This is a genomic window from Pseudoalteromonas mucoides (assembly GCF_049257175.1).
GTDB lineage: Bacteria > Pseudomonadota > Gammaproteobacteria > Enterobacterales > Alteromonadaceae > Pseudoalteromonas.
On record NZ_JBMMUC010000013.1, the window covers coordinates 57672 to 173014 of the forward strand.

At 41.2% G+C, this 115343-nt stretch carries 104 protein-coding genes, 2 pseudogenes and 1 riboswitch (2 of these 107 cut by a window edge); of the genes and pseudogenes, 36 read left to right on the forward strand and 70 right to left on the reverse strand.

The genetic code is table 11. The annotated features are described in order from the left end of the window. On the reverse strand, window positions 1–106 hold the 5' portion of the coding sequence (gene metB / locus AAEU30_RS14730) for a cystathionine gamma-synthase (RefSeq protein WP_421961131.1). The gene continues 1160 nt to the left of window position 1, outside the view; only the first 106 of its 1266 coding nucleotides appear in the window; its start codon is at window positions 104–106; the stop codon falls past the left edge of the window. Between the two features lie 235 nt (window positions 107–341). Between metB and metJ the strand changes: the two genes are divergently transcribed. Next, complete coding sequence (gene metJ / locus AAEU30_RS14735) at window positions 342–662, forward strand: met regulon transcriptional regulator MetJ (RefSeq protein WP_016709540.1); 321 nt, start codon at window positions 342–344, stop codon at window positions 660–662. 92 nt (window positions 663–754) lie between these two features. Here the strand turns inward: metJ and AAEU30_RS14740 are convergent, their stop codons facing one another. Further along, window positions 755–1996, reverse strand: a complete 1242-nt coding sequence (locus AAEU30_RS14740; protein ID WP_421961132.1) for a malic enzyme-like NAD(P)-binding protein — start codon at window positions 1994–1996, stop codon at window positions 755–757. A gap of 605 nt (window positions 1997–2601) precedes the next feature. After that, the gene (rpmE, locus tag AAEU30_RS14745; protein WP_421961133.1) at window positions 2602–2814 is read right to left on the reverse strand and encodes a 50S ribosomal protein L31; all 213 of its coding nucleotides are present in this window, start codon (window positions 2812–2814) and stop codon (window positions 2602–2604) included. A 232-nt stretch (window positions 2815–3046) separates the two neighbouring features. Here rpmE and priA point away from each other — a divergent pair, with 232 nt between their 5' ends. The 5 genes from priA to AAEU30_RS14770 all read left to right on the forward strand — a co-directional run bounded on the left by priA (window position 3047) and on the right by AAEU30_RS14770 (window position 8163). Beyond that, window positions 3047–5233 carry a primosomal protein N' gene (gene priA / locus AAEU30_RS14750; protein WP_421961134.1) on the forward strand — a complete coding sequence of 729 codons (2187 nt, stop codon included), beginning with the start codon at window positions 3047–3049 and terminating at the stop codon, window positions 5231–5233. Window positions 5234–5253: 20 nt separating this feature from the next. Then, the gene (locus AAEU30_RS14755) at window positions 5254–5784 is read left to right on the forward strand and encodes an SPOR domain-containing protein (RefSeq protein WP_421961135.1); all 531 of its coding nucleotides are present in this window, start codon (window positions 5254–5256) and stop codon (window positions 5782–5784) included. An 80-nt stretch (window positions 5785–5864) separates the two neighbouring features. Then, window positions 5865–6383: an ATP-dependent protease subunit HslV gene (hslV, locus tag AAEU30_RS14760; protein ID WP_058403860.1), complete on the forward strand. Its 519-nt coding sequence runs from the start codon at window positions 5865–5867 to the stop codon at window positions 6381–6383. 11 nt (window positions 6384–6394) lie between these two features. Then, complete coding sequence (gene hslU, locus AAEU30_RS14765; RefSeq protein WP_421961136.1) at window positions 6395–7723, forward strand: ATP-dependent protease ATPase subunit HslU; 1329 nt, start codon at window positions 6395–6397, stop codon at window positions 7721–7723. A gap of 65 nt (window positions 7724–7788) precedes the next feature. Further along, a complete protein-coding gene (locus tag AAEU30_RS14770; protein ID WP_421961137.1) occupies window positions 7789–8163 on the forward strand; it encodes a gamma-butyrobetaine hydroxylase family protein in 375 nt (124 codons plus the stop codon). A gap of 272 nt (window positions 8164–8435) precedes the next feature. Here the strand turns inward: AAEU30_RS14770 and AAEU30_RS14775 are convergent, their stop codons facing one another. The 6 genes from AAEU30_RS14775 to AAEU30_RS14800 all read right to left on the reverse strand — a co-directional run bounded on the left by AAEU30_RS14775 (window position 8436) and on the right by AAEU30_RS14800 (window position 13746). Next, window positions 8436–8840 carry a molecular chaperone DnaJ gene (locus tag AAEU30_RS14775; RefSeq protein WP_421961138.1) on the reverse strand — a complete coding sequence of 135 codons (405 nt, stop codon included), beginning with the start codon at window positions 8838–8840 and terminating at the stop codon, window positions 8436–8438. A 541-nt stretch (window positions 8841–9381) separates the two neighbouring features. After that, a complete protein-coding gene (locus AAEU30_RS14780) occupies window positions 9382–9669 on the reverse strand; it encodes a type II toxin-antitoxin system RelE/ParE family toxin (RefSeq protein WP_421961139.1) in 288 nt (95 codons plus the stop codon). Continuing rightward, window positions 9669–9947 (reverse strand): type II toxin-antitoxin system Phd/YefM family antitoxin, encoded by a 279-nt coding sequence (locus AAEU30_RS14785; RefSeq protein ID WP_176372539.1) that lies wholly within the window; start codon window positions 9945–9947, stop codon window positions 9669–9671. The genes AAEU30_RS14780 and AAEU30_RS14785 overlap by 1 nt, the downstream gene beginning before the upstream one ends. A 236-nt stretch (window positions 9948–10183) precedes the next feature. Beyond that, entirely contained in the window at window positions 10184–12064 is a 1881-nt protein-coding gene (locus AAEU30_RS14790) for a methyl-accepting chemotaxis protein (protein ID WP_421961140.1), read from the reverse strand. 117 nt (window positions 12065–12181) lie between these two features. Then, complete coding sequence (locus AAEU30_RS14795) at window positions 12182–13210, reverse strand: MJ1255/VC2487 family glycosyltransferase (RefSeq protein ID WP_421961141.1); 1029 nt, start codon at window positions 13208–13210, stop codon at window positions 12182–12184. Then, window positions 13207–13746, reverse strand: a complete 540-nt coding sequence (locus AAEU30_RS14800) for a phosphatase PAP2 family protein (RefSeq protein WP_421961142.1) — start codon at window positions 13744–13746, stop codon at window positions 13207–13209. Before AAEU30_RS14800 ends, AAEU30_RS14795 begins: the two co-directional genes overlap by 4 nt. A gap of 217 nt (window positions 13747–13963) precedes the next feature. Here AAEU30_RS14800 and rraA point away from each other — a divergent pair, with 217 nt between their 5' ends. Both rraA and AAEU30_RS14810 read left to right on the forward strand, forming a co-directional pair. Then, window positions 13964–14461: a ribonuclease E activity regulator RraA gene (rraA, locus tag AAEU30_RS14805; protein ID WP_087532660.1), complete on the forward strand. Its 498-nt coding sequence runs from the start codon at window positions 13964–13966 to the stop codon at window positions 14459–14461. After that, entirely contained in the window at window positions 14462–15520 is a 1059-nt protein-coding gene (locus AAEU30_RS14810; RefSeq protein ID WP_421961143.1) for a formimidoylglutamase, read from the forward strand. On the opposite strand, the gene AAEU30_RS14815 is transcribed toward AAEU30_RS14810, so the two are convergent. Both AAEU30_RS14815 and hutI read right to left on the reverse strand, forming a co-directional pair. Then, window positions 15517–17175, reverse strand: coding sequence for an EAL domain-containing protein (locus AAEU30_RS14815; RefSeq protein ID WP_421961144.1), 1659 nt, complete (start codon window positions 17173–17175; stop codon window positions 15517–15519). The genes AAEU30_RS14810 and AAEU30_RS14815 overlap by 4 nt on opposite strands. 130 nt (window positions 17176–17305) lie before the next feature. After that, window positions 17306–18553, reverse strand: a complete 1248-nt coding sequence (gene hutI / locus AAEU30_RS14820; protein WP_421961145.1) for an imidazolonepropionase — start codon at window positions 18551–18553, stop codon at window positions 17306–17308. Between the two features lie 110 nt (window positions 18554–18663). Here hutI and hutC point away from each other — a divergent pair, with 110 nt between their 5' ends. From hutC to hutH, 3 genes are all read left to right on the forward strand, one after another. Then, window positions 18664–19380 carry a histidine utilization transcriptional repressor HutC gene (hutC, locus tag AAEU30_RS14825; protein WP_421961146.1) on the forward strand — a complete coding sequence of 239 codons (717 nt, stop codon included), beginning with the start codon at window positions 18664–18666 and terminating at the stop codon, window positions 19378–19380. Between the two features lie 75 nt (window positions 19381–19455). Then, on the forward strand, window positions 19456–21129 hold the full coding sequence (gene hutU / locus AAEU30_RS14830) for a urocanate hydratase (protein ID WP_421961147.1): 1674 nt from the start codon (window positions 19456–19458) through the stop codon (window positions 21127–21129). Window positions 21130–21131: 2 nt separating this feature from the next. Further along, a complete protein-coding gene (hutH, locus tag AAEU30_RS14835) occupies window positions 21132–22664 on the forward strand; it encodes a histidine ammonia-lyase (RefSeq protein ID WP_421961148.1) in 1533 nt (510 codons plus the stop codon). Window positions 22665–22680: 16 nt separating this feature from the next. Here the strand turns inward: hutH and AAEU30_RS14840 are convergent, their stop codons facing one another. Next, window positions 22681–23451, reverse strand: a complete 771-nt coding sequence (locus AAEU30_RS14840; RefSeq protein ID WP_421961149.1) for an NAD-dependent epimerase/dehydratase family protein — start codon at window positions 23449–23451, stop codon at window positions 22681–22683. A 129-nt stretch (window positions 23452–23580) separates the two neighbouring features. Between AAEU30_RS14840 and AAEU30_RS14845 the strand changes: the two genes are divergently transcribed. Both AAEU30_RS14845 and hemN read left to right on the forward strand, forming a co-directional pair. Beyond that, the gene (locus AAEU30_RS14845; RefSeq protein WP_421961150.1) at window positions 23581–25608 is read left to right on the forward strand and encodes a methyl-accepting chemotaxis protein; all 2028 of its coding nucleotides are present in this window, start codon (window positions 23581–23583) and stop codon (window positions 25606–25608) included. Between the two features lie 110 nt (window positions 25609–25718). Beyond that, on the forward strand, window positions 25719–27092 hold the full coding sequence (gene hemN / locus AAEU30_RS14850) for an oxygen-independent coproporphyrinogen III oxidase (RefSeq protein WP_421961151.1): 1374 nt from the start codon (window positions 25719–25721) through the stop codon (window positions 27090–27092). Window positions 27093–27138: 46 nt separating this feature from the next. On the opposite strand, the gene AAEU30_RS14855 is transcribed toward hemN, so the two are convergent. From AAEU30_RS14855 to AAEU30_RS14865, 3 genes are all read right to left on the reverse strand, one after another. Continuing rightward, the gene (locus AAEU30_RS14855) at window positions 27139–27654 is read right to left on the reverse strand and encodes a DUF2489 domain-containing protein (RefSeq protein WP_087532669.1); all 516 of its coding nucleotides are present in this window, start codon (window positions 27652–27654) and stop codon (window positions 27139–27141) included. Beyond that, window positions 27651–28244 (reverse strand): Der GTPase-activating protein YihI, encoded by a 594-nt coding sequence (gene yihI / locus AAEU30_RS14860; RefSeq protein WP_421961152.1) that lies wholly within the window; start codon window positions 28242–28244, stop codon window positions 27651–27653. Before yihI ends, AAEU30_RS14855 begins: the two co-directional genes overlap by 4 nt. A gap of 736 nt (window positions 28245–28980) precedes the next feature. Continuing rightward, entirely contained in the window at window positions 28981–29613 is a 633-nt protein-coding gene (locus AAEU30_RS14865; RefSeq protein WP_087532671.1) for a c-type cytochrome, read from the reverse strand. A gap of 282 nt (window positions 29614–29895) precedes the next feature. Here AAEU30_RS14865 and yihA point away from each other — a divergent pair, with 282 nt between their 5' ends. Further along, on the forward strand, window positions 29896–30552 hold the full coding sequence (yihA, locus tag AAEU30_RS14870) for a ribosome biogenesis GTP-binding protein YihA/YsxC (RefSeq protein WP_421961153.1): 657 nt from the start codon (window positions 29896–29898) through the stop codon (window positions 30550–30552). A gap of 6 nt (window positions 30553–30558) precedes the next feature. On the opposite strand, the gene AAEU30_RS14875 is transcribed toward yihA, so the two are convergent. The 3 genes from AAEU30_RS14875 to polA form a co-directional block, all read right to left on the reverse strand. Then, complete coding sequence (locus AAEU30_RS14875) at window positions 30559–31077, reverse strand: DUF1285 domain-containing protein (RefSeq protein ID WP_421961154.1); 519 nt, start codon at window positions 31075–31077, stop codon at window positions 30559–30561. Continuing rightward, window positions 31077–31664 carry a YceI family protein gene (locus tag AAEU30_RS14880; protein WP_421961155.1) on the reverse strand — a complete coding sequence of 196 codons (588 nt, stop codon included), beginning with the start codon at window positions 31662–31664 and terminating at the stop codon, window positions 31077–31079. The genes AAEU30_RS14875 and AAEU30_RS14880 overlap by 1 nt, the downstream gene beginning before the upstream one ends. Window positions 31665–32066: 402 nt before the next feature. Continuing rightward, window positions 32067–34802, reverse strand: a complete 2736-nt coding sequence (gene polA / locus AAEU30_RS14885) for a DNA polymerase I (RefSeq protein ID WP_421961156.1) — start codon at window positions 34800–34802, stop codon at window positions 32067–32069. Between the two features lie 555 nt (window positions 34803–35357). Between polA and elbB the strand changes: the two genes are divergently transcribed. The 3 genes from elbB (at window position 35358) to AAEU30_RS14900 (ending at window position 39603) form a co-directional block, all read left to right on the forward strand. Next, the gene (gene elbB / locus AAEU30_RS14890) at window positions 35358–36008 is read left to right on the forward strand and encodes an isoprenoid biosynthesis glyoxalase ElbB (protein ID WP_421961157.1); all 651 of its coding nucleotides are present in this window, start codon (window positions 35358–35360) and stop codon (window positions 36006–36008) included. Window positions 36009–36440: 432 nt separating this feature from the next. After that, complete coding sequence (locus AAEU30_RS14895) at window positions 36441–36833, forward strand: c-type cytochrome (protein ID WP_421961158.1); 393 nt, start codon at window positions 36441–36443, stop codon at window positions 36831–36833. Between the two features lie 193 nt (window positions 36834–37026). Then, window positions 37027–39603, forward strand: coding sequence for a bifunctional diguanylate cyclase/phosphodiesterase (locus AAEU30_RS14900; RefSeq protein ID WP_421961159.1), 2577 nt, complete (start codon window positions 37027–37029; stop codon window positions 39601–39603). Here the strand turns inward: AAEU30_RS14900 and rep are convergent. Beyond that, on the reverse strand, window positions 39600–41618 hold the full coding sequence (gene rep, locus AAEU30_RS14905) for a DNA helicase Rep (protein WP_421961222.1): 2019 nt from the start codon (window positions 41616–41618) through the stop codon (window positions 39600–39602). The two genes, AAEU30_RS14900 and rep, sit on opposite strands and share 4 nt — an antisense overlap. Before the next feature lie 114 nt (window positions 41619–41732). Between rep and ubiK the strand changes: the two genes are divergently transcribed. The 3 genes from ubiK to map all read left to right on the forward strand — a co-directional run bounded on the left by ubiK (window position 41733) and on the right by map (window position 43103). Further along, on the forward strand, window positions 41733–41993 hold the full coding sequence (gene ubiK, locus AAEU30_RS14910) for a ubiquinone biosynthesis accessory factor UbiK (RefSeq protein ID WP_421961160.1): 261 nt from the start codon (window positions 41733–41735) through the stop codon (window positions 41991–41993). Window positions 41994–42130: 137 nt separating this feature from the next. Then, a complete protein-coding gene (locus AAEU30_RS14915) occupies window positions 42131–42337 on the forward strand; it encodes a ParD-like family protein (protein ID WP_087532680.1) in 207 nt (68 codons plus the stop codon). Continuing rightward, the gene (gene map / locus AAEU30_RS14920) at window positions 42330–43103 is read left to right on the forward strand and encodes a type I methionyl aminopeptidase (protein ID WP_421961161.1); all 774 of its coding nucleotides are present in this window, start codon (window positions 42330–42332) and stop codon (window positions 43101–43103) included. Before AAEU30_RS14915 ends, map begins: the two co-directional genes overlap by 8 nt. A 19-nt stretch (window positions 43104–43122) precedes the next feature. Here map and can read toward each other — a convergent pair whose 3' ends face one another. The 7 genes from can to ilvG all read right to left on the reverse strand — a co-directional run bounded on the left by can (window position 43123) and on the right by ilvG (window position 51544). Next, window positions 43123–43779 (reverse strand): carbonate dehydratase, encoded by a 657-nt coding sequence (gene can, locus AAEU30_RS14925; RefSeq protein ID WP_087532682.1) that lies wholly within the window; start codon window positions 43777–43779, stop codon window positions 43123–43125. A gap of 16 nt (window positions 43780–43795) precedes the next feature. After that, a complete protein-coding gene (locus tag AAEU30_RS14930; RefSeq protein ID WP_421961162.1) occupies window positions 43796–44974 on the reverse strand; it encodes a methyltransferase in 1179 nt (392 codons plus the stop codon). Window positions 44975–45006: 32 nt separating this feature from the next. Further along, window positions 45007–46059 (reverse strand): ABC transporter substrate-binding protein, encoded by a 1053-nt coding sequence (locus tag AAEU30_RS14935; RefSeq protein ID WP_421961163.1) that lies wholly within the window; start codon window positions 46057–46059, stop codon window positions 45007–45009. Between the two features lie 81 nt (window positions 46060–46140). Next, window positions 46141–47691: a threonine ammonia-lyase, biosynthetic gene (ilvA, locus tag AAEU30_RS14940; protein ID WP_421961164.1), complete on the reverse strand. Its 1551-nt coding sequence runs from the start codon at window positions 47689–47691 to the stop codon at window positions 46141–46143. Between the two features lie 2 nt (window positions 47692–47693). Then, the gene (ilvD, locus tag AAEU30_RS14945) at window positions 47694–49550 is read right to left on the reverse strand and encodes a dihydroxy-acid dehydratase (RefSeq protein WP_421961165.1); all 1857 of its coding nucleotides are present in this window, start codon (window positions 49548–49550) and stop codon (window positions 47694–47696) included. 102 nt (window positions 49551–49652) lie between these two features. Beyond that, window positions 49653–49898: an acetolactate synthase 2 small subunit gene (gene ilvM, locus AAEU30_RS14950; RefSeq protein ID WP_421961166.1), complete on the reverse strand. Its 246-nt coding sequence runs from the start codon at window positions 49896–49898 to the stop codon at window positions 49653–49655. Next, a complete protein-coding gene (gene ilvG, locus AAEU30_RS14955) occupies window positions 49895–51544 on the reverse strand; it encodes an acetolactate synthase 2 catalytic subunit (protein WP_421961167.1) in 1650 nt (549 codons plus the stop codon). The genes ilvM and ilvG overlap by 4 nt, the downstream gene beginning before the upstream one ends. Before the next feature lie 594 nt (window positions 51545–52138). Between ilvG and AAEU30_RS14960 the strand changes: the two genes are divergently transcribed. Then, complete coding sequence (locus tag AAEU30_RS14960) at window positions 52139–53017, forward strand: TraB/GumN family protein (protein ID WP_421961168.1); 879 nt, start codon at window positions 52139–52141, stop codon at window positions 53015–53017. Window positions 53018–53462: 445 nt separating this feature from the next. On the opposite strand, the gene modF is transcribed toward AAEU30_RS14960, so the two are convergent. Further along, window positions 53463–54908, reverse strand: a complete 1446-nt coding sequence (modF, locus tag AAEU30_RS14965; RefSeq protein WP_421961169.1) for a molybdate ABC transporter ATP-binding protein ModF — start codon at window positions 54906–54908, stop codon at window positions 53463–53465. 153 nt (window positions 54909–55061) lie between these two features. On the opposite strand from modF, the gene AAEU30_RS14970 reads away from it, so the two are divergent. Next, window positions 55062–55679 (forward strand): toast rack family protein, encoded by a 618-nt coding sequence (locus AAEU30_RS14970; protein ID WP_421961170.1) that lies wholly within the window; start codon window positions 55062–55064, stop codon window positions 55677–55679. 23 nt (window positions 55680–55702) lie between these two features. On the opposite strand, the gene AAEU30_RS14975 is transcribed toward AAEU30_RS14970, so the two are convergent. The 23 genes from AAEU30_RS14975 to cutA all read right to left on the reverse strand — a co-directional run bounded on the left by AAEU30_RS14975 (window position 55703) and on the right by cutA (window position 82361). Next, complete coding sequence (locus AAEU30_RS14975) at window positions 55703–57424, reverse strand: response regulator (RefSeq protein WP_421961171.1); 1722 nt, start codon at window positions 57422–57424, stop codon at window positions 55703–55705. Window positions 57425–57803: 379 nt separating this feature from the next. Continuing rightward, entirely contained in the window at window positions 57804–60134 is a 2331-nt protein-coding gene (locus AAEU30_RS14980; RefSeq protein ID WP_421961172.1) for a fatty acid cis/trans isomerase, read from the reverse strand. Between the two features lie 4 nt (window positions 60135–60138). Beyond that, window positions 60139–60501 (reverse strand): hypothetical protein, encoded by a 363-nt coding sequence (locus AAEU30_RS14985; RefSeq protein WP_421961173.1) that lies wholly within the window; start codon window positions 60499–60501, stop codon window positions 60139–60141. 135 nt (window positions 60502–60636) lie between these two features. Beyond that, complete coding sequence (locus AAEU30_RS14990; RefSeq protein ID WP_421961174.1) at window positions 60637–61302, reverse strand: SDR family oxidoreductase; 666 nt, start codon at window positions 61300–61302, stop codon at window positions 60637–60639. A gap of 105 nt (window positions 61303–61407) precedes the next feature. Next, on the reverse strand, window positions 61408–62214 hold the full coding sequence (locus AAEU30_RS14995) for a VOC family protein (protein WP_421961175.1): 807 nt from the start codon (window positions 62212–62214) through the stop codon (window positions 61408–61410). Between the two features lie 85 nt (window positions 62215–62299). After that, entirely contained in the window at window positions 62300–63019 is a 720-nt protein-coding gene (locus AAEU30_RS15000; RefSeq protein WP_421961176.1) for a hypothetical protein, read from the reverse strand. 112 nt (window positions 63020–63131) lie between these two features. Continuing rightward, entirely contained in the window at window positions 63132–64928 is a 1797-nt protein-coding gene (locus AAEU30_RS15005; RefSeq protein ID WP_421961177.1) for an alkaline phosphatase family protein, read from the reverse strand. Between the two features lie 11 nt (window positions 64929–64939). After that, entirely contained in the window at window positions 64940–66529 is a 1590-nt protein-coding gene (locus tag AAEU30_RS15010; protein ID WP_421961178.1) for an alkaline phosphatase, read from the reverse strand. Between the two features lie 256 nt (window positions 66530–66785). Next, window positions 66786–67409 (reverse strand): tetratricopeptide repeat protein, encoded by a 624-nt coding sequence (locus AAEU30_RS15015; protein WP_421961179.1) that lies wholly within the window; start codon window positions 67407–67409, stop codon window positions 66786–66788. Between the two features lie 115 nt (window positions 67410–67524). Next, window positions 67525–68838, reverse strand: a complete 1314-nt coding sequence (locus tag AAEU30_RS15020) for an adenylosuccinate synthase (protein WP_087532701.1) — start codon at window positions 68836–68838, stop codon at window positions 67525–67527. A 215-nt stretch (window positions 68839–69053) separates the two neighbouring features. Next, window positions 69054–69932 (reverse strand): protease modulator HflC, encoded by an 879-nt coding sequence (gene hflC, locus AAEU30_RS15025; RefSeq protein WP_421961180.1) that lies wholly within the window; start codon window positions 69930–69932, stop codon window positions 69054–69056. A gap of 5 nt (window positions 69933–69937) precedes the next feature. Further along, window positions 69938–71104: an FtsH protease activity modulator HflK gene (gene hflK, locus AAEU30_RS15030; protein WP_421961181.1), complete on the reverse strand. Its 1167-nt coding sequence runs from the start codon at window positions 71102–71104 to the stop codon at window positions 69938–69940. A 106-nt stretch (window positions 71105–71210) separates the two neighbouring features. Next, window positions 71211–72494 carry a ribosome rescue GTPase HflX gene (hflX, locus tag AAEU30_RS15035; RefSeq protein WP_421961182.1) on the reverse strand — a complete coding sequence of 428 codons (1284 nt, stop codon included), beginning with the start codon at window positions 72492–72494 and terminating at the stop codon, window positions 71211–71213. A 16-nt stretch (window positions 72495–72510) separates the two neighbouring features. Further along, a complete protein-coding gene (gene hfq, locus AAEU30_RS15040; RefSeq protein ID WP_087532705.1) occupies window positions 72511–72777 on the reverse strand; it encodes an RNA chaperone Hfq in 267 nt (88 codons plus the stop codon). Window positions 72778–72857: 80 nt separating this feature from the next. Next, entirely contained in the window at window positions 72858–73775 is a 918-nt protein-coding gene (gene miaA, locus AAEU30_RS15045; protein WP_421961183.1) for a tRNA (adenosine(37)-N6)-dimethylallyltransferase MiaA, read from the reverse strand. Between the two features lie 10 nt (window positions 73776–73785). Beyond that, window positions 73786–75624: a DNA mismatch repair endonuclease MutL gene (mutL, locus tag AAEU30_RS15050; RefSeq protein WP_421961184.1), complete on the reverse strand. Its 1839-nt coding sequence runs from the start codon at window positions 75622–75624 to the stop codon at window positions 73786–73788. A 16-nt stretch (window positions 75625–75640) separates the two neighbouring features. Continuing rightward, on the reverse strand, window positions 75641–76984 hold the full coding sequence (locus AAEU30_RS15055; RefSeq protein ID WP_421961223.1) for an N-acetylmuramoyl-L-alanine amidase: 1344 nt from the start codon (window positions 76982–76984) through the stop codon (window positions 75641–75643). A 28-nt stretch (window positions 76985–77012) separates the two neighbouring features. Next, complete coding sequence (tsaE, locus tag AAEU30_RS15060) at window positions 77013–77480, reverse strand: tRNA (adenosine(37)-N6)-threonylcarbamoyltransferase complex ATPase subunit type 1 TsaE (RefSeq protein ID WP_421961185.1); 468 nt, start codon at window positions 77478–77480, stop codon at window positions 77013–77015. Window positions 77481–77624: 144 nt separating this feature from the next. Beyond that, window positions 77625–78965, reverse strand: a complete 1341-nt coding sequence (accC, locus tag AAEU30_RS15065; protein WP_256828453.1) for an acetyl-CoA carboxylase biotin carboxylase subunit — start codon at window positions 78963–78965, stop codon at window positions 77625–77627. A 26-nt stretch (window positions 78966–78991) separates the two neighbouring features. After that, complete coding sequence (gene accB / locus AAEU30_RS15070) at window positions 78992–79456, reverse strand: acetyl-CoA carboxylase biotin carboxyl carrier protein (RefSeq protein WP_087532711.1); 465 nt, start codon at window positions 79454–79456, stop codon at window positions 78992–78994. A gap of 33 nt (window positions 79457–79489) precedes the next feature. Further along, window positions 79490–79942: a type II 3-dehydroquinate dehydratase gene (gene aroQ / locus AAEU30_RS15075; protein WP_087532712.1), complete on the reverse strand. Its 453-nt coding sequence runs from the start codon at window positions 79940–79942 to the stop codon at window positions 79490–79492. Window positions 79943–80220: 278 nt separating this feature from the next. Further along, a complete protein-coding gene (locus AAEU30_RS15080) occupies window positions 80221–82041 on the reverse strand; it encodes a protein-disulfide reductase DsbD (RefSeq protein ID WP_421961186.1) in 1821 nt (606 codons plus the stop codon). Further along, entirely contained in the window at window positions 82041–82361 is a 321-nt protein-coding gene (cutA, locus tag AAEU30_RS15085) for a divalent-cation tolerance protein CutA (protein WP_421961224.1), read from the reverse strand. Before cutA ends, AAEU30_RS15080 begins: the two co-directional genes overlap by 1 nt. 160 nt (window positions 82362–82521) lie before the next feature. Between cutA and AAEU30_RS15090 the strand changes: the two genes are divergently transcribed. The 4 genes from AAEU30_RS15090 (at window position 82522) to rnk (ending at window position 85720) form a co-directional block, all read left to right on the forward strand. Continuing rightward, window positions 82522–82998: an FxsA family protein gene (locus AAEU30_RS15090; RefSeq protein WP_421961187.1), complete on the forward strand. Its 477-nt coding sequence runs from the start codon at window positions 82522–82524 to the stop codon at window positions 82996–82998. Window positions 82999–83148: 150 nt separating this feature from the next. After that, on the forward strand, window positions 83149–83436 hold the full coding sequence (locus AAEU30_RS15095; protein WP_087532715.1) for a co-chaperone GroES: 288 nt from the start codon (window positions 83149–83151) through the stop codon (window positions 83434–83436). A 47-nt stretch (window positions 83437–83483) separates the two neighbouring features. Continuing rightward, a complete protein-coding gene (gene groL / locus AAEU30_RS15100) occupies window positions 83484–85133 on the forward strand; it encodes a chaperonin GroEL (RefSeq protein ID WP_087532716.1) in 1650 nt (549 codons plus the stop codon). 173 nt (window positions 85134–85306) lie between these two features. Further along, window positions 85307–85720 (forward strand): nucleoside diphosphate kinase regulator, encoded by a 414-nt coding sequence (gene rnk, locus AAEU30_RS15105; RefSeq protein WP_421961188.1) that lies wholly within the window; start codon window positions 85307–85309, stop codon window positions 85718–85720. A gap of 119 nt (window positions 85721–85839) precedes the next feature. Here rnk and AAEU30_RS15110 read toward each other — a convergent pair whose 3' ends face one another. After that, window positions 85840–87321, reverse strand: a complete 1482-nt coding sequence (locus AAEU30_RS15110) for an NAD(P)H-hydrate dehydratase (protein ID WP_421961189.1) — start codon at window positions 87319–87321, stop codon at window positions 85840–85842. 241 nt (window positions 87322–87562) lie between these two features. Between AAEU30_RS15110 and AAEU30_RS15115 the strand changes: the two are divergent. The 3 genes and pseudogenes from AAEU30_RS15115 to AAEU30_RS15125 all read left to right on the forward strand — a co-directional run. Next, window positions 87563–87751 (forward strand): annotated as a pseudogene (locus tag AAEU30_RS15115) (VOC family protein); the annotation flags it as partial. A 124-nt stretch (window positions 87752–87875) separates the two neighbouring features. Next, window positions 87876–88151, forward strand: coding sequence for a hypothetical protein (locus AAEU30_RS15120; protein WP_421961190.1), 276 nt, complete (start codon window positions 87876–87878; stop codon window positions 88149–88151). A gap of 18 nt (window positions 88152–88169) precedes the next feature. Further along, window positions 88170–88994 carry a DUF7674 family protein gene (locus AAEU30_RS15125; RefSeq protein ID WP_421961191.1) on the forward strand — a complete coding sequence of 275 codons (825 nt, stop codon included), beginning with the start codon at window positions 88170–88172 and terminating at the stop codon, window positions 88992–88994. A gap of 88 nt (window positions 88995–89082) precedes the next feature. Here AAEU30_RS15125 and speD read toward each other — a convergent pair whose 3' ends face one another. The 8 genes from speD to AAEU30_RS15165 form a co-directional block, all read right to left on the reverse strand. Then, window positions 89083–89895: an adenosylmethionine decarboxylase gene (speD, locus tag AAEU30_RS15130; protein WP_421961192.1), complete on the reverse strand. Its 813-nt coding sequence runs from the start codon at window positions 89893–89895 to the stop codon at window positions 89083–89085. A gap of 87 nt (window positions 89896–89982) precedes the next feature. Next, complete coding sequence (locus AAEU30_RS15135) at window positions 89983–90396, reverse strand: OsmC family protein (RefSeq protein ID WP_421961193.1); 414 nt, start codon at window positions 90394–90396, stop codon at window positions 89983–89985. Window positions 90397–90737: 341 nt separating this feature from the next. Further along, on the reverse strand, window positions 90738–91085 hold the full coding sequence (locus tag AAEU30_RS15140; RefSeq protein ID WP_087532733.1) for a DUF3802 family protein: 348 nt from the start codon (window positions 91083–91085) through the stop codon (window positions 90738–90740). Window positions 91086–91231: 146 nt separating this feature from the next. After that, complete coding sequence (astD, locus tag AAEU30_RS15145) at window positions 91232–92701, reverse strand: succinylglutamate-semialdehyde dehydrogenase (RefSeq protein ID WP_421961194.1); 1470 nt, start codon at window positions 92699–92701, stop codon at window positions 91232–91234. A gap of 15 nt (window positions 92702–92716) precedes the next feature. Beyond that, window positions 92717–93733, reverse strand: a complete 1017-nt coding sequence (gene astA, locus AAEU30_RS15150; RefSeq protein ID WP_421961195.1) for an arginine N-succinyltransferase — start codon at window positions 93731–93733, stop codon at window positions 92717–92719. A gap of 88 nt (window positions 93734–93821) precedes the next feature. Further along, window positions 93822–95027: an aspartate aminotransferase family protein gene (locus AAEU30_RS15155; protein ID WP_421961196.1), complete on the reverse strand. Its 1206-nt coding sequence runs from the start codon at window positions 95025–95027 to the stop codon at window positions 93822–93824. 740 nt (window positions 95028–95767) lie between these two features. Beyond that, window positions 95768–96928, reverse strand: a complete 1161-nt coding sequence (locus AAEU30_RS15160) for an HDOD domain-containing protein (RefSeq protein WP_421961197.1) — start codon at window positions 96926–96928, stop codon at window positions 95768–95770. A gap of 46 nt (window positions 96929–96974) precedes the next feature. Continuing rightward, window positions 96975–97556: an anthranilate synthase component II gene (locus AAEU30_RS15165; protein WP_421961198.1), complete on the reverse strand. Its 582-nt coding sequence runs from the start codon at window positions 97554–97556 to the stop codon at window positions 96975–96977. Window positions 97557–97984: 428 nt separating this feature from the next. On the opposite strand from AAEU30_RS15165, the gene AAEU30_RS15170 reads away from it, so the two are divergent. Further along, on the forward strand, window positions 97985–98233 hold the full coding sequence (locus AAEU30_RS15170) for an HP1242/YdcH family protein (RefSeq protein ID WP_421961199.1): 249 nt from the start codon (window positions 97985–97987) through the stop codon (window positions 98231–98233). An 81-nt stretch (window positions 98234–98314) separates the two neighbouring features. Here AAEU30_RS15170 and AAEU30_RS15175 read toward each other — a convergent pair whose 3' ends face one another. Next, a complete protein-coding gene (locus AAEU30_RS15175) occupies window positions 98315–98716 on the reverse strand; it encodes an acyl-CoA thioesterase (RefSeq protein WP_421961200.1) in 402 nt (133 codons plus the stop codon). 23 nt (window positions 98717–98739) lie between these two features. Between AAEU30_RS15175 and AAEU30_RS15180 the strand changes: the two genes are divergently transcribed. After that, the gene (locus AAEU30_RS15180; protein ID WP_421961201.1) at window positions 98740–99444 is read left to right on the forward strand and encodes a 2OG-Fe(II) oxygenase; all 705 of its coding nucleotides are present in this window, start codon (window positions 98740–98742) and stop codon (window positions 99442–99444) included. A gap of 117 nt (window positions 99445–99561) precedes the next feature. Here the strand turns inward: AAEU30_RS15180 and AAEU30_RS15185 are convergent, their stop codons facing one another. The 9 genes and pseudogenes from AAEU30_RS15185 to AAEU30_RS15225 all read right to left on the reverse strand — a co-directional run bounded on the left by AAEU30_RS15185 (window position 99562) and on the right by AAEU30_RS15225 (window position 108707). After that, on the reverse strand, window positions 99562–100794 hold the full coding sequence (locus tag AAEU30_RS15185; protein ID WP_421961202.1) for a cysteine desulfurase-like protein: 1233 nt from the start codon (window positions 100792–100794) through the stop codon (window positions 99562–99564). Between the two features lie 9 nt (window positions 100795–100803). Then, entirely contained in the window at window positions 100804–101436 is a 633-nt protein-coding gene (locus AAEU30_RS15190; protein ID WP_421961203.1) for a 2OG-Fe dioxygenase family protein, read from the reverse strand. Between the two features lie 214 nt (window positions 101437–101650). Next, complete coding sequence (locus AAEU30_RS15195; RefSeq protein ID WP_421961204.1) at window positions 101651–101857, reverse strand: hypothetical protein; 207 nt, start codon at window positions 101855–101857, stop codon at window positions 101651–101653. A 180-nt stretch (window positions 101858–102037) separates the two neighbouring features. Continuing rightward, window positions 102038–102466 (reverse strand): annotated as a pseudogene (locus tag AAEU30_RS15200) (DDE-type integrase/transposase/recombinase); the annotation flags it as partial. 124 nt (window positions 102467–102590) lie between these two features. Continuing rightward, complete coding sequence (locus AAEU30_RS15205; RefSeq protein WP_421961205.1) at window positions 102591–103589, reverse strand: hypothetical protein; 999 nt, start codon at window positions 103587–103589, stop codon at window positions 102591–102593. After that, window positions 103589–104533: an autotransporter outer membrane beta-barrel domain-containing protein gene (locus AAEU30_RS15210; RefSeq protein WP_421961206.1), complete on the reverse strand. Its 945-nt coding sequence runs from the start codon at window positions 104531–104533 to the stop codon at window positions 103589–103591. The genes AAEU30_RS15205 and AAEU30_RS15210 overlap by 1 nt, the downstream gene beginning before the upstream one ends. Window positions 104534–105019: 486 nt before the next feature. After that, on the reverse strand, window positions 105020–106078 hold the full coding sequence (locus tag AAEU30_RS15215; RefSeq protein WP_421961207.1) for an OmpA family protein: 1059 nt from the start codon (window positions 106076–106078) through the stop codon (window positions 105020–105022). Between the two features lie 497 nt (window positions 106079–106575). After that, entirely contained in the window at window positions 106576–107985 is a 1410-nt protein-coding gene (locus AAEU30_RS15220) for a protein adenylyltransferase SelO (RefSeq protein ID WP_421961208.1), read from the reverse strand. A gap of 17 nt (window positions 107986–108002) precedes the next feature. Next, entirely contained in the window at window positions 108003–108707 is a 705-nt protein-coding gene (locus tag AAEU30_RS15225; RefSeq protein WP_421961209.1) for a DNA-3-methyladenine glycosylase I, read from the reverse strand. 186 nt (window positions 108708–108893) lie between these two features. Beyond that, a riboswitch (Lysine riboswitch) is annotated at window positions 108894–109087 on the forward strand. 134 nt (window positions 109088–109221) lie between these two features. On the opposite strand from AAEU30_RS15225, the gene dapA reads away from it, so the two are divergent. The 5 genes from dapA (at window position 109222) to AAEU30_RS15250 (ending at window position 114462) form a co-directional block, all read left to right on the forward strand. Beyond that, window positions 109222–110106 (forward strand): 4-hydroxy-tetrahydrodipicolinate synthase, encoded by an 885-nt coding sequence (dapA, locus tag AAEU30_RS15230; RefSeq protein WP_421961210.1) that lies wholly within the window; start codon window positions 109222–109224, stop codon window positions 110104–110106. A gap of 15 nt (window positions 110107–110121) precedes the next feature. Further along, the gene (locus tag AAEU30_RS15235) at window positions 110122–110862 is read left to right on the forward strand and encodes a 2,3,4,5-tetrahydropyridine-2,6-dicarboxylate N-succinyltransferase (RefSeq protein WP_421961211.1); all 741 of its coding nucleotides are present in this window, start codon (window positions 110122–110124) and stop codon (window positions 110860–110862) included. Next, window positions 110862–112067 carry a PLP-dependent decarboxylase gene (locus tag AAEU30_RS15240; protein ID WP_421961212.1) on the forward strand — a complete coding sequence of 402 codons (1206 nt, stop codon included), beginning with the start codon at window positions 110862–110864 and terminating at the stop codon, window positions 112065–112067. Before AAEU30_RS15235 ends, AAEU30_RS15240 begins: the two co-directional genes overlap by 1 nt. Window positions 112068–112072: 5 nt before the next feature. Then, window positions 112073–113194, forward strand: coding sequence for a succinylglutamate desuccinylase/aspartoacylase family protein (locus tag AAEU30_RS15245; RefSeq protein ID WP_421961213.1), 1122 nt, complete (start codon window positions 112073–112075; stop codon window positions 113192–113194). A gap of 227 nt (window positions 113195–113421) precedes the next feature. Continuing rightward, on the forward strand, window positions 113422–114462 hold the full coding sequence (locus tag AAEU30_RS15250; RefSeq protein ID WP_421961214.1) for a phospholipase A: 1041 nt from the start codon (window positions 113422–113424) through the stop codon (window positions 114460–114462). 69 nt (window positions 114463–114531) lie between these two features. Here AAEU30_RS15250 and AAEU30_RS15255 read toward each other — a convergent pair whose 3' ends face one another. Then, window positions 114532–115343 carry the 3' portion of a bifunctional GNAT family N-acetyltransferase/hotdog fold thioesterase gene (locus AAEU30_RS15255; protein WP_421961215.1) on the reverse strand. The gene runs 82 nt beyond the window's last position, so only the last 812 of its 894 coding nucleotides appear in the window; its start codon lies off the right edge, out of view — the gene reads right to left on this strand; the stop codon is at window positions 114532–114534.

A 115343-nucleotide genomic window follows, 5' to 3' on the forward strand; every position in this document is an offset into this window, starting at 1 on the left:
ATGAATAGGTTGTTGATAAATGAAGAGGCGGTACAACAGCACCATGATGTTTATCAGCATCGATACCATTTCGTACCGCGATAGTTGCTTTGTTCTTTTGACTCATAACGTCACCTACAATAAATGGATGTTTAGACGTCTAAAAGGTTAGAGGATCAGTCCCCATAAGTCAAAACATTTGTGGTGTAACCAGGGTATTATTAGCGGTAAAGATATTTAGCTCGCTAGATGGCTAAATAACAAGTGTTTGACTATCTTTTTTAAAACGATAGAATTTCCGCATCTTTGCAAAGCAAATAGGCTATGCAAACAACTAACAACCTGAGGCAACGATACTTCTTATGGCTAAATGGAACGGTGAATATATTCACCCATACGCAGAACACGGTAAAAAATCAGAACAAGTGAAAAAGATCACCGTGTCTATCCCACTTAACGTGCTAAAAGTGTTAACTGACGAGCGCACCCGCCGTCAAATAAACAACCTACGACACGCAACTAACAGCGAACTACTTTGTGAAGCATTTTTACACGCTTTTACTGGGCAACCGCTGCCAAACGATGAAGACTTGCGTAAAGACAACCCTGAGAAAGTGCCTGAAGAAGTGAAGAAAATCATGCTCGAAATGGGACTTGAAGTACCTGTACTTAACGAAGATTAAGTTACGGTTTGCATTCCTGCCTTCAGGAATTGGATACAAAAAAACCTCAGCAACTAACATTGCTGAGGTTTTTTATTGCTTGATCGTTTCGGCTAAGCCATATAATTTTCAGGCATATCGATTTGCGCAACACCTGAATCAATAGCCGCTTGCGCTACCGCTTTGGCAATACGTGGCAGCAAACGCGGATCCATTGGTTTTGGAATAATATACTCAGGGCCAAATTCAAGAGAATCAACACCCGCTGCTTTTAATACTTCTGCAGGTACTGGCTCTTTAGCAATACTACGAATGGCATCCACTGCTGCAATTTTCATTTCATCGTTGATTTGGCTTGCACGAACATCAAGCGCACCACGGAAAATAAATGGGAAACATAGCACGTTATTAACTTGGTTCGGGTAATCTGAGCGCCCAGTCGCCATAATAAGATCTTTACGTGCACCGTGCGCAAGCTCTGGCGCGATCTCAGGGTCTGGATTAGAACATGCAAAAATAACTGGCTTGTCGGCCATTAGCTTTAAATCTTCTGGATCTAACAAGTTCGGACCTGATACACCAACAAATACATCTGCATCGGCTATTACATCTTGTAACGTGCGTTTATCTGTATTATTTGCAAATAGTTGTTTATGTTCATTTAAATCATCGCGACGTGTATGAATAACTCCTTTACGGTCAAGCATGTAAATGTGCTCACGCAGAGCGCCACATTTAATAAGTAGTTCCATACATGCTACAGCAGCTGCACCAGCGCCTAAACATACAATGATCGCATCTTCAATTTTTTTGCCTTGTACTTCAAGCGCATTAATCATACCCGCAGCAGTTACGATCGCCGTACCGTGTTGATCATCATGAAAAACAGGAATACTGCAACGCTCAATTAATGCCTTTTCAATTTCAAAACATTCAGGCGCTTTAATATCTTCAAGATTAATACCGCCAAACGTATCTGCAATATTAGCCACCGTATTGATGAAATCTTCAGTTGTACGATGCTTAACTTCAATATCAATTGAATCTAGACCTGCAAAACGCTTAAATAATAATGCCTTACCTTCCATTACTGGTTTTGACGCCAGTGGCCCTAGATTACCTAAGCCTAATATAGCGGTACCATTAGTAATAACAGCCACCATATTACCTTTGCCCGTGTATTTATAAGCATTAGCCGGATCGGCTGCAATTTCACGCACAGGTTCAGCAACACCTGGGCTATAAGCTAGAGCGAGATCATTAACGGTTTCAGCTGGCTTAGTAAGTTCAATGCTGATTTTTCCTGGAACGGGGTGAGCATGGTAATGTAATGCTTGTTCACGAAAGTCTGACATAACGCGATTTTATCCTGCAAGTAAGTTAAATTTAAAGTGAGAGTGAGCAGTTCTTAGCGAACAATACCTATATTATAATTAAATTCAAGCAATATCAGGTCTATCCTGTTATAAGCTATATCAGTTAATTTTATGCGTTTTGCCAGCATTTTTAGTAAATAATTCTAAAAACGCATGATTAAAACACTAACAAAACATCAAAAAACCCAACTAAATTTGCATGAATTTAAAGCAAATAGTACTGCAACTCGAACAAACTAAAAAGCAACAACAATAATCGACGATAGCGACAAATAACTGCAATTTAGCCCATTTTAGATACAGTAATAGCAGCAATGTAATTTATATTAATAATTAATATAGTGAATTAATTAGGGTTTGTCTGTGCTTCATTAGCTATAACCATTATAAGAAGCAGAAATATTAGTCAGAATAATATCGCTATAAATTAGCCATATCGCTGGCAACAAAGTAATACACAAAGGGGGATTTTCTAATTTTAATCTACGTAAATTAGGAGGAGCAAATGAATCACTGTAAGTTTTTCTAAATCACAGGCACAAAAAAAGCACCCGAAGGTGCCTTTCTTAACACGAAAGCAGAAATTACTTGCTGCTAAGTGCACCGAAACGCTTGTTAAAGCGATCAACACGGCCACCTGTGTCTAAAATCTTTTGCTTACCAGTGTAGAACGGGTGACACGCAGAACATACGTCTAAGTGGATGTCTTTACACAGTGTAGAACTAGTTTCGAATTTATTTCCGCATGAACAAGTTGCTGAAATTACTTCGTACTTAGGGTGAATACCTTCTTTCATAGAAACCTCTAGTTAAGGCCGCATCGCTCTCCAAACCCGAAGTCTGGCACCATACGTCGTTTAAATCAAAATAATTGGACGCGTATTCTAAGCAACAACCCAGCCCGCCACAAGCTTTAAATGCGTTTTTTGCTAATTAAATGAGCAAAAACTTTAAACCCACCATTTGCTGATAGGTTTTTTATCGTAACTTTAGTACATTAGCTGTCTTGTTGGTTTTTGTTGAGTTGCTATGAGTTTTGTTGAAGTTGCTATAAAAGTTCCGCTACAGCGTACTTTTGATTACAGCCTACCGGAACAACTTAATGGTTTATCAGTAACACCTCAAGTTGGCACCCGCGTTATTGTGCCATTTGGTAATCAAAAGAAAGTCGCTGTGGTGCTTGCATTAAAAACCACCACAGACGTGCCAAAAGATAAAATTAAAGCACTCTTAGAGGTGATTGATGATGAGCCTATTTTATCTGCACAGCATCTTGATTTATTACGCTTTACTGCCCGCTATTACTGCTACCCATTAGGCGAAACAATACATATTGCACTACCTGGCGCATTACGCCAAGGCGAATGCCCTGATAAAAGCAGTATTAACATGGTAGCCTTAACTGAAAAAGGCGCTAAACTTCCGTCTTTAAAAGCCAAAAGCCAACTAGGGCTATTAAAGCAATTAGCCGAGTCAGGAAAGTCCTCACTCACCGAGCTAAAAGCGCTGGGGTTTAATAAAAAGACCATCGATAGCCTACTCACCAAAGAGCTTATTAGCCAAAGTATTGAACACGATAATCAATGGCAACAACAAGCGCCACAAATCGGAACTAAACCCGTATTAAACAAAGAACAAGCCGTTGCCTGTACTTCAATAAACCAAAGCACAGGTTTTAATAGCTTTTTACTTGAAGGCGTCACCGGCAGTGGCAAAACCGAAGTTTACTTACAATGCCTAGAAGAAGTACTAAAACGAGGTGAACAAGCACTCGTACTAGTGCCTGAAATTGGCTTAACACCCCAAACGGTTAACCGCTTTCGCCGCCGCTTTGTTGATACTCCTATCATGCTTTGGCACTCAGCCTTAACCGATAAAGAGCGCCTGCAAACATGGCGCTTTTGCGAAAAAGCCAGCTGCGCTATTGTCATAGGCACTCGCTCAAGTATCTTTTTACCTTTTTTAAAACTGGGTATGATCATTGTTGATGAAGAACACGATAGCTCATTCAAACAGCAAGATACCTTGCGCTACCATGCCAGAGACTTAGCAGCGTACCGTGCTTATCAACACAAGATCCCCTTAGTCTTAGGCTCTGCAACCCCCGCTTTAGAGACTTTGCACAAAGCCATTAATGGTAAATACCAACTACTTAGCTTAACGCAGCGTGCGCAAACTAGCACAGATAACAAGTTTCAGCTGTTAGATATGAAAGGTCAGCCTGATCAAGCCGGTATTGCGCATGCAAGCCTTGCCACGATGCGCCAACACTTAAACCGCGGTAAGCAAGTAATGGTATTTTTAAATCGCCGTGGTTTTTCACCTACACTAATTTGCCACGAATGTGGTTGGCTCAGTGAGTGCTCGCGTTGCAGTACCAGCGCAACATTTCACAAAGCTATAGGCCAAATGATTTGCCATCACTGCGGCGAACAAGAACGGGTACCACATCAATGCCCTGATTGTGGCAGCACGCAAATATTTCCAAATGGTAAAGGCACAGAGCAAATAGAAGAGTTTTTAACAACAGAGTTTACTGACACCCCTATTAGCCGCATTGACCGCGACTCAACACGGCGTAAGGGAAGCTTAGAAAAAGCCCTTGATGATATTAATCAAGGCGGCGCACGAATTTTAGTGGGTACGCAAATGCTCGCTAAAGGACATCATTTTCCCGATGTCAGCTTAGTGCTTATTTTAGACGTAGATAGCGGCTTATACTCCTGTGATTTTCGTGCGACCGAGCATTTAGCTCAACTGGTTACACAAGTTGCAGGGCGAGCAGGACGAAGCGGAGAGCCTGGCCATGTTTTATTGCAAACACACTTTCCAGAGCACCCATTATTACAAGACTTAGTTAATAATGGGTATCAAGACTTTGCCCGCTTTGCATTACAAGAGCGTGAAGATGCACAACTGCCCCCTATTACGAATATGGCCATTGTCCGCGCCCAAGGGCATAACGTTAAGCAGGTGGTGGATTTTTTAACTGATTTAGTTCCTGTGCACGGTGTAACTGGTATACAATTGCTAGGTCCAATTCCTGCTCCTCTTGAAAAAATAGCAGGAAAATACCGTTTTCAATTACATATTCAAGCGCTTGATCGTCAATTATTGCACCAATATTTAGCGCAAATGATTGATTACCTAAGCACCAGTAAGCTTGCACAAAAAGTGCGCTGGAGCTTAGATGTCGACCCAATAGATATGATTTAAGGTTAGAACTTAGAACACACATGGCACAACACGATTTTATTAATAAAAAACCGGGCAACCGTAACAGTAAAAAACAGCCACCCGCTAAAAAGCCATTTCCGGTTTTATTAGTTATTTTAACGACTCTTTTGGTCGGTGGTTTTTGCTTTGGCTTATGGTATGTAAAAACCAATGCCGATCCTAAACTTGTTGAACAACAAGCCAATCCGACTAAAACTAAAGAAAAAGTTGAGCCTGCCAAACCGCGCCCGCCTGAATTTATTAAAGAAATAAAAGAGCATGAAATCCAAGTTGAAGTTAAAGAACTTGAACAAAAAGGCCCTTATGTCATGCAGTGCGGGTCATTTAGAACTCGCTCTCAAGCCGAAACTCTCAAAGCAAAAATAGCTTTTGCAGGACTCATTGCCGAAGTACGTGAAACCACTGGTACAAATGGAATTTGGTATAAAGTACGCCTAGGGCCTTATAAAACCAAGCGTTTAGCCGAAAGTGACAAAAACAAACTCAAACGCAGCAAAATAATGGGCTGTGGAATTTGGCTTTGGACTTGATTTTAATCCATTAACCCATATTAACTTCTCATCAATCGCTTTTTACGAGTCGCCCCCGCGGCTCGATGATGAGGAATAACATGACCACTATTGTAAGTGTACGCCGCGACGATAAAGTCGTCATTGGTGGCGATGGCCAAGTTTCACTTGGTAACACCGTAATGAAGGGCAATGCCCGTAAAGTTCGACGCCTTTATAATGGCAAAGTAATCGCTGGTTTTGCTGGCGGTACTGCTGATGCCTTTACCCTATTCGAACGTTTTGAAAGCAAACTTGAAATGCATCAAGGTAACCTAACCAAAGCAGCCGTAGAAATGGCTAAAGATTGGCGTAGTGACCGTGCTCTTCGAAAGCTCGAAGCCTTGCTGGCGGTTGCCGATGAAACCGCATCATTGATTATTACAGGTAACGGCGATGTCGTGCAGCCTGAAAACGACCTAATCGCTATTGGTAGCGGTGGTAACTTTGCGCAATCAGCCGCAACTGCGTTACTTGAAAACACCGACCTGAGCGCCCGTGAAATCGTAGAAAAAAGCCTGACTATTGCAGGCGACATTTGCGTATTCACTAATAACTTCCAAACTATCGAAGAATTGTAATAGGAACCGCTATGTCTGCTATGACTCCAAGAGAAATCGTTCATGAACTTGACCAACATATCATTGGCCAAGCAAAAGCAAAAAAAGCCGTCTCTATTGCGCTTCGTAATCGCTGGCGCCGTATGCAATTAAATGACGACTTACGTGCTGAAGTTACCCCTAAAAACATCTTAATGATTGGTCCTACAGGTGTTGGTAAAACTGAAATTGCGCGTCGCTTAGCAAAACTAGCTAACGCGCCATTTATCAAAGTTGAAGCCACTAAATTCACCGAAGTGGGTTATGTTGGTAAAGAAGTTGAAACCATCATTCGTGATTTAGTCGATGTGTCGATTAAAATGACGCGCGAACAGCAAACTAAAAAGTTTAAGCATCGCGCAGAAGAAGCAGCTGAAGAACGCATTTTAGACGCACTACTGCCACCAGCAAAAGATTCATACGGTGAAACTCAGCGCGACGAAAATTCATCAACGCGCCAAACATTTCGTAAAAAGTTACGCGAAGGCCAATTAGACGACAAAGAAATTGATATTGATGTTGCTCAAGGGCAACCTAATGTTGAGATCATGTCGCCTCCTGGTATGGAAGAAATGACCAACCAGCTGCAGAGCATGTTCCAAAACATGTCTTCTGATAAGAAGACCAAGCGCAAGCTGAAAATTAAAGAAGCCTTTAAACTATTAGCCGAAGAAGAAGCCGCTAAATTAGTAAACCCTGAAGAACTTAAAGAGCAAGCTATCTTTGCGGTTGAGCAAAACGGTATTGTATTTATCGATGAGATAGACAAAATCTGTAAGCGTGGTGAATCATCAGGCCCAGACGTAAGCCGTGAAGGCGTACAGCGCGATTTACTGCCGTTAATTGAAGGTTCAACAGTCAACACCAAGCACGGTATGGTTAAAACCGACCACATGCTATTTATCGCCTCTGGTGCATTCCAAATGTCAAAACCATCTGACATGATCCCAGAGCTACAAGGTCGTTTACCAATTCGTGTTGAACTAGAAGCACTCACAGCCGATGACTTTAAACGCATTCTAACTGAGCCGCATGCGTCACTCACAGAACAACAACGCGAACTACTTAAAACTGAACAAGTAAATGTAGAGTTTGCCGATGATGCAATTGAACGTATCGCAAAAGCCGCTTGGCAAGTAAACGAAAAAACCGAAAACATCGGTGCTCGTCGCTTACATACTGTGATGGAAAAACTAATGGAAGAAATTTCATTTGATGCTTCAGAACAAGCAGGTTCAAACTTAGTAATTGACGCCGCTTATGTTGAAAAACATTTAGGCGCATTAGTTGAAGATGAAGACTTAAGCCGCTTTATTCTTTAACAGCAGTTTAATGTATACTAAAGGCCTCCAATTGGAGGCCTTTTTATTGCCCTATGAGTTTAGCTATGAAACAAGTTATAAAAGTTCATTACCACAGCGTTAGCAAAACCCTTGATGTTTATTTTGATGACGACTCAACTTGCACTTTCAGCAGTGAGTTTTTGCGTGTTCACTCCCCTTCTGCCGAAGTACAAGGCCATGGCAATGAGCCGATGAAACTCGTTTTGGGTAAATCACAAGTTAGCATCAGCAAAATAGAACCCGTTGGTCATTATGCAATAAGGCTTATCTTCGACGACAACCACAACAGCGGCTTATTTAGCTGGAGCTACTTCTCACACCTACAAGCTAACCATGATGAGCTATGGCAAACATATCAGCAACGTGTAGCAGAGCACCAAGCGAGCAAAGACAGCGTACCGATAAAATTTGTACCTTAGTCAGTTGGCGAGAGTAAAGTTAGCAAGTTAAAAGGTTCAAGGTGAAAGTTAGCGCTGCTCGGCGTTAAAGTTAACTGCGTAGTTGTCGTTGAGTACAAGAGAAGGTTCTAGGCTCTAGGTTTGCCGAGCCATAAAGTAGTCTTATCAAACTTTGTCAAATTAGTGAACTTCAATCAAATCAAACAGGCGTGTTTGTGCCAATATAGTCTTTGAACATTCGCAATTTCCCCAAGACAGCTTCCTAGCTGAACAACATTGGCTTGATAGATGTTTTACTTACTATTGATGTCATTTTTAACTTTTTGGTTTAACTCCATAAAGTCTTTTACCAATGAGTCGCAAACAGACTTTTTAGCAGCACATTTTACTTCAGTAGTTATTTCAATCTGACCATTTCTCTCGACAACCGCACGGCGCACAACTGACGGATATGAAGGGTGAGCTTTGGGTGCAAATGACCAAAGAGCTTTATTCGTATTATCGTTTACAATAACCCAACCTTTAGACTCACTAATCTCTGCATCGAGATCTAACTTCAGCGCTTCGAGAGCCCCTAAAACAGTGTTATAACCAAAAACTTGCCCATTTTTTCCTTCATATCCCAACTTTGAGTTTGAATCAGTAGCAAATGAAAAACACGAAAAAATTAATAAAGCTAAAAATATTACTCGATTCATATACAGCCCTACTTAAACACATAACGAGCCTATAGAATTACTCGTTTTTAATTTATTTTTATTAATGCATTAACCATAGCGGAGTTGCAATTTTGATTCAATCGCTTAGTCAGATTCGAGTTAGATTAACGACTATTTAAGCATGTAAGTACTAAACGCTAAGTTTCCCTCATTTACTTCTCATTCCCTGCTCTTTGTGAAAAAGATCTTTAACTGAATTATCCACAGAGAGGTTAGCGTAGGTCGTGCTTTAGCGCGTCAATTCCAATAGTTAATTGATTCTCGCCATAAATGACGACCTACAATGGTGCTAAGTGTATACCCGCAGCTCGTTGCTCGAACCCCGTGGCTGTCATTCCCTTTGTGCAAAAGATCTTTAACTGAATTATTCACAAAGAGGCTAAGAGGCGCTGCGCTTTAGAGAAAATAAGTAAACGAATATGTTTATTGGCTTTGAATTGACTGTCACTGTATACAAACGCTCAAGAAGAACATTAGTGATTATTGACTGAGTTAAGGCTCATTAGTGTATAACACAGTTTTACACATCGTCCTCGGTCAAAATTTGCCGACAGTTACGAACAGTCAAGATTCGAATTTCGTGACTTAAACTGTAGATAATTCGATAGTAACCAAAAATAATTTCACGGTAATTTGTGTGTGGTATTTCAGGAACGAAGCGCCCCATTTCTGGCGTATTGCCAAGCAATTCTGTTTTATCAAAAACGTCATTCACCCATTTCTCAGCAGCAGATGGGTTATCTAAAGAAATGAACTCTGCTGCATCACCCAGTTTTTGAAGTGCTAATGGGGACCACACTACTTTCATTACTTAATGCGCCGTAGCACTTGTGAACGCGCATCTTCATTTGTAACACCTAGCCCTGAAGCCAACTGGGCTTCTGCGGTACGCATTTCTTCAAGTAGCTCGATCTTTTCTTGCATTGCTTCATACTCAGCAACATCAAGAACAACAGCAACGCCTTTACCACGTTGTGTGATTACCAATGGACGACGAGTCTCATTGATCTGTTTGATGTAAGATGCAACGCCAGCACGAAACTCAGATAACGGTTGAATATCTTGATCGAAATGAATGCGACTCATATTGAACTCCAATTAGTACAAAATAACGTACAAATAATAGTTCAACAGTTCACTGTTAGCAAGAGGTTGATATTGTACAATAGCACTTTGTCGTGCGCGAATTGCGCATATGCCCACTTCACCTCACACTCATTTAATTAACCAAACGAAAAGCCATAAGCTCAAAGCTACTTAGACTGCTTAAAACTTATGGCTTATAACTTTAAAGCTGACGGCTGACGGCTGACGGCTGACGGCTAAACCTTAAACTTATCTATCGCTTGATGAAGCACTTTTGCTTGCTCTGATACTTCTTCACTGGTTTGTGCATTAGTAACAGCGTGACCTGATGCACTTTCGGCGATATCACGAATTCTCACTACATTTTTATTTACTTCTGACGCCACTTGGCTTTGTTCATCAATGGCGGCAGCAATATGGGTGCTCATGTCCATAATGGTTTGTACATCTTCAGTGATAGAGCTAAGTAACTCACCTGCTTTTGTGGCTTGAGCGGCACTTTCTCCCCCTTGTGTACGGCAACGCTGCATTATACTCACCACTTCTTGAGTCCGCTCTTGCAAGGTTGAAATAATACTTTCGATTTCTGTTGTTGATTCCTGTGTTCGCTGAGCGAGTGAGCGCACTTCATCAGCTACAACAGCAAAGCCTCGCCCTTGTTCTCCAGCACGGGCAGCTTCAATAGCAGCATTCAGAGCAAGTAGGTTTGTTTGTTCTGCAATACCGCGGATCACATCCAGTACAGAGCCAATTGTTTCACCGTCTTTTTCTAGTTGTGAAACCACTGAAGAGGCATTGCCAAGTGAATCAGAAAGCTGATTAATTTGTGTAACGGTAGATTCTACTTCCGAGCGCCCCTGCTGCGCGCTTAAGTTAGTCGACTCGGCCTTTTTAGCCGCCGCTTCAGTATTGTGAGAAATATCTTGAATGGTTGCCTGCATTTGCGTGGCGGCTGTTGCTACCATATCCGCTTCATGCAATTGCTCTTGCATACCACTACTTGTTGCAGAGGTTGTTTCTGATAAGTTACCTGTCGCAATATTTAAAGTGGTAAGGGCTGTGTTTACTTCATAGATGAGTTTTTTAAAATCGCCTATTAAGCTATTAAAATCAACGGTCATGGTAGTAATTTCATCTTTACCTGTTTCTTCAATAAACAAGCTTAAATCGTTGTTACGTCTAATGTCATTGATGGTGTGATACACCCGCTCAATAGGTAAGATAATTGAACGACTAGTAAAATAAACTAATAGCATAACGACCAAGCCTGCAATGATAAATATTACTACGGCAAGCACCTGTACTTGCTGAGCACTATCACTAACTTGCTTTTTAGTGGCACTTGTTATCTGAGTCACAACGTCATCACTTTTTTTAACGCTAAGTCTCATTTCTCCTAATGCTCCCGAATTTAAATCTAAACCAAGAGCGACTTGAGCATCAACGAGTGCTGTGAATTTGCTTTGATAACTATTTAACAAAGCCAATAATTCTCCACGTGTATTTGAGTTAATACCAAAACCACTGATTTGCTGTTCTAATTGCTGTGATAATTCTTCAAAACGGGTTGAATATTTAAGATCCAATCGCAACATAAAGTCTTTTTCTGCACGACGAAGTTGCAGCATTAAGGTAAGTAGTTGATAATTATTTTGTTCTTGTAACAGAGTTTCAATTTGATGCACTGCATTGCGCAATTCACCATAAAGAGCATCTTTAGGGTGGAGCCCTATCGCTTTTTGTAATTTTACGACCTGTTGAAAATCTTCATAATATTGCTCAGCTAATAAGCCAAACTTGTCTACTTGATCAGTCGCGATTCCCAAATCACCGGAAAGCACGGTAAGCTTTTCAAGCTTAAGTTGTAATTGCTTATACTCCTGCTTAAACAAATCTAACTTTGTTTCATCTTTATAAAATAAAAAGTCTTTTTCATATTTACGCATCGAAAGTTCATGGATATCTAACTCTTCTGCGTACTGTATCGTTTCATTTAACTTAAGCATTATTCGTGCTTCGTAAATAATAAGACCTAGCATTACGATTAAAGCTAAACCAACTACTAGTGCATTGATTTTAAGTCGACTTTTTATCGTCAAATTTTGGAGTAAACTCATCTACAACTACCCTTAATTAACATCACTACATAGTATAGTAAGGTTATAGTTTTATTGCGTAATAGATTACTCCATAATTTTAACTGTTCATACTGCTGATTGCCCTGCGGCTATAATTTAGATTACTGATTTCCATAAAGATTGATGCAAGCTTTGTGTATTTTCCCATTGCTTCTCTGCCAGCCAGTTTACCAACGGCTTAGGATCACTGGGAAAGTTTATCTGCATATGCTCTTTGCTCGTAATCCACTCATCAAGTGCACATGGATTTAAATAACTCATCACATGCGCTGCTTTCATTGATAATAACGTTTGAGCATTGGCATCCTGCTCAAATTGACCTGACAATGGTTTAAGTAATAATTTTTTACCTAACTTTAGCGCTTCACTGGAAAGCTCAAACCCTGCATTGGCAATAACGCCGCTGGCATTGGCTAAGTCATTCAAAAACCCACTGCGTGAAGGTGCTCTTAAATGAATGTGTCCGTGAGAGTTATTTTTTGCATCAGGATGATAGCAATAAAACTCTTTTGCCGGAAAATCCTTTAAGTAATCGATGACACTCGCTAGCTCCTCAAATGGTAAATATACAAGTACCTTATTATCAACACTAACTGGGTTGTCATGATGGTGATTCGCAATAAACGGTGGGATGATATTATCTGCAAACGGCTGCCAATGTACGCCTAAATAAACATCGGCAGGTGCATAACAACGAATTAATGAACGGCGAAATAAACCATGACCAAACATAGGCACTTTAGGTGATAAAAAAGCGGCTTGGTGGCTCATTCCAATAACCGGCACACCTTGGCGCTTTGCTGCCCACGCGGTGATGGGTTCAAAGTCATTAAACACAAAATCGTAACCAGATACATCTAGTTGCTTGATATCATGTAATAACTTGCACACACGCGCATTTTTTACTGTACGCAAACTACTGACTTGACCATTTTGGGTTGAAAACGATAATCCGCGAAAACTACGGTAATTTATAAATTCGCCCATATCAAAATAGTCTTGCTCCGCGCGCCCTGAAAAAACATAATCAACTTCTACGCCCATCTGGCTAAACGCATTTGCCATTACTCGTGCACGAGTTATATGTCCGTTTCCTGTGCCTTGAATACCGTACAGTATTCTCATAGATAACCCACCAATAAGATAGCCATTACACCACAACTTGAACCCATTAAAGCCCCAAGCACGACATCAGCAGGGAAATGAACCCCTAAAACTACACGAGAAGCAGCTACACCACTGGCCCATGCAAACCATAACCAAAATAATTCTGGAAAATATTGCGCCAGTATAATCGCAACTAAAAAAGCGCCCGCACTATGCCCTGATGGCAAACTAAACTTATCGCTAGGCACTATATATGCACCTTTTACTAAACAATCGCAGGGGCGAACTCGCGCGAAGGTTTTTTTTGCAACATAATAAATTGGTCTTTCGATCAAAAAGCCAAGTAACAAGGTGATCGATAGCAATTGTAACTCTTGCTCACTGCCTAACCAGCCAAACCCCAAAGCTATCATGACGTATAAGCCACCATTACCGCTTTTTGAAAACCCTAACGCTGAATTTTTTATCCATACGGGTGAGTTTCCATTAAATAGCTTAAGGAACAAATCTTCATCTAACTGTGCAACCTTTTTTAGTATATTGTTCTGACTCATGGTTGGGTCCTTTTTCACGCAAACTATGTACACAATTTCAGCATAGGCGCTCTAAATAACAATTGGGTGACGCTTTTAAGACACTAATGTTGCTTTTACCTATTTAAGCCCTTTTTTGCATAAAAAGAGCACAATTAACTATCATTAAGTCGTTGTTATTGCGTTTAAGAGGGGTATACTGAAGACTAGCTCTTATATCTTTTAGAAGGATAGAAAAATGGATTACAGCACCTCAGATTTATGCGATCACTTTGCCGACGTGGTCGATGTGCTCGAACCTATGTTTATTAACTTTGGTGGTCGTCACAGTTTTGGTGGCCGTATCAAAACCGTTAAATGTTTTGAAAATAATGAACTGATCAGGGAGATCCTTAGCGAAGATGGTGATGAGTGTGTTTTACTCATTGATGGCGGTGGTTCAACTCGCCGTGCACTGATTGATATTGAGCTGGCTGAATTAGCCATAGAAAATAATTGGCAAGGCATTGTTGTTTACGGTGCAGTACGCCACGTAGACGAACTTGAAGAACTCGACTTTGGCATTCAAGCGATCGCCTCTATTCCTGTTGCGGCAGATAGCCAAGGTGCTGGTGAAGATGGTATTGGGGTTAATTTTGCCGGTGTTTCATTTTTTGATGATGATTACATCTACGCAGACAGCACGGGTATCGTGTTATCAGCTGAAGAGCTAGAATTGGAAATTGTTGAAGAATAAATGTCCGAATACCTACATATTTACGATGAAGCGACTGTTAAACCTTGGTGTAGCAGTCGTTTAAATGAAAAGAAAGCATGGCAGTCTATTGCTCTATTAGACACCCAAGTAGACCCTCTACAAGCCATGCAAGATGCTGCACAGTTTGGTATTAAATACGTTTTACTTGGCATCTGTGAAGACATTGGCCCCAGAGCAAACCTTGGTAATGGCGGAGCAAGCGATGGCTGGCACGCGTTTATTAAGCGCTTTTTAAATCAGTCAAATAATCAATTTTTAGCAAACGAAAAAGTATTATTGCTTGGCGAAGTGGATGTTGCAGATATTACCGCAGCCGCAGCTGATTTAGATATTCAGAACCCAGCTCAACTTAACCAATTACGTGATTATTGCGCCCAATTAGACACCCGTGTTGAGTACGTTTTAAATTTAATTTTTAGCGCCGGCCTTGAGCCAATAATAATAGGCGGCGGCCATAACAATTGCTTAGGAATTATTCGTGCCTTAAGCAAACATAAAAAGCAGTCTATCAACGCTATTAATTTTGACCCTCATGCCGATTTTCGTGACTGTGAAGGCCGTCATTCTGGCAATGGCTTTCGTTATGCATACAACGAGCAGCACCTGCATGATTATCATGTAATTGGATTGCACGAACTAAAAAATAATCAAGCGATTATTGATGCATTAGCTGAGGCTAAGTTTGGCTATGATAGCTACCAAGCACTGCAAGTAAGGCGTGAAAAATCACTCACTGAAGCATGCCAGCAAGCACTTGATAAATTAAGTGATACGCCTTTAGGTGTCGAGGTTGATTTAGACAGTATTTCATTAATGCCAGTTAGCGCATATACCAATTGCGGATTCAGCGTCAGTGATGCAGAGCATTTTGTTTATTTAGCCGCAAAGCAAGCTAATAGCCAATATTTACACCTTTGTGAAGCGGCGCCAAACCAACACCCTAGTGGTTTAAATGCAGGGTTGAATGATGCAGGGCAAATAATTACCGCGCTGGTTAATGCTTACCTGCAAGCTAAAGAAAGTACAATGGCAAGTTAGCTGTGCTCGATTTGCCATTGCTTTAACCAAGAAATCATACCGACACTACTCAATGGGTGGCTAAAATAATAACCTTGGGCTGCGAACGCATTGAGGTTATTAACAAAGCTTAACTGCTCTTTAGTTTCAACCCCCTCACAAATCACTTTACTATTTTGCTGATTATGCATTTCAACCATGCCAGCGATTAAGCTTCTTATATGTCCTTGCTGGCTAAAGTCTGCGGTAAGCGAAGGTGATACTTTTACATACTCAACAGCTAAGTTAGGTAACTTAGCCAACCACACAGGACTATCGCCTAAGCCGTCGACACACATTTTAACCCCTTTACTATTAAGCCTTGCAACCATTGCTTTGCCTTGCTCATCTAAATTCATAAAGACCTCAAGCGGGCATTCTATGATTAAATCTCCTGGTAATAATTGATGTTCTAAAAACACCTGATCAATAAAAATAATAAACTCTTCATTAAGCATTTCAGAGCCAAATACATTAATACTCAAAGGCATTTTAATGCCTTCCATTCGCAATGCCATTACCAATTCAGCGGCTCTTTCAATAACAAATTTTGCTAAAGGATAAGCTAGTCCTGCAATACGAATGTCTTCAATAAATCGGCTGGCAGATAAAATCCCCTGTTTTGGATGCTGCCAACGCAGTAACAACTCCAAAAACTCGATGTCTTCATCATGATTACGAATAACAGGTTGAAAATACAACTCCAACTCGCTAGAAAAGTTAATATTGGCCAGCTCTTTTAATCGAGCTTGCTGCTCTAATTGCTCAACCATCATTTGTTGATGAAATGCTATGACCTGTTTAGTAGGTTGGCTATCGAGTGCTAAATACCCGTACGAGATTAAACTATCAAAACCACTGCCTTGTTCATCACAATTTACATAGCTTGCCCGTGCGGTTACTTCGACGGTGCAATTAGCCACATTGAAAGGTTTTAGCGTTGCCCCTAGAATTTGACTAATAAGTTTTTCGTGAAGATGTTTTTGGTCATCTAAGCTGCAAATAAACGCAAAGTTTAATCCGCCTAAATGCGCTAACTTTTGCTGCGCTGATATTTTAATAACGTCTTCGATAGCTAATAACTGTTTTGCTCTACTTGCCGATTGCGCCAATAGTAAATCACCGAAGTCTCGACCTATATGCTGGTTTACAGCAGCAAAACCTTCTAAGCGAATAATAACGAGTGCGCCATCATGCTCACCACCTTGACGCCAATCATAATAGGCTTGCCTTAATTTAGCGCGATCTGGCAATTCAGATAATGGCGATGAAACTAACGGTTCATCTGGGCTAACTTTATTTAGGTTGTAAGCTACAACCTGTTCGTCTTCGAAAAAATAGCCTGAGCTTGCTAATATCAGTGTTGCAAGCACCACCCAATGACTTGGAATAGCTAACAACAGATGCGCAGCAAAACAAATTGTAAAAACCAGCGCAGCTGCAAAGCTTATGCTCAGCATAGTCCAGTTGTTTTGTTTAAACGTTTGCCACAAATGCAGGGCAATCATCAAGGCGAGTAATAATTCAAGGTAGGCGTAATGAAAGCTCAATAATGCTAGTGCAACAAAGGCGTTGGCTATATAACTTAAGCGTAGCATTGGGTGCCTTACAACACATAAGGCACATATCATCGACATCAGTATCGCCCCACTTAGAAAAATGGGGATCTGAGAGTTATTTAAAAAAGAGCTTCCTGCTATTTGTGTCAGTCCTGTAGTTGTTAATAGCGCAAGTAAAGTCATCAAATAAGTACAGCAAAAAAATAGACTAGTTAAGTCTACCTAATATCCACAGATTTAACAGTTTATTTACACCTAATTGGTAGCTTAATTGCGCTGGATGTGAGATCTGCCAGTGTGCGATGTCTGCTCTCATACCCACTTTGAGCACACCTCGATCAGATAAACCCAGTGCCTTAGCTGCATTTCGAGTTACACCAGCTAAGGTTTCTGTGGGAGTTAACCTAAATAATGTGCATCCCATATTCATCATTAATTGCAAAGAGCACAATGGCGATGTTCCCGGATTAAAGTCTGTCGATATCGCAATGGGCACATCATGCTGCTTTAATAAATCTATTGGTGGTTGTTTAGTTTCGCGTAAAAAGTAAAACGCGCCAGGTAATAGCACGGCAACCGTGTCAGCAGCAGCCATTGCTTTCACACCAGATTCATCTAAGTACTCTATATGATCGGCTGAAAGTCCTTTAAACTCAGCCACCAGCTCTGCACCTTGCTGATTTGATAATTGCTCTGCATGGCATTTTACGGGTAAGTTATGTTTTTTAGCTGCAGCGAATACACGACGGGTTTGCTCATTGCTAAAGCCGACATTTTCGCAAAATACATCAACCGCATCGGCTAAATTGGCAGAAACAACTTGCTCTAACATGTCATTACACACCAAATCTATGTATTCATCACTACGACCTTTATACTCTGGTGGTAATGCATGTGCGCCTAAAAATGTGGTCTTTACGTCAACAGGGTGGTTTTCTCCCAGCAGTCGAGCAACTTCGAGTATTTTTACTTCATTTTCGCAATCGAGCCCGTAGCCCGATTTTATCTCTACCGTAGTCACACCTTCAGCATAAAGCGCATTTAACCTGTCTTTGGCTAGTACAAATAGCGCTTCATGATCGGCTTCACGTGTGGCTCGCACAGTACTGGCAATTCCGCCTCCTTGAGCAGCTATTTGCTCATAGCTAACGCCTTGTAGTCGCTGTTCAAATTCTTCGGCCCGAGAACCCGCAAATACTAAATGGGTGTGACAGTCAATTAAACCTGGCGTTAACCACTGCCCTTTTGCTGAAAGCATCGGTGTCGAAAAAGCATCAAATTTTGGTAGCTCGCTTTGCTTTCCAAGCCACACTATATGACCATCTTTAATCGCTAAGGCCGCATTTTCAATAGCACCATATGCAGAGTCGATACTGCTATCCATGGTGGCAATATTGGCGTCGGTTATTAATAAATCCCACTCACAAGATAAACTGTCTAATGTTGAATTACTCATCACGGCCCTTAAAAAGTTTTTTATTAGTTTAACAACCCATCTTGTATATACAAGCTTATTATGCCATCTTATAAATAATATAAAATTAATACACAGTGTAATTTAAACTAATGACGACTCCTAAGTTCGCACAAATTAAGCAATTCATTGTTGATAATATTCGTAGTGGCGCTTGGCTTGAAAACCAACGTGTTCCTTCTGAAAATGAATTGACCGAGCAATTTAGCGTCAGCCGAATGACTGCCCGCCGCGCTTTAAGTGAATTAACCGAAGCCGGTATTTTAACCCGCAGCCAAGGGCTTGGTACATTTGTAGCAAGCTTTAAGTCACAATCGTCATTGCTTGAAATTAAAAATATAGCTGATGAAGTTAAAGCCCGAAATGGTAATTACAGCTGTACGGTATTGGTATTAGAGTCAATTAACGCACTCGCCCCTATTGCAATTGCATTAGGGGTTGAGGTCAATAGCGTGGTTTATCGCAGCGTTTTAGTACACAACGAAAATGAACTACCACTGCAAGTAGAAGAGCGGTTTGTAAACCCAGCGCTGGCAAGTAACTATCTACAGCAAGATTTTACAGCTCTGACACCACACGAATATTTATCCAGCGTGGCACCATTAACCGAAGCGCGCCATACCGTCGAAGCAGTAATGCCTAACAGCGAAATGTGCCAATGGTTAAACCTCTATCATGAAGAGCCATGCTTACAGGTTATACGTCGAACATGGTCATCAGCGGGCATTGTGAGTTTTGCACGCCTAGTATCACCTGGCAGCAAATACCGTTTAGGTGGTCACTTAACGTTTAAAAATAACAAAAAGTAATTAAATATCATAAAGATGCGCTTAAATGCGTATTTTTTGTAACTAACAAGCTTGTATATACAACAGGAGCACACTATGAATAACAGACTCGATGAATCGCGTGTTATACGCGCACCTCACGGTGATAAAATTAGTGCTAAAAGCTGGCTCACAGAAGCGGCTAAACGTATGTTAATGAATAACCTTGACCCTGAGGTTGCAGAGCATCCACATGCATTAGTTGTCTATGGCGGCATTGGCCGTGCAGCACGCGACTGGCCTTGTTTTGATAAAATCATCGAAACCTTAGATAGACTCGAAGATGATGAAACATTACTTGTGCAATCGGGTAAACCTGTTGGTGTATTTAAAACACATAGCAACGCGCCGCGAGTACTCATTGCGAACTCAAATCTAGTACCGCACTGGGCAAACTGGGAGCATTTTAACGAGCTCGATAAATTAGGTTTGATGATGTACGGGCAGATGACGGCTGGCTCTTGGATTTATATTGGCTCACAGGGCATAGTACAAGGTACTTATGAAACCTTTGTTGCTATGGCAAAACAGCACTTTGCTGGCGATGCTAAAGGTAAATGGGTGTTAACCGGTGGCTTAGGTGGTATGGGCGGCGCACAACCACTTGCTGCAACTATGGCTGGTTTTAGTGCTTTAGTCGTTGAGTGCGATGAAAGTCGCATCGATTTTCGTATTAAGACTCGCTACGTTGATGTTAAAGCGACAGACTTAGATCATGCTTTAACTCTGATTAATGATGCCTGCGCTAAAGGCGAAGCACTTTCGGTGGGTTTATTGGGTAATGCTGCCGATATTTTTAGTGAGCTAGTTGAACGTAATATCACCCCAGATGTAGTAACCGACCAAACGTCTGCTCATGACCCACTAAATGGTTATTTGCCACAAGGCTGGACGATGGAGCAGGCTGAAAAAATGCGTGAGCAAGACGCGGCTGCTGTTGTAAAAGCTGCTAAGCAGTCTATGGCTGTGCAAGTTAAAGCCATGCTAGCATTGCAACAAGCAGGTGCAGCAACCACTGACTACGGCAATAATATTCGTCAAATGGCGTTTGAAGAAGGCGTAGAGAATGCGTTTGATTTTCCAGGTTTTGTACCAGCGTATATTCGCCCATTATTTTGTGAAGGCATTGGTCCATTCCGCTGGGTAGCGCTTTCTGGTGATCCTGAAGATATTTATAAAACCGATGCTAAGGTCAAAGAGCTTATTCCTGATGACAAGCACTTACACAACTGGTTAGATATGGCCCGCGAACGTATTCAGTTCCAAGGTTTACCGGCACGTATCTGCTGGGTTGGCTTAAAAGACCGCGCGCGTCTAGCATTAGCATTTAATGAAATGGTTAAAAACGGCGAGTTAAAAGCACCTGTTGTGATTGGTCGTGATCACTTAGATTCTGGCTCTGTAGCTAGTCCTAATCGCGAAACTGAAGCCATGAAGGATGGCTCTGACGCGGTATCAGATTGGCCATTACTTAACGCATTATTAAACACCGCTGGCGGTGCTACTTGGGTGTCGTTACATCACGGTGGTGGTGTAGGCATGGGCTTTAGCCAACACTCAGGAGTAGTTATTGTTGCAGACGGTACTGATGAAGCGGCTGCACGTGTAGGACGAGTACTTTGGAATGACCCTGCCACAGGCGTAATGCGCCATGCGGATGCAGGTTATGATATCGCAGTTAATTGCGCCAATGAACAAGGTCTAGACCTACCAATGCTAAAGAAGGATTAATCATGTTTGAATATACACTCACACCCGGACAACTTGATTTAGCAACTTTGCGCCAAATAAATCAATCGCCAGTAACATTAACACTCGCCAAAGACAGCGACATCAAAATTGCTGCCAGTGCGCAAACAGTACAAGACGTAATTGATCAGCAGCGTACAGTTTATGGCATAAATACTGGTTTTGGTTTATTAGCAAATACAAAAATTGCCGAACACGAACTTGAGCTATTACAACGCTCAATTGTACTCTCTCATGCCGCTGGTATTGGTGAGTATATGGATGACAGTACAGTTCGCTTGATGATGGTGTTAAAAATCAACTCATTATCACGTGGTTTTTCTGGTATTCGCTTAAAAGTCATTGAGTTTTTTATCCAGCTACTCGCTGCACAAGTCTACCCTTGTGTGCCAAAAAAAGGCTCTGTTGGCGCCTCGGGTGATTTAGCGCCGCTATCGCACATGTGTCTACCTCTGTTGGGTGAAGGCGAAATGCGTCACCAAGGGCAAGTGATTAAAGCCAGTGAAGGTCTAAAAATTGCAGGTCTTGAGCCTCTCACTTTAGCGGCCAAAGAAGGGCTGGCTCTTTTAAATGGCACGCAAGCATCGACCGCATTTGCCTTACAAGGCTTATTCCGCACTGAAAATTTGTATGCACAAAGTTGCGCAATTGGCTCAATGAGCATTGAAGCTGCAATGGGTAGCCGCTCACCGTTTGACGCACGTATTCATGACGTTCGTGGCCAACGTGGACAAATTGATTCAGCGGCAGTATTTCGTGACATACTTGGCAAACAATCACAAATCAGTGAAGCCCATGTTGATTGTGAAAAAGTGCAAGACCCTTATTGTTTACGCTGTCAGCCGCAAGTGCTTGGCGCTTGCTTAACCCAAATTCGTCAAGCTGCTGAAGTACTGTTGTGTGAGTCTAACGGTGTTACCGATAACCCGTTAGTATTTGCTGATGTTGGCGATATTATCTCTGGCGGTAACTTTCATGCAGAGCCTGTTGCAATGGCTGCGGATAATCTAGCCCTAGCGATAGCCGAAATCGGCGCATTGGCTGAGCGACGTATTGCCTTACTAATTGACTCAAACCTGTCAAAGCTCCCGCCTTTTTTAGTTGAAAATGGCGGTGTTAACTCTGGCTTTATGATTGCACAAGTAACGGCAGCCGCATTGGCTTCTGAAAATAAATCACTCGCACACCCAGCATCCGTAGATAGCTTACCGACCTCAGCAAACCAAGAAGATCATGTATCAATGGCCACATTTGCTGCGCGTCGCTTAAGCGAAATGGCCGATAACACTCAAGGCGTGCTCGCCGTTGAATGGTTAGCATCAGCCCAGGGCCTTGATTTTAGAGCACCACTTAAAGCATCGGCTAAAGTTGAACAAGCAAAAGCAACCTTGCGCGAAAAAGTGAGCTACTACGATAAAGACCGCTATTTTGGTCCTGATATCGAATCCGCTAATACATTATTGGCGCAAGGTGTACTGTGTAACTTATTGCCTAGTGATGTTCTACCATCGTGCTAGACAGCTTAAGGCTTATTTAAATATCAAACTGATAGTTAAAACCAAGTGATTCGATTGCCGAGCCATTAATAATGCGCTCGGCTTTTACATCACTGGTGAATGTAGGTGCTGGTGTACCGTATTGCGCACATTTTTGTTTATAGTAATCAGCTTTACTTGGGTGTGCAGGGTTAGCCACATTATAAATAGGTGCTGCCGTTTGCCACTGTTCAAGTACGGTCACAATTGCATTTACAACATCTTGCTGATGCACCATATTCACAACTTGTTGACTAGAACTGTTTAATTGCTTACCAGCTACAAACCGTCCTGGCTCTCGCCCTGGCCCGACTAATCCAGCAAGGCGCAATACTTTACCTCCAGCATTTAACACACTTTGCTCGGCATCGATTAATCTTTGTTGGCGCTCACCTGAAGCAGTAATATCACTTGCTTCATCATAAATATTTGCACTGGGGTCGTACACGCCTGTGGATGAGCACAACAAAAAACCCTGTGCATTCATTGCTTTTGCTAATCTTAAGCTGCGCTCTAAAGTCGCCTGATAGTTACTTTCAGGTTGTCGGCTGCGTGGTGGCATCGCACACACCCACCATGCATTTTCTAAATCCAGCTGATGAATTAATTGCCCATTTTGTAAAACAAACTGCCTTAAAAATTCTTCTTGATGCTCTGCACTTCGATGCGTTCCTTGAACTTGCCAATTATGCTGTAGCCTATTTAAGCATAAAGCCTGACCTAGCCAGCCCGCCCCTAAAACGATTAATTTTCGTTCGAATTTTCCCATAAAGTAACAAGACCCTTACGATTTTATAAAAAATGCTGCATTTGCCTTACCCCATAATATGGCGATTAAGACTAAGATATGATTATATAGATACGCCTACTCTACTAAATAACAAGAAAGTGTGCACTCATGCTTAAAAATCTATCATTGCGAAAAAAAATATTATTGTTAATTGGAGGGACAATTAGTGTTTTACTAATTATTGCCTCAGCCTACTTTGTCAATCATATCGCCTCGCTATCGCGACAAGGTATTGAGCGCGAAGCTCATAGCTATCTACAAAGCGAACAACTTTCAATGCAAGGCTACTTTGCTAAATACGGTAAATTAGTCAGCACCTTTGTGACAAACCCACACTTAGTGAACTGGTTTGATGCCTGGGATCAACGAGATCAACCGCTTGAAGGTGCACCTGGGTATAACGAAGTCGATCAAGACTTTGTCCGCATCAGTAGCAGTGATGAAAATGTTTTATCAGCATTTTTTGCCTCAGCAAAAACTGGCGAATACTTTAAAGAGCATGAACGTACAACTCATTATAATGGCCAACCTTATTATGCCTATAAGCGTGGCTGGTGGCAGGACGCCCTAAAACTAAACCGTCTTTATGTTGGGCCTATCTCAGTTGATTTGACCACAGGGAACGCCTCTGCGGTTGTGCAACAGCCTGTATATAACAAACAACGTGAACTTATCGGCTTTGGTGGTGTTGATTTACAGCTCAACAAAATCAATAAAATGGTTGAAGACATTCGCTTTAATGGTCAAGGTTACGGATTTTTACTTGATGGCGATCAAAAAGTTGTTCATCTATCTAACCGTACCAACCACAAACTGTCGGTTACTGACGAAGGCCCCAATGGTAAAGAAGGCCTAGAGCAATTAGAAAAACAGTTCAGTAATACCAGCGGCTTTAGCCAATTAAACCGTGAAATGAAGAGCAACACCCGTGGTGATGCTAGTGTTACTCTGCAAGGGCAAGAGTATTTTGTTGTTTATGACCGCTTACAGCTAGAAGAGCCCTACCTAAACTGGTATGTGGGTATTTTAGTACCCCGTTCGATGATTGATGAGCCAGTGAATCAAGCGGTCACCACGACCACGACTTCTGTTGTAATTATTCTTTTGATCATTATTGCAATGATCATGTGGGCAACTCATATGATAGCCCAACCAATTACCACTCTAACTCACATTATGCGCGACATTGCCTCGGGTGATGGTGACTTAACACAAAAGATCACTATTGATAGTAAAGATGAAGTGGGACAATTAGCTCATCACATGAATACCTTTATTGATAAACTTCGCGCTATGATGTTAGACACAGCAGCACAGGCTGAGCAACTGACCAATGCAGCAGCGCAGTTAAAATCGGTATCGCAGAAAACCAATGATGAGATCCAGCAAGAGAAACAACAAGTTGATAGCGTGAGTGCGGCAGTAACTGAAATGGCCACCACAGTAATGGAGATTTCACGTAATGCGCAGCACACCAATAGCGCCGCAGAAGAAGTACAAAGCATAACTGCGGATGGCGCTACTCGCTCGCAGAACGCCCAAAGTGTGATGACAGCACTGGCTGAGCATATTGGTGAGGCGTCTACGGTGGTTGCTGGCTTAGAGCAAGAAAGTGGCAACATTGGTGCTGTTGTTGATGTAATCAATTCAATTGCAGATCAAACAAACCTACTTGCACTTAATGCCGCAATAGAAGCAGCACGAGCCGGTGAACAAGGCCGAGGCTTTGCTGTAGTAGCCGATGAAGTACGTTCACTTGCTAGTCGCACCCAAGAATCTACCGATGATATTCGTAACATGATCTCGCGTTTACAACAAATTGCTCAAAAAGCATCGATCATGATGCAACAAGGTCAAGAGCGCGCGCAAGGCTCCGTTACACAAACACAAGAAGTACTCGATGCGCTGAAGAACATAGCCAATGCGGTAACAAGTGTTCAAGATCAAAGCCATCAAATAGCGACCTCTACTGAGCAGCAAACTGTCGTCGCGGAAGATATAAATAGCAGTTTGTCGGCTATTAATCACTTAGTGAACAGCACCGCGGATCATGCATTAGAGCTTGCCGATGAAGCACGTGATTTGAATGAGCTTGCCAGTTCACTAAATAGCACAGTCAATCAATTTAAGCTTTAACGCTTATAAAAATAAAAAGAGTGCCTTGTGCACTCTTTTTTTGTTGTAGATCAATAACGCTTTGTTGCAACTTTTTATAATGACGCAAACTTTATATAAAGGTGCGCGTGATGATTAATTTACCCAAGTGGGATCAAAGCTTAATAAACAAATACAATGTATCGGGGCCACGGTATACCTCCTATCCAACAGCTTTATCGTTTAATGAAGGCTACCAGCAAAATGACCTTATTGATGCAGTAAAATCATCGTCAACTAACAGCCTCTCTTTATATATTCACATTCCGTTTTGTAGTCAACTTTGCTATTACTGCGGCTGTAACAAAGTCATTACTCGCCATCAGTCAAAGGCCGATCTTTACCTGGATTACTTAGAAAAAGAGATCATTGCACAGTCACAACTGTTTAATCATTATCAAGTTGAGCAACTGCATTTAGGCGGTGGTACACCCACTTTTTTAACTGCAGCTCAAATGGCACGCCTGATCGGCTTACTTGAACTGCATTTTCAATTTAGTCCTGATGCAGAGCGCGGTATTGAAATTGATCCTCGCTCGCTTGCTGATGGCATGCTTAATCATTTACGCTTTTTAGGCTTTAATCGGGTATCATTTGGGATTCAAGATTTTAACGATGAGGTACAACTTGCCGTTAATCGTCCGCAATGTGCAGATGCAGTAAAAAGCTTGATCAGTGAAGCTCGTGAGCTTGGCTTCAACTCAATCAATGCTGATATGATTTATGGCTTGCCTTTGCAAACACCACACAGCTTTAAAGAAACCATTGAGCAATTAATAGCGCTCGCCCCAGATAGAGTCTCTGTATTTAACTATGCCCATTTACCTGAGCGTTTTGCTGCACAACGAAAAATAAAAGATGCTGACCTACCTAGCGCCCACGATAAACTCACTATGTTCAAAAACACCCTTGAACAAATGAACGAAGCGGGTTATCAGTTCATCGGCATGGACCACTTTGCAAAAGCCGATAATGAGCTGGCTGTGGCACAAAATGAGCAACAGTTACACCGTAACTTTCAAGGTTATACCACCCACGGCAACTGCGACTTACTAGGCTTGGGTGTATCGTCAATCTCACAAATTGGCACATCTATTTTGCAAAACCAAAAAGAGTTAAAGCACTACTACCATGCAATCGACAACAATGTGGGTAGTGCTATTTGTAAAGGAATGAAGTTAAACCAAGATGATGTAATTCGTGCTGATGTAATCAAGCAGTTAATTTGTCACTTTGAGCTTGATATGCAACATGTAGCCACTAAATTCCAGCTAGATTTTCAGCGCTACTTTGCTGATTCGTTAACTGCGTTAGCACCACTGCAGAGTGACGGCTTAGTAAAAATAGAAAATGGTATTATTCGTGTGACAGCACGAGGGAATTTATTTATTCGTATAATCTGTATGTGTTTTGACGCCCACCTACTAAAGCAAATAAACGCAACACGATTTTCTCGGGTAATTTAACAGGGGACTTAGCAGGTAATAAAAAAGCAGGCTAGGCCTGCTTTTTCTAATTGAATACTACATTTTCACTGCCGGGGGCAGCTTGAAATTCTTCAATAATTTTTTTGCAGTCTGCTTTTATTTGCTCTGCATGTTCTTCTTCTGCGCGCCAACGAGCTGTATCTTGCTTAAAAATCTCTTTTTTCGAGTATTTTTTGCGGGCTTCGTGGGTTGGCATTTCTTTTACCACTTCGTACATAGCAAAAATACCCGGATAACGAAGTGTTAAGTCACCTTCATCGGCAAAACTATATTGCGACATCAACACCCAAATTCGTAAGCTCCCTTCAGAAAACTCACATTGCTCTTGCTCCATGGCGCGAGCAATTAAATGAATGCTATCAGCAAGCTTAGCATTACGCTCTAAGCGCGACTTAGCAAGCTTTTGTTGTTGCTTAGCTTGCTCCTTAGCGATTAGTTTATTTTGCGCTCTGAGCTTATACAGCAGCTGCCCTGCGTAGAATGCAAGACCAGCGATGATCACAGCGCCCACACACAGAGCTAAGATCATCATCGTCATTATTTATCATCCTCGTCGTCATCTAACCATTCGTTGGCTAAATCATTCGACAGGTATTGATCAAAGTCGCTGTTGCCTTGCTCTTCATATTCCTCATCGTCAAAGTCATCTTCTGGCTCATCTTCAATACCTAAGATTTCGCACAGCACTTGGTGACGATCTATGCGGCTATTAAAGTACTTAGCATCTTTACCAGTTAACATTTCACCTTTTTCATGACGCTCAACTAATTTTAATAAACGCTCATCATTTTCTAAGGCTTCAAGCTCTTGCTCTGGTGATAATTCTGGTTCAGTCACTTTTTTCAGTTCAACCTGAGGCTTTAGGTTGCGTTTTAATTCAACCACTGGCTCAGGTGCTTTAGCAACTAAAGGCACTGGCTTTTTACTGCCTACACGCTTATCTTTATTTTGCGAGTTGCTACTTTTTGTCTCCGGCTGCAGTTCATCTACAGCATTACGAGAGCCCGGTTTTGCACCCTTATGCTTTTTAACGCGCTGCTCTTTTAAAGCACGCATTTCCTGAAGCTTATCTTTACTTAAACGAACAGGGCCGTTAGACGGTATTTTACGTGATTTTTTCTTTCTACTCATATCTTGATCATCTCACTTAAGAGGTTTTGAACAACACACATTATGGCGTTGCAGTGCTGGCCTTGCCAGAAGAATTCGGTTTGTGCGGAAATGAGGTTGGGTTACTCGACTACTAGCGCACTATTTCGCGTGCTATTGTAACAGGACAAATAAAAAGGCGGTAGAGAAAACATCTCTACCGCCTACTAATCTGAGCGCCATAAATCTGGACACTTCTCCCTTCGACTTTTTAGTCTTTATTATTTTTATTATTATTGCTGTTCCATTTTGTTATTGTTTTTATCTTCCGTGTACCATTCCATTTTTTTATTATTATCAAACTTCCATGAGTTTTTATTATTTTCGGTCTTCAATGACACTTTTTTAGTATTTCCTTTGTAGCATCAACTGATGCCAATCCCAATATGCCGCTAATTACTATCCCTATAGTTCTATCCATTTTGTTTTTATTGTTTTTTGCGACAGGGGTTAATTTACGCATTAATAATTTTGTTACAACTAATTTATATATTTTTTCTTACAGGATACAAGTAACAACAAAACAAAAACAATAAATAACAACAACCTACAATTATAAAATAAATAAAAATAGGAATTTTCCTACACCACGACATGGGCAATGTCTTACAAGAGAGTGAGCTAAAGCGACGAATTTTAAACAAAAAAAAGCAGCTTGCGCTGCTTTTTTATTCAACTCTGTAATATAATACTAGCTCTAAGGCTAATCTATACAACTTTAGTGTAAACCACCTAAGTACTTAGACAGTACTTCAATATCTTTATCTGTTAATTTCTTCGCTACATCTTGCATCATACCGTTTAAGTCATTATTACGGCCACCATCGCGGAACTTTTCAAGTTGCGACTTGATATAACCTGGATGTTGGAAAGAAATCTTCGGGAACTTAGCTAAAGACGAACCATTACCGCGAGGGCCATGGCACGATGCACATGATGGAATACCACGCTCTGCATCACCGGCTTTAAATAACATCGCACCAACTTCTGCAACATCTTTAGGTGTTGCACCCTCAGACATATTAAGAGATGCAAAGTAAGCAGCTAAGTCTTTCATATCCTGATCGTTAAGCGGCATAGCCATACCACTCATCACGGGATCCATACGACCTTCTTTGCCCCCAGAAGTCATACCTAGTTTGAATTCTGTAAGCTGTTTATAAATATAGTCTGCGTGTTGACCTGCAATCTTTGGGTAGATATTAACCGGCGCATTACCGTCTGGGCCGTGACAAGCCGCACACGTTGCTGATTTTTCTTTACCTGCGTTTACATCGCCATCAAATGCTGTTGCGTTGCTTGCTGACAACGCACCAAGCAATATAGTTAAAGATAGTGCTATTTTTTTCATGGTGAATTCTCTGTTTCCGACCCTGTATCATCTACAATATGGATGTTGCGATTTATATATTCTACACGATAATAAATTCTCTGGCACGTTTTCTACTCATATTAAACTTATAAATTATAGGGTTTTGACCTAGATTAAGCTTTGTTCATATGGTTTTAGTTAATTTAAGGTGCTTTAGTTACCTTAAATACGCTTTTTAATGTGTTGGTAATAGTATAAAATACGCGCCCTGAGTAAACATGGTTTACTCTTTATTCATTATTATTGTACTTAGGAAAGCCCGTGCTTAAATCTCGTATCAAATACAACACTGCGTCGTTCGTTACCAGCGCTCCAGATATCACTAAATTACCTGATGATACGGGAATTGAAGTTGCATTTGCTGGTCGTTCTAATGCTGGTAAATCAAGTGCGCTAAATGCACTTACTGATCAAAAACTTGCCCGTACAAGTAAAACACCTGGGCGAACACAGCTTATCAATACGTTTGAATTAGCAAACGTTGATAATATGCGTTTAATAGATTTACCAGGTTACGGTTTCGCTAAAGTGCCAATCGAAATGAAGAAGAAATGGCAAAAGTCGCTCGGTGAATACCTACAAAAACGTCAAAGCTTAAAAGGCATCGTGGTGTTAATGGATATCCGCCACCCCTTAAAAGACTTAGATTTAGACTTAATTAATTGGGCAATTGGCAGTGAAATCCCTGTTTTAGCACTATTAACTAAAGCCGATAAGCTCAAGCAAGGTGCACGCAAAGCACAAGTACTTCAAGTTCGTCGTGAGTTAAGCAATTTGGAAGGTGATATTACCGTTCATGCGTTTTCATCACTTAAAGGAACGGGTTTACCTGAGCTGGCGAAAAAACTTGATGAATGGTACTTAGGCCCAATCGTTGCAGTACCGCCTACAGAGCAAACGCCTGAATCAGACGCTTAATAGCTGTTATAAATAAAACCGCTGCGTTGCAGATTGAACAAAATAGCCTTGCTCATCAGCTTGAGCTATTTGTTCAGCCCACTGATAAAACACATTTCGTGCAACTCTAGCGCTACAACCATGAGGTAATTGTAAGTAAGGTATTGCTGTTCCTTGATAGTCTTGCATGTACAAAAACTGCTTTTTCGTTACTAACCACACCCGATCAATATTATCGATACAACACAGTACGTCGCCTTGTGCTGTTTGCTCATAACGCCAACTAACTATAACAAATGGTGCGTCCGCAACGGTGATCGCTATTTTCTCTACTGGCGTTTTTAAATAATACGTATCTTGTTCTTTGCATAATACTGACGCAAACAACTTAACCATAGCGATACGAGATATTTCACTACCTTGATAATGCCATTTGCCGTTGTTATCAATAACAATTGGCAACGTACCACACTCGGTAGGTTGCCACTGTTCAAAGGGTTTACTTGGCTGTGACAAACTCGCCGCCAGCTCAGAAACCGATAACATTACTTATCTTTGCTCAATGTCAGCGAATAACTAACAGGCACAGCCGTCGCAATAGCTGATAATCCAGCTAATTTTTGTAATTGCGCAATACCACCTGTCACTGCAAAATCGGCTGCGTTAATAATAATAGGCGATACAGATGACACAGTTACGTCACCTTCTGGCGACATATTAGCAAGCACATCAGTGGTGATTTCTTTTGTTTCACCATGAAAAGATAGCTGTGCCTTTATACCTTTTAAAACATGCTGGCCTGGGATAATGGTCGTTAAGTATTTGCTTAAATCAGCAGTTAACGTAGCCGCAGGAAACTTAACCGTTTCAAATAATAACTTCGTCATACGTTCATTGCGGATAGGGATCATTGTTTCAACAGATGACAAGTCAATATCGACTTTAAACATACCCTGCTCAGTTAGACTCCCTGACAACGCCTTAAAATGATGCACTTCAGCAACACTGTTATTTTTAATCGAAACAAAGCTCACCTTGCTTTGATCATTATTTAACTGCCAATCAGCAAACGCTACATTGCTTGCTAATAAACTTGCTAACGAAAAACCTAAAACAGCGATTGATTTAATCACGACGCGATCCTTTCAAAATGAAAATGAGATTCAATGGTATCACCTCAACTGTGAAGTGCAATAAATAGAAGTAGGCTCAAGTTAGGTTGTTTTTTAAGGTAACAGAAGAAAAAACGGCCCAACAAATAAATGCTGGGCCGGTATAGCAAACTGGGGAGAAGCTATCAATAAGTTGCACCCTTTCGAGTGCATCATCAACAGGATGTCCTACAGGATGAGGACGGCGCGGACTTTACCAAAATCAGTCCTAAAAATAAATTAAAAACCCTCTATTTTGGTTCGATTTAATGAACAAATAACGCTTGAACACATATTGTTCGATAAATTTACCTTTTCGTTACAATAAAAGCACCCTCGGGCGCTTTTATCTTAATATGATGTATTAACCTAAGCTTTAGCGCATTAGTGCGCTTGCTCCCAGTTATCACCGGTGTCAGCTTCAACAATTAGCGGTACATCTAATTGAGCAGCCTGTGACATTAACTGACAAATTTCTGCGGTATATTGCTTTGCACAATCCGCTTTGATCTCAAAGACTAATTCATCGTGTACTTGCATCAGTAATTTAACGGTATCAGGCGCTTGCTCAGCGACCCACTTATGCACTGTAAGCATGGCCTTTTTAATAATATCTGCTGCAGTACCTTGCATTGGTGCATTGATAGCTGCACGTTCTGCACCTTTGCGCCGTGCGCCATTTCGCGCGTTGATCTCAGGCAGGTGTAAACGTCGCCCAAAAATAGTTTCAACGTAGCCGTTTTCTGCAGCTTTTTCGCGAGTTGATTCCATATAATCTAAAACACCAGGGAAACGCTCAAAGTACTTATCAATATAATGTTGTGCTTCATGGCGTGGCACATCAAGTTGACGTGCTAAGCCAAATGCCGACATACCATAAATTAAACCAAAGTTAACTGCTTTAGCCTTACGGCGCATATCGGTGGTTACATCTTCTAACTCAACCCCAAAGACTTCTGCGGCTGTTGCACTGTGTACATCTAGGCCATTAGCAAAGGCATTTAGTAAGCCCTTATCTTGTGATAAATGCGCCATAATTCGCAGTTCAATTTGGCTGTAATCGGCAGCAACAATTTTATAGCCATCTGCTGCGACAAATGCTTCACGAATGCGACGTCCTTCTTCTGAACGGATCGGGATATTCTGTAAGTTAGGATCGGTTGAACTTAAGCGTCCTGTTGCCGTTACCGCTTGGTGATAAGAGGTATGCACACGGTTAGTTTGCTCATTAACCATTAATGGTAGTTTATCGGTATAAGTTGATTTAAGCTTTGATAACCCACGATGTTCAATAATTACTTTTGGTAGCGGGTAGTCATGCGCAAGCTCTTGAAGTACTTCTTCTGCTGTAGATGGCGCGCCTTTTGGTGTTTTTTTAATAACAGGTAACTCAAGCTTTTCAAACAATAAAACTTGCAACTGTTTTGGTGAACTTAAGTTAAATGGTTCGCCGGCAATCTCGAAGGCTTCTTTTTCAAGCTCAAGTAGACGCTCACCTAAACGTTGGCTGTGCGCAGCCAACATTTTACTGTCAATCGCAACACCAGTGCGTTCAATATCTGATATAACACTAACAAGCGGTAGTTCTATTTCTTCAAATACTGATTTTAGTTTTTCGTCGGCCTCAATTTTTGGCCATAATACTTGGTGTAAACGCAGCGTAATATCTGCATCTTCCGCGGCATATGGCGCGGCTTTATCCAGCTCAATTTGGTTAAAGGTTAATTGCTTTTTGCCTTTACCGGCAATCTCTTCAAAGCTAATGTTCTTATGACCTAAATACTTCAGTGCCAGCGAGTCCATGTCATGGCGAGTACCCACACTGTTAAACACGTACGACTCCAGCATAGTGTCAAACTTAATACCCTTTAACTCAAAACCCGCATTAGCTAATACGCTTTTATCGTATTTAAGGTTTTGCCCGACTTTGGCTTTATTTTCATCAGCCAAGATAGGACCAATTTTAGCCATTACTGTATCTAAACTTAACTGCTCTGGAGCACCAGGATAATCATGGGCCACTGGTAAATAAACTGCTTCTCCGGCTTTTACCGCAAAGCTCATACCAACCAATTGCGCTTGCATGTAATCTAGGCTGGTTGTTTCTGTATCAAAGGCAAATAATTGGGCTGCGTTTAATTGCTCAACTAATGTGTCGAGTTGCTGCTCAGTTAAAATGGTTTCGTAGTGCGCATCATCCACTTTAGGTAATTCGTTTGCTTCACTTGGCACTGCAAGATGAGTATCTGTATCTTTAGGGTTATCTAATAATTCGGCTAACCAACGACGAAACTCACATTCACCATATAATGCAATTAACTCGTCTTTATTTGGCTCTTGTAATTTAAATGTATCAAGATCAGATTCAACGTCAACATCACATTTTATAGTTGCCAATTCATAGCTCAGTGGTAAATGATCTATTGCGGCAGCTAGCTTTTCGCCGATTTTACCCTTGATTTCACTGGCATGATCTAACACACCTTGTAATGATCCATACTTTTGTAGCCACTTAACCGCAGTTTTTGGGCCACAACCGTCTACACCTGGAATATTATCGACTTTATCACCCATTAACGCTAAGTAATCGATAATTAGCTCTGGGCCAACACCAAATTTCTCAACAACTGTTACGGGATCTGAAATGCTATCAGTCATGGTATTGATCAAAGTAACATGTTCGTTTACTAGCTGAGCCATGTCTTTATCACCGGTAGATACTAATACATGGCGCTTTTGCTCAGTTGCGATACGTGAAAAAGTGCCTATTACATCATCAGCTTCAACACCTTCAATACTGATCAGCGGAAATCCCATCGCTTTAATAATGTCATGTAATGGCGCTATTTGTGTACGCAGATCATCCGGCATAGGAGGACGATTCGCTTTATATTCGCTATACATATCATTTCTGAATGTTTTACCTTTAGCATCAAACACCACCACCATATGAGATGGATCATACTGTTTGATCAAGCTTTTTAGCATGTTGACCACACCGTAAATAGCACCAGTTGCTTCACCCTTAGAGTTAGTTAAGTGTGGTGGCGAATGGTATGCACGAAATAAGTATGAAGAGCCATCAACTAAGATAAGTGGATTTTCGGGGATCTGAGCCATGATGTAATTGGATCCTAAATGAGATAAAACGAAATAACTATAAGCATGCCACAAGGACACACATAAAACGACTTGAATTAGATTTTGTTTGAGAGGGTAAAACAAGAGCAAGCTGTGGATAACTTTGTAGATAACAAACACAGTTAATTCTTCCAAAGTAGCAAAAAGCACTTAGAAAAACTATAACCAGTTGATTTATATAAAAAGATAATACGGCGTTCTTTTTTTATTTTTATTAGGCCAATGTGGAAAAGCAATTTTATTACTTTACTTTCCTTGTAATTGTCTTATATGACCCTACTTATTTTCAACCTACTAAACGGTTATTTTTTACCCTTCTAAATAACCGGACGAGCATTCTACCATAATGGATCAAAGATCATAGTGATCCTTTATAATTTTTTCCTCTTTAGTGACTTTAAAAAAAGCATATACCGCGAGTTCGCTTTGCTACACTGGTATTTTGGAATAAATTTATTTTTATAATTCGCTGATCTCTATTTTAACTCTGCTGCATGCTAGACTGATCATATCAATTTCAAGGAGATCTTCATTATGAAAAAAATTGCTGTAATTTTAGCTGGTTGTGGTGTTTATGATGGTGCAGAAATAAACGAAGCAGTACTTACATTACTCCATATAGCCAAAGCCGATGCAAGCTATCAATGTTTTGCCCCTGATATAGAACAACTGCATACAATTAATCACCTCACAGGCGAGCAAATGGCGCCAAATCGAAATGTATTAGTCGAAGCCTCTCGTATCGCCCGTGGTGATATTAAACCAGTAACCGAGCTAAACGCTGAAAACTTTGACGCATTGATCATTCCAGGCGGCTTTGGCGCCGCTAAAAACCTTTGCGATTTTGCAGTTAAAGGAGCTCAAGCACAGATGAACTCAGATGTATTGCAAGTCTGTAAGCAATTTGCTGACATGGCTAAACCTGCAGGTTATATGTGTATAGCACCAGCAATGATCCCACTGATCTATCGAGCAGGTGTAAAAACCACCATTGGTAATGATGCTGACACAGCATCAGCTATTAACACCTTAGGCGCTAAACACATCAACTGCTCTGTGGATGAGATTGTTATTGATGAACAACATAAAGTAGTTACAACACCTGCATATATGCTTGCGCAATCTATATTAGATGCCGATGCAGGAATTGAAAAGCTAGTCAAAGCAGTCATAAAAATGTGTTAAACAATGAGTGAATTTTTTAACGACATTTTGCGCTAACGCAAAAAATGTCGTTTTTTCAAAATAAAAACAGCTCACAGCATTTTATAAATTGTGGCTAAGCGTTATACCCAAACCACCCCAAGATACAGAATTCAGCGTTTAACAGGTGCTTAATATCAAGGCGTTACTTTGCAACAATGGCAGTCCCTTTTAAGAAGTAACAACGCTGAGAGTAAGTGCCTGTGAAACGCCCATCGGGTTGGTTTAAAAGCGATTTATACTGCGTTATTGATTTTAACAAGGGAACAACCATTATTTGCAATCAATGCCTTGTCTAAATCGCTTTTAATTCCAACTGAAACTCGCATCTTGGGGTGGTTTGGGTATATAATCGTTCTAAATTCCGTCATCTATCGTGATTGATCACGTTCAAATCGAAGTGAGCAAGGCAAAATGAAAAAACTATCAGCAGCATTATTATTGCTAGCAACCACCGCATACGCACAGCCATATGATAACTCTATGACCGAAGATGCGATCAAAAAACGTATCGCACCAATCGGTGCCGTTTACTTTGAAGGCGATAAAGCAGCTGTTGCTGAAGTGCCAACAGGTCCTCGTTCTGGTGAACAAGTCTATCAAGCTGCATGTTTTGCATGCCATGGCACAGGTGCACTAGGCGCGCCAAAATCAGCTGAGGATTGGGCCCCTCGTTTAGCTAAGGGTGCACAGACGCTATTAGATCATGCTATTAATGGCTTTAATGCAATGCCTCCTAAAGGCACTTGTATGGATTGTTCTGATGATGAATTACAAGCTGCCATTGATTTCATGTCTAAAAAATAATACTTAATTATTTAGTTTAAATTCAAAAGGCTGGTTTTTACCAGTCTTTTTTGTTAGAGAAACTATAAATATTAATGTTTTATAGTGAATTATTATTATCTTCTTCTAATACTATTATCTACTTGACGATTAACCTAAAAAATGAAAATATGAGTGTAATAATTATACAATAAAAACAGTCGGTTTAACGTCAGTGGAAGATAAAGCAGCTTTATTACAAAAACTAGAGCATAAGAATGCCCGTTTATCCGCTTTAGTTAAAAAGTACAAGCAATCACATCACCTACAAAATGCCCTGATACAGCTATCAGAGCAAGCAAGTACAGTTGCCGAACTAAACCTACTTTATCCTGCAATACACAATATTTTGCAAGACTATGTACCAAGTAAAAGTTTTTACGTTGTATTATTAAATCAATTTACTAACACTCTAGAGCTATCCTATTTCGCCGATGAAAAAGACGGTATATCTATTCCTTTAAACCAAGATCATAACTTTAGTCAAGGTGTCACAGGTTATGTATTCAAGCAAGGTAAGACAACTTATTACCAAGGTAATGAGATGCAGAAAGCTGCTGACAAAGGGCATTTTAAATTACTTGGCTCACCAGCGGAACATTGGGTAGGTGTACCTGTTTATCGAGAAAAACAAATAATCGGTGTTCTTGTAGCACAAAGTTACGATAAAAAACAAAGTTATTCAGAGCAACAAATAGAGCTGCTTGAAGTCATGTCTTTATACCTTGCAACAGCAATTGAGCGGGTTAAAAAACGTGAATTATTAGAGTCTGAGGTAAAAATACGCACCCGTGCTCTTACGCAAAGTAACGAAGCGCTCAATCTTGAAGTTGAACAACATAAAAAAACGTTAGAACGTCAGCATATTCTGTTTAAAATATCTGAACTTGCCACCCAGAGCAAACATATAGAAGAAGTCTATCAGCAAGTTCATGAGATAATAAAATCAATAACTTACGCTAAAAACTTGTACATTGCTCTGTATGACAAGAAATCAGGCTGGTTAAACTTTCCTTATTGTGTCGACGAATTTAACCCCAATACCCAACCTCGCCCTTTTGCCAAAGGTTATAGCGAGCTAGTATTAAGTACTGAGAAAACGCAATTAATTGATTCAATCCGCGCTGAAAAGTTAATAAAAAGTGGTGTTGTTGAGCGCCCAGAATTAGTACCAGAGCAGCAAATAGCAACCAGCTGGTTAGGAGCGCCACTAAAAACCTCGCAAGGCGTTATTGGCTTAATTGTTTGCCAAGCTTATCAAAATAAGCATATTTTTAATCACGATGATTGTGAATTAATTACCTTTGTTTCTCACCAAATTGCGAGCGTATTACAAACACATTTAGCAAGCCAAGCAATAAAGCGTAGTAACCAAAATCTTGAGCATCGCGTCGCTGAAAAAACGAAAGAAATTCGCCAAACGAACATGCATTTGCAGATGCAAATAGAAGAGCGGAAAAAAATAGAACAGCAATTATATCACGATGCCCACCACGACTCGCTCACCGGTTTACCAAACCGCAGCTTGTTTTTGACCCAGCTTGAAAAAACCTTACAACACTACCAACGCTACCCTGAACAAGAATTTGCGGTACTGTTTATAGATTTAGATAAGTTTAAAGACATTAACGATCAACTCGGTCATCAAGCGGGCGATCAATTTTTAATTGGGGTGGCTGAATCATTTTCGCAATGTATACGTGAACACGATTTATTAGCGCGCCTTGGGGGTGATGAATTTGTTATCTTACTCACTCACCTAACAGAGCGTCAGCAAGCCGAAGATGTCGCAAAGCGCATAATTAAGCTTATGAAAAAACCATTTTGCATGAAAGGTATTTGTGTACAAAGTGGTGCCAGTGTGGGTATTACCTATTCAAAAACACATTATAAGCACACCGATGAAATTATTCGTGATGCAGATGCGGCTATGTACTACGCTAAAAACGCAGGTCGCAGTCGTTTTGAGTTTTTTCACCCGCTACTTAATGTGACTACCAACAATCAGGAGTTTGAGGCTAGCCATCATCTCGATGCATTACCAATGCATTTTCGCAGCTCTGAGATCATCACCCTAAATGAGCAATTTCAATCTGAAGTATTAATTGAAGCCTTTGGCGAACACCCTGTACTTGGCAGCACCAGCTTTGATATTTTAAAGAAATTTGCCGCTGACAAAGCACAGCAGCTAGAAGTTGAGTTACTCCTTTTAGATCAAGCTTGTAAACAAGCCCAAGCGGCTAATTTAGGCGTGGCATTATTACCTTGCTCTGCATTATTACTGGAAAAAATTGAGTTTCAAGCTTTGTGCTTAACCTTACAAAGCCAAATAAATAAAAAACAGCTTTGCTTATTATTTAATGAACAAGAAATTCGATATGCGTCTGCGGTACAAATAAGCAACCTTAAACAATTGAGTGATCAGGGCTATGCTATTGGCTTAAACGACTTTGCTAAAGATCGTTGCGAGTTAAACCTATTAACTGAACTTAACTTTGATTACCTGCTGCTCAGCTCAACATTTAGCAAGCGGGTATTACAACAACAAAGCTACGATTTACAATTACAAGGTGTATTAGCAATCACTAAAATCAAGCAAGTTAAAGTGATTGCAAAAGGCCCTTCAATTTTAAATTTTAGAGCCTTATTAGATACTCATGGCTTATCTTTATTTGTTGGTAAGCAACATGCAATTAATATGTTATCTCCTGCGGATGCAACTCTTGATAGCAGTGAGCAACAACAAAATTAGTTAGGCTTTTTTAACATAGCACGCAGGTTTGCAACGCGAGCTTGGCCCTTTTCCATTCTCTCAGCTTGCGTATTTGGTGCCTTTTTATTTTCAAACGCTAAATCATCTTGTGGCAACTCTTGCACAAAGCGACTCAACTCCGTTTGTGACGTTTCACCAAATTGACGGCGAATTTTCGCATAAGTCATGGTGAGCTCTTGTTGTGCACGAGTGATACCCACATACGCTAAGCGGCGCTCTTCATCGACATTTTCTTCGTCAATACTGACTTGGTGCGGCAGTAATCCTTCTTCCATTCCCACCATAAACACATACGGGTACTCAAGACCTTTTGAAGCATGTAACGTAAGTAATTGTACCGCATCACTTTCGTCTTCTTCTTCGTTACGTTCTAGCATATCGCGTAACGTTAACTTGCTCACTACTTCGGCCAATGTCATAGGGGGGTTATCTGCATCACCCGTAAGCATGTCGGTGATCCAACGGTACAGTTCAGAAACGTTTTTCATCCGCATCTCTGCGGCTTTGGCACTCGGTGAGGACTCGTATAAATAGGCCTCATAGTTAATTTGTCTTATCAAGTCTTTTACTGCTTCGAGCGTATCGCCCCGTACAGCGTTATCAGACAACTCAACCACCCAGCGGGCAAACCCTGCTAACGAATTTAAACCACGCCCTTTTAATCGATAGCTAAGGTCGTTATCAAAACAGGTAGCAAATAAACTCGCGTGTTTTTCATTTGCTAATGTCCCCAGCTTTTCAAGCGTGACTGTGCCTATTTCGCGACGCGGCGTATTCACAATACGTAGAAATGCATTATCGTCATCTTGGTTCACGAGCAAGCGTAGATACGCCATGATATCTTTAATTTCAGAACGAGAGAAAAACGACATTCCACCACTAATTTTATACGGAATGCGGTTACTCATTAATGATTTTTCAAACCCACGGGCTTGGTGGTTACCCCGATACAAAATGGCGTAATCTTTATAGCTTGTGCGCTTCATAAACTTATGCGAAATAATTTCCGCAACAACTCGCTCAGACTCATGCTCTTCGTCACGACAGCCAATTACTTTTATTGGCTCACCGTAACCTAGTTCACTAAACAGTTTTTTATCAAACTCATGAGGGTTATTGGCAATCAAAATATTCGCGGCTTTAAGAATTCGCCCTGCACTACGATAGTTTTGCTCGAGCTTAATAAGCCTAAGCCCTGGGAAGTCTTTACTTAACAGCACAAGGTTTTGAGGACGGGCACCGCGCCATGAATATATTGATTGGTCGTCATCACCTACTACAGTAAAGCGAGTACGCTCGCCTACTAACAACTTAACCAGCTGATATTGGCTAGTATTGGTATCTTGGTATTCATCCACTAGCAAATAGCGAAAACGCTGCTGCCACCGCTCACGAGACGTGGCATTAGTGCTTAATAACAATGTTGGGATCATGATCAGATCGTCAAAGTCTAATGCATTATAAGCACGTAATTGTGTTTGATAGCGCGCATAAAGTTGGGCAAACAATGCTTTTTGCGGTTCGCGAGCCTCGCGAATAGCTTGCTCTGGTAAAATGAGTTCATTCTTCCAGCTGCCGATTTGCATCTTCAATAAGTTAAGTAAGTCTTTATCTTTTTTCAGCTCATCTTCTGTCAAATCACCTAATAATTGATTGGTATCTTGATCGTCAAATAATGAAAAACCCGGTTTAAACCCTAAGGTTTTTAACTCTTTTTTAATGATCTCAAGGCCGAGAGTATGAAAGGTAGATACCCATAACCCTTTTGATTCTTGTTTACCGAGCGTTTGCATCACCCGTTCGCGCATTTCTTTAGCTGCTTTATTGGTAAAAGTAACCGCGGCTATATTGCGCGCTTGATACTCACACTTTTGCACCAAGTAAGCGATTTTATTAGTGATTACTCGCGTTTTACCAGAGCCCGCTCCTGCCAGCACTAGGCATGGGCCACTAATATATTTTACCGCTTCATCTTGTTTAGGATTGAGTTTCATAACGACCAAAGAGATTACATTAAAGACGGGCAATTTTAGCGTAATCACTACAATACGCCTAGCCAATAAGGTAAGATTAGTTATTATCATTTTACGCGACACCGAGGGATAGACATGATCAACCCAGCAAAAATTGAAGAAATCGCCAAGCAAATCTCAAGCAATATGCCACAAGGTGTAAAAAACCTCGCGGATACTTTTGAAGTAAAAACCAAGCAGGCTATTCAAAATAAACTAGCTGAAATGGACTTTGTCAGCCGTGAAGAGTTTGATGTACAAAGCCAAGTACTTATTCGTACGCGTGAAAAATTAACTGAACTGGAAGCTAAAGTTGCCTTATTAGAGCAGCAATTAGCTAATAAAGATGACGCTTAATTAACTTATCAAGCTCACTTTAAAGGCAGCATTCGCTGCCTTTTTTAATACCTGTAAAAAAACTTATACTTGATATATAGGCAAAACAATATACGCTATATATACAAAACATATATATATTACATATTGGCAGATTTATGGGCATTGTAAAAATTAGCGACGAACTGCACGAAGAAATTCGTAAAGCCAGCAGCACTATGGTTCGTTCAATCAATTCACAATCTGAATTCTGGATAAAAATAGGCATGCTTGCTGAGCTAAATCCGACAATGACTTACGCTGAAATTTTAAAACAACAATTGGCGCAAGCTGATGTCACTACGAAGGAATTTCAACATGAGTGATATCGTCATTAAAACCCCCGAACAAATTGCTTTAATGCGTGAATCTGGCCGTTTACTTGCTCAAGTGTTTACCTATTTAGATGAGCATGTGCAAGTCGGTATTACCACTATGCAAATTAATGATTTAGTTGAGCGCTATATTATTGATGAGCTTGCTGCGCGCCCTGCAAGTAAGGGACAATACGATTACCCATATGCATTAAACAGCTCTGTTAACGAGGTTGTTTGTCATGGCTTCCCCGATACTAAACGCATTTTAAAGTCAGGTGACATTGTTAATATTGATATCACCCTGGAGAAAAATGGTTATATTGCTGACTCAAGTAAAATGTACATGCTTGGCGATGTCTCACCATTGGCTAAGCGTTTGGTTGATAAAACCTACCAAGCCATGTGGCAAGGCATCAAGCTCGTAAAACCGGGAGTGAGGTTAGGCGATATTGGCAACGCCATAGCAAGCTTTGCTCATAGTAATGGTTATAGCATAGTTAAAGAGTACTGCGGACATGGCATTGGTGAACAAATGCATGAAGAGCCACAAGTACTCCATTATGGTAAACGCAATACGGGGGTAGAACTAAAAGAAGGAATGACGTTCACCATTGAGCCTATGATCAATCAAGGTGCAGCAAAGATAAAAACCAAGCCTGATGGCTGGACTGTCGTTACGCGCGACAAAAAACTATCGGCACAGTGGGAGCATACTATTGCTGTGACTGCTGATGGTTATGAAGTACTCACTTTACGCGCAGAAGAAAGCGCGTAAAGCCATAGCTAAAATAGCCTTATTTAATATTGCGCTCAAACACTCTTTTCGCTGCGCTTTTATAAGTATCAGCCACTTCATCGGCACAGGTCACTACTGATTCAAGATCGGTTAAATGGCCGTTTGCTAAACCATATACCCAACCATGAATGGTGAGTTCTTGGCCACGCTGCCATGCTTCTTGAACTATATTGGTGCGACAAACATTACGTACTTGTTCAATAACATTGAGCTCAATTAAGCAGTTTAAGTGCTCTTGCTCTGGCATTTCGCTTATATTGGTAATGTATTTTTCTTTTACATCACCCACATGACGTAGCCAATTATCAATCAAACCAAACTTAGCATCATTAAGCACCGCCTGCACGCCACCACAACCATAGTGACCTACCACCATAATGTGCTTCACTTTTAACACTTCAACGGCGTACTGCATTACTGAAAGGCAGTTATGATCGGTATGTACAACAACATTAGCTACATTACGGTGGACAAATAACTCTCCTGGCATTAAATCAACAATTTCGTTCGCTGGAACGCGAGAATCTGAGCAACCGATCCATAAGTATTCAGGGTTTTGCTGCATTGATAAAATTTTAAAAAATTCAGGATCATCTTTGCAAGTGCGTTCTGCCCAGCGTTTATTATTTTCGAATAAATTCTTTAACTTTCTCATTGCATCTCTTATCTATTTATAACGGTAAATTTGCTTGGATCAAGATATTGCGAGGCGTTAATTGCTTTTCACAAAATGTTTTCACAGTGACTTGATAACCTTGTTGTTGCAAATATAAAGCACGATCGAGCACAAGCCAAACTTCTATTGCTCTTCTGAACACATGTCGAACCAGTTCAATACGCTCCGTGACCTTTTTGCGCATTTGCCCCTTTAATAAAAAATAATCATAATCAATATCTTGCGGTATTTCTAATGACTTTTTTTCAGCTGCCCATGCACAAAAAGCTTTAAATGAACCTGAGAACATAGCCTTGTTTACCGACGGTACACTGACATAGTTAGTAGAGTCGGTAATAGCCTTGCGCATCGCATCAAAACCAAGCCGCCACTCAACTTCAGTTTTACGCACTTTTGCCACTCTTGAAGGTGCGGTGACGGTTTCTTGTAAAGCTAGTTTTAGATCTCGATGACGCAACATTAATTCACTTTGCTTTGCAGGCTCACTCATCGCTAAATAAGCATCATCAGTAAAAAGGTGATAGCAACAAGGTGATAAACTGATTTGTTGTGTTTGAGCACGACAAGCCTGCTGCATAAAGCTCTGATGCAACGCACCACAGGCATGCAGTGCAACCGCATGCTGTTGTTGAGTAAAGTGGACTGACACATCATCTTTTAACACGTCAGCCTGACTAAAGTGCATCGCAAGGCCTTGCTGCTGCGCGCTACGCTGACCTTGATCGCATAAATGTTGTTGAAGCTCAATACTGTGTACATTCGGCGCTTGATTAAATGCCAGCATTCGCCCTAAATGACCTTTACCTGCACACCATTCAAGTACCGGTTTGGTTTGCACACCCAATGCCGCAACAAAATCTTGTAACTGCTCAAACTTGCGTCCTTTAATACCGTTGCTGATCCAAAAAGGATAATCTGTGCGTGCAATTTGCGCTGTTGATATCGCACATAAATTAGCAAGTTTTTCTAAATCATTAATAAACGGGCTAAAGAAGGTATAAAGTGCATTTTGATCGCTATCCAGCTCAGTAACTTGTTGATCAGTTAATGCTTCAAGAGTCGGAGTCAGCTCTGGCCAAGGCAGTTCATCGTAATCAAACGCGGTACATTGCCAAAATTGGCGAGTCGATAATAAGAGAGTATCTAAGGCTGTAAACTGCTCAGCAAGGGTCATAAAATTTTGAACGATGAAAAGTATTTGCCTTATTATACGCTTTTTTTCAGCATCAAGCGTAGGTAAAGCGGGATAGATAACACACTAATAATAATGGCCGCTATCAACATCCACGAGAGCCGTAGTTTTTTAGGCTTCTCATATTGGTAAATAAAGCCATTTTTCACTTCATCAAAACGATCCTGCTCTATATTGTATAAATCAGCTATTAATCGCCATTTAGCCATCGACATAGCCCCTAATTTAGAACCGGGCGGAGAAATATAATCAATTAACACTTCGGCTTCGTAGCTGAGCTCTTGATGACTTTTATCGTTCGCATAATACTTTGCGGTAACCGCAATTGATTCATCTAAGTTCATCATTGCGTAACGCCAGCCTTTTAAGCTTGCTTGATAAAAGTTTTCAACCGTTTTAGGGTGCTGCACTAGCATGTTTTCTGTGGTGTAGAGAATATCGCTATAAACGTTAATGCCGTACCTTTGCGGGCAAATTAAACGATGCTCAATCCCCTGCTGTCTCATAATAAAGGGTTCATTAGTAATATAAACCTGCATCGCATCTAATTGATCATTCAACCATTGATCTGTTTTTCCATTACTTAAATAGGCTGGCAATAACAGGGGATCAACGCCACTACGTTCAAGCATGACCAATAACTCAGCATTTTCTTTGCGACTAATAGAGCTAATACGTTTATTGAAAAAGTCTCGAGGATGAAAAATATCGGAGCTTTTTTTTACCATCCAACAATAAGGAGAGAATTGTAAAATAGCAGCCATTGTCACCAAGGGCTGACCATCAATACGATGTTGTAAAATACCCGAGTGGCCCACGCCAAAGTGTGCTTGGCCCGCGAGTACTTTACTAAAGGTGTCTGGCTCACTTACATCTGCGGCTGTTATCGTTACATTGAGCCCAACATCTTTATAAAAGCCTTTTTGTTGGGCCATATAATAGCCAGCAAACTGAAACTGATGTGACCATTTAAGCTGTAAGGTGACATGCTTCGTCTCAGCCTGTGCTATGTTGCAATGTAATATACCAACTAGGCTAATTGCTGTTATAAACCCTTTAAGTAGCAATATAAATACCTGAGGGGTAATTAGTCATTACTAATAACTATAGATAAAATTATTAATAAGGCAATTATCCGCAGGAGATCCTTAATTATTTGCAGCTTGTACGGTATTTAGTGGCGGTTGCGTTGTCAAAAACTGAGTAAAACATGGGTTGTTTGTCTCATCTTGTACGCTATAGCCCAAGCGGTTTAGATGCTCATTAAACACCTCAAACTGACTTGGCTCTATCGCAAAACCAGCAAGTACATTGCCCATTGAGCCACCGTGGTTACGATAATGAAATAAAGTAATATTCCAGTTACTGCCCAATGTGTCTAAAAAGCGTGCTAGCGCACCGGGATACTCAGGAAACTCAAAGCGTAATAACCGCTCTTGCATTTGCTCTGGCGCTTTACCACCGACCATATACCGTACGTGTAACTTAGCCAGCTCATTATCTGATAAATCACAAAATTGATAACCGTTCGAGGTTAAATCGCTTTTCAGTTCATCAAGCTCTTGTTGACCTTGACGCAGGGCAATGCCAACAAAAATTTGTGCTTCGCCAGGGCCTGCATAACGGTAGTTAAACTCAGTAATTGCTCTGCCGCCTAGAGATGCACAAAACTGCTTAAAACTGCCTTTTTCTTCATTAATGGTTACCGCAAATAAGGCTTCATTCTTTTCACCTAATGCTGTTCGCTCTGCAACATAGCGTAAACGGTCAAAGTTTAAGTTAGCGCCAGACAAAATAGCGGCTAAATGCAGTCCTTTATGGCCACTTTGCTGACTCCACTTTTTCAGACCTGCAGTTGCAAGTGCGCCAGAAGGCTCTGCGATAGCACGGGTTGAAACAAAAATATCCTGCATTGCAGCGCATATTTCATCGCCACTGACTGTTACCACTTCATCGCAAAATTTTTGCGCTAAACGAAAGGTTTCACTGCCGATGATTTTAACCGCAACACCATCAGCAAAACTACCAACGCGATCAAGCTCTACAGGCTTTCCTGCTGCAAGGGCTGCTTGTAAACAAGCACTTTCGTCGGCTTCAACACCTATGACTTTAATGTCAGGACGTAACGACTTAATATACACCGCCATTCCCGCAAGTAAGCCACCGCCACCCACCGGAATGAACACCGCATCAAGTTGATTAAGCTGTTGCATTAGTTCTCGCGCGACAGTGCCTTGACCCACAATCACATCTGGGTCATCAAATGGCGGAACAAACACCCCATTACGCTTTTCGGTAAGTTCTAGGGCATAAGCTTTAGCGGCATCAAAGTGGTGACCATGTAACACCACTTCACCACCTAAAGCACGTACTGCATTTACTTTAATTTCAGGTGTGGTAACAGGCATGACAATCGTGGCCTGATGCCCCAAATGCGAAGCACTCAGTGCCACTCCTTGGGCATGATTACCCGCAGAGGCTGTGATCACCACAGACCCTTTAGGTAATTTTGCTAATTTATTATACGCGCCGCGAAGTTTAAACGAATAAACAGGCTGCTGATCTTCGCGCTTTAGCCAAACATGATTGCCGAGACGCTCACTCAAGGTAGGCATTTCGCTTACCTCAGTGACTTTTGCCAGCGGCTCCATATTCGCTTGAATAATAGCACGAAAATAATCGAGCTCTTGAGAAACCATAATTAGCTAAGCTCCTCCAGTTTGGCCAAATCACGCACGGCACCTTTATCAGCACTGGTTGCAAGTAGCGCATACGCTTTTAACGCTGATGATACATAACGGTCGCGGTCAAGCGGCTTATAGGCTTGTTTGCCACGAGCCAATTGTTTTTGTTTACGCGCTTCAAGCTCTTCATCTGTTAATGCTAAAGTGATTTCACGACTGGCTATATCAATAATAATTTTATCGCCGTTCTCAACATAGGCAATTGCACCACCACTTGCCGCTTCTGGTGATACATGACCAATTGATAAACCTGAAGTCCCCCCAGAAAAACGACCATCAGTGATCAAGGCACATTTTTCAGCAAGACCTTTTGATTTCAAATAACTGGTTGGGTAAAGCATCTCTTGCATACCTGGGCCACCTTTAGGACCTTCATAACGAATAACCACGATATCACCAGCTTTTACTTCGTCATTTAAGATACCTTCCACCGAATCATCTTGTGATTCATACACTACAGCTGTACCTTCAAAATGCAGCATTTCGTCAACCACGCCAGCACTTTTAACAATACAGCCATCAAGCGCCAAATTACCCGAAAGTACAGCCAGCCCGCCATCTTGACGAAACGCATGTTCAACACTGCGGATACAGCCATTTTCGCGGTCGTTATCGCCTTCATCCCAGCGACACGATTGACTCATTGCTTTAGTCGTACGGATACCTGCAGGCCCTGCACGATAGAATTTTTGTGCGGCTTCGTTATTTGGATCAGTGGCATCCCATTTTTTAACCAGTTCACCCATGGTCATACCGGCAACATGGTTTACAGACAAGTCAAATAGGCCAGCTTTGCCTAGCTCACGTACGATTGCCATCATGCCTCCAGCACGGTGTACATCTTCAATATGATACTCAGGCGTTGCCGGTGCTACTTTACATAAGAAAGGCGTTTTACGAGATAATTCATCAATATGTGACATATCAAAATCAACACCCGCTTCTTGGGCAGCGGCTAATAAATGCAGTACGGTATTTGACGACCCGCCCATTGCGATATCAACCACCATTGAGTTCATAAACGCCGCTTTATTGGCAATGGAACGCGGTAATACATCGTGGTTATCTTTTTGATAGTACTCTCGGCATAAATCGACAATACGCGCACCGGCTTCAACATACAGCTGTTTACGGTCTTTATGTGTAGCAAGCGTAGTGCCGTTGCCTGGCAGTGCTAGACCTATCGCTTCTAATAAACAGTTCATTGAATTCGCTGTAAACATGCCTGAGCACGAACCACAGGTTGGGCATGCTGAGCGTTCAACTTGTTCTGAGTCGGCATCGCTTACAGAAGTATCAGCACCTTTGACCATGGCATCAACGAGATCGAGTTTAATATCAATATTAGCAAGCTTAGTTTTACCCGCTTCCATAGGGCCGCCTGATACAAAAATAACCGGAATATTTAAGCGTAATGCCGCAAGCATCATTCCTGGTGTGATTTTGTCGCAGTTTGAAATACAGATCATTGCATCGGCGCAGTGGCCGTTTACCATGTACTCGACAGAGTCGGCGATTAAATCACGCGAAGGCAATGAATAAAGCATGCCGCCGTGTCCCATAGCTATGCCATCATCAATGGCGATAGTATTGAATTCTTTTGGTACACCACCGGCTTGAGTGATGGTTTCGGCCATAAGTTCGCTGAGTTGGTTAAGATGCACGTGGCCTGGTACAAATTGCGTAAATGAGTTCACAACAGCAATAATTGGTTTACCAAAATCGGTGTCTGTCATACCTGTTGCGCGCCATAATGCACGGGCACCTGCGCGTTTTCGACCTTCTGTTGTAGTTGCACTTCTTAATTTAGCCATAGTTACCTCAGTGTTTGCAGCCGCAAGGCTGTTCCTCATTCTTTAATTTTTTTTACTGTTAGAGGGGAAGTACCCTCTAACCCTGTTGATTTTTTATGCAAACTACATTGCTTGCTGTTGCTGTACGCTTTGTAGCATCACCTGCTTTACGTCAACTAATTTAGCCAGTTGTGTTGTTAGTAAGTAGACTGGTTTATCGCTATCGACTGTCATTTCTACTTGATAGTGGCCGTCGTCCAGGTTGAGCTGAAAATGGGTTAAATCAAAACCACGATGACGCACGACACGCAAAAAACGCTCAACGGCCACACTCTGGTTTTTTAAAGTCACTGTTAAACTGTGTTTCATTTTGCACTCTCCGTCATCATTTCATCGTTAGCAGCACCTGGTGGTACTAATGGCCATACATTTTCTTTATCATCGATACAGGCGTGTACTATGTACGGGCCTGTGCTGTTCACTAATGCTGTAATTGCATCATCCACTTGATTAGCGTGGGTAATTGTTTGCCCTGGGATACCAAATACTGCCGCTAACTGCACAAAATCTGGGTTATCTGATAAGTTTGTTTCACTGTAACGGCCATCAAAAAACAGCTCTTGCCATTGGCGCACCATACCTAAACGTTGGTTATCCAGTATTAATATTTTTACCGGTAAATTATTACGGCGAATAGTTGCCAGCTCTTGAATGTTCATCATGATTGAACCATCACCAGAAACGGTGATAACAAAATCATCTGGGCGTGCTACTTGTGCACCAATTGCTGCGGGTAAACCAAAGCCCATTGTGCCCGCACCACCACTGCTTAAATGATTACTCGGATGGCTAAATTTCATATGCTGTGCAACCCACATTTGGTGCTGACCTACATCACAACAGACTACGCCCGTTTTAGGCATACGCTGACTAAGTTGGTTTAGCAAGTACGGTGCAAATACTTTTTCACCAGGGTAATCATAACGCCACGCATGTTTAACCATCATCTCTTTACTGTGCGCTAACCATGCTTGTGGTGTTACAAAACACTCAAGTTGCGGCAACGATGTTTTTAAATCTGCAATTAAAGATGCTTTAGCAGGCTTTCGCTTACCTACTTCGGCCACATCAATATCTAAATGAATCACCTTTGCTTTGGCTGCAAACTTACTTAAATTACCAGTTACACGGTCATCAAAGCGAGCACCTATGCATACTAGTACATCACACTCTTGTACCGCTAAATTTGCAGCTTGACCACCATGCATACCTAGCATGCCTAAGTCATATTCATAATCGGGTAATACGCTGCCTAATGCTTTTAATGTTGAAACAGCAGGCATTTGCGTTTTTTCTAAAAATTGCATTAACTCATTTTGTGCACCGGCACTTTGTACGCCACCACCAACATACGCTACAGGTCGTTTAGCTTCACTTAATAACTGATTTGCAATAGCCACTTGGTTTAAATCTAACTGAGGTAAATAATCATCAGCAGCCAGCCAAGGATGAAAAGGCACTTGCGCTAACTGAATGTCTTTTGGGATATCCACAAGCACGGGCCCTGGACGGCCACTTTGCGCAAGATGCATGGCTTCTTGTAAGATTTCAGCTAAATCTTCTGCACGTTCAACCATATAACTATGTTTTGTGCACGATAACGACATACCTAACACATCGATTTCTTGAAAAGCGTCAGAGCCAATTGCTGCTGTAGGTACTTGCCCTGTGATTGCTAGAAGTGGCACGGAGTCCATCATAGCATCAGCAAGGGCTGTGATTAAATTCGTTGCGCCTGGGCCTGAAGTAGCAAAACACACGCCTAACTTACCTGTACTACGCGCAAATCCTACCGCAGCAAACCCTGCACCTTGCTCATGACGAGTCAAATAATGCTTCACTGGCGCACCATACAAGGCGTCGTAAATTGGCATGATGGCACCACCGGGGTAACCAAATACTTCATTTACGCCATGCTTGGCTAATAAATCGATTGTTAGTTCTGCGCCTGTCATTAATAAATCCTCATTCCTCAGTGACATTGTGTGCTATTACTTTCTCTAAACCTGAAACTAAAAAGCCCCCCGACTGGTTAAGTGCGGAGGGCTTTTATAATGCTTTACAATATTTAAAGCACTAAGTAGCCCCCGCGGTAATAATAATCACCACGACGTTAATAAGGACTAGGTTTAGTGCGTTTGTAAGCATGTAATAAATACCGTAAATTTGTTTAATTAGCGCAGGAGCGTTTGCATCCTCGCTGTCTTTATCTATTAGTACCGCGATGCCCGTGTTAAGTCAACCCTAAAAACAATCTAAAAAAGCTTGTAACAATTGAATTTACTGGTTTAAAAATTCAAAATATACAAAATTACGAATTGAATTTTCAAATATAGCCATTTATTGATAATTCATACCTAGTAATAACCATTTCGCGGTTTGATTCATTTTTAGCATAACTTGAATAAACTTTTGATATATTTAAATGATAAAATCTCAAATAAGCTATATCAGAAACAAAAAGCATTTTGCAATAAAATAACAACTACTCGCTTAACCCCACAATTTGGGTATATGATAACATTAGCAACTCAGCAATAAGGATAATTATGAACTTCACGCAGCGTATCAGTAGCTACTTTATTTTAACGGTTTTATTTACACTCAGCTTTGCCAGCCATGCAGAGCCTGGTTTGTGGCAACTTGAAAAAAATGGCGTTAAGTCGTATTTATTTGGTACCGTCCATGTTGGCGATAGCAGCATGAAAGGCCTGCCGAATAAAGTAACCAAAGCCATTGATGCCACTGACAAAGTGATTGTCGAAGTAGACATTAGTGCAATTAGCCCTCTAGAAATGCAACGTCGTTCAATGCCCTTTATGATGCTAAAGAATGGTAAAACCCTAAAAGGTGAGTTATCCGAGCAAAACTACGCAAAACTGAAAGAGTATTTCAGCAAAAAGTCGATTGATATAGCTATGTTTGACGGCCTTGCACCGTGGGCTGTGATGGTCACTATGATGCAAATGGAGTTTCAAAATGCTGGTTTTTCTGATCAAACTGGCATTGATAAGCAAGTACTTGCTTACGCTAAAACTAAAAACAAGCAAATTGGTGAACTTGAAACATTAGAGTACCAAATGGAAATGTTTAACCATATGTCACTGCTAAGCAATGAAATGATAGAAGAAACCTTTGAGCAACTGGCCGATGTTGAAACTTATTTTATTACCTTGGTCGATGCGTGGAAAAATGGCGATATGGACACTTTAACCAAGTATTACAACGAAAGCTTTGATGACAGTAACTACGGCGAAATCAGCGAACAAGTTATGCTGGTTGAACGTAACAACAATTGGGTAAAAGAACTCACCCCACGCCTAGCTAAAGAGCAATTATTTATTGCCGTAGGTGCCCTGCACTTACCTGAGCAACATGGTTTGTTAAAACAGTTTAAAGAGCAAGGTATTACAGTAACTCGCCTGTAATTACTCACAAATAAACAACTCATCCGCTTGGCTAGCAATAGCCAAGCGTCCCAGTTTTATGCTCCCCTCCTCATTTCCTACTCTTTGTTAAAAGTGTTCAAGTGAATTATTCACAAAGAGTTTAAGAGGCGCTGCGCTTTAGAGGAGAACACCATGCAGTGCTTTTTTCGTAGGCATAAAATAAATTGCAAGGTGAGTGTGTAGAGCTGGAGGCTACATACCTCCGGCCACCTGATTATATTTTTATGCCATCGCAAAGTTAACTGCGTGGACATTACTCAAGTTAATTATCCCCTCTCTTCATAACTAGGGGGTAGCAATCAACACAGCTTTGGTTTTAAACATTCACTGTTGGCTTTCGTTGCTCTCAAGCCAACCTCCGGCGGTAAATTTAACACCAAGCTGCTCTGTTTTTCCCTAGCCCCTAACACCTAGAACCTTTACTTTACCTAAAATTTTCCATTTTTAAGTAGTGTTCTATACCCGCTATTTTGTCGTTGGCGTGGTGATTTACATAAATAACCGTGCTGCTTTGTGCGGCGCAGATTTTTTCAATCAGTAGTAGTACGCGCTGCCGATTTGCTTCATCCAGCCCTAAACAGGGTTCGTCAAGAATAAGTAAAGTTGGGTGCTTAACCATAGCTCTGGCAATCAGTAACATGCGCTGATCACCAAACGATAGTTGTGTGAACGCTGTATTTTTATAATCAGTTAAGCCCAGTAACTCCAGCCACCGTTGTGCGGTGTTAATTTCGCTGTCGCTAGCTTTTTGGTAAAGCCCGATACTGTCATAAAAGCCCGATACGATAGTGTTTAAAGCAGACGTACTAACTCTGTAGTCCATATGTAACGCATTTGATATATAACCAATGTGCTGCTTTATCTGCCAAATACTTTCGCCACTGCCACGCTTAAAACCAAATACCTCAATATCATTGCTGTAGCACTGCGGGTTATCGCCAGTGATCAAGTTAAGTAAACAGGTTTTTCCTGAGCCATTTTGACCACTGAGCTGCCAGTGTTGATTGGCTTTGATTGTCCAATCCAAGTTACTAAACACAGTTTTATTCGCATAGCTTACTTTTGCTTGGCACAGCTTTACTAATACGTCACCGGTGAAAATCGGCGGACTGTTTGCAGGGTCTTTTTCAGGGATGGTTAAGTCTGTATGTTGTAAATGCAGCAGTTTAAATAAGTCATCTCGCTGTGCATCGTTTGGCTGAGCTAATTGGTGCTGCAATTGGCCATCAACCACGTAGCCATAATGGCTGATAAAATTAGGCGTTTCATCTAAACGATTCAGCACAAACACCATGGTTATACTACTACTAAGCTGCGCTAAAATATCATTAAGCGCTGCAGTACTGGCAGTATCTAAGCCATCAAAGGGTTCATCAAGTACTATAAACTCAGGCCGATTACTCAATGCTTTGATCAACATAAGTTTGCGTGTTTCACCGGTTGATAAAGCTCGCAAGCGCTGGGTTAGTAATGAAGAAAATGAAAAGATATCGATTAACTGCTGGCATAATTCATTATCAAAAAAGGCGCTATCTGCATTTTCAAAAATGATATCTTTTACAAGCCTAGCTGCAATTAAGCCATCGGTTATGTCATCTTGATTTTGCAGTAACTCAGCATTAATTAGCTGCTTTTGCATATCTGATGAGACCAACTCCATACGCTCAAATGTACACTGTCTATCGCCCGTGATCAGCTGCGCATAACCGAGTAAAACTGCTGTAATGGCAGACTTCCCCGCGCCATTACCACCAATTAACAACCAGTGCTGACCGCTTTGTACTTGCCAGTTTAAATTATTAAGTTGGTAACTATTTTGCCCTTCACCTTGTAGTTTAGCAGTTACTGTTTGTAGTTGTATAAATGCCACCAGCAGCCCTCTTTATCTTTGCATAAACTGAAAATACCCGACAAATTATTACTTGGCTAGCTTTTCCTCCGATAAAATTATTTGTTTTGCTTTAAACCTTTTATGACCCCCTTGCGACTAATTAATAAATACATTCAAACAACAGGTAACGTTATGAAAAAAGTTTTATTATTAACTGCATTTACAGTATTTATGAGTGCTACTGTAAACGCTAAGGTTGAGCACGAAATTAAACGCAACTTTACAGTTGATACTCAGCAAACACTTGATATTAGCTTTCCGGTAGGCAGTCTTGAAATTAATACCCATGATGGCAATGAAATAAAAATATCTATTGAGCTCGAAGATAAAAACAACGGTTGGTTTGATAATACAGATAACCTTGATGAGCTAACCCTTGATAGCAAACAAACAGCAAGTGAACTCACATTAAGCTTGGATAACGACGACGTACAGCAAAACTGGTTAGTGAGTGTTCCACGTAGTTTAGCGGTTAATGTAGACTTAGGTGTTGGTGATATTGAAATTAATGATTTTACTAACAGTGCAGACATTGAAGTGGGCGTGGGCGCCGTTCGTATTGATAGCCAAAGTGACGACTACAAATACATTAACCTTGATAGTGGTGTTGGTGATACTCGTATTTCAGGCTTAACAGGTGATGCTAAAACCAGCCGTAAAATGGTCAGCTCTGAAAGTGAATACTCTGGCAATGGTACTCACACTATTAAAATTGAAGTCGGTGTCGGCGATATAAAAGTAAAACACTAACTTTTGTAATACTCAATCCTTGGTTAGCCCTTATTTAGTACATCTATAAGGGCTTTTTTAATGGTGTCATTGTTGATTGGTTTATAAACATGCCCATCGGCTCCCAGCTGATAAGCCTTTTCTAAATCAGCTTGTGAGGTATTAGCCGTAACAACAATAATGGGGGTTGCTAAATTTAGCTCCTGACGAATAATATCTATCGCTCGAAAGCCGTCCATAACAGGCATATTCAAGTCCATAAAAATTACATCATAATTACTGTCTGCAACTTTATCCGTTGCAATTAGACCGTTCTCGGCCAGATCCGAGGTATAATTAATGGCTTTTAAAATGCCATTTAAAATCATCGCATTTAATGGATTGTCTTCAACTACTAGGCAATGCAATTTATGCGGTAATTGGCTAGTCTCCCCCTGCTCCTGAGTGATACAAACAGGCAACACAATACTCACCAAAGCGCCCGTAGGCTCTTTATCTATAAACTCAATATTTGCATTTTGCGCACGTAATATATGCTGCACTCGCGCTAACCCCATTTGCATTCCTTGGAAATGAGTATCTTGTATTTCTACCGGTGTCGATAAGTAAGGGTACTGCTTAGAAAAACCAATACCGGTATCACTGACTGTGAGTAAGAGTTGCTGTTGATTAGGCAGCGATGCTGAAACAACCACTTGACCGACTTTGGTAAATTTAAGCGCATTGTTAAGTAATTCACCCAATACTTGTTGTAAACGGCGATGATCTAACTCAACTGTGCAATTAAGCTCTGACGATAAGTCCTTAACTAGCTCAATGCTATTTTGCTGATAGCTAAACTGGTAGGAATGAATAACCGCTTCAAGGGTTTCTAATAAATTACTTTTAACAGGAGTCAGTTGCCACTGCCCAGAACTGAGCAATTGAGCTTCGTGTAGTTCATCTAAAATATTTAATAAACGGCTTGAGCAATATTGTGCTTGCTGCTTTAGTGTATGCTGGCTTGTACTAGTTTCTAATTCATTAATTGCATTTATAAGCCCTTGTAACGGGGTTCTAAACTCATGGCTTGCTCTTGCAATAAAACGCTCTTTAGTTTTACTAACCAATTCTGCATGTTGTTTTTGTTGCTGATATTTATCTAAAGTTGTCATGATATGCTTTTCCATTGGTTGAAAAATAAGTTTCAACTCAATGAATAATAAACATAACGTTACCAGCCAGAACCCAAGTTCAATATATGAAATTAAGGTAACTTTATCTTTTGCTTGTTGTTCGAATAAACTAACGGCCTTGTCTAACTGCTTGAGAAATATCTCAACCTCATCAACCTCAAACTCCTCAGGAATTAAAGATAGGTCATTTGATTGCAAAAATAATGCTACTGCGGCATAAAATTGTTCACTTTGCTCAGCAAGCTTACTCTCAGGTGAAAAATAATGGCTAATAAGCGCATCATCTAAATATAAGTACTCTCCTGACTCTGCTTTTTTTATTAAAAAATGATGACCATATTTGAAATCTCTTGCGGCTTGCTGCAGTGACTTTTTATGCTGCAAAGTATTGTGATGGTGCATTGTGTTTGCATACCACGCAATCTTTTGTGAGAGCATTCGTTGCTTACCCGCCACATTAATTACTTGAGCATCGTCTTTTTGAATTGAAATTAAAGATTGCAGAAGTAGCGCTGTCGCACTGCTAAGAATGGCAATAGCCAATAAAGCCAAGCGGTATCGCGATCGAATATTAGCAATGACTTGTAACATAGCGCCCCCATAAATTAATTTACTTAATTGTAGCTTAGCTATAAAAAAGTGACATTTTCTATCAGGAAAAAATAAACCCCGTGTTTTACGGGGTTTATTTAGAACAGTTATAATTAGGGTCTGTTGACCTTTGCGGATTAAAATTTGTTCAAGCTAGGGGCGGTTTAATCACGGCGCGAGGTTTGTAACCTAGTGGGCTAAGTCAAAACCGAGCAACAAAGAGTAAATCGCCCCTAGGCAGAACCCGAAGGGCAGCGCCTGTTTGGCATTGATGCTGCGTTATCACCTATTTATGGGGAATAACCACACCACATAGGCGCTGCCTTGCCTAAATACCAAACAGACTGCTGCAAATTTAACCTTGAAAGGTAAACAGACCCTAACGGTTTTCTAAACGGTTATAATCAAATAAGCCGTACTCTATACCACGATATTGCTTTGCAACATTATGTAATATATCGCTGTACTGCCAAAACTGCGGGTGAGTTCGGCGTATCGCAAATTTGCTTTTCAAGGCTTTGTAATCAGCCTCAACTTGCATTAGCGGTAACTGCTCTGCAAAGGCTTCAACTTGCTGTTGATTATTTAAATACCAAATAGCCTCTGGGTAATCACCAATAAAACCAGGCACGATAGTGAGCGTGTCTTCATCGTAGGCGCGCTGACCTTCTTCATTTAACAAACTGGAAATATTATAATGAGCATTGTGATGAATAAGGGTGTAAGCCTCATGTTCAGAGTCACCGTCTTTAACTAACACATATGAAATTTGTGGTAATAAGTTAATCGCTTTTGCCGGCATGTTGTTAAGTTTATGCAACGGCTCAGGCACCTTAGTGTAGTCATAGCGAGGGCTCAGTACAGGTTTCAATGTCTGTTTAATTAAGCCATATAACTCATGTTGTTGGTCTTGAGTTTGGTACTCAATACCGGTTGCCTGACTAAAGCTCTCACCACTTTTGAAGAAGTTAGTTAAGCTTGTTGGTGATTTACGATACCAATTAGCCTTTAGCTCCTGACGCTGTTGTTTAGGCAGTAGCGCTAAAAAGTTTTGCTCGCCTTCAAGCCTTAAAAAGTCCATGTACAAACGTGTAACGAGTTGGTGACCGATATTGCCATACACATCAAACCCTGCAACCAGTAAATAGTGAATACGCTCAAACAATGCGTAATCCAATATCCACATTGTTTTTGGCTCCTGCCCTATAAAGCCTTTTACAACTGTTGCACTATCAAAATGGCGGAAAATAGTTAATGCTGCATTATCATTAACGTCTTCACCACGCCATAAAGCGTCGGTAGTTAAATGCTCACCATTTTCAAACATTTCATTGGCTAGCTTAACTTTTGCTTCTAGGTAAGTGCTTTGGCGCTTTGAATACTTAACCCAGCTTGAAATAGGCAACGCATTGCTTTCTTCTGCCGCGGGTAATGCTAATGCATCTTCGTGCTGCAATAACATTTGCTCCACTTGTGGTGTGGCTGCTTTATCTGGATCTGCAAACGCCACCCAAAAATGATCGTTTATAACATTTAATGCAATTTGGCCACGACATACAGGCCCTTTAATAAAGCCCATAATAATCAATTCAGCTTCATCCAGCATAAATTGATATTTTGACTTAACCGGCATTGCGGCAAAAACTTTAAATGGATTAGATGCTACCTCTGGCTTATAACTTGGCATTTTACTAACCTGATACTCAGGCTGGATAAATTGCGTATATAACCGAGCTAATTTGGTGTCGTTTAATGCCAGTGGTAAATGTGTTTTAGCAAGAATAGTTGAGCGCTCATGCATTAAACGATAATAAACACGTTCAACTTTAGGGTCGTCATATGGACGACGCGTATTGATCAGTTTTATATCTTCACCAGGAGGTGTACTTGAACGAACAAGTTTAAAGAAACTCTTTCCACCATCTTGGACAAAATAAATATGTGCTAAATACCAATGCTCATAAACATAGCGAGCAGTTAATTGATGTTTTAAGCTATCTTGATTTAAAAAGCTTTCCCAACGCTGAGCTTGGGCAATTACATCTTTACTTGGTGGTTTAATGTGAGCCATTTTACCGCCACTTTTCAGCCATTTTTCAAGGTGCTTAAATTCACTACGAGAAATACCTGGTAAACCATACGGCATACCTGCATGAGGCTGACTATCGGCTAAGCGGTCAAACTCCCCCATGCTGGCACATGACTGAGAACGATCTAGGGCAAAATCAAACTCATCGCCTAACACTTCTTCTTCAGGTAAAGGCGAGCTCATTTTTAGCACTAAACTATTGTATAAAACACTGCCAGCTAAGTTTGCCTCAGCTGTTTGAGCGCGCTCATTGAGTACCGGTGAAAAATTCTTCTCACGCCAGCCTGCAGTATCTGTTGCATCGTAAAGTAAACGGCTAGGGTTAGATGCGAGTAAACGCGTACCATCATAAACTAATTCTTTGCTTAGGCCGCGGTCAATTCCCTCTGGGGATGAAAGCTTTAATTGGCAAGGGGCATCGTAACAGCCATGACAAACCACGCATCGAGTATCAAGCACTGGCTGTACGTGCTGTAAAAATTCAGCGCCTGCTCCAGTGTCGTGTTCGACTATTCGTTGCTGTATTTGTTCGGGGCCAAATAATTCATCATAATGCGCAGCGCCTAAGTAAGCACAACCACTTAATATGATGATAAAGCTTAAAAGAAGCGATTTTTTCATATTATTATTCGTCCTCATCGCCTAGATCAAATGTAGGCATCATGTCCATTTGTGGCGAAACAAATGTTGTCTCTTTTTGCGTGTTCAGTACTGCGCTTAGTAATGGCCCATGAGTGAGGGTTAATTGCGCATCATGCTCTGTATCAATAATGTCAGCAAACGTTTGATTAACGGCTTCTAGCTGATAGCTATTCACAGTGATAGCAATACTGCTATCTGCGCTTGGATTTTGACACAGTTGAGTTAACAGCTCATCATCTAGTACGATCGTCAGTAATAAGTCAGGGGTTTCTAAATCACGTTCACTTAATGTTTCATCAAACAAAAATAACGGAAGGGTTAAATTACTATCTTGCTCTAATTCCATGTGCGGTTCTCAAAGTACGGCTGTTAATAGAACGATTATAGCAAAGAATAAGATCAAAATTAGTGAAAGATTTCAACAGTTAGTGACTTTAAGCGACTAACTGTTGAATTAATAAGTAAGGCAATTAGCAAATGACTACCAAGGAAGTGTTTCGCCATTTGAATGCCAAAAGCCACCACTGTTTTCAAGGTTAAGTTCATCTATGCGTTTAGTTAAGCGCTCTGCCGCTTGCTCTGGTGAAATATCGCCAGCAAAATTAACCATTTGAGTTTGTACAAAGCCTGGATGAAATAATCCCACAGCGATTTTCTTATCTTTAAGCTCATGCGCTAAACTAACCGCTGCTGCATTTAATGCTGCTTTTGACATACGGTAGCCAATGTAGCCACCTGAGCTATTATCTGTAATTGAACCCATACGAGAGGTTATCATCGCCACTTTAGCGTCTATACCTAAACTATGGATCAATGCATGGGTAACACGGATTGGTGCCACGGCGTTCACGGCGAGCTGTTGGTTTATTGCAGCAAAATCCATATCAGCCATACTTTCGTAACTAAATACGCCCGCATTATTGATAAGTAGGTCAATTTTATGACCATGTAGTTGACTTTGTAGGGCGACAATATCACCTTCATTAGCAACGTCAATATTGCTGATAATAGTTACACCAAGTGCCTTTAGCTCTTCACTTACTTGGCGAACAACAGCTGTGACATGGTAGCCTGCCGCTTGGTATTGTTGGCATAAATTTAAGCCTATTCCTCTATTTGCGCCTGTAATAACCACGTGCTTAGTCATAAATGAGTTCCAGAAAATAATGATAATGATGAACTTGGGGCAAACAAAAATAAAAAAAGCGCCGCAGCGCTTATTTGGATAAATTTATAAAACATTATGCTCAAACTAGCCGCATTTAACGTCACCCATTGCTGAAGTCATAATTGAAAATGCCGCCCCTTGCGGATCAGTGATTACACTGAAACGACCAACTTCAGGAACATCTGTAGGTGGCACACACACCTCACCACCCAGTTGCTGTGCTTTGCTAGCAGACTCATCGCAATCTGCAACGGCTAAATAAATCATCCAATGGGCAGGGATGTCTTCAGGCCACTCTTGGGTCATTTGAATCATACCTGCAACCGGCTCGCCGGCTACTTTAAACAAGGTGTAGTCCATACCTTCCATTGGCTTAGTTTCACTTTCCCAACCTAATAGCTGACAGTAAAAGTCACCGCTTTTTGCAGTATCACGACTTGCTAGCTCATGCCAATAAGGTGTATTTAGCTCTCCTAAGCGCTGACACCCTTTATGTTGCTTGCCTTGCCACAATGCAAATAGAGCGCCGCCAGGCTCATTGAGTAAAACCATTCGCCCAGCATCCATTACATCATGTGGGCCTGCAATAACTTCAGCCCCTAATTGCTTGGCTTTTTCAGCTACACTATCAATGTCTTCAACCGCAATATAAGCTAACCAATGACTGGGGATACCAGAACTTTTTTGATCGTCAGGCATTTGGTACATTGCTGCAATATCATCGCCTTGCTTTTGCAACATGGTGTAATATAAATCATCACCAATTGGCTGATCGTCGCTATCCCAGTTAAATAACTCAGTGTAGAAACGCTTACCTTCAGCCCAATTGTGCGTGCATAACTCTGACCAGCAAAACACGCCGTGAGGGTGATTTTTGTTGTGTGTGCTCATGGTTCACTCATAGTTTGATGTTGATACTTTAAAGTTAATGGATGAACACATTTTTTGCCAGTTTTAATCCTCCTAATTGGTTGGCTTAGTGATGGCTATGGTTATGTCCACCCTCCAGTGCTTTGCCATTGGTATCATAAAAGCCTGTCGCACTATGTTCGATAAAACCAAGGTTAATCATTTTAGCTAAAAACGGGTCGTTCTCGTTGTCACCAATATCAGCATAGTCTGTGGTTTGATAGTTATCCCAAACGGCAAACTGCTGTTGCACGGTTTGTTTATTAAAACTCACTGATTGCAAAGTGATTGTTTGACTGCTTTTGCTATTAGTAACCTGCATAGACTCAAGCAGCTTTTTATTAACAGCCCAGGTTAGCTCAATTGTTGAGTGGGGCTGTTTAAGTTGGTATTTTTGTACTTTATCGCACCCTTCACCGTGCTCACTTTGTAGTGTCATTTTAGCCAGTAATTCATCACTAACTAATTGTTGTTTGCTGCTAAAGTTCTGCTTTGCTTTTACTTCTGAGGGTTGGTATTCAATACCGCGCTTAGCTTGTACAAAGTAGCGAATAGGTCTAAGTTGTTGGTTACTCAACTGCTGCCAAACTTCAACTAGTTGTTCATCTTGTTGAGCCGCTTGAGTGGGTGTTCGCCACAAAGTAAATTGCTGAGTGTGGACAGCTGTGTCAACCTCATGCTGTTGGCTTACTTTATAACTCGCTTGCATATATTGGCTATCGATTGTGCATTGTGCAGCACTGGCTAATGGGCTTAAAAGCGCCAAAGAAAAAATTGCTAACTTCACTGGGTTCTCTTTTTTCTATTAGATTACGTTATTACTGTATAACGTTGATTTGGCAGATTTATGACAAAGAGCAACTCTGGCGAGTTGCTCTTAAAGTTATTAGCAGCGTCGCTTAGTTTGCTAGCTTTGCATCAGCATTTTTAACAAGGTCAGCGGCATAGTCCATTACATGGAATAAATAGCTTTGCTCGTTAGTGCCTGTAACAAGGTGAGCACCTGGACCAATTGCATATACACCAACATCTTCACCAGCGTGCGTTTCAGAACCCAGTGGTACCGCTGCTTCTTGATGAAAGCCAGCACTTGTTGTATCTACTGCGGTTAGGTCGTAACGACCCACTGCTGGGGCTTCAAGGTAAGCAGCATCAGCGTTGGTTTCGTCACCTAGGTCTCTAAAACCTAAACCGTTAGCATAGCCGACCGTAGTATACGGCATGCCATCTGCTGCTAGGCTTGGCTCTTCACTGCCAACTGCAACCACTTTACCTAAAATTGGATTACCTCGTTTAGGGTATCCAGCAATAGTGAATACGTGGCTATGATCCGCAGTAACAATGATTAGCGTGTCTTCGATACTGGTTTTATCCATAGCCACTTGAACAGCTTTTGACAGCTCAATCGTGTCATTTAACGCATTGTATGCATTACCAGCATGATGAGCATGGTCAATACGGCCAGCTTCAACTGTTAAGAAAAAGCCTTTTTCATTATTGTCTAACACATCAATCGCTTTTGCGGTCATTTCTGACAATGATGGTTCGCCTGCAATGTCATTTGCACGATCAGCTTCATATTGCATGTGAGACTCATTGAACAAGCCGAATACTTGGGTCACTGCCTCTGTGTCTAAGTTATTGAACCCAGCTTGGTCCATAACATATTGACCGGTAGGGTATTTAGCTTGCCATTCAGTAATTAGGTCTCGCTCATCAGTACGGTCTCCTTCAACCGTACTTTGCGCATCTGAAGAATTAAACGCCGCATCTTTTGGTAAGAAGTGACGACGACCACCACCCATAACAACCTCAAGACCATCAACATCAAGAGCATCAAAGCGTGCTTCTAGGTTTGCTTCAAAGTTGACTAATTGTGAAGCAATATCTTCACAGCCACCTGTTACTGCATCTTCTGGCATGTCAGACACATCTTCCCAGTTACGGTTAGCCGATTTAGCAAACGTTGCCGCAGGTGTTGCATGAGTAATACGCGCTGTTGATACAATACCCGTTGCCAGACCATTGATTTCAGCAAGTTCTGTTGCAGTTACCAACTCATTACCAGCAACCGTTGAACAATCGCCATATTCAATATCTTCGTCAACACCAATAACACCTACATCAGTCTTAACACCTGAAATCATCGCAGTCATAGTACCCGCTGAATCCGGTGTTTGAGCATCGACATTATATGTTTTAGCAAAGCCTGAAAACGGCATAGTGTCAAAACTCAATTGATGCTCTTCACCCATTTTGCCTTCTTGTTGACCAGCAAGTATACGTGCTGCGGTCACCGTAGATACACCCATACCATCGCCAACAAATAAAATTACATTTTTTGCTTTTCCAGATTCTTTAACAATCTCTGCAATGTTTTCTTGGCTCGTGGCCATTTTAACTTTTGCATCTTTGAACCATTGGTTAGTTGATAAGTTAACTAGCTGTTGTGGTGTCAGTGACGATGCAGGGTCGTTACAATTAAGGCTAGTCTCTAATACTTCATCAGCATCAAGCTCACCGTTGCGGTTAGAGTCTTCACCTTCAAGCGTTTCTGTTCCACCATTGACACACTGCTGTGAACCAACAGGTAAGGTGTTATTCACAACCAATGTTTTATAATCGTTATCGTCATCATCCGAGCAGCCCGCAAGTGCGACTACAACAGCTAAAGATAATAGGTTTAATTTGTTCATGTTAGCCGCCATTATTGTTCAATTAATTCGAGTGCTTGATTAACCAAGTGGAAAATCACATTTTGCTCAACAACACCTTGAGCAAGTTGTGCGCCCGGCCCTTTTGCATGAAGTGAAATGTCTTCTCCGGCATGAGTTTCAGAACCAAGTGGTACTGTCACTTCTTGGTGGAAACCCGCTGAGTTAGTATCGATAGCCGTTAAGTCTACTCGGCCAACGACAGGCGCTTCGCTATAAGCTGCATCCGCATCTGTTTCGTCACCTAAATCTCGATATCCTAAACCATTTGCGTAGCCAACCGTGGTATATGGCATGCCATCTGCAGCAAGACTTGGCTCTTCGCTACCTACGGCAACAACTTTGCCTAAAATTGGGTTACCACGTTTTGGGTAGCCTGCAATAGTAAATACATGGCTGTGATCGGCAGTCACTAATATAAGTGTTTCTTCAGGATTGGTATTATCAACCGCAGCTTGAACAGCTTTGGCAAACTCTATTGTATCGCTTAATGCGTTATAGGCATTGCCTGCATGGTGCGCATGGTCAATACGGCCAGACTCAACAGTCAAAAAGAAGCCCTTTTCATTATTATCGAGGATATCAATGGCTTTTTCTGTCATTTCAGAAAGTGATGGCTCGCCAGCGATATCGTTTTCACGATCTGCTTCGTATTGCATATGTGATTCATTGAATAAGGCTAAAACTTGTTTAGTATCAGCTGATATCCCTTCAAACCCTGCTTTATCCATCACATACTGACCATCAGGATAGTTAGCTTGCCATTCAGCCGTTAAATCACGCTCATCAGTACGGTCACCTTCAACAGAACTGACAGCATCAGTAGAGTTGAATGCCGCATCTTTTGGCAAGAAGTGGCGACGGCCACCGCCCATAATGACGTCAATCCCATCAATATCAGTGCCTAAAAAGCGAGCTTCAACATTTTTTTCAAAATTAACTAGCTGTGATGCAATATCTTCACAGCCTGCTGTAACAGCACCTTCAGGCATATCTGATACATCTTCCCAATTACGGTCTGCAGATTTTGCATAAGTAGCAGCAGGCGTTGCATGAGTAATGCGCGCGGTTGATACCACACCAGTCGCTAAACCTTTAATTTCAGCAAGCTCTGTAGTGGTTATCAATTCATTACCAAACACGGTAGAGCAGTCACCTCGTTCAATATTCTCATTTACCCCAATAACGCCTACATCTGTTTTAACACCTGATGCCATTGCCGTCATGGTGCCAGCAGAGTCAGGTGTTTGCGCATCAACATTGTAAGTTTTGACTTGAGCAGAATATGGGAACTCCTCAAAGCTTAGTAGACCTTCTTCACCTAGTTGGCCTTCTCGTTGCCCTGCTAAAATACGTGCAGCAGTAAGAGTAGACACCCCCATACCGTCACCTACAAACAAGATTACATTTTTAGCTTTAGTTTGTTGTTCTTCTTGAGCCTGGTTTTGCTTTTGCGCAAGAGTAGCTTGAGCACTTTCGTACCATTGGCTTTGTATCTGGCTTTGCGGTAAAACACCTGCATTTACTGTTGCAGATATTGCCAATGTAAAACCAATTGCAGTCGCAATTTTATTGATTTTCATTATAAATTCCGTCTCTATGTTATTAATAGAATCGTAAACCCGATAGGGTGTGAGTTAATGTGCGGGTAAATAATAAAGAGAGTTTATGACTGTAACGGTTATTCTGAATTACAAAGAGGTTAAGAAATGATTTAAAATTTATGAAAATCAACACTTTAGATATGATACACCATCACAATACAGGCAGGTGTTAATCTTGTTAAACGGATACCGATTAAGTTTACTTTAATTATAATGCTCTAGTTTAAAACGCTAGTTACATAGGCAAACGAGCACGCTCAACCACGCTGTCAGGCATTTTTTGTGCTAACTGACTCAGTGCACGTTCTATTTTTTTATGAGTTGCTTTGTCAGCAACCATGGCATGAAATAACCACCGGTAAGCGTCTTCATAATCACGCGGGCTACCGAAGCCATCGTTAAATAGTTTCACTAACCTTAATTGAGCTTTTAAATTACCTTGTGCAGAGGCTTCACGTAGGTAAGTAATCGCCATTGCTTTATCTTTTTGCACTAAACGGCCAATATCGTAATAGCGACCAAGTTGCTCTAATGCCGCTGCCAAACCTTGGTTTGCAGCTTGGCGCATATAATAAACACCTAGCTCCACATTACGATCAACACACACAGCATAGGCCAGCATATCGCCATATAAAAACTGATAAGACGGCAGTGCCATTTTATTGGCTCTGGCTTCAATATCTTGTACCAACTGGCAATCATCTGCCTTCACACGTGCTAAGTGAGCGTTTTTATTGATCAATGCCAACAGCTCTGTTTCAGTATACAAAGGCACAGCCGTTAAGGGCTCATCAGCTTTGACATAACTTACAGGCAGCATTGATAACACCACTAATGAAAAACAAGACAACAAACGCATTTAGGTCACTTTAAATTTAAAACCATCTTAATAAAGTTTATACAAAGATCGTTCCATATTGAAATAAAGACACAAAAAAAGCTGCACTAGGCAGCTTTTTTAGTTCTAACAGTATTTATGCAAACGGGCTGCGTAATACCATAGTTTCTACACGATCAGGGCCGGTAGAAATAATATCAACAGGTACACCTGTGATTTCTTCGATACGTTTGATGTAATCAAGCGCTGCTTGTGGTAACTGATCAACAGACGTTGCGCCGACTGTGTTTTCAGACCAACCTGGCATTTCTTCGTATACTGGTGTTACTTTCTCATAACCTTCCGCTGCAAGCGGTGTTACGTTAGTAACAGTGCCATCTTCAAGCTTATAACCAGTACAAATCTTAAGTGTTTCTAAGCCATCAAGTACGTCTAGTTTAGTTAAGCAAAAACCAGTGATTGAGTTGATTTGAACCGCACGGCGCATAGCCACTGCATCTAACCAACCAGTACGACGTAAGCGACCAGTCGTTGCACCAAATTCATGACCCACTGTGCCTAAGTGCTTACCCACTTCATCTTGCTTTTCAACACCGTCGTAAAGCTCTGTTGGGAAAGGACCTGAACCTACACGAGTCGTGTATGCTTTAATAATACCTAGTACGTAATCAAGGTTTAATGGACCAAAGCCTGCACCTGTAGCAACACCACCAGCGGTAGTATTAGATGAGGTTACATACGGGTAAGTACCGTGATCGATATCAAGTAATGTACCTTGTGCACCTTCAAACAAGATGTTATCGCCAGCAAGACGAGTTTGATCAAGTAATTCAGTAACATCAACAACCATCGCTTTAAGAATATCAGCAACAGCCATTGCATCATCAAAAGTCTGTTGGAAATCAACTGCATCTACTTTGTAGTAGTTAACTAATGTGAAGTTATGGTATTCCAATACTTCTTTAAGTTTTGCAGCGAATAATTCAGGGTTGAATAAATCACCAATACGTAAACCACGACGGGCTACTTTATCTTCATAAGCTGGACCAATACCACGACCAGTAGTACCGATAGCTTTATTACCACGTGCTTTTTCACGGGCTACATCTAATGCGATGTGGAAAGGCAAGATTAGCGGACATGCTTCGCTTATTAATAAACGATCGCGTACTGGTACGCCACGTTCTTCAAGCATGCCAATCTCTTTCATAAGCGCTTCTGGTGATACAACTACACCATTACCAATCACACACTTAACATTGTCACGTAATACACCCGATGGAATAAGGTGTAAAACTGTCTTTTCACCGCCGATCACTAAAGTGTGTCCAGCATTGTGGCCACCTTGGTATCGAACTACTAAAGATGCTTTGTCTGTAAGGAGGTCAACTACCTTACCCTTACCTTCGTCACCCCATTGGGTGCCTAGTACAACAACGTTTTTACCCATTGTAAATTCACTTAGAAAAAATTAGGACGAGATTTTACCAGAAAATGAGGGCAAAGATCACCCCGTTTAGGTTATTTTTTCTGCGTGCGATAAATACATCACCCAGAATAAAAATTAACTGGTTGAATAACATTAAGTTATTCATAAAAATTCGTTTTACTAAAAGAAAAACCCTGCATACACAGGGTTTGGATTTGATCTATATGAAAAAAAGATTACTGCGCAGCAGCCCCTTTCATATATTTAAAGAAGTCACTGTCTGGCGATAACACCATCACGTCTTGCTTGCCTTTAAAGGTCTGTTTATAAGCCTCTAATGAACGTACAAAACTAAAAAATTCAGCGTCTTTATTATAAGCATTGGCATAAATAGCAGCAGCTTGCGCGTCACCTTCACCACGTACTGAGCGTGCATTACGCTCTGCATCAGCAAGCATTACCGTTACACGACGATCAACTTCAGCACGAATTGTTTCGGCTTTTTCTTGACCCTCAGAACGGTGCTCTTTTGCCACAGCAGTACGCTCTGCGCGCATACGTTGGTAAATTGAGTTGCTCACCTCTGATGGTAAGTTAATTTGCTTAACGCGAACATCTAGTACTTCAATGCCTAGCTCTTGCGCACTTTCAGACGCTTGAACTAACGCTTCTTCCATTAATTCACTACGCTCACCAGATACGATTTCACGAATAGTACGCGAACCAAAGTTAGTACGTAGGCCGTTATTTACTTTTTGCTTAAGCAGTGTTTCAGCGTATTGCTTGTCACCACGCGCACGTAAGTAAAACGCGCTAAAGTCATTTACACGCCACTTCACGAAAGAATCAACAATTAAGTCTTTTTTCTCGCTAGTAACAAAACGATCCGGCGCACCATCTAAAGTCTGGATACGCGCATCAATACGACGTACTTGGCTAAAGAAAGGTACTTTAAACTGTAAGCCCGGGTTATACACAATCGCTTTATCATCACTGTCTTTTTGTACTTTGCTAAAAAGCATTACAATTGCTTTTTGCCCTTCAGGCACCACAAATACTGACGAAAATGACAATACAACGGCAGCTAATAATAGAACTAAACTAAAGTTTTTCATTACGCTTATCTCCCGTCGTTAAAGCGATCAGCTGCAAAGCGGTCTGAACTTGAGTTCACAGTGCTATTGCGCGATGTGTTTATTTTGTTACGTAAGTCGTTTATATCACTTGAACTTGGTAACGCTACGCGTGTAGCCGTACCTTGTTTTTCCATGATTTTATCAAGAGGTAAATACATCATGTTATTACCACCTTTAACATCTACTAACACCTTAGAACTGCTACCTAGCACTTCTTGCATGGTATCTATGTATAAACGTTCACGCGTTACTCTTTTAGCTGCTTGATATTCCGGTAATAGTTTCTCAAAACGAGCCACTTCACCTTGCGCTTCTAAAATAATACGTTCGCCATAACCTTCAGCTTCTTGCGTCATACGTGTAACTTGACCACGTGCACGCGGCTCAATTTCACGGGCATACGCTTCTGCTTCACGAATAAAACGCTCTTCATCTTCTTGTGCAGCAATAGCATCATCAAATGCATCTTTTACTTCAGCCGGCGGACGAGAATCTTTAAAGTTAACGTCTGTCACAATTAAACCTAGGTTATAAGGTTCGATGATTTTATTAAGTTCATCCCATGTATTTTGACGAACTTCTTCACGACCACGCGTAAGTACTTGATCCATTTTAGAATGACCAACAACATAACGTAAGGCACTATCAAGCGCTTGTTGTAAGCTGTGATCCGCATCTGTTACGCTAAACTTGTAAAGGTGTGGGTCAATAACACGATACTGCACTTCAAACTCAACGCTTACTACGTTTTCGTCTTCAGTTAGCATAAAGCCTGATGCAGGTAGTGAACGTACCGCTTCAATATCAACTGGAATAACCGTTTCAATAAAGGTCATTTTCCAACGTAGACCTGGATCTGCAATGCGGTCATATTTACCAAACTGTAAAACAATACCGCGCTCGGCTTCTTTAACAGTGTAGATACCACTTAATGCCCATACAATTACAGCAATGATAAGCACGAACGAAAGCCCTGCTCCACCAAGTCCGCCACCATCTTTGCCGGATTTATTACCGCCAAATAAGCCGCCAAACTTATTGCTGAACTTACGCAGCACCTCGTCTAAATCAGGTGGGCCTTGATCACGTCCGCCTTTTTTGTTCCACGGATCTTTGTCATTGCCATTATTACCCGGTTCATTCCAGGCCATAGCTATACTCCATTGTTATCTAAATAATTTAGGTAATTGTGTTAAATCTACCAAATATAAGGCCATTCTCATACTAAAAACGACAATGTGCGGTAGATTTTTACTTTCATAAAATAAATGAGTCGATTTCTGGGCCAAATTCTTTCTTTAATTTGTTCCATTCAACCATTGGCATACGCGTGGTTAATAGCCACTGCCCTTGTTCATCAAAGTCTTCTTCATGCACTGCATTTAAGTTAAATAGCGCGGCGCGTAAACGCCCATACTGCGGTGCAAGTTTAAGTGTGTGTGCGAACATTTTCTTCGCAAGTAACTCACTAATGGCTTCTGACAATAACTCACAGCCTGCCCCACTATGTGCAGACAACCAAACTCTAATTGGCACACCTTCGTCATCACGATCTATACGCGGTGAAACGTCTTCAAGTGCATCAATTTTATTATAAACCAGTAATTGCGGTACTTCATCGGCTTCAATTTCTTTTAACACCGATTGTACCTGTTCTATATTCTCTTTGCGACGCCCATCAGCTACATCGACAACATGCAGCTGTAAATCTGCTTCACGGGTTTCCGTTAATGTCGCTTTGAATGCGGCAACTAAGTCATGGGGTAAATGACGAATAAAGCCAACCGTATCGGCTAATATTACTGAGCCAACATCACCAATTTCGAGCTTACGAAGAGTGGGGTCGAGTGTTGCAAACAACTGATCGGCCGCATAAACATCTGAGTTAGTAATACGATTAAATAACGTAGATTTACCCGCATTAGTATAACCCACTAACGATACGGTCGGTATTTCGTTACGATTACGCGCGCGGCGGCCTTGCTCACGTTGCACTGCCACTTTTTGTAAACGCGCACGGATGCTTTGAATACGCACTCGCAGTAAACGTCTATCGGTTTCGAGCTGAGTTTCACCAGGACCACGTAAACCTATACCGCCTTTTTGGCGCTCAAGGTGAGTCCAGCCTCGAATCAATCGGGTCGACATATGACGCAGTTGCGCCAGCTCAACTTGCAATTTACCCTCATGGGTACGTGCGCGTTGAGCAAATATATCTAAAATAAGGGTCGTTCTATCAAGTACACGACATTGGCAAACGCGTTCTAAATTGCGCTCTTGTGATGGCCTGAGTTGATGGTTGAATATGACGACATCTGCATTGTGGATTTTGACAATCTCAGCTATTTCTTCTGCTTTACCGCTACCGACGAATAGTTTCGGATGTGGTGCTTGACGGCTGCCTTGCACAACCGCCAAACTGCTAACACCAGCAGAAGATACTAACATTTCCAGTTCATGAAGATCTTCACGATCTCCTTCTTGAGGAAAGTCAATATGGACTAAGACTGCCTGTTCGCCGGCTTTATAACGGTCAAACAAGCATTACGCTCCTAATTTAAAAATTTCCAGGTTCAGCCTGCTCTTCACCTTCTTCACTTCCTTGAACACCTTGGAAGTTTACTGCACGAGCAGGAACTACTGTAGAAATTGCATGTTTGTACACCATTTGATTAACGGTGTTTTCTAGTAAAATTACAAATTGGTCAAATGACTGAATCTTACCTTGTAGCTTGATGCCATTTACCAAAAAGATTGATACTGGAATACGCTCACGACGTAGCGCATTCAAAAATGGGTCTTGTAACGATTGGCCTTTTGCCATGTTATTATCCTTCGTTCTAGGTGTTATTATAATTAAGTGGCTGAACTCATTTAACAAAGCTAAAAAATATTCAACTACTACTAGCTTAGCGAACTTACAACACGTTGCAAGTTTTCTTCATCACCCGTAGTTAACCAAGTTACATCGGGCCAGCTTCTCAACCACGTCAATTGACGCTTTGCAAGTTGTCGAGTTGCTGCAATACCGCGAAACACCATGTCATCATAGTCAGTTTCGCCAGCAATGTAATCCCACATTTGTCTATAACCTACACAACGAATAGAAGGTAAGTTTGGGTGTAAATCCTTACGTTGATATAGGGATGAAACTTCTTTTTCAAACCCCTCATCAAGCATTATTTTAAATCTTTGTGCAATACGTTCATGTAAATCAGCCCGATCATCCGGTGCGATAGCAAATTGATGGAACGTATAGGGTAAACTTGGCTGCTTACTTTTTTGCAGCTCCGTCATGGTTTTACCGGTTAAACGATAGACTTCTAAGGCACGGTTAATGCGCTGAGAATCGTTTTCGCTCATTTTTTCTGCCGCTTGTGGGTCTATTTCTGCAAGCTCTTTATAGAGTGCAGGCCAACCATGTTCATTTGCCTGTGCTTCAAGCTCAGCACGTACCTTAGGGCAAGCTTCAGGAAGCGGCGATAAACCATCTATTAGCGATTTAAAATACATCATAGTACCGCCTACCAGCACCGGCACTTTACCTTGTTTATGAAATTGATCAATTTTTTCAATCGCATCACGACGAAAATCTGCCACAGAGTAACTTTGGGCTGGATCAATAATATCAATTAGGTGGTGTGGTGCTAAAGCCAGTTCTTGCGCATTTGGCTTAGCCGTACCAATGTCCATATTTTTATACACTAAGGCTGAATCGACGCTGATTATTTCGGTATTTAAATGCTGACAAAGTTCAATAGCCAGCGCAGTTTTTCCTGCAGCCGTTGGACCCATTAAAAATATGACCGGTAAATTACTCAACGCGTTAACCCTAATCTAACTGTGACAAATAGTGATGTAAGTCTATTTTAACTGCTTTTGCACGCAAACGTTGAATTGTTTGCGGATTATTTTTCATTTGTTGTAACTCGCCTGCAAATGCTTGGCTGGCAAAATAGCGCTCGGGTACATTGCACTGCTGCCAATTAAGCCATTCTTCTATGTTATCGAACTGCTGTTTACTTGCCTCTAGTAGGATATCAATGGCCTGGCTTACATCTAATAAATACAGGCTATGCGGCAACTTTTTTACCATGACAAATTGCTTTTCTATATTTAGCTCAAAACCCAGTAAAGTAAACCACGATTGCTGCTCAGTTAATCTTTGCTGATCCTCTTTACTAATATTGACTCGTACAGGAAGTAATAAAGCTTTGCCTTCAAGGCTTGCTTGTTCTGTAATTTGCTGTTGCCAATAATCAGCTAAAGCATACTTAAAATGCGAGCAATAAAATTGCTGCTGCTGTGTGAAAACACAGCTACCATCTTCTTGCACTATTAGTGAGGTCGTATTAGTGCTGTACTCAGGCGCTGATACTGGCGTTTGCTGTGTCGGTGAGGCAGTCACACTATCAAAATGTGCGGCATGTTGTTCACTCACACCTTGGTAAAATGCATTCACATCATGATGCGAGGTTTTACTTTCTCTTTGCCCAGAGAAGCCACTCGCAGCAGAGCCACCTGCACGCGATGCACCACTAGAATAGCTACCGCCAGATTGGCTCGGTTGCAAAGGCGTTTTTGGGTAATCAAATACATCTGCCTGCTCAACTGGCGGCGCACTTGAAAAGCGCTCAATTGATTGAGCTGGTTGCGATACGTGTGGCGCAACAAAATCATCTTGTAAAGGCACAACCACTTGCTTTATCGCTTGTAAAATAAAGTCATGTACTAAACGCCCTTGATGAAAGCGTACTTCATGTTTTGCCGGGTGCACATTTACATCCACTTGGCGCGGATCAATATCAATATAAATCACAAAACCAGGTAACTCTTCTTGCCCTGCGACTTCTTCAAATGCTTGGCGAATGGCATGTAATATCAGTTTATCGCGCATCATACGATTATTTACATAGGTATATTGCGTGGTATTGCTTGAACCTACAGGTAATACCCAACCATGTAACTGTAATCCTGTATCACCCGATTCAATATACAAGCCTTGCTCGGCAAATGCCTTGCCAGCAACTTGTGCTACGCGTGTAATTGCTTGTGTGGGATCTGTTTTGGCACGATATTGGCGCACAACTTTGTCGTTATGAGTTAGCGTAATCGACACATCAAAGCGGCTTAAAGCAATACGTTTAATGAGCTCATCGATATGATTGAACTCGGTTTTCTCAGTACGTAAAAACTTACGCCGCGCTGGCGTATTAAAAAATAAGTCTTTCACTTCAATGGTGGTGCCATCAGGGTGAGCGGTAGGTTTAACTTGTACCGCCATATCTCGACCCTCAGCAAACGCTTGCCACGCAGCCTCTTGCTCTTTTGTTTTAGAGCTAAGGGTTAACCGCGATACCGAGCTAATTGACGCTAACGCTTCACCACGAAAGCCCAGTGAACATATATTCTCTAAGTCATCGAGGGATTTTAATTTGCTAGTCGCATGGCGTGACAGTGCCAGTGTTAGCTCATCTTTATTAATACCTGAACCATTGTCACGAATACGAATAAGCTTATGACCACCGCGTTCAATATCTATTTGAATACGATTAGCCCCCGCATCCAAACTGTTCTCTACCAACTCTTTTACAACAGACGCAGGGCGTTCAACCACTTCACCCGCAGCAATTTGGTTAGCTAATCGCGCGGGTAATATTTCAATATTCATACTCATCCTAACGATGTTAACTTTGCGGGATATCTAGCTCTTGGCCGATAAATAAAGTATTAGATTTGAGTTTATTAACGCGTTTTAACTGCGTTACAGACACCCCATAACGGCTAGCTAATAAACTTAATGACTCACCGGGTCTCACTTTGTGCTTTGTAGGGTATTGTGATTTTAATGATGCAAATAACGAGTCATCCGGTGGATTTTTTAAATAATAACTCTTAATCGAGGTGAATATTGCTTTTGCTAACTTCTCTTGGTGATTTGCACTTTTAAGTAGTTGCTCTTCACGCGGGTTAGAAATAAACCCCGTTTCAACTAAAATTGATGGAATATCCGGAGACTTCAACACTGCTAAGCTGGCTGCTTGTGGCTCTTTTTTATGTAACTTGGCAACTTTTTTAAGCTCTTGCACCATTTCTTCGGCCACGTTAAAACCGGTCTTCATGGAGTGATCCATCGACATATCAAGCAGCGCTTGGGCCAGGTATTTCTCGCTGGCTGTGTCTTTTATAACACCGGCGGCACCACCAAGTAACTCTGAGTGCTTTTCTTTATCTTCTATCCATTTACCAATTTCAGAATTGGCACGACGTAACGAGAGCACCCACACTGATGCGCCATTAGGGCCTGGGCTGGTAAATGCATCGGCATGGATAGAAACAAAAAAGTCTGCTTTTTTCTCACGGGCTCGACTAGTACGCGTATTGAGGTTTACAAAATAGTCGCTACGGCGGATCATGCGCGAGATCATACCGCGCTCAGCATCTATCATGCGCTCTAAACGTTTTGCTATTTGTAGTGTTATGGTCTTTTCATAAGTACCTGATGGCCCAATGGAACCAGGATCTTCACCACCATGACCGGCATCAATGGCAATCACAATGTCGCGTTGCTTACTTAATTCACGCTTTTTCACTGCAGCATTACTACTTTTAGCCACAGGTTTTGCTTGTTCTTTGTCGTAAAGGTCGACCACTAAACGGTTTTTATAAGGCCCTGTTGGGGCCAAAGCAAATAATACAGGTTTAACAGCCCCGGTTAACTCAAATACAAACCGTACGCCTTTACTATTTTTAGCTTTGGAGTAGCGCAGTTTACTGACAATTTGATGTTTTTTAGGAATGCTAGGCAGGTCTTTAATCTTATTAGTATTTTCTAAATCAACCACGAGACGTAATGGATTCTTCAGCATAAAGTAGCTAAAGTCTGGTTTGTCAGCTAAATCAAAAACAACACGAGTGCTATCAGGCGACGGCCACACACGCACACTGTTAATCGTGTTCTGTGCAACAACGCCTTGGCTTATTGCAAATAACAAACAAGCACACACCCACTTAACGACTACTCGACTCATCTGATCCATTACACCTTTAATTATATTTTTAATCTCGAGTTAACTGCTCTACGACTGCTTTGCCACGTTGACTCACGCTGCAAATTTCAATTTCACGGGCCTCACCAACATAGCGCATAGTAATGTCTAAGTCAGGAACGGGTATAAACTCTCCGCCTTTCTCAGGCCATTCAACAACACAAATAGCATCCTTTGAAAAATAGTCACGGATACCCATATATTCTAGCTCTTCTGGATCACCTAGCCGATATAAATCAAAATGATAGACATTGGCTGCTGCTAATTCGTAAGGTTCAACTAATGTATAGGTCGGACTCTTAACCTTACCTTGATGACCAAACCCTTGCACTATACCGCGAGTTAATGTGGTTTTTCCGGCACCTAAATCACCATGCAAATATATTACCGCACCTTGCTCAGTTAAAGTTGCAAGCTTATTACCCATTGCGACCGTTGCTGCTTCATCAGCGAGTTGAAAACCAACACTCTGGGCCATTATTACCTCATGAAAAACAAATAAATCATTACTGTATTAATCATACCAGATTATTTTTGTATCGCGAATACAGAGCCACAGTTCGTTAGAGCTAAAAAAACCGGCAAAGTTGCCGGTTTTTTAAATTATTAGCTTTATAAGTGCTTATAAACCTAATTTCTTCTCAAGATAGTGGATATTAGTTCCACCATTTTGGAAGTTCTCATCTGCCAAGATTTTCTTATGCAGTGGCGTATTCGTTTTAATGCCGTCAATTACTAACTCATTTAATGCATTACGTGCACGAGCAATCGCTACATCACGATTTTCACCGTAAGTAATGAGCTTGCCAATCATTGAGTCATAATGTGGTGGCACACTATAATCAGCATAAATATGGCTATCCCAACGAATACCTAAACCACCAGCAGGGTGGAAGCGAGTAATTTTACCCGGTGAAGGAATAAACGTTTCAGGATCTTCTGCATTGATACGACATTCAATAGCGTGACCACGAATAACTACATCATCTTGCGTGAATGACAGCGGTTGACCAGCAGCAATTTTTAACTGCTCTTTAATTAAATCAACGCCACTAACCATTTCAGTTACAGGGTGCTCAACCTGAATACGGGTATTCATCTCGATGAAATAGAACTCGCCGTTTTCATATAAGAACTCAAACGTACCAGCACCGCGATAACCAATTTCGATACATGCACGCGTACAGCGTTCACCAATGAACTTACGTACTTCAGCAGTGATACCTGGCGCTGGCGCTTCTTCAACTACTTTTTGGTGACGACGCTGCATTGAACAGTCACGCTCACCTAAGTGAACCGCATTGCCTTGGCCATCTGCAAGTACTTGGATTTCGATATGACGTGGGTTTTCAAGGAATTTCTCCATGTAAACCATGCTATTACCGAAGAACTGTTTTGCTTCTTGCTGAGTAAGTGCGATTGAATCGATAAGCTCTGATTCATTACGTACAACACGCATACCACGACCACCGCCGCCACCGGCCGCTTTGATGATTACCGGGTAACCGATACGCTTAGCGATTTGCATATTGCGTTCTTTGTCATCTGATACTGGACCGTCAGAACCTGGAACACACGGTACACCCGCTTTACGCATAGCGTTGATTGCAGATACTTTATCGCCCATTAAGCGAATGGTATCGCCCTTAGGACCAATAAATACAAAACCGCTTTGTTCAACTTGGTCAGCAAAATCTGCATTTTCAGCAAGGAAGCCGTAACCAGGGTGAATAGCAACCGCATCGGTCACTTCAGCTGCCGCAATAATACGCGGAATATCTAAGTAACTTTCAGTGGCTGAAGGTCTACCGATACAGATGGTTTCATCTGCTAATAATACGTGCTTAAGATCGCGATCCGCCGTTGAATGCACAGCAACCGTTTTGATCCCAAGCTCTTTGCAGGCGCGCAATATACGAAGTGCAATTTCACCCCGATTTGCAATGACTACTTTATCTAACATGAGAGTTGGCCTCTAAGGTTGCGCTATTATTCAATGATGAATAAAGGTTGATCAAATTCTACTGGCTCACCATTTTCAACTAAAATAGCTTTCACTGTACCAGCTTTATCTGCTTCAATTTGGTTCATCATCTTCATCGCTTCGATGATACAAAGTGTGTCGCCTACTTTAACTTGCGTGCCTACTTCTACGTATGCCGGCGCTTCAGGAGAAGCTGCTGCATAGAAAGACCCTACCATTGGCGATAATACTTGATGACCTGTTGGTGCTGCTGGCGCTGCTGCTTCAGCGGCTGCAACTGGAGCCGCAGGTGCTGGCGCCGCTGCTGGAGCTGGTGCGTACTGAGGAGCATATTGTGGAGCGTAAGCAGGGCCTGCGCTCATGTTATTACGGTTAATACGTACTGACTCTTCACCTTCAGTGATTTCTAACTCAGCAATACCTGATTCTTCTACTAGTTCAATTAGTTTTTTGATCTTGCGAATATCCATGAACGACCCGCCTTCTAGTTTGTGTGTTTAAAATTAATTTGAGTTTTGCAACCGGTTAACAGCAGCTTCTAACGCTGCGCGGTAACCCATTGCACCTAATCCACATATCACGCCTTGCGCCACATCAGAAAAATACGAATGATGGCGAAACGCTTCCCGTGCATGCACATTGGTTAAATGCACTTCATAAAACGGGATATCAACACTCAGTAATGCATCACGTAAAGCCACGCTTGTATGCGTAAATGCAGCTGGGTTGATAATGATGTAATCAATAGCCTGCCATGCACTGTGTATGTGCTCAATTAAAGCTTGCTCACTATTACTTTGAAAATGCGTTAACTCAACATCTAGACCATGGGCTGCACTGGTTAGTTCGCTCATAATCTCAGCCAGGGTTTGCGAACCATATTTCTCTGGTTCTCGCTTACCAAGCATATTCAAGTTGGGGCCATTTATAACTAAAAGCTTAAATTTTGCAGCCATAATACGCGATAATCCTATAAATAATGAGTTAAGCCGTTTTGATTAGAAATCCCACCACAACGTAGGGGATAAAATCTAAAATAGCAAGTATTTCTCACGTTAACCACCTATTATAGCTAGTTCGATGTAAATAGCAGCAAAATACTGGTCTAATGACTATAATGAGGCGCAAAGTTGCGAGGATAAAGGCGGGAGCTAAAAATAGCTTATTATAAAAAGTGATTTAGCCACAATTAGATTCATATCTCAATCAAATTGTGGCTAACTTTCTTAGTCGCTTATTGGCGAACTTCAGCTAAGTGCTGCGCAAAGTCGTCAGCATTTAAAAAGCCAGTAACACGCTGAGCTGCTAATTCTTCACCTTGAGTGTTAAAAAACAGAATACTTGGTAAACCAAATACAGTGTATTCCTCCATAACTTCAATGGTGGTTTCATCACTTTCGGTAAGATCTATTTTAAGTAACTCAAAATGGGCAAATTCATTTTGTACGCTTGGCTCTGGAAAGGTGTATTTTTCAAACTCTTTACAGGCAACACACCATTCAGCATACAGATCAACCATCACCAAGCGGCCTTCATCGTTTGCTTCACTTATCGCTTGCTTAAGCTCGGCTAAGTTAGCAACTAATTTAAACTGATGGCTTTGCGACTGTCCTGCACTAGCATTAACAACATTCGAGGTTGGCCAAATATAGTTTTTAGTTAAATTTGCACCTGCAATCACCAACAAGGTTGCAGCAAACCACAGTGCCGTTTTTAGCTTGCCTTGATTTTGGCCACTTTGCCAATGATGTAAATAAAGCGCCGTTGCCAATGCTAATAAGCCTGCCATTAATAGTATGATGTCAAAATCAACAATACGCTCTAGCAATATTAGCGGCACAACTAGCATAATAAAACCAAATAAGGTTTTAACTTGCTCCATCCAACCACCCGCTTTTGGCAGTAATTTACCGCCAGAAGTACCTAACAGCAATAATGGTATGCCCATTCCAAGACTTAAAACATAAAGCGTTAAACCGCCAACTAAGTAGTCACCACTTTGCGCAACAAATAATAAAGCAGCAGATAATGGTGCTGTAGTACAAGGAGAGGCAATCAAACCAGACAATACCCCCATCAAAAATACACCAATATAATTGCCGCCTTTTTGATTGTTGCTCACTTGAGTGAGCTTATTCATCATGGAGCTTGGTAGTTTGATTTCGTACCAACCAAACATCGACATGGCTAACAACACAAATAACAAACTAAAGCTGATCAAAACATAAGGGTGCTGTAAGTAGCCCTGCACTTGCCCACCTAACGATGCAACAACTAAACCCAGTGCCGCATAGGTGACCGCCATGCCTTGAATATAAACAAACGATAAAGCAAACGCTTTTTTGGTTGATAGGTTTTTTTGACCGGCAATTAAACTCGATAAAATAGGAAACATAGGAAATACACACGGTGTAAAGGCAAGGCCTATTCCTACTAAAAAGAAAATAACTAAATTAGCCAACAAGCCTTGTGATGCCAATTTTTCGGTAAAATTTTGTTCTGTTTCAGCTGGCTCACTTTGCTCAGGAGCCGTGTTAGCGGACTCTGCCGCCTCACTGTTAAGTGCAGCAAATGCATTGGCAGTATCTGTGGTGGTGTTTTGCTTAGGAGTTTGCCCTGCAATCACACTTAGTGGAATCGTAATTATTTCTGGTGGATAACACAGCCCTGCTTCGGCGCAGCCTTGGTAACGAACTTTAACGACTCCCTGCTGCGCAACATTACTTAATTTACTTACCACGCTAAATGAGTCGAAGAAAACTTCTGTTTTACCAAAGAACTCATCTTCAATCACTACCCCTTCACCAAACTCCGGGACTTTGATATCAGCATCTTTAGCAATGATTTCAAGTTTCTTTTTATAAAGGTAATAACCAGGAGCGATATCCCAGCCAATAAATAAAGTACTACCTTGCTGATCAAAATCAAAAGCAAAGGCTTGATCAACGGGTAAAAAAGTTTGCTCTGCTGGCTGTAATAAATCATTCAATAAACTATTATTTGCTTGTGCAGGAAAAAGCCAAAGCGCAGATAGCAATAAAAAAAGAAACCGCATTAATTAAGTACCTCATCCATCCAATTAAAATAGGCTAAATTACCCGTTGATACATCTACCACTTGAACTTCAGGAACCTCATAACTATGTAATTGTTTAATAGTTTGGATAACTTGGTTCATTTTTTCAGACTTAGTTTTAATAAGCAGCTTGCATTCTGTGGCCTGCGTTACCTCACCTTCCCACATATAAACAGACTCTACATTTGGAAGAATACTGACACATGCAGCCAGTTTTTGGCTCACCAATTGTTCAGCCATTGCACGCGCTTCACTTGCATTTGCGCAAGTAGTAAAAACAAGTCGAAAATGAGTCGTCATCATATTGAACCTTTAGTTGTTTGTTCTGCCCAACTCATAGTAGCTGATAGCTAAACTAAAGTGTAGCCATGTGCATGACTGCACTACTATTGAAAAAAGACCTGATAGCCCATATTTATATTTCATCACGATGTTACGTGAGCACTATTTAGAGAGCTTTATGTTTAGATTTTTATTTTTGTTATTTATTCTCGTGCCGATCATTGAAATCGCACTGCTAATTCAAGTGGCCGATGTTATTGGTGGCTTTGCAACCATTGCACTGGTTATTTTAACCGCCATTTTTGGTGCAAAACTTGTTCGACAGCAAGGCATGGGCGCACTGCAAAACGTGCAAACGCAAATGGCCCAAGGGCAAATGCCAGCCAAAGAATTATTTACCGGATTATGCGTAATTATCGCCGGTATCTTATTACTCACCCCAGGCATTATGACTGACGTATTTGGCTTTTTACTACTCACTCCGGCTATTCGCAATAAGCTAGCCGCAGGCCTTGCTAGTCAAGCAACTGTTCGTATGAGTGCTGGTATGCAACAAGGCCCTTCGCCATTTACGCAACAGACTCAGCAAGAGCCTGAACCGCGTAAAATGAGCGAGCCAACTACGATTGATGGTGAATACGAGAGAAAAGATTAAAATTTTTATTTTTTTCTCTTGGATTTTTCCGCATTACCCCCATTACTGAGTACAACTAATCCAAGGCAGTTAAATCAAACTATTTAATTGCCTTGGTACACACAAAACTTTTTTCTGTCCTGTTCAGAAACTGTTAGGAGAACTAAACAAATGAACATTCGTCCTTTACATGATCGCGTGATCGTTAAGCGTCTAGAAGAAGAAACCAAGTCTGCTGGCGGTATTGTATTAACTGGCTCTGCTGCTGAGAAATCAACGCGCGGAGAAGTTGTCGCTGTTGGTAATGGCCGTACTCTAGATAACGGTGATGTGAGAGCATTAGAAGTTAAAGTCGGTGACACTGTGTTATTCGGCTCATATGTTGAAAAAGCTGAAAAGATCGAAGGTGAAGAATACCTGATCATGCGTGAAGACAACATTTTAGGCATTGTAGGCTAAACCTACTTTTCGTTTAACAAACATTTAAGAATTTAGAGGAAAAAATCATGGCAGCAAAAGAAGTACTTTTTGCAAGTGACGCACGCGCTAAAATGCTAGCTGGCGTAAACATCTTAGCAAACGCAGTTCGTGTAACTTTAGGCCCTAAAGGTCGTAACGTAGTATTAGACAAATCATTTGGCGCTCCAGTGATCACTAAAGATGGTGTATCAGTGGCAAAAGAGATCGAACTTGAAGACAAGTTTGAAAACATGGGCGCACAAATGGTGAAAGAAGTTGCATCTAAAGCAAATGATGCAGCCGGTGACGGTACAACTACCGCTACAGTTTTAGCACAATCTATTGTAAATGAAGGCCTAAAAGCAGTTGCTGCAGGCATGAACCCAATGGATCTTAAGCGCGGTATTGATAAAGCAATCATCGCAGCTGTTGCAGAGCTTAAAGAACTTTCAGTACCATGTGCTGACACTAAAGCAATTGCTCAAGTAGGTACTATTTCAGCTAACTCTGATAAAGAGATTGGCGACATCATCGCAGAAGCGATGGAAAAAGTAGGCCGTAACACAGGTGTTATCACTGTTGAAGAAGGCCAATCACTTGAGAACGAACTTGATGTTGTAGAAGGCATGCAGTTTGACCGTGGTTACCTATCTCCATATTTCATCAACAACGCTGAAAAAGGCGCGGTTGAACTAGATAACCCATTCATTCTACTTGTAGACAAAAAAGTATCAAACATCCGTGAGTTACTACCTACATTAGAAGCCGTTGCTAAAGCAAGCAAACCACTTCTTATCATTGCTGAAGACCTTGAAGGTGAAGCACTAGCAACACTTGTTGTAAACAACATGCGCGGTATTGTTAAAGTATCAGCTGTTAAAGCACCTGGTTTTGGCGACCGTCGTAAAGCAATGCTACAAGATATCGCAGTATTAACTGGCGGTACTGTTATCTCTGAAGAAATCGGCCTTGAGCTTGAAAAAGCAACAATCGAAGACTTAGGTACAGCTAAGCGCGTAGTAATCACTAAAGATGATACAACTATCATCGACGGTGCTGGCGAAGAAGATGGCATCAACGGTCGTGTTTCACAAATCAAAGCACAAATCGAAGAAGCAACGTCTGACTACGACAAAGAGAAACTACAAGAGCGTATGGCAAAACTTGCTGGCGGTGTTGCAGTAATCAAAGTTGGCGCAGCGACTGAAATCGAAATGAAAGAGAAAAAAGACCGCGTTGAAGATGCACTTCATGCAACTCGCGCAGCGGTTGAAGAAGGCGTAGTACCGGGTGGCGGTGTTGCACTAGTACGTGCGGCTAGCAAACTAGCTGCACTAGTAGGCGACAACGAAGACCAAAGCCACGGTATTAAAGTAGCACTTCGCGCTATGGAAGCGCCACTTCGTCAAATCGTGACTAACGCAGGTGACGAAGCGTCTGTAGTAATTAACGCAGTTAAAGGCGGCGAAGGTAACTACGGTTACAATGCAGCATCTGGCGAATACAACGATATGCTTGAAATGGGTATCCTAGATCCAACTAAAGTAACGCGCTCTGCACTACAATTTGCAGGTTCGATTGCGGGTCTTATGATCACCACTGAAGCCATGGTTGCTGAAATCCCAAAAGATGAGCCAGCTGGTGCCCCTGATATGGGTGGCATGGGCGGAATGGGTGGCATGGGCGGCATGATGTAAAATCATCCCCCTCCTAGCTCAATTAAAAACCCAGCTTCGGCTGGGTTTTTAGCATTATGGGCAAAGATAAAATTCACAAATAAAATAACTCCAGCTTGTTGCAGTACTTGAGCTTAGTAGTAAACCATACTCAGAGTTAATTTTATTTATACAACCTTGTTAGGGATATTGAAATGAATAAAAAACCTGAACTAATTATCTCGTCACTAGATGCAGATAGATTGTATGAATTAATGGAATCATTACCAGCAGGTAGTTTCGCTGGCGAAAAAGAACTTGAAGCTGAACTGGGTCGCGCAACTATAGTCGAGCCAAAAGATATGCCTTCAACTGTGGTAACTATGAATTCGACGGTAAACTTTATCGTTGAATCGACTCAAGAAGAATTCACCAAGACCTTAGTGTACCCAAAAAATGCTGATGCGAATGACGATAAGATATCAATTTTAGCGCCAGTAGGAAGTGCTCTACTTGGTTTGTCACAAGGTGATGAAATTGAGTGGCCTAAACCTAATGGCGGAGTGATAAAAGTAAAAATAAAGGCAGTAACCTATCAACCAGAAAGAGTTGGCGAGTTACATCGCTAACAGTTAGCAGTATTAAAAACCCAGTGAAAGCTGGGTTTTTGCGTATTATAGCTTTCAGTTTTTAGCTGTCAGCTATCAAAAACTGACGGCTGACGGCTGACGGCTGACGGCTGACGGCTTTAGTTTACCAACTCTCTAACTATTGCAAATAGGTCGCTCGGTAACATACCTCGTTCGCCGTCGCGCTGTGCGGCTATATCTCCGGCTTTTGCATGCAAGGTCACACCTAAACACGCAGCTTGCTCAGTCGTTAGTCCTTGTGCGATAAGGCCAGCAATAATGCCAGTAAGTACATCACCGCTGCCGCCGACCGCTAATGCAGGGTTGCCATCAGTGCATACCCACGCTTTAGTGTCATTAGCGATAATACTACCCGCTCCCTTGAGTACACAGGTCGTTGAATATGTTTCTGCCAATTTGCGTGCACTACGATAACGCTCTGACTCAATATCACTAACGGCGCAATCAAGTAGCCGTGCGGCTTCCCCTGGGTGCGGTGTGAACACCGTGTTTTTCAGTACAATAGGCGCTGATTGCTGAGCAATAAGGTTTAATGCGTCGGCGTCGACTACTATTGCTTTATTGTGGGCAACACAGTGTTGAATAACCGTTTCAAAAATAGATTGTGACCATGAATCTTGGCCAAGACCAGGGCCAATCGCTATGCATGTTGCCCACTCTAATGCTGCGTTAAGATCGGTGGTAGTCACCATCAACTCAGGTCGACCTATACTGATAGCCAATACAGAGTCTGCGTGCGTATACACCTTAACCATACCTGCGCCGGTACGAAGCGCGGCCTCGCTAGTTAACCGTATTGCACCGGCAGTGCCCGCATTACCGCCAACACACAGTAATTTGCCATGGCTGCCTTTGTGACTGTTGCTTTGTCGCTTAGCTAAGCCTTGAGTGGTGTCATAATTTATAAGCTCTGCACTGGGTGTGGCCAGCTGGGTAAACGCTTGCCCAACGCCTAAATCTGTAAATTCACATTTACCTGTATATGCTCTGCCCTCGCCCGTCACTAAGCCTTGCTTTATCCCAACAAAAGTAACAGTAACAGCAGCTTGAATAGCAATACCTTGTACAACGCCACTGTCAGCATCAATGCCCGAAGGTAAATCAATCGCAACAATTGGTAAAGGGCTATCGTTTGCCGTTTGTATTAGCTTAGTAAAAGGATCTCGCACTTTACTTTTAAGGCCAGTGCCTAATAAACCATCAATAATAATGTCAGCAGCTTTTATTATTAGCGGGTCATAATTTGATATTTCACCACCAACAGCTAACCAGGCTTTTTGCGCTGTTAGCGCGTCACCTGTTAAAGGCTTATCTGGCGCCGCAGCAATTATCGTAACGTGTTTACCAGCTTGTTTTGCAAGGCTTGCAACAATATAGCCATCACCCGCATTATTGCCTACGCCAACTAAAACAACATAATTTTGAGCGTGTGGGTAGTGTTTAATCACCTGCTCAAACACTGCCTTACCTGCACGCTCCATCAGCGTATACATAGACACAGCGCTTTGCTCTGCTGCATTAGGTTCGTGTGTGCGTACTTGCTCAGCGCTAAATACACATTGGAGTAAGTTAGCTGACATGTTCAACCTTAATTGTGGTTTTTTTACCAGCATATAAGTGGTGACAATAGCAGTCAATAGTTGGCAAAATCAGCCTTATTGTCATGACACTGTCTTTTGTCCTCTGATGAATTGGTATTATCTGATAAAAAGCCATACACAGTTATTACTCCGTAAAGTAAGCCAATGCCCAATATCAAACAACACATAGGAAACGTCGCGTTAGTGGTCGAAAACTACGATAACGCCACAGCAATTAGACTCTGTAGGCAATCAATCTGGCGGCCGTGTGTTTTTATTTTTGCACACCAATGACTTTTGGCGTGATTATAAAGTGATGCAACAACAAGGTGTTAAATTTAACGAACAACCCCGTGAAGAAGCCTACGGCACTGTGGTGGTATTTGAAGATTTATACGGCAACAAATGGGATTTGTTACAGTTGAATTAAACAAACTCGATAAGAGGTTATTTGTCGCGATAAATCACGAGCTATATAATTAACAACAGCTATTAACTTGATATTGTTCAATTAACCCTCATTACTTTTATATTAGTAACCATATTGAAAACAAATGGATTTATTAGACAGGGTTGGCCTTAACACATTACTACTGCATTGGCTTGTCGTCACCTTACTGTTACTTATTATAGTGTGGGCCATGATTAAAGTTCTGGCCTCGGGTAAGACTATGTCTCGGGGTGCATTTTTATTTTTATCGTTCTTCCCGCTGATTTCGTTATTCCCTATTCCGCCCCCGCAATTTGAGAATGTGCAAAAAGCCAAACAAGAGCAACGTAAGCGTAAAGAAGACTCGGGCGACCCTCCTGATGATGAAACCATAGAATAATAAAAGTAGACTTAGATAATGCAAAAAAATAACACCGAGAAACTATTAATCAGCGCAGGGGCCATTGCATTTGCCGCGGCTGTTTGGCATTTACTCTGTATTTGGGGTGGGCCAAGCTGGTATGCCTTTGCTAGGGCACCACACGCTTTAATTGAGTCAGCTCAGCAAGGCACCTACCTTGCGCCTGCTGCCACCATTATAGTTGCAGGGCTTATGTTTACCTGTAGTGCCTACGCATTTTGTGCTGCGGGCTTAATACGAAAAATGCCTTTAACCACAGCGGCTTTATCAACCATCGCATTGATATGCGTTATCCGTGCTTTAATTGCAGTACCATTACTTATTCGCTCAATTGAGCTTGATATTTGGCAATTAGTAGCCAGCTCGGTTTGGCTATACGCTGGTATTTGCTTTTTGATAGGCGCTAAACAGCGTATTAATGAGAGGCGCGAATTACACCTTGAGCTCACGTTCTATGATGAATTTAGAGCACAATTTCCGATAATATCAAATAAGGCAGATAAAGCTTATTTTCAGCAGTGGAATGAAGAGTTAGAGCCTTTATTTATCTACTCATGGTTTGAAAGTGTGGCACAGGTAATTAACAATGAAATGAATGCTCAATCGGATGCAGCTGCATTAATAAAGCTTTTTGAGTACCTAAATAATCAGTATGAAATAGCCGATAAACTAATTCAACACTATATTGATGTTGCTATTGTTGAGAACTTATTTTGGCAGGTTGCGCCAATACATGCCAAAGCTTACTGGCAAATATTACCACCAACACTCAAAGCGCTTTATTCAGACTTTCATGGCCGAGAGCCTATATACCTTAGCTAACTTTACTCTCGCCAACTTTACTCTTGCTAACTTACAAAAAACGGCGCATAACTTTCGTTATACGCCGTTTTTTCAGAACAAGCTTAGCTTATTCTGTATCTGGTAAATTACGACCATAGAAAATCTCTTGCATCTCACGGGTTAACTTAGAACGAATTTCTTCTTCTTCGTCGTCAGATAAGTCATCTGTAGAAACACCAAATAAATAAGTATTTAAATCAGTTTCTTTTAACATCATCTTAGTGTGAAATAAGTTTTCTTGATACACATTCACGTCCATCATTTGGTACGCTTCTTTGGTATCTTCAGTCATATAATTTTGAATCGAATTAATAGCATGATCGATATAGTGCTTCACACCATCTACGTCACGGGTAAAACCACGTACACGGTAGTCGATTGTTACAACGTCTGAATCCAAGCTGTGAATTAAGAAGTTCAACGCTTTTAGTGGCGAGATAATGCCACATGTTGATACTTCGATATCGGCACGAAATGTACAAATACCATCATCAGGGTGTGCTTCAGGATACGTGTGAACACAGATATGGCTTTTGTCTAAATGGGCAACCACGGCATCAGGCAACGGGCCTGGTGTTTCGTCAACATCATAGGTCTGCTGTTGCTCTACTGGCTCTTCTGACACCAATATAGTTACGCTGGCACCTTGCGGTTCATAATCTTGGCGAGAAACATTTAAAATGTTTGCACCGATGATATCAACCACTTCACCTAAAATATCGGTTAGTCGATCAGCATTGTATTGCTCGTCGATATATTCAATATATTCTTTACGCTGCTGTTCGGTCTTTGCGTAACAAATATCGTAAATACTAAAGCTTAAACTTTTGGTTAAGTTATTAAAGCCATGTAGTTTAATTTTATCGAAGGGTTTGTTCATGATAAACCAACCTATAAACTAGTGAGATCTGCCACAGCAGAATGAAAGTTCGCGGATTTTATACGAATTTCACCGCAGGAAAAAGCGTTATTTTACCTGTTCTTGCACTACTTCGTGGCTATGGGTAATTTCTACCGTTTTATCAAGCATTAATGCGACTGAACAATACTTTTCGGCAGATAGTTGCACCGCACGCGCTAAGTGTTTTTCAGAGACATTATCGCCTGTTACAACAAAGTGTAAGTTAATCTTGGTGAATACACGAGGAGCTGACTCAGCACGTTCTGAGCTTAGCTGTACTTGAACGTCAGAGAAGTTTTGTTTGGCTTTTTTAAGAATGCTCACCACATCAACTGATGAACAACAGCCCACAGACATTAACACCATTTCCATTGGGCTAGGTGCTGCGCTATCGCTACCAGCATCAAATACTACATTATGACCCGAATTAGAACGACCAATAAACGTATCGCCTTCAACCCATTTTACATTCGCTTGCATTTTTCTACTCTAAAAAATTGTTTTCTTGATTGTATACCCAAGCCACCTCAAGATGCGAGTTTCAGTTGGAATTAAAAGCGATTTAGGCAAGGCAGTGATTGCAAATAATGGTTGTTCCCTTGTTAAAATCAATAACGCAGTATAAATCGCTTTTAAACCAACCCGCAGGGCGTTTCACAGGCACTTCCTCTCATCGTTGTTACTTTTTAAAAGGGACTGCCATTCTTGCAAAGTAACGCCTTGATATTAAGCCCCTGTGAAACGCTGAATTCTGTATCTTGAGGTAGCTTGGGTATAGGCAAGTCACGCTCAGATGCAATTAAAAGCGATATTAAACGTAATTATGCGCCTTCGGCTACGGCACAATCAAATAGGTTTTTAACTAAACCGGCAAATTCATCGATAAATGCATGTTGTTCAATAGTCACTTGCTTACTGGTAACACTGCTAAGTACTTCTTGTAAGTCATATACAATACCATCTACTTCACGCACTATCATGCCGCGCTGCTCAGTTGAAAGCTCTGTATGTTGCTGGCATAACAGCATTACATTTTCTGCGATATCGTCTTCAATTAATTCCATTACTGTAGGAGCGCCAGGTTTTATTTCGCCGGGCTTCTCAAATAACGCTAAATTTTGAGTGAGATACATGATGAGATCATCATACCCTTGCCTATCTAAAACCATAATTAAAACACCTACAATAAAATTATCACGACTGTAATGATTTAAGCAGAAAGCGCTTTTAATTGCTACCTTTGAGCATTAAGCAATACAAAAAAAGCAGCCGAGGCTGCTTTTTTAGTTATTTAGTACCAATTTAATACTCAGTACTAATCAATTTTTAAACCAGGGCTTAGTGTTGCTGGCATAGCTACTTTTTCAAGTTCAACAGAAGCTACAGGGTATGCGCAATAGTCTGCTGCATAGTATGCACTTGCACGATGGTTACCTGATGCACCAATACCACCAAATGGCGCAGCACTTGATGCACCAGTGATTGGGCGGTTCCAGTTAACAATACCAGCACGAATACGACGTAAAAAGTGGTCGTAATCCGCAGCGTTATCACTTAATAAGCCTGCAGATAAACCAAAGCTGGTGTCGTTTGCTTTATCGATAGCACTATCAAAATCAGTAAAGCGGAACACTTTTAATAACGGGCCGAAATGCTCTTCATCAGGGAAGTCTGCTACATTTGTACACTCGATAATACCTGGCGTAACAAAGCCTGTGTTTTCAGTGTGTGTAAGCTCCACAAGCACCTGTGCACCGAGTTCAACAAGTTGCTGCTGCGCTTTAACCATACCTGCTGCGGCAGCTGATGAAATCATCGAGCCCATGAACGGCTGGTCTGCATCATCAAAGTTACCCACTTTAATAGCTTTAGTCGCGGTGATAAGACCCGCTAAAATTGCATCGCCTTGCTCACCCGCAGGTAAAAATAACTTACGTGCACAAGTACAACGTTGACCACTTGAGATAAATGCAGATTGCAGTATATCGTGAATTGCGGCTTTGGTATCTGCAACATCAGTAATGATAAGCGGGTTATTACCCCCCATTTCTAATGCGAGAATTTTACCTGGCTGGCCTGCAAACTGCTCATGTAAAATATGCCCTGTGCGTGATGAACCAGTAAAGAACAAGCCATCAATCTCTTTATGTGCTGCAAGCGCTTTACCTGTTTCAACTTCACCTTGCACAAGGTTAATTACACCAGCTGGTAGGCCTGCTTTTTCCCATAATTTAAGGGTTAGCTCAGCTACCATAGGGGTTAGTTCAGATGGTTTAAATACCACTGTGTTACCCGCTAATAGTGCAGGAACAATATGACCATTAGGTAAGTGCCCAGGGAAATTATAAGGACCAAATACAGCCACTACACCATGTGGCTTGTGGCGGATCATCGCGCGGCCTTGTGGCATTGGGTTTTCTACATCACCCGTACGCTCTAAAAATGCTTTTTCAGAAATCGCTATTTTACCCACCATTGCACCGGCTTCAGTACGAGTTTCCCATAATGGTTTACCCGTTTCTTGCGCAATAGCCACAGCAAGCTCTTCGCTGTGCTCTTTTAAGGTTTCTGCAAATGTTTTTACAATGGCTAAACGCTCATCGAATGATTTGTCAGCCCAGCTATAGAAAGCTTTGCGTGCTGAATTTACCGCACTATCAACTTGTTCGCTGGTTGCTGAATTTGCTTGCCAAATAACGTCGTTATTTGCAGGGTTTACTGAATTAAATGCATCGCCTTGGCCTTGCGACCATTGACCATTAATAAATTGTGCAGGATGAGTCATATACTTTCTCCTAAATTATAAGCTTGTTGCGGTAACTACGTCACCCGCTTGTAAATGAAGTGCGTCTGCCATTGCTTGTGGCAATGTAAGCTCTGCACTTGTCGCATCAAAGTTTAACTGTGCGACGGTTGCTCTAAAGTCATTTAATTTATCGTTCGCTAGCATGACTGGCGTGTTGCCACTATTGTCACCAATTTTCACGGTAAAGTTATTCGCATTACGAATGGTCGCAATATTACCTACTTTCGCTTCAACAGTAGGGCCTGCATCAAAAATATCAACGTAGCCGTTAAAAGTGAAACCTTCACTTTTTAATAGCTCTATTGCAGGGCGTGTATTGTCATGTACTTTACCGATTACTGCTTGCGCGTCTTTACTTAATAAGTTGACGTAAATTGGGTACTTAGGCATCAGCTCCGCGATAAACACTTTTTGGCCAATACCTGTTAAGTAATCTGCGGTTGGAAAGTCCATCGAGAAAAAGTGCTCTTCAAGCCATTGCCAAAATGGACTATCGCCATTTTCATTTGATACACCGCGCATTTCTGCGATAACGGTTTCAGCAAAACGTTCTTGATGTTGTTTAATAAACATAAAACGTGCTTTTGACAGTAGTTTGCCGTTATTGTTTTTACGATAACCATCTCTTAAAAATAGTGTACATAGCTCGGTTGCACCGGTGTAATCATTACACAGGGTTAGAATATCAACCGCTTTGTAAACATCTAAAGTGCGAGATGAGTGAATCGCTTTGCTTAGGTGGTAATGGTAAAACGCGTCATCAAGGCCTACGGCAGCTTCGATGGCAGAAGTACCCACTACCTCACCTGTTTCGCTATCTTCAAGAACAAACAAGTAGCCTTCATCACCCGGGTGAGATGCACTTTTTGCGAATGAGCTTACTGAATGGTCTATTTTCTTTTGTAATAACGCTTCGTTATTAGGTAAAGACGTAAAGCCATGCCCCGATTCGTGGGCAATTTTCAATAAAGCTGGGTAATCACATTGCTGGATTGGGCGAAGGATCATCATGAGTCCGCTTGCTCCCTTATAAATAACGGTAAAATTAGAATACTAGGGCAAGCTTGCTACTTGCCCTTGATCAGGTGAGACGAGTTGATTAACCGTTCACAACTGTAGCAACGGCTTTTTCAAAGCGTGCCATACCTTCACGGATATCTGCTTCTGGTATTACAAGTGAAGGTGTAAAACGCACAACATCAGCACCAGCGACTAACGACATAACACCTTCGTTGATACCGGCAACTAAAAACTCTTTTGCACGTCCTTTGTATTGCTCAGTTACAACAGCGCCGATTAATAAACCTTGACCACGGATTTCTGAAAACACTTTGTATTTATCATTAACAGCCGTTAGTAATTCACGGAATAATGCTTCTTTTGCTTTAACGCCAGCAAGTACCTCTGGCGTGTTAACTGTATCAAATGCAGCTTCACCTACGGCACAAGCCAATGGGTTACCACCATAAGTAGAACCATGAGTACCTACTTTTAAGTGCTTAGCAATTTCAGTCGTCGTTAGCATTGCGCCAATTGGAAAACCACCGCCTAATGCTTTAGCAGACGTTAAAATATCAGGAGTAACACCTAAACCTTGATAAGCGTATAGTTCACCTGTACGGCCTACACCTGTTTGTACTTCATCAAAAATAAGTAGTGCGTTATGTTTAGTACACAGCTCACGAACGCCTTTAGCAAATTCGTCAGTTGGCGAAACAATACCGCCCTCACCTTGTAGAGGCTCCATCATTACAGCACATGTTTTGTCTGAAATTAGTTTTTCAAAAGCAGCTAAATCGTTGTAATCACAATGTACGATGTCACCTGGCTTAGGGCCAAAACCGTCAGAGTAAGCAGCTTGACCACCTACTGTTACAGTAAAGAATGTACGGCCGTGGAAACCTTTATTAAATGCAATGATTTGTGACTTTTCTGCACCAAATTCTTCAAGCGCTAAACGGCGCGCTAATTTAAGCGCCGCTTCATTTGCTTCTGCACCTGAGTTGGCAAAATAAACTTTTTCAGCAAATGTAGCATCAACTAGCTTTTTAGCTAGGCGAAGCGCAGGTTCATTGGTCATTACATTTGATAAATGCCAAATCTTCTCGCCTTGCTCTTTTAATGCATTAACTAATGCAGGATGACAATGGCCTAGACAGTTAACAGCTATACCACCAGCAAAATCGATGTATTCGCGGTCTTGCTGATCCCATACACGTGAGCCTTCGCCACGAACTGGAATAACGCTTGAAGGTGCGTAGTTTGGTACCATTACTTGATCAAATAATTCGCGATTGACTGTCATTTTGTATCCTCTTAATTGTGATATCACAGAGAGTGTGAATAATTGAATGATGGACTGATGCACCATTCCCTTTGGCGTAAATGAGCATAGCTTAAATTGCCCAAAAATACTCTCTGGTTCAATTTTCAGAAGGTCATTATTTCAGAGTTTTGTGCTGTTGTCTCTTAGAAAACTTTCATGCAGGCCTTGTTATTCAAGGCTTTGAGATATTATTTCATAGATAGTGAATAACTATTTACACTATTTTATAACCAAGACTTTCTTGCATAAGTCTGCCTAGTTACTCACTGAGCACACCTTTAGCTCATAAACTAAAGCAGAGTTTTAAACTGACTAATGAATGAATAGTCGCAAAAAAATTAACAAAAAATTTATGAAATAAGGGCGTGTTGACCTTTCAGGGTTAAAATTTGTTCAAACTAGGGGCGATTTAATCGCGGCGCGAGATTAGTAACCTAGTGGGCTCGATAACTGCTCCTGCGTTATTCTACTTACTCACATCCATGTGATAATAAGTAAAAATTGAGCAAAGCTTCCGCGTCCTGCTCACGCCCCTTACCTACATCCATGTAGGTAACAAAGAGTTAATCGCCCCTAGGAAAAACCTGAAGGGCAGCACGTGTTTGGCATTGATGCTGCGTTATCGCCTATTTATGGGGAACAACCACACTACATAGGCTCCGCCTTGCCTAAATACCAAACACACTGCTGCAAATTCAACCTCGAAAGATAAACACGCCCTAGTCAATTTTTATGTGAAAGTTCTGGAAATTGGTTTTTTCTAGCTGGTTTAGTTCCGATTTAGTGAAATTGAAAAACTCAAACCATCGCGCTGTTTCATCACTTTCTACCATTTGGTGCTCAACCAGGGTGAGGTGCTGAGAATAACAGCGAGCCTTTTGTATCACCTCTGTTAAAGGTAATAATGAATCGCCTTTGTCTAGCGGCGTTGTAAGTTGCTGCATAACAAACTTAAAAGGTAAAAAGCGAAACGCCATTTTATCAATCACCTTTTGCGTAACCTTTAAAGAGTGCTCACTTAGCAAAGTGCTTAAAAAAAGCGGATCGGGCTTGAGCTCTAATAAAGCCGTGTGTAAATCTTTTTGCTGTTCTTCACGCGCTAAGCTTACTTTTCGTTGCCATACTAATTCAAAGGTACGCAAATAGAGCCGTACCAAAGCAATCTTACCTACGTCTAATAACATACCTAGGGTAAATGCATGAATTTCGTTTACACCATTTAATTTAGCTAACTCTTGTGCTGCAATAGCACAAGCCATTGAGTTATCGCGCAAGCGACGCTTTAATAGCGGGAATGGCTCAGTGCTATGAGGCATCCAATGGCGTACCGCAAAAGTTGGCACTACAAATTGTAAGTTATCAAGCCCTATATAACGCAGGGCTAAAGACGGATTATCGACTTTAACAGAGGTATGTTTATTGCGCTGAGTTCGGTAGTACGGCAGGTTTACAAAGGTCACAAGTTCACGACCTAGCCAGCTCAAGTCGTTTACTAATGGCTCCAAACGACCTACGGATGCTGATTTAACTGACAGAATATCTAAAATTGCCGGAATATTATCTTCGATGCCAATTGTTTCATGAATAATGGTATCGATATCAGCTAGCTGCTTTTGCATTGCACTTTCTATAACTTGATGCAGCTGCTCACTCGCTTGTGCACGGTATTTATGATGGGCTGTACTGGATTTCTGACGCTTTGTTTGCGCTGCAACTTCCACTTCAAGTAAAGTGCGTTGCTCCATCGCATCACCGTAATCGATATCTAAAGTATGAATGTAACCTATTTGACGCTGCGCAAAACTATGGCCAAGCAACAGATCATGTGCGCGTTGAGCGAGTGCTTTTGCAGTGACTTGTTGGCGCAGTTTGTCTGTCATTAATTAGTATCTTTTATAAGTGTTATTTAAAGAGTAAGTTCTAAGCCTAGAACCGAGTTAAAAAGTTGGCAAGTAATTCAAGCCCTTGTTCGGTTAAAATTGCTTCGGGGTGAAACTGTACCCCTTCTAATGCTAAGGTTTTATGTAATAGCCCCATAATTTCGTCAAATTCACCATCAACAGTTTGCGTCCAAGCAGTAATCTCTAGCTCGCTGGGCAAACTTTGTCGCTGGGCAACCAATGAATGATAACGACAAACCGTTAGTGGATTCGCTAAACCTTTAAACACACCTTTATTATTATGAAAAATCGGCGATGTTTTTCCATGCATTACTTGTTTGGCACGTATTACATTACCACCAAGCGCTTGGGCGATAGTTTGATGCCCTAAGCATATCCCTAAAATAGGATATATTCCTTTTAATTGCTCAACAACTTGTAATGAAATCCCCGCCTCATTAGGCGAGCATGGGCCTGGCGATATTACAATATGCTGGGGGTTAAGCTGCTTAATCTGTGCAACGGATAACTCATCATTGCGCTTTACTAATACCTCTTGATCAAGGCGCTGAAAATATTGCACCAAGTTGTAGGTGAACGAGTCATAGTTGTCGATCATTAACAGCATGAAATACGGAACCCAAAAGCATAATCAGAATAATGGGGTCGCATTTTATACCCAAACCAGCTCAACACAACCAACAATCGGCGAAATATCGAATCAAGCCACATTAAAAACCAAAAAAACAGATTAAAACTCACCTTTAAAACCTTATCCCACTCATCGCTGCCAAAACAGCACTTAATTGGTGAAGGTGTTGATGATTACTTTATAAATCGAGCAGGTGCCGACGATAAACCAATGGCTTAAACACAAACAGATATTATACTGAGCTCTGAAAATGATTTTAGGCAATGTAATATTGATACCGACATTAAACTCTATGATAAGAGAAAAAAGTTGCCCACTGTTGATTTATTATTAAATAGCCCAAGCTCTATTATATAGGGTTAATACTCTCTACATTACCTGCATTAAACCTAAAGGAGCAACCTATGTTAGGCGAAGACCATTCATTAACTAAAGAGTTTCCTGAATATCTGAATACGATTGCTACGTTAAACAGTGAAAGTACTGAGTTTGCAACAAAGGCTAAGCAATATGATGCCATTGATAAAGAAGTGCGTGTATTAGAACTTCAAGATGCACCGATTGATGATCAATCAATGCACCAAATGAAAGTTGAGCGTGCCGAATTAAAAGATTGGCTACATCAAGAGTTAATGAGCGCTCACGCCTCTTAACCCATTCTAGCCCACCAATGTGGGCTCTAAACTATTTTTCTGACTTTGTTTTACAAATGCCAAAATAAAAACTTATAGTTGCTACTTTTGATCAGTAACTAGGTGCTCATTAAGTGCTGATTTTTCCTCACTAGATAACGCCTTTTTTGTTTTCGCTTTAAAGTCATAACGTACTAATACTGTTTTACCTAGCGCACAAAGGTTATCTTGCTGATAAGCCTCCTGGCGGATAACAAAAGAGCTAGAACCTACATGTTCTACCACAGTTTTCACTTCAACATCATGACCATAAAAAAGCTCACCCACAAAGTTTACTTCTACTTTGGCGATGATCAATTTCCACTCATTTGGATTTAAGTCAGGGGTAAAAAACCTAAAAATAGGTGCTCTGGCCGCTTCAAACCACACAGGGAGTACGGTATTGTTAATGTGTCCTAATACATCGGTTTCGCTAAAGCGCGGTGTAATTTTTTCTATAAACATAATAATTCCAATAAAGGCAGCTCATGACGGACTTTATCCGCGTTTACGATAACGCCCTAAGCAATGAATTTTGCGATAACTTTATCACGCTCTTTGAACAAAGCCCGCATCTAAAACAAGGTATGACCTCGGGCGGCGTCGATTTGGCTAAAAAAGACAGCCATGATCTTTATTTAAATAACCACCCTGAATACGCTGAGCAACTAAAACACATCCAACAAACCACCGCTGGCTATATATTTAAATATCTGGAAGAGCATATTTTTATGATGATAGGCGCGTTTGGGCTAAAAGTGTATCACCCAAAAACAGGGGTGCCGACAGACCTAACACAAGCTAACTTTGATGAAATAGGTAAGCCACAACTCCCTTTATTAGTGCAGCAAATCTTTAGGTTAGGGAATATTCAAGCGCAGAAATATCAAACCAATAAAGGCGGTTATCCATATTGGCACAGTGAAGTTTATCCGCAAGCTGGCCACAACGAAGCTCTGCACCGCGTACTACTGTTTATGTTTTATTTGAACGATGTAGAAGAAGGCGGCGAAACTGAGTTTTACTATCAACAACGTAAGATTTCACCTAAAAAAGGCACAATGGTTATTGCTCCAGGTTACTTCACTCATACCCATCGCGGCAACAAGCCTATTTCAAATGATAAATATATTTTAACGTCATGGGTGATGTTTAACCGCGCTGAACAAATATATGGACAGCCACAGTCCTAAACGGTCAGCGGTCAGCGGTCAGCGGTCAGCGGTCAGCGGTCAGCGGTCAAAAAAATTGATTAACTGCTGACCACTGTCGAGTATTTGCATTAAACTGACGGCTTATAGCTGACAGCTTCAAATCAATTCGTCAAATAAATCAAATAATTGATCAAGCTCTTCGGTAGTGTTGTAGTGCATACAACCAATACGTACAACGCCGCCAGTATCCAATACACCCAATTGCTTGCATAAACCTTGTGCGTAAAAGTTACCATCCCAAACACAGATATGCTGCTTACCTAAAAACTCAGATACCTGACGCGGCTCAAGTCCTTCAAAGGTTAAAGCAAAGGTAGGAGTACGCTCTGGTAAGCGCGTTAAGTCATCAATACCGAATAGCTTGATTTTAGGGTAATTAACCAAACGCGTAAGGAAGTGCTCACTCAACGCCATTTCATGCTGTTTCGTTTTAGCAAAAGCCGAAGCTAATTTATCACGACGTGAATAGCTGCCATCAAGCTCACTAATATCTGCGATATAATCCACTGCAGCAATAAGCCCTGCTAATGCCTCAAAGCTTTGCGTACCGGTTTCCCAACGTCCTGGGATCACATCTTTAGCTGGCTCAACTTTGTAAGGCGTAAATCCTTCAAGATGCTCACGCTTACCATAAACCATGCCTAGGTGTGGGCCAAAAAACTTATACGCAGAGCAGGCTAAAAAGTCACAATCTAGCGCTTGTACATCCACCAATTCATGAGGCGCATAATGTACAGCATCAACATAAACTAAAGCACCAACTTCATGAGCCATAGCAACAATACGTTGAATATCGTTAATAGATCCAGTGGTGTTTGATGCGTAAGTTACAGCTACAAGCTTAGTATTGGCATTTAGTAAGCTAGCAAAATGTGCTAAATCTAAGCTGCAATCCGCTTCATTGATACGTGCAGTATTAACCTTCACACCCTTATCTTGTGCTGCTTGCTGCCAAGACGATACATTTGAGAAGTGATCTGCATTGGTCACAATGATCTCATCACCCGCTTGCCAATCACGCGAAATGGCTCGGCTAAAACTAAATGTTAGGCTGGTCATATTCGCGCCAAATACAATTTGGTCGCTCGACGGGGCATTTAATAAATCAGCGGCCGCTTGACGCGCATTTGTCATTAGCTCAACAGTTTTATCACTTGAGAAAAACGCGCCGCCCAAGTTAGAGTTGTAATAGCCTAAATAAGCTGACATCGCACTAAGTACTGATTGTGGCACTTGCGAACCACCTGGGCCATCCAAAAATATCGGTGACTTACCCGCCACTTGTTGCATTAATGCAGGAAATTGACGACGAAGTTTAGTTAAATTCATTGCAATTCCTTAAGCCGTCAATACAAAGCAGTCTAGGTAACCGTCTTTACTTGCATCAATTTTATTCATTGGTGTGGCATTGTGCCAAACTTCGCGGTCATTAATAAGTGCAAACATACCGTCTTTAATTTCCATTTTAAAACATGGCTCAGCTTGTTTGTTTTCATATACTAAAAGCTCACCACCTTCTAGATTCTCGTGAGATACACCGCAAATACACACGTGATCAAAGCCATCTTGATGAATGCCCTCAGGTGCTGGTGGCGTATCACTTTCGATAGCAAGCATTCTAAATTGATGAATCTCAATATCGCGCTCTTCATCTATCCCTGTAATTGCACGAAACTCATTAACGATACTTTTCATGCCTTCGCTTTGCAGTAAGCTTGACTCTAAGTTCTCATACGTGCGTTCAACATTCCCTTGAAAGGTATTAATTGAATTATCTTGTACAAAGGCTTTAGTTGCTTGTAGTTTTAGTTCGTCACCTTGTGCTTTGATCACTGAATAGCGGCGTTTACGAAAAGCACCATCGGCGTACGGATTAGCCGGAAGATTGGCAAATGATGGCTTGACTGCCTCGATATGAGCTTGGTTTACAAACCGAAGTTGCAATAGGTTCTGGTTGTTTAATACTGTCATAAAATATCACCTAAAAAATAAGAGACTAACTCATAAATATTGAAAGGGATTTTAATGCAAGTGGATAGGAATTTTTGCGTCTTTATTTGATTAAAGTAGTTTAAAAGTATAAAAGTAAGATCTAAATGTGGGTTTTATTGAATTTTTAATTTAAAAATAAAAATGACCACATGGCGTGGTCGTTTTATCAACTACAAAGGGTATTCAATAATGCTCATGGTGTCGTCTCTACAAACTCAACATTTACTTCGCACGATGCAGCTAAAGGACCAACTTCATAATTATTAGCTTGGTCCCAAATACCGTTGCAGCCAGTAACGCTTACTACTTCATGACCCATATCAGGGAATAAACCAATGTTTCTTGTTTCATTACTTGTCAATGAAAACACTGACTCACTGCCCCCTCCATTACCTGTCACAGCATATTCAATTGAATATGTAAGATTGTGATAACCTAGGTATCGCGTAAATTATCAAGGTAAACTTGCATTTCAGCCGTTAAAGGCGCCCCAAAACTCGATCCTCGCTGATTTATCGACAATACTCTCTAACCCTTCAATGTGCCCCAGCTAAAATGAATAGGTAATATAATGTTGTGATCAACTAATTCCGGACAGTGAATTAAGTTTTTCTTCTGCTACAGCAGGAGTAACCATTTGATTATGGCTATGCGGCCTGCGCCAGTTATAGTAATTCATCAAATAATAGCTAATATCTTTTTCAGCTTCTTGATAATTACGATAACCCAATGAGTGAACCTATTCTGTTTTTAAACTTCTAAATAGGCGCTCCATTGGCGCATTATCCCAACAATTCCCTCGGCGACTCATACTTTGCTCAATCCGGTAACACCATAGTCTTTGTTAAAACTTTTTTGCGCTGTACTGACTGCCTTGGTCTGAATGAAACATTACTCCAGATGGTCTGCCTCGTTGCTCCTATGCTCTATCTAATGCTTTAATAACTAAGTCAGTATCAGGCTTATCAGACATTGCCCAGCCAACCACACGACGAGCAAATAACCCTATGCGTAGTTTGGTATTGCAAAAATCCATTTCTTTCCCCTCTTAAATGGATAAAGTTCTGTATATTATTTCGCTCATTAGAAATAAAAAAGCCATAGCTGTGCTATGGCTTGTATGTATTTCATTGTTACAACTTTTCTTTGACCTTGTTCAATTGTTCTGAAAACGTTAAATTTCTTAAATCTCCTAACCCTACTTTCTCTGTGAGTTCAGCTAATTCGTTTTCAAATTTAAGCAGCTCATTCTCAATTTCTTTATCATCTAACGCTGTTTTTAAGTTTGTATACTCAATATACAAACTATTAATACGAGCAATCTGGTGCGCGACAAGAGCAGCTTTTAGCTTTATAGCATCGTATGCACGGTAATTTTGCTGTGCATAAACTTGTCCTTGTTCTAAATGTATTTTTACATCACGGTAAACAGCAGGAAAGACGCTAGCTTTATCTGAATTAGCTAATTTATAAATTTTGTGAATATGCTCAGAGAAATAAAACTGCACTACGGCATCTTTTTCTAATGCTGTTAGCTGCTCTAAAAGCTGAGGTACATACTGCTCTACTTGTGCTTCTTTACCATCTATAAGTAACTGTTTTAGTTCTTGGTGTTGCTCATCCAATGTCGAATAGCGTTTTTCAAAATGAATATTTGCGTCAATTTGAGTCAATACAGCAAACTCTTCCCTAACAGGCTTAAGCACTGCTGTAATACGCTCTTTTGAAACTGTAGCCCCTTCAACCAAGATAATAACTTGCTGACTTTGTTCCATAATTTCATCTGCTACTGTATCTGATGAAAACAATGACGCACTATCAAGGGCGTGACCTGGTGATAGTCTTAATTCAGCAAATTCACTTTCAAGCACTTGCCATACTTCTTTAGCCTCATATACTTTTTCTGTGTCGAAGTCAGCGAGCGCTTCCGAATCTATTAAATTATATGCTGTAAGAGCTTCTTGAAAAGCTTGTTCAGCCTTCTCATAAGCTAACTGTACTTGCTCTGGTGTTGCTTCATCACCAGTAAGCCCTGAGGTAATACTGCCTAAATCTTTTTGTACTGATTCAATGGTTTTACAGCCTGTTAAACCCACACTTGCGATAATTGTAGCTAGCAATATTTTTTTCATTAGTAGCTCCATTGCATACCAAGTGTATAAGCGATGTTAGTGTATTCAACTTCAGGTACTCTCAAGCGCTGTCCATTTTCTAAATTTTCAGTTACCACATCTCTAGTTTTATAATTTGCGTCTATACCCGCAACAACTGCAACATGCTGAAGCACCTGGTAGCGCATACCCGCTCTTGCAAAGACCCCCCAACCGTTAAAACTATCAGTCAGTGTCGTAGTTTCAAACTGAGTATTCTGGATTTGCGAATACATCGGCGAGCTTACTTCTCCTTCAATGTACCAACTATATTTGTTGAAGCTATCTTGTAATCGGCTATCATAGCGAGCACCTAAACTTAGCAATATACCCATTTGATCTTCTGAGACTGAAATAACAGGGCTTAAATTTGAGGTATAGTTTTGCTGTTCACCAGTATGCCCACCATCCATGCCAGGTAAGGTATAACGAGCAGGGTTGTCAGGATCATCGGAGATTGCAATTAATGCTTGGTCAAATGCATCTGCGCCCGGCTGCACAAAAGAAAAGTTTGAACGAGTGAAACTTGAAGTAAAGAATCTAACACCGGCAGTAAACTGAACGGCTTGACTGAAATTATACGCAGCTTTTGCGCCGACTTCGGTCGAACGAATTTTAAACGCATTTTCTTGTACAGCGCCAAACTCCCCCATGCTCCAGGTCTCAGTTTCAATTTCAGGGATAAAAGTACTGGCTGAGTCAATATAATAACCCCAGTCGTCATTTAGGCCACTATAAGAAATCTGACGAATAGTTGTATTAGTTACATCAATAGACTGACTTAGCTGACCAAAACCAGCAACATCCCCCAATGTTTCACTATAGCCAACACTTTCGAAACCAATTCGGATTTCACTGAATGAGGGGTTAGGGGTTGCATACACTGATGCACTAAATAGGGCTGTTATTAGTAAAGGTAGTTTCATTATGACGCCTTCTCACTGCTATAAAGTCACCTTAACAGGAAAGAGTGAGCTGCTCACCGCACCGTCCGTGGTAACAAAAAATAACATATGTTAATTTTATATGCAAAAGAGTTTAGACGATCAAAAGTCATCGTCAAGCGAAAATGAATGAAAACTTAATAAAAACCCAAATAAAGCAGGTTTTTGCAATAATTTGATACTAAAAAGAAACTAGACGGCTTGTTGAATAATGATATTATCGGTCTTGTGAGTGCACGTTAGCATGCGGTGGAAATTTAAATATCGATACGTATCTGCCGCTGTCGCATTGATTTTAACTGCATACTCTTAATATTTTGCTGGCGTAGGTATTTTATTGCGCTCTTTTGAAACTAGTATAATAACCATAAATAGCAGTAAGCTACATAAAATCAATGTGTATGAACTTTATTCACTTCAGGCATAAAAAAACCCAGCATATGCTGGGTTTTAACATTTTACTATATATTAACGTTTTACTTTTACACGTTCAATAACAGTTACATGTGCTTCAACACGACGGTTTTCAGCATGAGCTGAAGCCGTGTTAGCTTCATTTTTAAGACGCTCTTCACCTAAACCAACAGTGATGATGCGCTCTTTATCGATACCGTCTGCAATTAGACGAGCTGCAACAGCGTCAGCACGCTTTTTAGATAACCACTTGTTGTAGTCAGCTTTACCTACAGATGAAGTATGACCTTCAAGAAGTACTTCTGTACCTGGGTGCTCATTTAAGAAAGCAACTGCTTTATCAATATCATCTAAATATTTTTCAGATACTTTTGAAGTATTGTTAGGGAAAGTAATTAGTAAGCTCTTAGTTACTTCACGATCTTCGTATAATGTACAGCCGGTACCATCTACAGCATCAGTCATAGGTGTGTTAGCACATTGATCGTCAGCATCAGGGATATTGTCATTATCGCTATCAGTCGGAGCTACAGCAACAGGTACTACTGCAGCTGTTGGGGCCGCTTCAACCGGTGCTGATGAACCTTGCTTACCAAAAATATAGCTAAGACCTAATTTACCAGCAACATCGGTGTAACCACGATCAAGACCTTGGTATAAAGCTGCTTCAGCATTAAACGCGAAGTTGTCTGTGAAATAATGCTGGTAACCAGCACCTACATTAGCGAATGTAAGATTTTCAGAAATATCTAATTGCTTAAGACCAAAAAGACCATAAAAAGGACCGCCATTAATATGGTAAAGACCATCAATACCTAAACGGTCTCCGTCCATGCTGGTTGCAGTCATAGCTGGATCTGAACTCGAAATATCAAAATCCATATCAGCGTATTCTAAACGTGCGCTCCAGTAATCGTTGAAACGGTAACCTAACTCAGCACCCCAACCTGTTGAATCATCAACATTCATGCCATTAGTACCACGGATATTTTCCCATGATGCGTCGTAATAGTCGCCAAATGCACCGATAAAGAAGCCTTCTTTTTCGGCTGCAAAACTTGAAGCGCTAGTTGCAGCTAGTGCTATAGCAATAGTAAGTGATTTTAATTTCATTGTTTCCTTCCCATTTTCACAATTAAATTGTAGCTAAGTGACCCTAGCTTAATAAGTTTGACCAGAGTACAAAATCATTTGTTAATCATTACTTAACGAAAACACTTAAATTGTATTTTTATCAATTAAAGCAGTTTTAATAATAAATCGCAGATTTAGTATAGACTAGATAAAAAACTTTATCTAACCAGCATAGTAATTGCGTATTGTAATTACTATGAATAAAAAAGTAGTTACATAGAGTATTAGCGATTTATCGACTAAGTAATGCAAATTTTAAATTCCATGAGGGCATTATATTGGTTAATTTTAAATCAACAAGTAGAAACCGTATTTATTTTTCAAAAAAATTAATAAATAACAGTCATTAACTAGTCCGCAGTAAAAAAACATCATCAAAACTCATGAGAGTTGCTGCTTTTTATAGCAGTGTCTCCTATTCCCTGCTGTGAATCAAAAAATAATAAAAAGCAAGTTAACAGCCAGCTATGACAAAATTAAGTACCGCAAAAAGTTTTATAGTGCGCATCATCTTTAGCTTCTGTGTACCTGGTTTTTATTGCTTGCTCTTGATACGGTTGTTGCAACGCCTTTAAATACTCACTCAGAGTAGCGCTTTGACCTGACTGAACAAAGTCATTTAAGATATTTTCTATTATATGATTGCGTGGGATCAATTTAGGATTGTTTTTACGCATAATTTCATAACTTTTGCTGTTGGTACGCTGCAACCATAGTTTCGACCACGGTATTAAAGTTGTCGGTATTTCAGCATTACCTTGCAGTGATTCAGTTATCGCATCAAAGGTATTGGTGTAATCGAGTTTTTGGTCTTTTAATAATGCCAATAACTGCGCCACCAGCTCACTATCTGAATCCTGATTTCCATCAAGGCCCAATTTTTCTGCCCACATCTGAGTAAACGCGTAATTAAATTGCTCAGCGAAGCTATTAATTAAAGGGTTTAATAGAGCAATTGCCTGTTCATCATCTTCGCTTATTAACGGCATTAAACTCTCAGCTAGTCGCGCGCAATTCCAGTTTGCAATATTAGGCTGATTGCCAAAGGCATAACGGCCTTGGCGGTCAATGGAGCTAAACACAGTCTCAAAATCGAAATGATTCATCATCGCACACGGGCCATAGTCAATGGTTTCACCGCTAATCAAGGTGTTATCGGTATTCATTACGCCGTGAATAAACCCCACCCGCATCCAACTCACAACTAGTTCTATTTGTTTTTCAATAACATTCGATAAAAACGCTAAATAGCGTTCAGACCCTGTCGCCTGAATATGAGGATAGTGTCGCTCAATCGCCAGATCTGCTAAGGCTTTTAGACCAGCAACATCGCCTTGCGTGGCTAAGTATTGAAATGAACCAACACGAATGTGGCTTGATGCAACACGAGTCACAATTGCGCCGCGTTGTGGTGGTTGCCTGTACACGGTTTCGCCCGTTGCGACGACCGCTAAACATCGGGTTGTCGGTACACCCAATGCGTGCATTGCTTCACTCATTATATATTCACGTATTGCGGGGCCAATAGCGCAACGGCCATCACCACCACGAGAAAACGGTGTTGCGCCAGAGCCTTTAAGTTGAATATCCCAAAGTAGTCCTTGTTGATCTGCAACAGCCCCAAGTAAATGCGCGCGCCCATCACCTAAGCGGGGTGAAAAGTGACCAAATTGATGGCCGGAATAGCCCAGTGCTACAGGCGCTATATTTGATATGAGTTGGTTTCCACTAAACACGCCAGCTTGTTGTTCAGAGGCAACATCAATACTCAATTGTTTAGCCACAGCGTCGTTAAATAACAGCAGCGAAGGTTCGCCAACTGGGCTTGGTTTATCGGCTATAGCAAATTGCTCTGCGATGTCGGTATAGCGTGATACTAATTTCATGAAATTACCTTTCGCCGCTATTGCGGTTCAGTTGTTTGAATACCCACACGATTATCACCCACGCTGTAGGCTACAATTAAGCTAAGCTCCTGCAAGCTTAAGCCACTTTGTTTGTGCAATTCATTAAAAAATGCTTGAGCAGCAGTGAGGGATTTTTTAGTTTGTAAGCCACCGTCTATAATTTTATGCGCGCGCAAGTAGCTTTCTACATCGCGTGAAAGTAAAAACGTATCTTTACCCAGTGTGCGTAATGCATAAGGCCCAGTATTACCACCTAAACGTGCGCCGTGCTTTTTTAAATACGCCCACAAGCCAATTATGTCGTCTGTAGGCCAATTGGCAATAAACGCACTAAAGCTACCGTTCTCTTTAGCGACTTCATGGATCATATACGTATTTTCAGGAATCGTTTGTACTTTTTTAAAGTTACGAATAATACGTTCATCACTGGCTTTTTGTTCCAACATATCAGGTGGCATCATCAGTAGTTTTTCAACACTAAAATCCCAAAACACTTCCCTAAAGCCAGCCCACTTACTATTAATTACAGACCAATAAAAGCCACTTTGAAAAACCTTGCGGGTAAACTCTTCAAGCCAAGCATCATCGGGCAACTTTTTAAGCTGTGCCTGTGAAAGTGGCGCATGCAGCAATTGCGCTAACATCGCTTTACCGCCTTTTCGCTGTGCTGCTCGTTGATAAATATCCTGAAACTTTTCCATTGATTAACTACCCTTGCTTTGTCTATTTGCTAGTGTACGAAAAAAGCAGGTAATACGTAACCTTTCACCAACAAAGATCAATACATACTGACATAGTTAGCCTTGACACCTAGACGGCTAAAATGCTTTAATCACCGCCATTACCCCTATTTAAGGTGTGAGTTTTATAATTTAGAACTCACACTATGGGCTAGAAGAGGTGCGTTATTCAGGTAACGTATGTGAGGAGCACACACTCCAATGATCATACGTGAGGGGAATTAACGCCGAGAAGTAACTCTTTTTGTGAAGGGTTGTTTCGGGCGACTGGGTTGAATCCCAGCGACTGTCACCAACAACAGCAACGCTGTTGATAAGTTTGGTGGAGAGCTTCTGGTCTTAGTATAATAAGGCCCGTGCGCCTTATTATTTAAGCCCATTCGCTCTTCGAATTTTAATGTTCGAATGATGTTAATGCGGCGTATTTAAATTCTCCCTCATTTTACTCATCGAACACCTGATAAGTTCGTTGCAGATGAAAAACAACTTTAATTTAAACGACTACCCGTTATGGACCGCACTCGTCACGCCTTTTACTGATGCAGGCGAAGTCGATTATGCTGTACTTGAACAGCTGGTTGCACAACAGCAAGCCGCTAATAATGGTATTTTGTTACTTGGCAGTACGGGCGAAGGCCTAGCACTTAGCTTGAAAGAGCAACAAGCCATTGTTGAGCATGTATGTCAGTTAAAACCTAGCGTGCCATTAATGGTTGCCGTTGGCGGTATGAACCTAGCACAACAAATTGCGTGGGTAGAGTACTGTAATCAACTGCCTATTCACGGTTATTTACTGGGCTCACCACTGTATGCTAAACCGGGCATTGTGGGTCAAACTCACTGGTTTGAAAGTCTACTTAACGCAAGTAATCACCCTTGTATGCTTTATAACGTCCCTGGGCGCAGCGCAGTAGATATTCCACCCGCGGTTATTAGTAATTTGAAAGACCATAAAAATTTATGGGCGCTTAAAGAAGCCAGCGGCGACATTGCTAAGTTTGAAGGTTTTAGAACTGCCTCGCCAGAGTTAGCAATATTCAGTGGCGATGATGCCCTTATGCCTTACTTTGCTCAAGCAGGAGCAAAAGGTTTAGTTTCTGTAGCAGCTAATGCATGGCCAGAACAAACCCATGAGTTTGTTAAGCGCAGCCTCAGCGGTCAGCACCCAAATTTATTTGCTGATTGGTCACAAGCAATCCAAAGCTTGTTTGCCGTCGCGAACCCTATTCCCGTAAAAGTTTTGATGCATCTACAAGGGAGACTAAACAGCCCGTATTTGCGCCCACCATTAACTCACTTAGAGTTAACCCAAACAGATTGCATTAACAATGCAAATAACACCATTTTATCTTGGCATTAAACACAGGTTTTTATAATGAGCTGGTTAGAACTATTAAATAATTTAGAATCAGGCGCTGTTCGCGCTGCAACACAAGACGACAATGGCCAATGGCATGCAAACGTTGAAGTAAAACAAGGTATTTTAGAGGCGTTTAAAAACGGCACCAATACCGAATTTGCAGGCGGTTTTGTTGATAAGCACAACTTAGCACCGCAAGAGTTTACTGCCGAAAATGGCGTTCGTATGGTACCTGGTGGCTCAAGTGTTCGCCGTGGTGCTCACGTAGCTCAAGGCACGATTATCATGCCGCCAGCGTACGTAAACATTGGGGCTTTTATTGACGAAGGTACCATGGTTGATAGCCACGCTTTAGTTGGTTCGTGTGCACAAGTTGGTAAAAACGTGCATTTAAGTGCTGCTGTGCAATTAGGTGGCGTACTTGAGCCAATTGGTGCAAGCCCTGTTGTGGTAGAAGACGATGCATTCATCGGCGCAGGCTGCGTAATCGTTGAAGGGGTTGTTGTTAAAAAAGGTGCTGTACTTGCACCAGGCGTACGCTTATCAGCCACTATCCCTGTGTATGACTGCGTTAACGAGCGTCAACTTGATAAAGGTGAGCCAATTCCTGAATATGCCATTGTAATTCCAGGCTCTCGTCCGGCTTCTAATGAGTGGGCACGTGAGCAAGGTTTAAGCATGTCATGTGCGTTAATCGTAAAATACCGTGATGAACAAAGTGATGCGTCATTACTACTTGAAGAGGTTTTACGTTAATGACCTTTTTGAGCACGCCAGTTAAAGCCGCTATTGATGAGCTATCAACTAAACTTGATACACCATTTTTTGTTTACGACCTTGATTCACTCAATGCACACCTTAAGCGTTTAGTGGCACAAACCGAAGTGAAACTTTGGTATGCAGTTAAAGCCAATCCTCTGTCTAAAGTAATTCAAAGCTTAGATGGTGCTGGTTTTAACTTTGATGTGGCAAGTAAAGGCGAACTTGAGCAAGTACTTGCTCAAGGTATTAACAGTGAGCGCGTGCTCAACACTGGGCCTGCTAAAAGCCCAAAACAAATTAAACACTTTATTGAGCGCGGTGTACGTATTTTTGTCGCTGAAAGCCTTAATCAAGTGCGTTGGCTTAATGAACAAGCAATTGCCAAACAATGCACACTACAGGTTTTACTGCGAGTGCAATTACGCTGGCCTGAAGGTGAAAAAAACCCACTAGGGGGAGATAGTCTTACCCCATTTGGCTTAGGCTGCGATGAATGGCAAGCACTCAATACCCGTGACTACAGCACCCTTAACTTTGATGGCCTGCATATTTTCCAATGGGGCAATATGCTCAGTAGCGACAAACTCGCACAACTTTGGTCACAAATGGTCGCGCCATTACAACAGCTAGCAAACGATTTAAATATCAATCTAAAAGTACTCGATTTAGGCGGTGGCTTGGGCATTCCTTACACCCTTGATGCACCAACCTTAAGTTGGGATGCATTGATAGCCGCTCTTGCTAAAATTAAGCGTGACGCAGGCGTAGAAGAACTATGGATGGAGCTTGGTCGTTATGCCGTTGGCGAATGTGGTCATTATGCAACTCCTGTTGTCGAGCGCAAATTAAACTACGGACAACAACAAGTTATTCTTAGTGGTGGTATTAATCATTTATTGCGCCCAGCGGTTACGAGCCAAGATTTCCCTGCGCGATTACTCCGTGACTCAACAGCACCAAACCAAGCAATGAGCTTATATGGTCCATTATGTACTGCGCTTGATTGCTTAGGTGAGCATCAATTACCCAATGATTTAAACGAGCAGGACTGGCTCGCGTTTAGTCAATGCGGTGCTTATGGTTTTACTGAAAGTATGCCGTACTTCCTATGCCATGAACTAGCTGCAGAATATGTTTTACAAAATGGTGAATTAAGCTGTGTTCGTCAAGCAGAAGATGCCAGCCACTACTTAAGGTAATTGAGATGAGTAATACAACACCAATCAGCCAAGAAAACATCGTCGTAGGTGAAGTTGCAAATGGCTTACCGCTAACAATTCCGGTGTACCGTTTAAAAGGCGATGGCACCGGGCCAAGCGTGTATGTTCAAGCAAATATGCATGGCGCTGAAGTACAAGGCAACGCGGTCATTTATCAATTGCTCGAACAATTAAAGCAACTTAACTTAAAAGGCGATATCACTTTAGTGCCCTACGCCAATCCCATTGGTTGTAATCAAAAGTCAGGGGAGTTTACCCTTGGTCGCTTTGATCCCATTACTGGCACTAACTGGAACCGCATGTATCATTGTAACAGTGAGCTTGCGGCTAAATTTGCAGAGCAATACCGTGATGCCGATGATCAAACATTAAAAGCAGCTTTCAAAGCGGCTCTAATAGCCGACGTTGAGCAACAGCTATCAGGTCCTGCTTATCGCTTAACTACCGGTAAACGTATTGCACTTAATTTACAAAAGCTCGCACACCAAGCTGATATTGTGCTGGACTTACACACAGGCCCGATTTCTAGCCAGCATTTATACTGCCCTGACTACGCCAAACAAAGCGCTAGCTATTTTAATATTCCTCATGTACTGCTTATTCCAAATGATTTTGATGGCGCTATGGATGAAGCCAGCTTTTGTCCTTGGTGGCAATTAACTGAACAGTTAGCAAAGCAAGGCCGTGAATTTAACGTGCAAGTAGAAGCGTTTACTGTTGAGCTGGGTAGCCAAGAAAAAATCGATTTAAGCGCAGCACTGGATGACGCCAATAGCATTTTAAGCTACTTAAACTATAAGCACGTTTTTGTTGATGCCCCATTCCAACCAAAACAAATGAAACGCTACGGCTGTAACTTAGATGACTACTTTGCTTACTATGCCCCTATGGGCGGTATGGTTGAATATATTGCCCCGTTAGGCGGTCACATTAAAGCCGGTGAGCCGATTGCTAAAGTACTGCGAATGGAGTGCTACCTCAGTGAGCAGCCATTACAAACTCTAACACTTGATTGCAATGCAATCGCAATTTTGCACTTTGCCTCAGCAAGTGTGAATCAAGGTACTGAACTCTACAAATTCTTCACTAACGTATTTGAGCTTTAATTTAGAGCTCCCCCTTCTCATTGCGTGAGAGTAATATAAGTACAAAGTACTAATATTACATTGAATAAGCGACTAAGGTCGCTTTTTCTCTATTTTGATGATCAAAATAAGTAAATCTGTCGTACCATTAATGGTATTCATTGTAGTAGTTAAGTAAAAGTTCACGGTTACTAAGCTATAAAACTCTGTATACTTTTTTAACATGTACGTTTCTCAAAGGAATAATAATGACTTGGCGCAATGGGATCTTACTAACGACTTTGTTATCAACAAGTGTGTTAGCACAACAAGCTGACACTGAAAAGGCAAATGAGCAAAACAGCGACATTGAATTAGTTAAACAATGTATTTTGAATGAAGCGATTGCCGGCGATGGTGAACAAACGCTAGCTCAGCTACGAGAAAAGTGTTCTGCACTTGATGAAAGCAAACAAATTACAGCACTCGACAAGCGCAAAGCGCGTGAAGAAGTTAGCCAAAAAAACCGCAATGTAATTACTCCACACAAGCGTAATTACATATTGCCTTTATCTTATGTGTCAAATCCTAATGTTCGTCCATTTGATGGTCTAAACGAACTAGTTCAAGAAAGTGATGGTGAACCACTTGATAACCTTGAAGCAAAATACCAGTTATCAATTAAAGTTCCTATTTTCAATGATTTTGACGATAAAGATCAAGCCGTCTATTTTGGTTTTACTCTGCAATCTTTTTGGCAAATTTATAATAAAGATATATCCTCTCCTTTTCGTGAAACCAACTACGAACCAGAGATTTTTTGGGTAAATTATCTCGATCCTGACAATGTTCTCTGGGGTGATGAGATGGCGATTGCAATTGGTTTAGTACACCAATCAAATGGCCGTAGTCAACCAAACTCCCGTTCATGGAATCGTATTTATGCCGATTTTATTTGGGAGAATGAAGGCTTTGTATTTAGTTTCAAACCTTGGTATCGCATTCCTGAAGACGAAAAAGAAGATCCAATGCAAGCTGACGGTGACGACAACCCAGATATTTATAAATACATGGGCTATTTTGAATTTAGTGGCGCTTATCGCTACGAAGATCATGAATTTAGCTTTATGACTCGTAACAACTTAAATTCAGATAACCGTGGTGCAATTCAGCTAGATTGGTCCTTCCCGTTATGGGGACGACTACGAGGCTACGCTCAGTATTTTAATGGTTATGGCGAAAGCTTGATTGATTATAATGCAGATATTGAGCGTATTGGCGTGGGTATATTACTGACCGATTTACTCTAACATTTATAATTTCACACAGTAAAAAGCCAAGTAATACTTGGCTTTTTTAGTCTGATTTATACTACACATTTATTTTTTAACGATAAATGTACCTTCAAACTCGGCGACTAATGCCTCCCCATCATAGACTTCGACAGGCACTAAGTAGCTCGTTTTACCTTCTGTTTCGAGCTCGCTCAACTTACCTTTACAGCCACTTAAATCAACACTGCCGCGAGGGTCGTTATTAAGTGGTTTTAGGTACTTTATGTTTGCATCAGCTAACACAATATTACCTTCAAGGCCGGCTTCTTTAAGCGCCAAATACGTGGCGCCCCAACCCGTTAAAGTCGCTAAGCTATAAATAGAGCCTGCAAACATAGTGTTATGTAAGTTTAAGTTAGCATCTAAATCTGCGCTGGTTGTAAACTGCCAATCCGTGTAGCTTTCAACTTTAATACCCATCGCATCACTAATCGGAATAGATTCACGCCAAGTATTTTGCAGCACTTGAGTCCAATTTGGATGGCGGAACCAGCCTGGCTCAGATGGTTTTTGCTTGATCATTTTAAAATGCTGTACGTCATCGTATGCTAAATGTGCTTTTTCTTTTAACTCATAACCATGACGCTGATAAAACTCTAATGCGCGCTCACGAGCAAATAACACTAATTCATCTGCATCTTGAGTCCATGCAATTTTTTCAAGTTCGTGGAGTAATCGGCTGCCAATATGTTGATTACGGTTGCCCTCAGCAACCGCCATATAACGCACTTGTGCTTGCTGTTGGTTATTAAAGTGCAAACGCGCAACACCAAGTACTTCACCAGCCTTGTTTTTAATGAAACGGTGTTCGGCATCTTGTTCCAAATCATCTTGTTCAGAGCCTCTAGGCTGATCCC

Bases quoted from the DNA above. Each gene is read 5' to 3' on its own strand.
- metJ (WP_016709540.1), top strand. From the start codon at position 342: ATGGCTAAATGGAACGGTGAATATATTCACCCATACGCAGAACACGGT.
- AAEU30_RS14740 (WP_421961132.1), bottom strand. From the start codon at position 1,996: ATGTCAGACTTTCGTGAACAAGCATTACATTACCATGCTCACCCCGTT.
- rpmE (WP_421961133.1), bottom strand. From the start codon at position 2,814: ATGAAAGAAGGTATTCACCCTAAGTACGAAGTAATTTCAGCAACTTGT.
- priA (WP_421961134.1), top strand. From the start codon at position 3,047: ATGAGTTTTGTTGAAGTTGCTATAAAAGTTCCGCTACAGCGTACTTTT.
- AAEU30_RS14755 (WP_421961135.1), top strand. From the start codon at position 5,254: ATGGCACAACACGATTTTATTAATAAAAAACCGGGCAACCGTAACAGT.
- hslV (WP_058403860.1), top strand. From the start codon at position 5,865: ATGACCACTATTGTAAGTGTACGCCGCGACGATAAAGTCGTCATTGGT.
- hslU (WP_421961136.1), top strand. From the start codon at position 6,395: ATGTCTGCTATGACTCCAAGAGAAATCGTTCATGAACTTGACCAACAT.
- AAEU30_RS14770 (WP_421961137.1), top strand. From the start codon at position 7,789: ATGAAACAAGTTATAAAAGTTCATTACCACAGCGTTAGCAAAACCCTT.
- AAEU30_RS14775 (WP_421961138.1), bottom strand. From the start codon at position 8,840: ATGAATCGAGTAATATTTTTAGCTTTATTAATTTTTTCGTGTTTTTCA.
- AAEU30_RS14780 (WP_421961139.1), bottom strand. From the start codon at position 9,669: ATGAAAGTAGTGTGGTCCCCATTAGCACTTCAAAAACTGGGTGATGCA.
- AAEU30_RS14785 (WP_176372539.1), bottom strand. From the start codon at position 9,947: ATGAGTCGCATTCATTTCGATCAAGATATTCAACCGTTATCTGAGTTT.
- AAEU30_RS14790 (WP_421961140.1), bottom strand. From the start codon at position 12,064: ATGAGTTTACTCCAAAATTTGACGATAAAAAGTCGACTTAAAATCAAT.
- AAEU30_RS14795 (WP_421961141.1), bottom strand. From the start codon at position 13,210: ATGAGAATACTGTACGGTATTCAAGGCACAGGAAACGGACATATAACT.
- AAEU30_RS14800 (WP_421961142.1), bottom strand. From the start codon at position 13,746: ATGAGTCAGAACAATATACTAAAAAAGGTTGCACAGTTAGATGAAGAT.
- rraA (WP_087532660.1), top strand. From the start codon at position 13,964: ATGGATTACAGCACCTCAGATTTATGCGATCACTTTGCCGACGTGGTC.
- AAEU30_RS14810 (WP_421961143.1), top strand. From the start codon at position 14,462: ATGTCCGAATACCTACATATTTACGATGAAGCGACTGTTAAACCTTGG.
- AAEU30_RS14815 (WP_421961144.1), bottom strand. From the start codon at position 17,175: ATGTCGATGATATGTGCCTTATGTGTTGTAAGGCACCCAATGCTACGC.
- hutI (WP_421961145.1), bottom strand. From the start codon at position 18,553: ATGAGTAATTCAACATTAGACAGTTTATCTTGTGAGTGGGATTTATTA.
- hutC (WP_421961146.1), top strand. From the start codon at position 18,664: ATGACGACTCCTAAGTTCGCACAAATTAAGCAATTCATTGTTGATAAT.
- hutU (WP_421961147.1), top strand. From the start codon at position 19,456: ATGAATAACAGACTCGATGAATCGCGTGTTATACGCGCACCTCACGGT.
- hutH (WP_421961148.1), top strand. From the start codon at position 21,132: ATGTTTGAATATACACTCACACCCGGACAACTTGATTTAGCAACTTTG.
- AAEU30_RS14840 (WP_421961149.1), bottom strand. From the start codon at position 23,451: ATGGGAAAATTCGAACGAAAATTAATCGTTTTAGGGGCGGGCTGGCTA.
- AAEU30_RS14845 (WP_421961150.1), top strand. From the start codon at position 23,581: ATGCTTAAAAATCTATCATTGCGAAAAAAAATATTATTGTTAATTGGA.
- hemN (WP_421961151.1), top strand. From the start codon at position 25,719: ATGATTAATTTACCCAAGTGGGATCAAAGCTTAATAAACAAATACAAT.
- yihI (WP_421961152.1), bottom strand. From the start codon at position 28,244: ATGAGTAGAAAGAAAAAATCACGTAAAATACCGTCTAACGGCCCTGTT.
- AAEU30_RS14865 (WP_087532671.1), bottom strand. From the start codon at position 29,613: ATGAAAAAAATAGCACTATCTTTAACTATATTGCTTGGTGCGTTGTCA.
- AAEU30_RS14875 (WP_421961154.1), bottom strand. From the start codon at position 31,077: ATGTTATCGGTTTCTGAGCTGGCGGCGAGTTTGTCACAGCCAAGTAAA.
- polA (WP_421961156.1), bottom strand. From the start codon at position 34,802: ATGGCTCAGATCCCCGAAAATCCACTTATCTTAGTTGATGGCTCTTCA.
- elbB (WP_421961157.1), top strand. From the start codon at position 35,358: ATGAAAAAAATTGCTGTAATTTTAGCTGGTTGTGGTGTTTATGATGGT.
- AAEU30_RS14895 (WP_421961158.1), top strand. From the start codon at position 36,441: ATGAAAAAACTATCAGCAGCATTATTATTGCTAGCAACCACCGCATAC.
- rep (WP_421961222.1), bottom strand. From the start codon at position 41,618: ATGAAACTCAATCCTAAACAAGATGAAGCGGTAAAATATATTAGTGGC.
- ubiK (WP_421961160.1), top strand. From the start codon at position 41,733: ATGATCAACCCAGCAAAAATTGAAGAAATCGCCAAGCAAATCTCAAGC.
- AAEU30_RS14915 (WP_087532680.1), top strand. From the start codon at position 42,131: ATGGGCATTGTAAAAATTAGCGACGAACTGCACGAAGAAATTCGTAAA.
- map (WP_421961161.1), top strand. From the start codon at position 42,330: ATGAGTGATATCGTCATTAAAACCCCCGAACAAATTGCTTTAATGCGT.
- can (WP_087532682.1), bottom strand. From the start codon at position 43,779: ATGAGAAAGTTAAAGAATTTATTCGAAAATAATAAACGCTGGGCAGAA.
- AAEU30_RS14930 (WP_421961162.1), bottom strand. From the start codon at position 44,974: ATGACCCTTGCTGAGCAGTTTACAGCCTTAGATACTCTCTTATTATCG.
- ilvA (WP_421961164.1), bottom strand. From the start codon at position 47,691: ATGGTTTCTCAAGAGCTCGATTATTTTCGTGCTATTATTCAAGCGAAT.
- ilvD (WP_421961165.1), bottom strand. From the start codon at position 49,550: ATGGCTAAATTAAGAAGTGCAACTACAACAGAAGGTCGAAAACGCGCA.
- ilvM (WP_421961166.1), bottom strand. From the start codon at position 49,898: ATGAAACACAGTTTAACAGTGACTTTAAAAAACCAGAGTGTGGCCGTT.
- ilvG (WP_421961167.1), bottom strand. From the start codon at position 51,544: ATGACAGGCGCAGAACTAACAATCGATTTATTAGCCAAGCATGGCGTA.
- AAEU30_RS14960 (WP_421961168.1), top strand. From the start codon at position 52,139: ATGAACTTCACGCAGCGTATCAGTAGCTACTTTATTTTAACGGTTTTA.
- AAEU30_RS14970 (WP_421961170.1), top strand. From the start codon at position 55,062: ATGAAAAAAGTTTTATTATTAACTGCATTTACAGTATTTATGAGTGCT.
- AAEU30_RS14975 (WP_421961171.1), bottom strand. From the start codon at position 57,424: ATGTTACAAGTCATTGCTAATATTCGATCGCGATACCGCTTGGCTTTA.
- AAEU30_RS14980 (WP_421961172.1), bottom strand. From the start codon at position 60,134: ATGAAAAAATCGCTTCTTTTAAGCTTTATCATCATATTAAGTGGTTGT.
- AAEU30_RS14985 (WP_421961173.1), bottom strand. From the start codon at position 60,501: ATGGAATTAGAGCAAGATAGTAATTTAACCCTTCCGTTATTTTTGTTT.
- AAEU30_RS14990 (WP_421961174.1), bottom strand. From the start codon at position 61,302: ATGACTAAGCACGTGGTTATTACAGGCGCAAATAGAGGAATAGGCTTA.
- AAEU30_RS14995 (WP_421961175.1), bottom strand. From the start codon at position 62,214: ATGAGCACACACAACAAAAATCACCCTCACGGCGTGTTTTGCTGGTCA.
- AAEU30_RS15005 (WP_421961177.1), bottom strand. From the start codon at position 64,928: ATGAACAAATTAAACCTATTATCTTTAGCTGTTGTAGTCGCACTTGCG.
- AAEU30_RS15010 (WP_421961178.1), bottom strand. From the start codon at position 66,529: ATGAAAATCAATAAAATTGCGACTGCAATTGGTTTTACATTGGCAATA.
- AAEU30_RS15015 (WP_421961179.1), bottom strand. From the start codon at position 67,409: ATGCGTTTGTTGTCTTGTTTTTCATTAGTGGTGTTATCAATGCTGCCT.
- AAEU30_RS15020 (WP_087532701.1), bottom strand. From the start codon at position 68,838: ATGGGTAAAAACGTTGTTGTACTAGGCACCCAATGGGGTGACGAAGGT.
- hflC (WP_421961180.1), bottom strand. From the start codon at position 69,932: ATGAAAAACTTTAGTTTAGTTCTATTATTAGCTGCCGTTGTATTGTCA.
- hflK (WP_421961181.1), bottom strand. From the start codon at position 71,104: ATGGCCTGGAATGAACCGGGTAATAATGGCAATGACAAAGATCCGTGG.
- hfq (WP_087532705.1), bottom strand. From the start codon at position 72,777: ATGGCAAAAGGCCAATCGTTACAAGACCCATTTTTGAATGCGCTACGT.
- mutL (WP_421961184.1), bottom strand. From the start codon at position 75,624: ATGAATATTGAAATATTACCCGCGCGATTAGCTAACCAAATTGCTGCG.
- AAEU30_RS15055 (WP_421961223.1), bottom strand. From the start codon at position 76,984: ATGAGTCGAGTAGTCGTTAAGTGGGTGTGTGCTTGTTTGTTATTTGCA.
- tsaE (WP_421961185.1), bottom strand. From the start codon at position 77,480: ATGGCCCAGAGTGTTGGTTTTCAACTCGCTGATGAAGCAGCAACGGTC.
- accC (WP_256828453.1), bottom strand. From the start codon at position 78,965: ATGTTAGATAAAGTAGTCATTGCAAATCGGGGTGAAATTGCACTTCGT.
- accB (WP_087532711.1), bottom strand. From the start codon at position 79,456: ATGGATATTCGCAAGATCAAAAAACTAATTGAACTAGTAGAAGAATCA.
- aroQ (WP_087532712.1), bottom strand. From the start codon at position 79,942: ATGGCTGCAAAATTTAAGCTTTTAGTTATAAATGGCCCCAACTTGAAT.
- AAEU30_RS15080 (WP_421961186.1), bottom strand. From the start codon at position 82,041: ATGCGGTTTCTTTTTTTATTGCTATCTGCGCTTTGGCTTTTTCCTGCA.
- cutA (WP_421961224.1), bottom strand. From the start codon at position 82,361: ATGACGACTCATTTTCGACTTGTTTTTACTACTTGCGCAAATGCAAGT.
- AAEU30_RS15090 (WP_421961187.1), top strand. From the start codon at position 82,522: ATGTTTAGATTTTTATTTTTGTTATTTATTCTCGTGCCGATCATTGAA.
- AAEU30_RS15095 (WP_087532715.1), top strand. From the start codon at position 83,149: ATGAACATTCGTCCTTTACATGATCGCGTGATCGTTAAGCGTCTAGAA.
- groL (WP_087532716.1), top strand. From the start codon at position 83,484: ATGGCAGCAAAAGAAGTACTTTTTGCAAGTGACGCACGCGCTAAAATG.
- rnk (WP_421961188.1), top strand. From the start codon at position 85,307: ATGAATAAAAAACCTGAACTAATTATCTCGTCACTAGATGCAGATAGA.
- AAEU30_RS15110 (WP_421961189.1), bottom strand. From the start codon at position 87,321: ATGTCAGCTAACTTACTCCAATGTGTATTTAGCGCTGAGCAAGTACGC.
- AAEU30_RS15120 (WP_421961190.1), top strand. From the start codon at position 87,876: ATGGATTTATTAGACAGGGTTGGCCTTAACACATTACTACTGCATTGG.
- AAEU30_RS15125 (WP_421961191.1), top strand. From the start codon at position 88,170: ATGCAAAAAAATAACACCGAGAAACTATTAATCAGCGCAGGGGCCATT.
- speD (WP_421961192.1), bottom strand. From the start codon at position 89,895: ATGAACAAACCCTTCGATAAAATTAAACTACATGGCTTTAATAACTTA.
- AAEU30_RS15135 (WP_421961193.1), bottom strand. From the start codon at position 90,396: ATGCAAGCGAATGTAAAATGGGTTGAAGGCGATACGTTTATTGGTCGT.
- AAEU30_RS15140 (WP_087532733.1), bottom strand. From the start codon at position 91,085: ATGGTTTTAGATAGGCAAGGGTATGATGATCTCATCATGTATCTCACT.
- astD (WP_421961194.1), bottom strand. From the start codon at position 92,701: ATGACTCATCCTGCACAATTTATTAATGGTCAATGGTCGCAAGGCCAA.
- astA (WP_421961195.1), bottom strand. From the start codon at position 93,733: ATGATGATCCTTCGCCCAATCCAGCAATGTGATTACCCAGCTTTATTG.
- AAEU30_RS15155 (WP_421961196.1), bottom strand. From the start codon at position 95,027: ATGACAGTCAATCGCGAATTATTTGATCAAGTAATGGTACCAAACTAC.
- AAEU30_RS15160 (WP_421961197.1), bottom strand. From the start codon at position 96,928: ATGACAGACAAACTGCGCCAACAAGTCACTGCAAAAGCACTCGCTCAA.
- AAEU30_RS15165 (WP_421961198.1), bottom strand. From the start codon at position 97,556: ATGCTGTTAATGATCGACAACTATGACTCGTTCACCTACAACTTGGTG.
- AAEU30_RS15170 (WP_421961199.1), top strand. From the start codon at position 97,985: ATGTTAGGCGAAGACCATTCATTAACTAAAGAGTTTCCTGAATATCTG.
- AAEU30_RS15175 (WP_421961200.1), bottom strand. From the start codon at position 98,716: ATGTTTATAGAAAAAATTACACCGCGCTTTAGCGAAACCGATGTATTA.
- AAEU30_RS15180 (WP_421961201.1), top strand. From the start codon at position 98,740: ATGACGGACTTTATCCGCGTTTACGATAACGCCCTAAGCAATGAATTT.
- AAEU30_RS15185 (WP_421961202.1), bottom strand. From the start codon at position 100,794: ATGAATTTAACTAAACTTCGTCGTCAATTTCCTGCATTAATGCAACAA.
- AAEU30_RS15190 (WP_421961203.1), bottom strand. From the start codon at position 101,436: ATGACAGTATTAAACAACCAGAACCTATTGCAACTTCGGTTTGTAAAC.
- AAEU30_RS15205 (WP_421961205.1), bottom strand. From the start codon at position 103,589: ATGAAAAAAATATTGCTAGCTACAATTATCGCAAGTGTGGGTTTAACA.
- AAEU30_RS15210 (WP_421961206.1), bottom strand. From the start codon at position 104,533: ATGAAACTACCTTTACTAATAACAGCCCTATTTAGTGCATCAGTGTAT.
- AAEU30_RS15215 (WP_421961207.1), bottom strand. From the start codon at position 106,078: ATGAAATTAAAATCACTTACTATTGCTATAGCACTAGCTGCAACTAGC.
- AAEU30_RS15220 (WP_421961208.1), bottom strand. From the start codon at position 107,985: ATGAAATTAGTATCACGCTATACCGACATCGCAGAGCAATTTGCTATA.
- AAEU30_RS15225 (WP_421961209.1), bottom strand. From the start codon at position 108,707: ATGGAAAAGTTTCAGGATATTTATCAACGAGCAGCACAGCGAAAAGGC.
- dapA (WP_421961210.1), top strand. From the start codon at position 109,222: ATGAAAAACAACTTTAATTTAAACGACTACCCGTTATGGACCGCACTC.
- AAEU30_RS15235 (WP_421961211.1), top strand. From the start codon at position 110,122: ATGAGCTGGTTAGAACTATTAAATAATTTAGAATCAGGCGCTGTTCGC.
- AAEU30_RS15240 (WP_421961212.1), top strand. From the start codon at position 110,862: ATGACCTTTTTGAGCACGCCAGTTAAAGCCGCTATTGATGAGCTATCA.
- AAEU30_RS15245 (WP_421961213.1), top strand. From the start codon at position 112,073: ATGAGTAATACAACACCAATCAGCCAAGAAAACATCGTCGTAGGTGAA.
- AAEU30_RS15250 (WP_421961214.1), top strand. From the start codon at position 113,422: ATGACTTGGCGCAATGGGATCTTACTAACGACTTTGTTATCAACAAGT.